The sequence below is a fragment of the Actinoplanes nipponensis genome, from assembly GCF_016862275.1.
Taxonomy (GTDB): Bacteria; Actinomycetota; Actinomycetes; order Mycobacteriales; family Micromonosporaceae; genus Actinoplanes; species Actinoplanes nipponensis.
Genome location: NZ_BOMQ01000043.1, coordinates 1 through 112513 on the forward strand (window position 1 = coordinate 1; position 112513 = coordinate 112513).

Here is a 112513-nt window from a genome sequence, read left to right on the forward strand (position 1 = left end):
AGGCGGGCCGGGCGGGCGGCGCAGGCGCGCAGGCGGGCCGGGCGGCGCAGGCGCGCAGGCGGGCCGGGCGGCGCAGGCGCGCAGGCGGGCCGGGCGCGGCAGGGAAACTGGGCGGGCCGGGAGGCCCGGGAAGCTGGATGGTCGGGAGCTGATCGGCCCCGGAAGCCGGGCGGCTGAGCGGTCCCGGAAGCTGAGCGGGCCGGGCCTGCGGGTCGGTGACCCGCCGGCGTCCCGGCCCGCGCTCAGCCCGGGTAGGTCGGCACGGTCCTGGTCAGCCCAGGGCCAGCCAGGCGATCAGCGCGATCAGAACGATCGCGACCGCGACGGCGCCGATGATCAGCGGGGTCTTGGAGGCGGCTGGCGGCTCCTGCGGAGTGCTCTGCGTGAAGGCGCGGAACGCCTCGGTGTTGCCGCTCGGGTCGACGGTGTTGTCAGGCATGCGCACGACCATAGCGAAGCCCGGCACCCCGCGACAGTGCGTCCCGGCCCCCTAGCAGGGCGTTCGTCCCGGCCCGCGAGATATCACCCGTTCGTGGGCGCGTCCGGCTGCCTACCCTCACGGGATGGACGCGGTTCGACAACTCCGGGCGATCGCCGCCATCGTCCGCGCAGCCCAAGCCCCAGCCGAACCGCCGGCCGGAGCCGAAGCCCAACCCGGAGCAGGAGCACGAGCCGCACCCGCGACCAGAAGCGAGGCCACGACCGAAGCGGTGGCCACGACCGGGACCGGAAGCAGGACCACGACCCAAAGCAAAGCCACAACCCAAAGCCAGACCACAACCCCAAGCCAGACCACAACCCCAAGCCAGACCACGACCGCAGGCAAGCCCACGACTGCGACCCGGACCGGAGGCACAGCCGGGATCGCGCTGTGGCTGCGCGGCGGCTGGGCGATGGACTTCTTCCTCGGCGAGATCACCCGCCCGCACCGCGACATCGACTTCTTCTGCTCCGCCCCCGACGCCGACGACCTCGTCGCCCGCCTGGTCGCCCTCGGCTACCGGCCGGTGCCGGGCAACGACGCGCTGCAGCGGGACCTGGTCGGGCCGGATGGCCTCGACGTGCAGATCGCCCTGCTGGGCCGGGACCACGACGGCTGCCCCGTGGTGCCCGCCGGGCCGTACGCGGGTGCTCGCTGGCCGGTCGATCTGCTGGACGGGCCGCCCGGCCGGATCGGGGACGTCGAGTGCCCGATCGTCAGCCCGCGCGCGCAGATCGAGATCAAGGAGATGATGCCGGTCTGGGTGCCGGGCCTGCCCCGCCGCGCCAAGGACAGCGAGGACGTCGCCCGGCTCCGGGCCGCGTTGGCCTGACCGCGGCCCCGGCACCACGCCACAAGATCACCGGGATGCGGGGGCCCGACTCGTGACCCGGCACAATAGGCGGATGAGACGCCGTACCGTCGCGCTCCTGCTCGCCGCCGTCTGCGCGACCGGCGCACTCACCTCGTGCACCGCCGACTCCCGCAGCCCGGCGCGGCCGGCGCCCGCCGCCCCCAGCGTGCAGCCCAGCGGGCCGCCCAGCGCCCCGCCGACCCTCGCGAGCACCCTCGGCCGGGCTCCGACCAGAGCCTTCCCCGTCAAGACCCGCAAGCTGCAGCTGAGCCGCGGCGCGGACCGACCGCTGCCCACCACCGTCTGGTATCCCGCCGCCGGCGACGGACCGTTCCCGGTCATCGTCTTCAGTCACGGGCTCACCGCGCGCCCGGCCGACTACGCCTCCATCCTCAGCCGCTGGGCGGGGGCCGGCTTCGTCGTCGCCGCGCCCGCGTTCCCGCACACCTCCGGCGGGGTCGCCGACTTCGACGTCGTCGACCTGCTCAACCAGCCGGCCGACGCCTCGTACGTGCTCACCCGGGTCCTGGCCCTCGACGGCAAGGCCGGCGATCCGCTGCGGGGCCGCCTCGACCGGGTGCACGTCGCCGCGGCCGGGCATTCCGGCGGCGGCATCACGACGCTCGGGATGCTCACCGGCGCCCGGGACGAGCGGCTCACCGCCGCGGTCGTGCTGGCCGGGCGGCAGGCACTGCCGGGGACCTTCAGCGGCCCGGAGATTCCCGTGCTGTTCGTGCACGGCAAGCAGGATCTGACCGTCCGGTACATCGAGGGCCTCGCCGCCTTCCGGGCCGTGCCCTGGCCCAAGGGCATGCTGACGCTGCCGAACGCCGGCCACGTGGTCACCGGCGGCGCCGACTTCGACATCGTCGCCGGCGCCACGACCGACTTCTGGCGGTGGAGCCTCTACGGTGACGCCGGCGCCGGGCGGCGGCTGGACCGGCGCGACAACCTGGACAGCGACTTCTAGTGCAGGTGGTCGACGGCCACCTTGCCGAAGATCTGGCCCGAGTTGAGCCGGGCGAATGCGTCGCCCACCGCGGTGAAACCGTAGGTGGAGTCGATCACCGGGCGGATGTCGCGTTCCACGCACAGCCGCAGCAGCTCCGTCAGCTCCTCGGCCGTGCCCATGGTGCTGCCGAGGATCTCCAGCTGCATCATGAACACCCGGCGCAGGTCGACCTTGGGGAACGGGCCGCCGGTCGCGCCGCAGACCACGATGCGGGCGCCCGGCGCCGAGCACTTCAGCGAGTGCTCGAACGTCGGCGCGCCCACCGACTCGATGACCACGTCCACGCGTTCGGCGAGGCGGGCGCCCGGTTCGACGGCGGTGGCGCCCAGCTCGGTGATGCGCTCCCGCTTGCCGGCGTCGCGGCTGGTCGCGTACACCCGTTTGCCGAGCGCGACCGCGAGCGCGACCGCGGCCGTGGCCACTCCCCCGCCCGCGCCCTGCACCAGCACCGATTCGGCGTCCGCGACGCGGCCGCGCACGGTGAGCATGTGGTACGCGGTCAGCCAGGCCGTCGGCAGGCACGCCGCATCCAGGAACGAGATGCCGGCCGGCTTGGGCACCAGGTTCTCGGCCGGTACGGCGACCCGCTCGGCCAGCGTGCCCGGCCAGCGCTCGGACAGCAGCGAGAACCCGCGCGGGTCGGCCGGGTCCCGGATCACCGGGTAGATGACGACCTCGTTGCCGTCACTGTCCACGCCGGACGCGTCACAGCCGAGGACCATCGGCAGCCGGTCGGCCGGTAGCCCGACGCCGCGCAGCGACCAGATGTCGTGGTGGTTGAGCGAGCTGGCCCGCACGTCGACGGTCACCCAGTCGTCCGGCCGGGCCGGCTCGGGCAGGTCTCCGACCGTCAACGCGGCCAGCGGCTCGTCGGGCTTGGTCGCACTGGCATAAGCGGCTCGCATACCCCGCAGCTTAGGCATGTCCGGCCGGTCCTGTCGTCGGTGCCGGCCGATGGGGCCGCTCGCCGCACCGCGGCGACCGGCCCCATTTCGGGCATTCGGCAGCTCAGACCAGGGCGGCCGGCGCTGTCGGGGTCTCCGGCCGGGCCCCGGCGACGAACCGGGCGACGCCGTCCTGCTCCGCGGCCCGGGCCACCGCCGCGGCGACCGCGGGGGCGACCCGCGGGTCCAGCGCCGACGGCACGATCGCGTCGGCGCGCAGCTCGTCGGAGACCACGGCGGCGATCGCCTCGGCCGCGGCGACCTTCATCCGCTCGGTGATCCGGGTGGCGCGGGCGTCCAGGGCGCCCCGGAAGATGCCCGGGAACGCCAGCACGTTGTTGATCTGGTTGGGGAAGTCGCTGCGGCCGGTGGCGACGATCGCCGCGTACTTGTGGGCCAGCGCCGGCGGGACCTCCGGGGTCGGGTTGGCCAGGGCGAAGATGATGCCGCCGGGCGCCATCCCGGCCAGCGCGCTCTCCTCGATCTGCCCGCCGGAGACCCCGATCAGCACGTCGGCGCCGATCAGCGCCTCCTTGACGCCGCCGGTACGCCCCGAGAAGTTCGTCCTCGCGGCCAGCTCCGCCTTCGTCCCGCTCAGCCCGGGCCGGTCCGCGTGGATGATGCCCTGCGAGTCGCAGACGATGACGTTCGCGCCCTGGATGCCGGCCGCGATGAGGGTGTTCGTGATGGCCACCCCGGCCGCACCCGCCCCGCTGATCACCACCCGCAGGTCGGCGAAGCGGCGGCCGAGCAGGGCGACCGCGTTGCGCAGCGCGGCCAGCACGACGATCGCGGTGCCGTGCTGGTCGTCGTGGAAGACCGGGATGTCCAGGGCCTCGTCGAGCCGGCGTTCGATCTCGAAGCAGCGCGGCGCGCTGATGTCCTCGAGGTTGATGCCGCCGAACGAGGGGGCCAGCGCCTTGACGACGGCGATGATGCCCTCGATGTCCTGGGTGTCGAGGCAGATCGGGATGGCGTCGACGCCGCCGAACTGCTTGAACAGCACCGCCTTGCCCTCCATGACCGGCATCGCGGCCTTCGGGCCGATGTTGCCCAGCCCCAGCACGGCGGAGCCGTCCGTGACGACGGCCACGGTGTTCGCCGTCCAGGTGTAGTCGGCGGCCAGGTCGGGGTCGGCCGCGATGGCCTCGCAGACCCGGGCCACGCCGGGGGTGTAGGCCAGCGACAGGTCGTCGCGGCTGGACAGCGGGACGGTGCACGAGATGGCCATCTTGCCCTGCTTGTGCAGGTCGAAGACGGGATCCGCGGCCAGGGCAGGGTCGAGCTCGAAACTGAAGAAAGACACGGGGACTCCAGACACGCATCGGTACGTCGGTGTGCCAGCCGGCCCTGGCGCGAGTCTGCGCGGACCGACGTGCGATGCGGGGGTCACCCGGACTAGCAACCGCAAGATTCAGGTGTGCTGCGGTTAACGCAGGTTAACCTAGCCGACCCGGACGCGGCCAGTAGCGAAACACCACTTGTCCGATGACATCCGCCACCCCGTGGGCGCGGGAGTCGTCGGTGACGAACTCGTTGTCGCCTTCGACCCACCAGCCGCCGTCCTGCGGCCGGACCGCGCGTTTGACCACGAGCAGGTCCGGCCGGGCGCGGAACCGGGCCACCACGACCGAGTGCGGCCGGACCCGGCCGACCCGCCGTACGAGCAGGGCATCTCCGCTGTGCAGGGTGGGCGCCATGGACGGCCCGCGCACCAGCACGGCGAAGAGCGGTAACTGCCAACTCATGGCATCAATCCCGGGTCGAGGTTCGGCGTTCCGGTAAGGGGTAGTGTCAGCATCGGATCATCGCAAACGTATGGAGGGGTCCTGATGCGACTTCCGCGCATTTTCACGCCGCGCACTGTGGTCAGCGCGCACTGCGACCTGCCCTGTGGGGTGTACGACCCGGCGCAGGCACGCATCGAGGCGGAGTCGGTGAAGGCCATCGCTGAGAAGTACCAGGCGAACACCGACCCCGAGTTCCGCACCCGCGCCATCCTGATCAAGGAGCAGCGCGCCGAGCTGGTCAAGCACCACCTGTGGGTGCTCTGGACCGACTACTTCAAGGCGCCGCACTTCGAGAAGTACCCGAACCTGAACCAGCTCTTCAACGAGGCCACCAAGCTCGCCGGCGCGTCCGGCGCCAAGGGCTCGATGGACCCGGCGGTCGGCGAGCAGCTGCTCGCCAAGATCGAGGAGATCTCCAAGATCTTCTGGGAGACCAAGCAGGCGTGAGTCCCGCAACGATCCGGCCGGTACGTCGCGACGACGTGCCGGCCGTTGTCGCGATGGTGCACGAGCTGGCCGAGTTCGAACGCGCCCCGGAGTCCTGCCACCTCACCGAGGAGCAGCTGCTGGCGAGCCTGTTCGCCGAGCAGCCGGCCGTGTTCGCCCACGTGGCGGTCGACGCCGACGACACTCCGTACGGCTTCGCGCTGTGGTTCGTGAACTTCTCGACCTGGGAGGGCACCCACGGCATCCACCTCGAGGACCTGTACGTCCGGCCGCAGTCGCGGGGCACCGGCGCGGGCGGGGCGTTGCTCGCCACGCTGGCGCGGGTCTGCGTGGAGCGCGGCTACCGGCGACTCGAGTGGGTGATGCTCGACTGGAACCCGGCGGCCGACTTCTACGCGGCGATCGGGGCGAAGGTCGTGGAGGACTGGCTGCCGTACCGGTTGTCGGGGGCCGCCCTGACCCAACTCGCCGAGCGGGCCTCCACCGTAAGGGACTAGAGTTCTCCTCCATTGGGAGGATGGGGTCCGTGACTCAGCTGCAGACAACGCATCCGGAGCCGGCGTTCGGTGACGACGTCGTGCTGCTGACCGTGCCCGCCGACGGCGGGTATCTCGGCGTGCTCCGCACAGCCACGGCCGGCCTCGCGGCCCGCCTGCACTTCGCGCTCGACGAGATCGAGGACCTGCGCATCGCGGTCGACGAGGCCTGCGCGATGCTGCTCGCCATCGCCACCCGCGGCGCCGAGTTGGAGTGCCGGTTCGCGGTTACCGACGACGCGCTCACGGTCGAGGTGACGGTCTCGACGGTGCGCGGGGCCCGGCTGCCGTCGGAGTCGTCCTTCGCGTGGAAGGTCCTGACCGCGCTCACCACCTCGGCGTCCGCGGAGGCGACCGGGCGACACGCCACGATCCGGCTGCTGACCCGCCGCACCGAGATCTGATCCGCCCCGGTCACGCTCAGCGGTCGGTGGCCTCCATGATGTAATCCAGGTGGCGCCGGCTGAGCTCCATGGCCCCGCCGGAGTCGCCGCCCTTGACCATCATCAGCAGCTCGCGGTGGTCGACGTCGATGCGCGCCCAGTAGTCGCCGGGCAGGTTCTCAACGATCTCCTCGCCGTAGGTGACGTGGTACAGCGGGCGGGTGACCAGCTCGAAGAGCGGGTTGCCGGTGGCCGAGGCGACCGCGGAGTGGAAGGCGGCGTGCGCGGCCAGCATGGTCTGCAGCTCGTCCAGGTCCGGGTCGAACATGGCGCCGCGCATCTCGATCAGGTTCGCGTCGGTGCGGCGCTGCGCGGCGAGGCCGGCCGCCGGCACCTCCAGGGCCCGGCGCAGCTCCAGCAGGTCGGCCATGCCCACCTCGGCGGAGTTGCTGAGCAGGGTCAGCCCGGTGGAGAGCGCCTCGGACAACTGCTCGGCGTCAGGATGGGCGACGAAGCTGCCGCCGGTGACGCCGCGGGTGGTGACGATGAGGTGCTGGCTGGCCAGCAGCCGCAACGCCTCCCGTACGGTGCTGCGGCTCACCCCCGAGCGGACGCAGAGCTCGGGCTCCGGAGGCAGTCGCGAGCCGGGCTGCAACCGGCCCGACGTGATCTCGTCCCGCAGCTCGTCCGCGAGGAGTTGGTATGCCGGTGGGCGCACCGTCGATCCGGCCACTGCCCTCACCCCCTTGTGATTCGCCCACTCAGAGTAGGCCGTCGAACGCGGAGGGGAAGGCCTTCAGTCGAGTCCGAGGGCCCGGGTGGTGGGCGGCACCACGCAGAGCAGCCCGACACCGACGCCGAAAACCATCAGCAGGGCGCCGACCCAGGCCGTGCCGGTCTGCAGCAGGAACCCGCCCGAGGCGATGACGAACAGCTGCACGACGATCGCCGGGCCGCGGGCGTGCGCCGAGCGCCGGGCCAGGGCCCGCGCCACGAAGACCACCGCGATCGCGCCGAGCACGGTGAAGGCGGTCAGCGACGCGGCCACCGCGATGCTGCCCGCCTCGGCGGTGAAGTCCAGCACCAACAGGTACGCCGACAGCACGACCAGCGCGACGGCCTGGGCGTAGAGCAGGCGTACCGCCCAGACCAGAGTTGTCGGGGAATCGTCTTCTCGGGGGGTCACCGCTGTACGATACCGGCCAGCTCAGCGCCCTCCGGAGAGGTACAGTGCCGCAGATGCGAGCGTTACTGGTGGTTAACCCCAAAGCCACCACGACGAATGAGCGCAGCCGGGACGTCCTCGTCCGGGCCCTGCGCAGCGAGGTCGACCTGTCGGTCGAGTACACCGTCAAGCGCGGGCACGCGGCGACCCTGGCCCGGGCGGCGGCCGAGAGCGGCGTCGATCTGGTGGTCACCCTCGGCGGCGACGGTACGGTCAACGAGGCGGTGAACGGCCTGATGACGGCGGCGCCCGGGCTGGGCGCCCGCAGCACCGCACCGGCCTTCCGGCTGCCGGCGCTCGCCGTGGTCCCGGGCGGCTCGACCAACGTCTTCGCCCGCGCGCTGGGCCTGCCCCGCGACTGGGTCGACGGCACCAGCGTGATCCTGGACGGGCTGCGCTCCGGCCGGCACCGGGTGATCGGGCTGGGCCGAGCCGACGACCGCTACTTCACCTTCACCGCCGGGCTGGGTTTGGACGCGGCCGTGGTGCGCCGGGTCGAGCAGGCGCGGCTGCGGGGCCGGACGTCGACCCCTTCGCTCTACGTGCGCTCGATGATCGGGCAGATCTTCTCCGGCGAGGACCGCAAATCGCCGCCGCTCTCGATCGAGCGGCCCGGCGAGGAGGCGGAGACGGATCTGGGCACCGTCATCATCCAGAACACGGCCCCGTGGACGTACGTCGGCGACCGGGCGATCAACCCCAACCCCGAGGCCTCCTTCGACCGGGGCCTTGACGTGCTGGCCGTTCGTAACTTGTACATCGCCAGCACAACACGGACAGTGACCCAGATGGTCTCCCGCAAGGCGGACCCCCACGGCAAGCACGTGCTGCGCCTGCACGACCAGGCCGAGTTCACCGTCGTGGCCAGCCGCCCCCAGCCGTTCCAGCTGGACGGGGACTACCTGGGTGAGCGCCAGAAGGTGCACTTCCTGTCCGTCCCCGAGGCGCTACGTGTGATCTGCTGACGACCGGGTACCCCGTTCGGAACTCCCTCACGATCTGTTACAGAAAGACCGGCAAAAGGTCGGCAACGGGGCGCGTACCGTACTACATTGATGGGAGCGCCCGTCCGCCGGTCCTGGAAGTTACCCCAGAACCGGACAAAGGGGTCGTGAGCTAGCTCACCCGCTGGGAGAATTTCCGGGCGCTACCCTTGACATCGCAGGAGTTCGTGAAAGCATTCACAAGCGATAAGAAGTAACCCGATGCCGCTCGTGCACGTTCCTTAATCCAGAAGGCACGGAACGCATCGCGCACAAAGCTTGCTCACGCACTGGTGGTCTGACGAACGCAGTCCGTCGGTCCCGGCGCGGATGCAGATAAAAGTAAGTAGCACCATTCTCTACCCAATCCGAAACAAGGAGTGTTGCCGCCATGGACTGGCGTCACCATGCGATCTGCCGCGACGAGGACCCGGAGCTGTTCTTCCCGATCGGGACGTCTGGCCCCGCACTCCTGCAGGTCGAGCAGGCCAAGGCCGTCTGCCGGCGGTGTACCGTGACCGAGTCGTGCCTCGCGTGGGCGCTCGAGTCCGGACAGGATGCCGGCGTATGGGGCGGTATGAGCGAGGACGAGCGGCGCGCGGTCAAGCGTCGCGGCGGCCTCCGGGTCAGTGCCCCCACCGCCTGAACAATCCCCTCACAGCATTCGCGCCCCGGGCCGCTTCGGCTCCGGGGCGTCGTGCTGTCCGGAACCGCGCGGCAGCCTCGGACGATCATCGCCTGTTTCGAGGCGATTACGCCACGCAATGGTGACGCACGGCATGAATGCGATCACCCGGGCTTCACGAAATGATCTCGAAATTACCGTTATCGAAGCCACTATTCGTCGATGCCCGCACACCCTCCGCAGTGGACGTTCGCGGAGGCGGTCGATCACTCAATGTGGTCACTCGGCGCGGGGCGCGGGGGTAGGGCCTCAGGATGACTGGCGGTGACGGGGGTCAGTGGGGAGTCGCGTCGCGGGCTCGGCTCGGGCGGGTGCGGGTCGACCGGCAGTTGAGCTGGCACGCCGGGCGCATGCGGGGGGTTGACCGGCGATTGGCGCTGACATGCCAGGCGCACGCAGGAGGTCGACCGGGGATTGGCGCTGACATGCCGGGCGCACCGCGGGTTCGCAAGGCGATGGCGCCGGCACGCCGAACGCTCGGGTCGCTGGGTGGGATGAAGAGGCCGACGCGCTGGATGCGACAGCGCGGCGTGCCGAGGCGCGTGGGACGGGAGCCTCGGGGCGATGGCGCTGTCCTGCGGCAAGTCCCGCACCGAAGAAACCGCCGAGGTGAGGGCGGCGCGCCAGGAAACGCCGAGACGAAGGCACGCCCGGAGACGCCGACACGAGGTCGCACCCGCCGGCAGGCGCCGAGACGAGGCGCGCCGGCAGGCGCCGACACGAGGGCGCACCCGGCGGGAGACGCCGAACGAAGGCGCGCCGCGAAACGCTGAGACGAAGGCGCGGCGGGCCGAGGAGGCGAGGGCGCGCCGGAGGCGATGCATCGCCAGAGCCATCGCACGAGGCGAGAGCGCGCGGCAGGGGGTCACGAGGGCCAACTGAGCGCCAGCTGAAAGCACCCGCCGCCAAGGGTTACGAAGGTCACGCGCCTGAAACTCAAGCCGAGGCCGCCCACGGCCAAGGGTCGTGAAGCTCACGCCCTCCAGGTCACGAACATCCCGCAACCTGCGCTAGGCGGCAACAGCGACGACCGGACGAGCCGAAACCTCCAGCACCCGAGCCACCACCAGCTCGGCCAGCGCAGAAGCATCGGTCATCGGCTCCCCCGCCGCGAAAACCCCCGCCTCCCGAGCCGAGGCCAGCGTCGAGTCCCACAACAGCCCGGGCGCCAGGAAGTAGGAGACCAGCGCCACCCGGTCATGCCCCGCCGCCCGGAGATCACGCACGACGTCCCCGGACAGAGGCGGGGCGGCCGAGGCATAGGCGACCCGGCACGGCATCCCCAGGCGGTCGCTCAACGCCGCCGCGGCCTCTTCCACGGTCGCCCGGGCGTCGGCGTTGCGGGTTCCCGCCGCGGCGAGCACCAGCGCATCCGGCGCCGCGCCGCCGCCGGGAGTCGCCGGGGTGGCTGCCGGCAGCCGGGCCACCAGGGCGTCGAGAAGCAGCTCGGGCACCCGCCCGTCGATCGGCCCCAGCACGCCGGCCTGCTCGACCCGCAGCGCGGGATGCTCGGCCCGGGCCGCGGTGATCTCCCCCGGCACGTCGACGCGGCCGTGGTAGGCCGAGGTCAGCAGCAGCGGCACCAGCACCGCGTGCCGATGGCCGGCGTCGGCGAAGGCGCCCAGCACCTCGCGCGGTCGCGGGCCGGCGTGGTCCAGGTACGACGCGCGTACCTCCCACTCCGGGCGGCGGCGCGCGACGGCCCGGGTCAGCGCCTCCGTCGCCCGGGCCGCGCGCGGGTCACGGCTGCCGTGGGCGGTCAGCGTGACGGCTAGACGTGCAGGCCGCATTCGGTCTTCTCGAACATCGCCCAGCGGCCGGCGCGCGGGTCCTCGCCGGCCTTGGTGCGCCGGGTGCACGGCCAGCAGCCGATCGAGCCGTAGCCCTTCTTGAAGAGCTCGTTGACCGGGACGTTCCAGCGCGCGATGTAGCGGTCGACGTCGGCCTGGGTCCAGGCCGCGATCGGGTTGACCTTGACCTTGCCCTTCTTGGCGTCGAAGGCCACCACGGGGGTGTTCGCCCGGGTCGGCGACTCGTCGCGGCGCAGGCCGGTGGCCCAGGAGTCGTAGTCGCTGAGCGCGCGCTCGAGCGGCTCGACCTTGCGCAGGAAGCAGCACTCGTCCGGGCTGCGGGCGAAGAGCCGGGGCCCGAGCTCGCCGTCCTGCTGGCCGACCGTCCGGCGGGGGCGGATCGAGCGCACGTTGACGGCCATCGTCCGGGCGACGGTGTCGCGGACCTTGAGGGTCTCCGGGAAGTGCAGGCCGGTGTCGAGGAACACCACGTCCACGCCGGGCGAGACCCGGGAGAACAGGTGCGCGACGACCGCGTCGGCCATCGAGCTGGTCACGCAGAAGCGGTCGCCGAAGGTGCTGGTCGCCCAGCGGGCGATCTCCTCGGCGGGGGCGCCCTCGAGCGCGACGCCGGCGGCGTCGGCGAGCGCTTTGAGGTCGGCGGGGCTACGGCGGGTCGGATCGGCCGGGGCGGCGGGGGCCCCGAGGGACACCAGTCCCAGGCCGGTGGCGGTCACCACAGTCATCGGTTCACTCCCTTGGCGAGCAGTCCGTTGAACTTGACCGTGAATACTCGGGCGCAGGAGTGGCACTCCCACGCGCCGTGTGAAGCCTCGTTGGGTCGCAGGTCTTCTTCGCCGCAGTAGGGGCAGTACAGCGGGGCGGATCTCGCGTCGCTCATTTCAGGAGCTCCTCGTCCGCCCGCAGCACCCAGTCGGCGAAGGTCTCGCCGTCGGTGCGGCCGGCCAGGTAGTGCCGGGCGACGCGCTCCACGTACCCGGGAAGCTCTTCGGCGGTGGCCTTGAGGCCGCGCAGCTTGCGGCCGAAGCCGGCGGTCTGGCCCTGGGCCATCCCGAGGGCGCCGCCGAGGTGCACCTGGAAGCCCTCGACCTGCTCGCCGTGCTGGTTCATCACGAGCATGCCCTTGAGGCCGATGTCGGCGACCTGGGTGCGCGCGCAGGCGTTGGGGCAGCCGTTGATGTGGATCGAGATGTCGGCGTCGAACTCGCGCAGCCGCTCCTCCATCCGGGCGACGAGCTCCTCGCCGCGGGCCTTGGTCTCGACGATCGCCAGCTTGCAGTACTCGATGCCGGTGCAGGCCATGGTGCCGCGGCGCCAGGCCGACGGCCGGGCCTCCAGCCCGATCCCGCGCAGGCCCTGCACGAGCGGTTCGACCTGGTCGTCGGCGATGTCCAGGACCAACAGCTTCTGGTACGGGGTGAGCCGCACCCGGTCGGATCCGTGCGCCGCCACCAGGTCGGCCAGCCGGCCGAGCTGCGTGCCGGAGGAGCGCCCGACGACCGGGGCGGCGCCGACGTAGTTGCGGCCGTCGCGCTGCTTGTGCACGCCGATGTGGTCGATGGGCTTGGCCGGCAGCTCGGGCGCCGGCCCGTCCAGCAGGGCCCGGCCCAGGTACTCCTTCTCGAGGACCTCGCGGAACTTCTCCACGCCCCAGTCGGCCAGCAGGAACTTCAGCCGGGCCCGGTTGCGCAGCCGGCGGTAGCCGTAGTCGCGGAAGATGCCGACGATGCCCTCCCAGACGTCCGGGATCTCCTCGAGCGGCACCCAGACGCCGAGCCGCTCGGCCAGCCGCGGGTTGGTGGACAGGCCGCCGCCGACCCAGAGGTCGAAGCCCGGGCCGTGCACCGGGTGCACGACGCCCAGCAGGGCGATGTCGTTGACCTCGTGCGGCGTGTCGGCCAGCCAGGAGATCGACGTCTTGAACTTGCGGGGCAGGTTGGAGTAGCGCGGGTCGCCGATGTAGCGGCGCAGGATCTCGTCGATGGCCCAGGTGGGGTCGACGACCTCGGCCGGGGAGACCCCGGCGACCGGGCTGCCGAGCACGACCCGGGGGCAGTCGCCGCACGCCTCGGTGGTCTGCAGGCCGACGGCCTCCAGCCGGCGCCAGATCTCCGGCATGTCCTCGATGCGGATCCAGTGCAGCTGGATGTTCTGCCGGTCGGTGATGTCCGCGCTGTCGCGGCCGAACTCGGCCGAGATCTCCGCGATCGTGCGCAGCTGCGCGAGGTCCAGCGTGCCGCCGTCGATGCGGACGCGGAGCATGAAGTACTCGTCCTCGAGCTCGTGCGGCTCCAGCACCGCCGTGCGGCCGCCGTCGATGCCCGCCTTGCGCTGGGTGTAGAGGCCCCACCAGCGGAAACGCCCCCGCAGGTCCTGCGGGTCGATGCCCGCGAAACCGGTGTGGGCGTAGATGTTCTCGATCCGGGCCCGGACGTTGAGCGGGTTGTCGTCCTTCTTGATCCGCTCGTTCGGGTTCAGCGGCTCACGGTGGCCCAGCGCCCACTGACCCTCGCCCCGCGCCTTACGGGGGCGGGCGGCGGGCTTGGTGGCCGGGGTGCTGTCCAGCGCCATGTCGGCGTTCCTCCAGGTATTTCAGCCGGTGAGCGCGCTGTACGCGGTCGGCTCCTGTGAGGGCTCGCGACTTCAGTGTCTGGCGAGTGCCGGCGCGTCTTGCGCGCCCGAAAAAGAAAGCTCGGGCGGCGTCAGGAAGCCGGACACATCGCGCTGCGGACACGGCCGTAATCGACGTGGCGCCGGGCCACGAAGCGGCGGTCAACTGCAGCGGTCATGCCGGTAAGCCTCTCACGGGCGGCCATATACGGCCAGCCCGGTCCAGATTCCGGGAGTGTGGCGGCCGACACGGTGCGTCAGGCAGTGGCCGGGCCCCCGGAGGAGCCCGGCCACCGGGCTAGACGCCCCCGGCCCGCGGGAGGCCGGCGTACAGCGTGGCCGCCGTCGCGGCGAAATCGTTCCGGTACGCCGCCAGCCGCTGCCGCCCCTCGTCGGAGCGCAGCCAGGCCAGGAGCGTGTCGAGGTACGCCTCGACCGGCCCCTCCCCCAGCTGCCGGGTCGGCAGGTCGTACGCGAGCAGCTGGAGGAACTCGCGCAGCTCGGCCAGCGAGGTGACCGTGACCGCCAGCCGGTCGAACTCGTCGGCCGGCCGCCCGGTCGTACCCAGGAAGTGGTCGCGGCCGCGGTGGGTGCGCTCGACGCGCACCCAGCCGCCCGTCTCACTCATAGTTGCGCCCGTCCCAGAGCCACTCGGCGATGTCGGCCCAGCGCGCGGTGAACTCGCCCTCGGCGCTGTCGGGCACCTCGTACGCGGCCACCCGGGCGATGGCGTCGAGGTAGGCGCCCAGGGTCGAGCTCTCCCACTTCTGCGGCTCCTCGGTCCGGTTCGCCCGCAAAGCCGCCACGAAGTCGACCAGGTCGTCGTGGGAGCGCACGGTCTCGCCGAGGCCCACGTACTGGCCGTCCGGGCTTTCGAAGAAACGTCTCACTTCATCTGTTCCATCTTCATGTTCCAGTAGCGCTGTTCCGCCTCGCTGCCCGGTTTGCGGACATAGATGGCACTTCCGCCCTCGATCTCCGTGTTCTTCTTCCGGGACTTCTTGGACTTTCCGGGACCGCGGCCGTAGCGCTCCCACTCCACCTCGTCGCGGGACGCCCGGACCGTGCGGATCGGCTTGTTGGCCATCTGGTGCACCAGCAGCCGCCGGTTGTCGAGGGTATACAGCACGCCGTTCTCCTCGAAGACCCGGATCGGCGGCATCCGGGTGCCGCCGGCCGCGACCTCCTCGGCCGTGCCCTCGATCGTGCCCGCCCGGTCGCTCCAGTTGTTCGAGACCGAGTTCTGGGTGAACTTGATGTCACCCGGGTCGACCTCGGTGATCTCGCAGGCGTCGCCCGACGTGCCCTGGTTGTGCACGAGCAGCGGGGTCCCGGCGGCCACCACGAAGTACGTGTGGATGTCGTCGACCCTCAGGTTGTGCACCGTGGTGACGGCCTCCGACGGCGAGACCGCGACGACCGCGATCTCGGCGCCGTCCGGGGTCAGCAACCTCATCCCCGGCCGCACCTCGTCGGCCCGGGTCCACTTCCGGTCGCCGGTCACCCAGAACGGGTGGCCGTCGGTCGCCGTGACCGTGTCGTCGGCGACGTGGTCACCGTCGACGTCGACGGCGATCCCCACGAGCTTCTTGTCCCCGTACCCGGCGATCAGCGTGACGACCGGTCGCGCGCCCTCGTCGCCGGTCTCCGGGTCGACCGCCCACACCTCGTCGTCGAGGGCGACCTCCTCGATGGGCTTGTAGCTGCGGTCCGCCATCAGGACCAGCGTGCCGGGCAGGAAGCTGTTGCAGCTCTTGAGCGCCTTCTTGGCCGCGTTCTTGACCGCGCCCGCCCCGCGGGCGGCGTTCTTGGCCTGCCGGACCCCGGGGATCATCCCGGCGATGCCCGCCGCGCAGTCACCGACCGCGCCCTCCACACACGACTTCGCGGTGTCGATGGCCCCCGCCACGGCGGCCACCGCGCCGGCCGCCGCCGCGACCACCTGGGCCGGTGGCGGCAGCACCGACGCCACCATGGCGATCGTGCCGGCGACGGTGGAGATGGTGCCGGCGTTGTCCACGACGGCCTTCGCCGCGGTGGTCACCCCGCTCGCCACCGAGCTGGCCGCCTTCTGCAGGCCGTTCTTGATCGAGCCCCAGAACAGCCCGTCCGGGTCGGAGAACGTGGCCGGGTTGTTGTTGGAGTACGCGTACGGGTGCAACCGCTGGGGATCGAACTCGTCGATCTCGGGGTCCACGGAGAGGAACCCGCCCAGCCCCGGGTCGTAGTACCGCGCCCCCAGCAGGGTCAGCCCGCTCGGGTCGGCCACGCCGCCGACGAAGGCCCGTTGCCCGGCCGGCCACTGCGGTGCGACGGCGGCGCCGTCCCGCGGCCGGCCGTACGGGTCGTTGTACTTGATCGTCTCCACCCGGGTGGCCGAGTTGACCGCCCAGGTCGAGGAGTCCTGCTGGTCCGAGCCGAGCCAGATGATGTCGCCCTTGCCCTTGGCCGTGTCGGTCCGTGAGGCGACGGTGTCCCCGGCGTGCTCGTAGTACCGGGTGGTGCTCAGGCCCTGGGTGGACGAGGTGAACTCGTTGCCGAAGACGAAGGCGGTGGCCGAGCCGTCGGCGTCGATCCGGGCGATCCGGTTGCCGTCGACGTCGTACACCATCCTGGTGTCGCCCTGCGGGCCGCTGATCTTGGTCAGCTTGCCGTGCGGGCTCCAGCTGAACGTCTCGGTGGTGTCACCGACCTTGCGGTAGGTCAGGTTGCCGCGGGCGTCCCAGTCGTAGTGGTCGACCTGCGAGCCGGTGGTGACCGTCCGCACGGCGTGCGGCTGCGCCGCCCCGTCCGCCGTCGCGTAGGTGTAGTCCGAGGTCACGCCGGTGCGCAGGTCGGTGGTCGTGTCCCGCGAGCCGTGCTCGTCGAACGTGTACGACTGGCCGTAGGGCGCCTTGCCGCCGATCGTCACCGCGCCGCAGGTCTCGGACACCTGCGACCAGGCCTTGGTCATCCGGCGCAGATGGTCGTACGCGAAGCACTGCACGTCCTCCTCGCCCGGGCGGACCTGCTCGTCGGCGCCCAGCGGCCGGTTGGCCATGGAGAGCACGTTGCCCGCGTCGTCGTAGCCGTACTTGAGCGCCGCGACGTTCGGCACCGTGCCGTCGCGGTCGAAGTAGAACTCCGACAGCCGCCGGGTCACGTCGTCGTAGACGTAGTTCTGGTAGCTCTGCGGCTTGTCGCCGACCGGCGTGCCCAGCCAGCGGTTGAGCACCTCGCCGTACGGCGAGTACGTGGTCCGGTCGACGTAGGTGCGGACGGTGCCGGACGGCGCCGAGGTGCCCAGCAGCCGGGTGACGTTGCCCAGGTCGTCGTAGGTGCGGGTGAGCCCCTCCTTCTCCATCGAGCCGAGCTTGGGCAGGCTGGACCGCCACGGCAGCCCGTTCGCCGTGTACGTGTAGGTGGCCGCGTAGGTGCCGGCGAGGCCGGTCAGCCCCGGCATGGCCGGCAGCACCGCCTCCTCGTCCACCACCTGGTACGCGTCGTTGTACTCGTAGATCTCCTTGGTGAAGGCGTACCCGTCCACGATGGACGTGGACTTGGTCAGGTGCCCCTTGGCCAGGCTGTCGTACTCCCAGCTGGCCGCCTTGACGTTGTTGAAGAAGCGTTCCTTCTGCCGTCCCAACTCGTCGTACGTGGTGGAGACGGTCTCCTTCTTGGCGTCGGTCGACTTGATGACGTCGTCGGAGTTGTTGTACTCGACGGTGGTGACGCCCTTGTCGGGGTCGGTCGTGCGGACCTCGCGGCCGCGCAGGTCGTACTCGTACTTCCAGGTGAGCTTGCCCTTGACCACCGTGGCGAGGTCACCGCGCGGGCTGTAGGTGTACTTCGTCGCGTCGTAGGCGCCCTCGGGCCGGAGCCCGTGGAACTGGCGCTTCTCGATCACCTGACCGTCGACGTCCTCGATGGTGGCGGTCGCCGTGTCGCCCCGGGGCGGGGTGACGGCCGTCTGCCAGCCGAGGGTGCTGCCGCCGTACGCCCTGGTCGTGCCCCACTTGCGCTCGTTGTGCGTCCACACCGACTCGTCGACCACCCGGCCCACCGCGTCGTACGTCGACACCGTCCGGATGCGGTCCTCGCCCGGGGTGATCTGCAGCAGCGCGTCGCCCGGTTTGCCGAGCGCGTAGTTCGGCCCGGACTTGTACTCGGGCAGGCCCCGGTCGTTGTAGCCGGTGCCGGAGACCAGCCGGGCGGCCGCGCCCTCCTTGGTCTTCTGCGAGTCCTCCTGGGTCTGCACCGGGCGGTACAGCGAGTCGAACAGGCCGACCTCGGTGATCTGGTTGCCGTTCGGGCCGAGCCGCTTGGTCGTGACCGCCAGCGGCCCGCCGGTGCGGATCAGGTAGCCGAACTCCAGGTTCGGCGTGGCGGTGGCCTTGGCCCGGCCCGGCAGCCAGACCTTCTGCAACCGGCCCATCGGGTCCAGCTGCAGGTCGGTGCGCTTCTTGTTGGCGTCCAGGATCGACGTGGGCTGGGCCCAGGCCGGGTTCTGGTCGGTGATCACCTCGTGCTTGAGCGGGTTGACCGTCCTGGTCTGGGTCACCGGGCCGGGGCCGGCCGGCGTGTAGCTGGTCGTGGTGACCTGGCCGCCGGCGTCGGTCGTGCTGTCGACCCGGCCCAGCGGGTCGTAGCCGGTGCGCTGGGTGGTCTTGTACCCCGGCGTGCCGTTCTGCCAGGTGGTCAGCGTGTCGACCCGGGTGATCCGGCCCTTGGCCGGAACCGCGCCGTAGGTGTCCGAGCCGTCGTAGTAGGTCTTGACGTCGGAGATGACGTCCGCCGGGCGCGACACCGTCTCGGTGCAGGCCTGGGCGACCTTCTCCTCCCGGATGGTCAGGCCGCGCACCCAGGTGTCGTCGTTGCCCAGGTACGTGCTGCGGGTGCAGCTCTCGTCGCCGCTCTTGCCGGTGTCGCCCAGGTCGGAGACGGTCTCCGGCAGGCCCTCCGCGTCGTAGCTCGTCCTGGTCTCGGTCTCCGACCAGGTGCCGGGGGCCAGCAGCTTGCGGGACTTCTCGACCGACGGACCGGTCTTGTAGGACTTGTCCTTGCCGCCGGTGCGGCTGCGGGACGCGGTCTGCTTGATCCAGAACGCGGTGGTGCTCGCCTCCACCACCGTGTCGCCGTCGAGGGTCGCCTCCTCCAGCAGCGAGCCGGCCAGCGCCGGGTGGTCGGTGTAGGCGTTCCCGGCCGAGTCCTTGACCTGGACGTTGCGGGTCTTGTCGCCCGGCAGCGGCTGGTCGTCGAGGCCCCGGTAGAACTGCTTGCGGTTGGTCAGGACCTGGCCGGTGCCGCTCTGGCCCTTGCGCGCCGTCACCCGGGCGTAGCCGCGCCACTCGCCGTACGTGCGCTGCTTCTTCTTGGTGAACTCGCCGTCGTCCCAGCCCCAGAGGACGTCCGTGCCGCCGCCGTCGGTGGAGTACGAGTAGCGGGTGGTGACCGGCGGCTGGTCGGCCGTCCGGTCGCTCTCGGTGACCTCGGTGACGACGTACTTGCGGAACCAGTCCAGCGTCGGGTCGTAGTAGCCGTCCGGGATCCAGTAGACCGGGTAGCAGAGCCGGTTGTTGGCGGAGACGCTCGGTACGTCGTTGATGTCGCAGTCGGGCTCGGAGTACGAGACGTGGATGTCCGCGCCCGACTCGGTCCGGATGTTGTCGATGCGCCAGCGCGAGAACAGCGGCGCCCCAGGCGCGAAGTTCACCCGGTTGGCCAGCTCCTTGCCGGTGAACAGCACCGGCGGGTCGGTAATCGTGCCACCCACGTGGCCGGCGTGCACGATCTGCTTGAGCCACAGCGAGGACGAGCGGGCGGCCTTGGGCGCCTTGAACTCGTGGTCCAGGGTCCAGGACTCGACCGGGTTGAAGGCCGAGCCGCTGCGGATCTCGGTGGTGATCTTCGTCAGCCGCTTGATGGAGAAGAACACCGGGGCCAGCTTGTCGGTGCAGGGCTCGGCCGTGCACTCCTTGTCCCAGGGCACGTCGGGCCAGTTCGCGGCGACCGGCTTGTCGTCGGAGTAGCACTCGTCGGCCGTGCACCGGTTCGCCGTGCCGAAGACCACCCGGGCGGTGGCGGCGGTGTCCGGGTAGGCGGTGTTCATGCCGTACTCGATGCGCTCCAGGTTGCCGCCCCGGTCGAAGGAGACGCGGTTCGCCTTGTCGCCGGCGGCGCCGTAGTGGCCGGTCTCCTTCTTGTAGTAGTACCGGGTCGTGTTGCCGCTGACGTCGACCTGCTTGTCCAGCAGCCACCGCCAGGCCTGCGCACAGGACGAGTCCTTGAACGCGTCGGCGTGGCACGCCTCGCCGTCGTGGTTGCCGAAGACCGGGACCGTCCAGCGCGAGTTCGAGGTGCCGACCTCGCCGGCGAAGTAGTTCTTCGTGCCGTCCGGGGTGGTGATGATCCAGCGCTCGGTGGTGGCCGCGGACTTCGTCGCCACGGCGCCGGCGAACTCGACGTCCCAGTCGGCGTCCGACGAGGGCCGCCACTTGCCGGTCACGTCGTCCTTGACCAGGGTGCCGTTGGTGCCGCCGAGCGAGACCGTGATGTTCGGCGACTTGTCCTTCCAGCACTGGTCGGAGGTCTTCTTCTCCTTGTTGTTGGGCTCCTTCTCGCCCACCTTGTCCAGGTCCTCGACGCACGTCACGTACGAGCGCTCGATGAAGCCGGGCGAGTAGTCCCAGCCGTCGCCGACCCAGGAGGCCTGGTTGTTGTTGCCGGCCATCCGGCCGTCGACCATCTGCGAGGAGTAGCTCAGCGCGATCTCCGGCGTCGGGCCCTGGGCCGGCGGCACCTTGATCGCGTTGGTGTAGCTGAAGCCGCCGGAGCTGTCGCCGGCCGTCCACGAGCCGGAGGCCTGCAGGTCGCTGGCCTTGTAGTCGCCCTCGCCGGACTCGGTGTCGGCGGTGACGGCCAGCATCGTGGCGCCCGCGCTGACCGTGGCGACCTGCGTCGAGATGACCGGCTGGGCCGCCGCCCGGGCCGTCTTGATCGGCGTGGCCTGCTGGCACTGCGGCCGGTCCGGGGTGGTGGCCGCGCAGGACGGCAGCTGGGCCAGGTTGAGCCGGCTCGCCCAGTCGCCGCCGTACAGGCCGGCGACCGAGTTCAGGTCGAAGGTCGTGCGGACCTCACCGGGGGTGTCGCCCTCCACGGCGATCACCGGCCCGCTGACGCCCAGCTTCTCCGACTGCTGCCGGGGCAGCACGGACACCTTGACCCGGGCCGGGGCCTTCTTGCCCGGGGCGGCCTGCACGGTCACCGGCAGGGTGCCGGCCCGGGCCGAGACCGACCGGCCGGCGTCGCCGCTCAGCGCGATCTCGGTGGTCCCGGCGCCCGGCCACCGGCTGTCGGCCGGGCCGGTCCAGGCGCCGGCGTCGGCCGGCGGCGGGGCCGGGTCGACCCGGACGGTGCCGAACTCCTGGGCCGCGGCGACCGTGGAGCCACGCTCGCCGCTGACCTCCTCGGCCGCCCACTGGTAGGTGACGAACGAGGTGACCATGAGGGCGGCCACGCCCAGGGCTATCTTGCGGCGGGCCGGTGAGAAAAGGGTACGGGCATGCGACATGACGACGTCTCCGGTCGTGGTGGTCAGCGGGGCGAAGTCTGATCAGGCGTGCGCGAAGGTGCCGAACAGGTCCGGGTTGACGGTCGACGTCCAGACCCGGACGTCGTCGACGACGCCGCCGAGGAAGTCGGCGCGCCGGCCGTCGCTCGTCGACCCGGCGCAGCCGACGGTCAGCGGGCCCGGGGCGTGCCACGGCGCGGCCGGCGCGGGCAGCGGCGTCTCCCGCTGCGGCTCACCGTCCACATAGAGCTGCACGGTCTTCGCCGGAAGGTCGTAGACGGCCGCGAGGTGCGTCCAGACACCGGCCACCGGGGCGGCCTGCGACCGGATCTCGACCGCGGCGGCCGCCGCGGTGTCGCCCTGCGGCATCACGAACCGCCACCGGGCGGCCGCACCGGAGTACTCCAGCCGGAAGCCCTGACGGATGCCGCCGGACTGGGCCACCACGGTGCGCGTACCGGTCAGCTCGTCGAGCGACACCCAGGCGGCGACGGTGAACGAGCCGTCGGTGCGTACGGCGGGTCCGGCCGTCTGGGCGCAGGAGCCGTCGGCCAGGGCCAGGCCGAGGGCGCCGTCCCGGGTCGCGAAGCGGTCCCGCTCCCAGCCGTACGCGCCGTTCACGGTCAGGTGCCGGGCGTTGCCCGAGCGGTCGTCGAAGTTGGTCGGCTCGTCGGCGCGCGGCCCGTCCAGCGGCCACATGCCTTCGAGCTTCACCGGCGCGTTGCCGCCGCGCACCCCCGCCACCTCGGTGTCGGTGAGCGCGCCGCGCCAGACGCGGACGTCGGCGATGGCGCCGCGGAAGTGGTCCGCGGGCACGCCGGCGTACTTCGCGCAGCCGACGGTGAACATGCCGGTGGCGCTCCAGTTGGTGCCGGTACGGACCACCGAGGTGACCTTCCGGCCGTCCACGTACAGCGTCATGGTCTTGGTGCTGGCGGTGTAGACGCCGGTCAGGTGGGTCCACTTGCCGATGGTGGCGGCGAAGGCCTCGGTCGTCGTACCGGCGAACTCCGAGGCGGCGCCCTCGGCGTCGGTCCCCTTCATCATCAGGCTCCAGAACGGCACACCCTGCGCGTTGGCGCGGGCGCCCAGGAACCAGCCGCTGACCCGGGTGCCGTCCTCGCCGAGCACGGTCTGGTTCATGGTGCTCGGGTCGGTGAGCTTGGCCCAGGCCGAGACCGAGAAGGACTCGTTGGTCCGCACCAGCGAACGGTTGCTGGTGGCACAGCGGTCACCGGCGACGTTCCAGGCGGAGACCGTGCGGCCGAACGCGTCGTCGACCCACTCGGGGGCCCGCTCCGGCTGGGCCGGCGGCGTGGTGGGGGTGGGCTCCGGCGTCTCCGGCTCCGGGGTCTCCTCGGGGATCTCGGGCGTGTCGGTGGGTTCGGGCTGCGGGCCGGTGGGCTCCGGGTCGGGCTCGGCGGGCGGCTCGGTGCTGCCCGGGTCGGTCGGCTCGGGGTCGGCCGGCTCGGTCGGCTCGGGCTCCGGGGTGGGCTCCGGCAGCGGCGGCACGGTGAGCTCGTAGCCGTGGGTCGAGCTGTCGGCCCCGTTGCCGCGCAGCGCGAAGGCGGCGACCGCACCGGCCGGCAGCTCGTTGGCCGCGGCCGCGATCTGGGCCTGGGAGAGCAGGCCGCTCCAGACCCCGAGCTGGTCGATCGAGCCGACGAACGGCGCGTTGGTGGCGGCGGCGCTGCCGCCGCAGCCGATCAGCGTGCGCGCCTGGGCGTCCCAGGTGGGCTTGGCCAGCGCCACCTCGGCGGCGGGCTTGCCGTCCAGGTAGAGCCGCAGCAGCTTGCCGGCCGGGTCGACGGTGGCCGCGACGTGCTGCCAGACGTTCAGGGTCGGCGCGACGGTGGCCCGCGCCACCGTCCAGGTGGCGGTGCTCGCGTCGGCGGAGGTGACCGCGGCCTCCCAGCGGTCGGCCCCGGCGTTGTAGGTGAGCCCGAACGCCGGCAGGACGGTGCCGACCTGCGTCAGCACGCTCTTGTTGGCGCCACCCTTCTCACCGAGCTTGACCCAGCCGGCCACCGTGAACTCGGCGTCGGTACGCACCAGCGCGTCGGTGGTGGCGCATCCGGAGCCCGCGGCCAGCGTCAGCGCCGCGCCGCCCCGGCCGGCCTGGTCGGCGCCGTACGCCGGACCGCTGCCCAACAGGCTCAGGTCGTGGTCGTTGCCGGAGTCGTCACGCAGGTCGTAGGTCATCCGGTACAGCCCGGCCGGCTCGACCGGCGTCACCCGGCCGGTGAAGAAGTTGTAGATCGCCCGCTCGGAGTAGTTGCCGGCGACATCGCGGGCCCACACGTAGATCTGGGTACGGCCGCTGTCGGTGGGCACCGTGGCGGACGCCTTGCCGCCGGCCGCGTCGACCGAGGACTGGCGGGTGTCGACGCCCACGCCGTACTCGAAGCGCTGCACGCCGGAGCCGGTATCGGTGGACGAGAAGCTCAGCGACACCGGCTGACCGAGCACCGGCGGCCCGGAGGTACGGGTGACGACCGGCAGGCTCGGCCGGGTCTGGTCCATCCGGAAGTAGCAGTAGCTCGTCCAGGCGGTCTCGTCCGTGCCGTCGTAACCCTGCACACGCCACTTGTAGGCGCCGTCCTTGAGCGCGGGCGTGTTGTACGTGCCCTCGGAGTTCGACTTGACCGCCGCCGAGGTGTAGTCCGTGGCCGGGGTGGTCGGACCGGTCAGGTCGAACCGGACCCGCACCGAGTTGTCCAGGTCGGCGGCCTTGCCGTACAGGGCCGGGGTGCTGTCGTTGAGCCACGGGCCGGGCGAGGTCTTGTTGCAGGCGCCGCCGGGCGCCGAGCGCACCGCGACCGGCGAGGTCGGCTTGGACTGGAACTCGGCCTTGAGCCGCACCTTGCCGCGTTCCGCCTTGATCCAGTGGCCGCCGCTCTCGGTGGGCACCCGCAGGCCGAAGGTGATGGTCGTGTAGCCCGCGTCGGCGTGCCGCTGCACGTTGGACTTGACCCCGCCCGCGGTGAACTTGGCCCAGTTCGGCGTCTGCCCGCTGCAACTGCCGTTCGCCTTGACCGTCTTGGTCTGCAGCGCGGCGCCGTGCAGCCACTTCTTGCTCATGCCGTCCCAGGTCGGGGTGTTGCCGTCGAGCGTGTTGGTCTGCCAGAGGCTCAGCGACTCACCGGCGCACCACGCGGTGTGCAGCAGGTACGCGTCGACGCTGGGCGTCTTGATCAGGCGCTTGCCGATCAGCGTGCTGATGTCGAACTGCACGTGGGCGCGCCACACGTCGGAGTAGTTGTCGTAGTTCGAGCCGATCCGGATGACGTCCCGGGGCCAGCTGTTGCCCGACACCCACTTGGTGTCCGGGCTGGACTTACTGACCGGCACCCACTTCTGGTACGCCTTGTCGTACGTCGGGTCGATGTAGACCGGGTACTGGGCGTCCGCGTCCAGCAGCGTCTCGTCGACCGCGACCTTGAGCTCGCGGCCCTCGACCCGGACGTCGACCTCGGCCCGCTCGGCCAGGGCGCCGGGCGCGGCCGCCGTGGACGGGTCGGCGGCGATGGCCGGGGCGGCCTCGCGGGCCTGGCCCCGCAGCAGCGCGGCGGCCGGCTTCGCGGCCCGGCGCGCGGAGTCCCACGCGGCGGCCGGCGGCGCGCCGGCGATGATCCCGCGCGGACCCTTGATCGTGATCTCGTCGCCGGCCTCGGTCACCGTGGCCGAACCGCCGATCCGGTACGACGTCTCGCGCACCGCCGGGTTCGCCGCGGCGGCCGCGGTCCGCACGACCAGCACGTGCGAGAAGCCACCGGCCAGGGCCCGGGCCACCAGGTCGACGTCGGGGAAGACGTTCGGGTAGGTCACCGTGTCGCCGGAGACGACGCCGGCCGGCAGGGCCGTGGGCCAGGACAGGCTGAAGTCGCTGCCGCCCTCGCGCAGCGTGGCGAACGGGCCGGCGCCGCCGGCCGAGAACGTGACGTCGGCGGCGGCGCGTGGGCGCAGCCGGCCGTCGGCGCCCTGGGCCAGTCCGGTGTCGAGGTCGATCCACCGGCCGGCGCGCTCGACCCGCTGCGGCTCGGCGTAGGTCTCGAACGAGAAGCTGCCCGACGGCAGCGCGACGACCCGGGTGGTCTCGTTCGCCTCGGCGAGCACCTCGACGGGCTTGTCGCACGCGGCGGCGAGCCGCTGCGCGGACGCCTCGGACGCGGCCACCGGCGCCGCGTCGGCGGCGACCCCGGACGGGCACGCTGCCGCCTGGGCCGCGCCGGGCCCGGTAGCCACGGTGAGAAAGGAGGTCAGGACGGCCAACGCCGTTCCCGACGCTATGCGGACATGCGACAGCACTGTGGAACCCACCCCCGTGAGCAAGCATGAAAACTGCTCAGGACGGGTTGCAGCGCGCGAGGCGTCGCCTGTCAAAGCCCCCGCACTGACAGTTACGTGGCGCTAAAGCTAGGGGTCAGGATGATCACCGTCAATAGCGGAGATCATCAATTGGGTCACGGTCGTCGAATCAGCGCTTGCCGAGCGGCACCACCAGCACCGCCTCGGTGCCGCCGCCCGCCCGGTTGCGCAGCTCGATGCTGCCTCGCAACTCGCCGGTGGCCAGCGCGCGCACGATCTGCAGGCCCAGCCGCTTGCTGGCGTCCGCGTGGAAGTCCGCCGGCAGGCCCTGGCCGTTGTCCGCGACGGTGACGTGCAACTGCTTGCGGAACCGGTGCGCCGACACCACCACCTCGCCGGTCGGCGCCGGCGGGAGCAGGGACGGCTCGGGCGCCGGGGCGTCCTCGTCCGGGGCCGGGAAGCCGTGCTCCACCGCGTTGATCAGCAGCTCGTTGAGCACCATCACCAGCGAGGTGGCGATCTCGGCGGGCAGGACGCCGAACGTGCCCTCGCGGCGCATCTTGATGGTGATCTCGGTGGCCGCGACCTCGGTGGCCGCCGTGGCGACTCGGTCCACGATGCCGTCGAAGTCGACCGCCTCGTCGCTCGACATGGACAGCGTCTCGTGCACCAGGGCGATCGACGCGACCCGGCGTACCGACTCCTGCAGCGCGACCCGGGCCTCCGGGGCGTTGACCCGGCGGGCCTGCAGGCGCAGCAGGGCCGCCACCGTCTGCAGGTTGTTCTTCACCCGGTGATGGATCTCCCGGATGGTCGCATCCTTGGTCATCAGGGCCCGGTCCCGGCGGCGGACCTCGGTGACGTCGCGGGCCAGCACCAGGGCGCCGATCGGCACGCCCGCCGGCATCAGCGGCAGCGCCCGCATCAGCACGGTGGCTCCCCGGGCCTCCACCTCCTTGCGGGGTGGCGCCTCCCCGCGCAGCGAGGTGAGGATGCGCTCGGCCGCGTCGGTGCCCTCCAGCGGGTCGGCCGCCAGCCGGCTGGACAGCACGGACAGCTCCTCGCCGACCAGGTGCGCGTTGAAGCCGAGCCGCCGGTACGCCGACTGCGCGTTCGGGCTGGCGTAGGTGACCTTGCCGCTCGCGTCCAGCCGGATCAGCCCGTCGCCGACGCGCGGCGCCGAGGTGGTCTCGCCCGGGTGGGCGGGCGCGGGGAAGGTGCCGTCGGCGACCATCTGGGCCAGGTCGTCGGCCGTGGTCAGGTAGTTGAGCTCCAGCTGGCTCGGGGTGCGCGCGGTGGACAGGTTGGTGTCGCGGCCGATCACCGCGATGACCTCGATGTTCTCGTCCGCGCCGCGCCGGCGTACCGGGATCGCCTCGTGCCGGGCCGGGGTGTCGCCGTACCAGACCGGGTCGCCCTCGCGCCAGATCCGGCCCTGGACGTACGCGATGTCCAGGTGGGCCACCTCCGGGCCGCCGACCTTCTTGCCCACCTGGTCGTCCTGGTACGCCGTGGAGGAGGTGTTCGGGCGCACCTGGGCCACGCAGAGGAACTCGCGCGGCCGGCCCTCCTCGCCCCGCACCGGCACCCAGAGCAGCAGGTCGGCGAAGGAGAGGTCGGACAGCAGCTGCCAGTCGCCGGCGAGCCGGGTGAGGTGGTCGATGTCTTCGGGACCGAGGCCGGTGTGCTCTTCGGCGAGATCGCGCAGGGTGGACACGGCTCAAGCGTGCCATGCCCACCCGGGCGTCACGATCAGAGCGTCGAGGTGACCTTCTTGAGGCCGCGCGGCGCGTCCGGGTCCTCGCCGCGGGCCAGCGCCAGGGCCAGCGCCAGCCGCTGCAACGGCAGGATGTCGAGCAGTGGGGCATAGCGCTCGTCGACCGCGGGGACGGCGAGCCGCCCGGCGGCGCCCGGGATGTCGGTGGCGCCGACCGTGACGACGTCGGCGCGGCGTTCCCCGAGGCGGGTCACCACGTCGGCCATGGAGGCGCCGCCGGGCCCGGTGCCGACGACCGCGAGCACCGGCACGTCCGGGTCGGCCATCGCCAGCGGCCCGTGCAGCAGGTCGGCGCCGGAGAAGGACAGGGCCGGCAGGTACGACGTCTCCATCAGCTTCAGGGCGGTCTCCCGGGCGGTCGGGTAGGCGTACCCCCGGCCGGTCGTGACCAGGCGCGACGCGAAGCGGTAGCGCTGCGCCAGTTCCTCGGCGCCGGATGCGGCGAGGGCGTCCCGGGCGAGCTGCGGCAGCTTCGCCAGCGCGGCGCGCTCCTCGGCGGGCAGCGTGCCGTCGCCGTTGCGGACGCCCTCGACCAGCAGGAGCAGCGCCAGCAGCTCGGCCGTGTACGTCTTGGTGGCGGCCACCGCCCGCTCGTGCCCGGCGGCCACGTCCACCGAGAGCTCGGCGGTCCGGGCGAGTGGGGAATCGGGATTGTTGGTCACCGCGAGGGTGAGCGCGCCGCTCCCCCGGGCGACCTTGAGAACCTCGGTGAGGTCCGGCGAGCCGCCGCTCTGGCTGACCCCCACCACCAGCGCGCCGGCCAGGTCGGGGCGCGCGCCGTAGAGGGTGATGGCGCTGGGCGAGGCGAGACCGACCGGGATGCCCAGCCGGATCTCGGTGAGGTACGCGGCGTAGAGCGCCGCGTGGTCGGAGGTGCCGCGGCCGACGAGGACCACGTGCCGGGGCCGCCGTTCGGCCACCCGGGCCGCGACCGCCGCGATCGCCTTCGCGGGCCCGCCCTCCAGCAGCCGTGCGTAACCCTCCGGCTGCTCTGCGATGTCGGCCGCCATTCCCTGGCCTCGCTGCGTCACTGACCCACCCCTTCATGCGCGGTAAAGCTCGTTGCGTGCGCAGTCTTGCAGGTTTGAGCTGCCAAACGCAACGTTTCGAGCACGGATGCGCAGGGATTGCGGCCTGACATATCGAAATTCCTCGCCTAGGCTCTCGTCGGTGGCACACCGCGTGCCACCCGAGGAAGGCGTGGCCATGGAAGACCCCCGGCGCTCCGCCGACCGCGACCTCGAGCAGGCCCGCGCGGCGCTCGAACGCGGCGAGATGCACCACGCCGCCGACCACCTGGCCGGTGCGATCGCGCACGCGCCGACGTTGCCGGAGACCCACGAGCTGCTCAGCCGGCTGGCGGCCCGCGCGGACGGCGCCCTGGAGCTCTTCCCGCTGGAGCAGCACGCCTTCGTCGGCACCGTGGTCGCCCGGGCCCACCTGCTCGCCGCGGCCGGCCGGCCCGAGGACGGGCTGCCCCTGCTGGTCGCCGCGAGCGGACACACCCCCGGCGTCGACTGGGCCGGTGTGCCGTGGGTCAGCGACCCGGCGCTGGGCGCCCGGATGGAACCGGGCCTGCTGGCCCAGATCGTCATGCAGCTCTGCACCACCATCGGCGACCCGGCGCCCGAGGCCGGCCGCGAGTCCCTGCTGCCCTATCTGACCCTCGTCCGGCACGCCGTGACGGCGCACCCGGAGCAGGCCATGCTGCTCGGCGCGGGCTCGGCCCTGGCCCGCCGGCTCGGCGAGCCGGCCCTGGCGGTGGAATGGGCCGTGCGCGGCGCCCGGCTCCGGCCGTCGAAGCTGGCCGAGATCTGGCTGGGCTACGCCTACCGCAGCGCCGACCGTATCCCCGAGTCCCTGGCGGCCCTGCGCCGCGCGGTCATGTACGACCCCGAGGACCTCTCGGTGTACGCCGACATCGCCGGCACCCTGGCCGACCACGGCCGCCTCGACGACGCGCTCGCCTGGGCCGACCGGGCGCTGGCCAAGGATCCCGAGTTCGACTGCGCGGTGCACACCGCGCACCGGCTGCGTTACCGCGCCGACGGTGACCTGTCCCACCTGGTCCGGCTGGCCGATTTCCAGCGCGACCATCCCGACGACACCCACGAGCACGCCGACCTGGCGGACTGCTGCGCCGACCAGCCGTGGCTCAGCCGGGTGCCGTCCGGGCCGGGCCCGGCTGCCGATCCCGCCCGCGGGCCGGGCGATCCCGCGCAGCCCACGCCGGCCGCCGTGCAGCGGCTGCACCGGGTCGCCCACCCGCTGTGGCCGCACCCGCCGGCGGCCTACGACGCGGCGCTCGGGCTGGTGCTGGTGGAGCCGGCCGAACTGCTCGCCCTCATCGCCCACCCGCCGGCCGCCCCGGACAACGAGGTGGGCCGGGCGCTGGCCGCCCACGACCCGGCCCTGTGGACGCGCTGCGCGCAGGCCTGGGCCTGCCTGGGCCTGCTGCACCAGCGCACGGACGAGCCGTGGGCGGCGTCGCTGCGCCGCCGCCTGCTGACCGGGCTGGCCACCGCGGGCACCGACCAGATCGCCGAGGCGGCCCTCTTCGCCCTGGTCACGGCCGCCTGGGTGGACCCGTCGGCCCGGGCCGACGTGGCCGCGCTGGTCACCCGGCGGCTGGCCGAGACCGCGGCGCACCCGATCGCCTGGTCGGTGGCGCAGCTGGCGCTGGCCACCCCGGAGCTCGCGCCGGAGGTGCGGCTGCGGGCCGCGGAGGTGGTCCGCGCGGAGGAGGACCACTCGGCGGCCGGGCCGCCCCGGCCGCGCCGCCGCGGTGACCGCCTGCGGCGCTGGCTCTCGGGCCGTCCTACTCGATGACGGCGATCAGGTCGCCCTCCTGCACCACGTCGCCCTCGTTGACCGCGAGCTGAGCCACGACCCCGTCGGACTCCGCGAGCACCGGGATCTCCATCTTCATGGACTCGAGGATCACGAGGGTGTCGCCCTCCTCGACGTCGGCGCCGGCGGCGGCCACGACCTTCCACACATTGGCCACCATCTCGGCTCGGATCTCGTCGGCCATGGTGAAGTCCTCCTCGTCGGCACAGCTGAAGTGACGGTATCCAATCACGGGCGCGTCGGGCGGGCATATGGGGCGTGCCGGGGCGTCGCGGCGGGAGCGTCTACCATCGGCGGGTTGACCGCGAGGACGAACGGAGATCGACATGGCGAAGAAGTCGCGCAAGAAGAAGGCCCGGAAGAAGAGCGCTGCGAACCACGGCAAGCGTCCCAACTCCTGAGCCGTGGCACACGGGAAGGGCCGGTAGCGTGCGCTACCGGCCCTTCTTCCGTGTCTGGCGCCCCCCGCGGTCAGGGCAGGAACTCGTGGCTCTCCGCCTCGACCGCGTACTCGCTGAGCTTCGTGCGGAGCCGCTCGCGCAGCTCCCTCGGCGCTGTCTCGTCGCCGCAGCAACGGGCGACGAGCGCCTTCACCTCGTGCTCGATGCCGTACTCGCGCAGGCAGTCGGAGCAGTCGTCGAGGTGCCGCTGGATCAGCTCGCGCCGGTCGTCGCTGCACTCCAGATCGAGATACAGGTAGACCTCGCTGATCACGACGCTGCAGTCGGTCTTCTGGGCTTCGTCGTTCACGTCGCTCACGCCTCCTGTGCGGCGGGCGCGCCGGAGGTGCGGGTGATGCCCCGGTCCAGCGCGTACTGCTCGAGCAGTTTGCGCAGGTTCCGCCGGCCGCGGTGCAGCCGGGACATGACGGTGCCGATCGGCGTGCCCATGATGTCGGCGATCTCCTTGTACGAGAAACCCTCGACATCGGCGAGGTAGACGGCGAGCCGGAACTCCTCCGGCAACTGCTGCAGGGCGTCCTTGATGTCGCTGTCGGGCAGCCGGTCCAGCGCCTCGGTCTCGGCCGAGCGCAGACCCGCGGACGTGTGCGACTCCGACGAGGCCAGCTGCCAGTCCGAGATCTCCTCGGTGGGCGCCTGCACGGGCTGCCGCTGCTTGCGCCGGTACGAGTTGATGTAGGTGTTCGTCAGGATCCGGTACAGCCAGGCCTTGAGGTTCGTGCCCTCCTCGAACTGGTGGAACGCGGAGAACGCCTTGAGGAAGGTCTCCTGGACGAGGTCCTCGGCATCGGCCGGGTTGCGCGTCATGCGCAGCCCCGCCGCGTACAGCTGGTCGACGAAGGGCAGCGCGTCCCGTTCGAAGCGCGCCCGGCGCTCCTCGGTCCTCTCGCTGCGTTCCGTCCGTTCCGTCCGCTCTGCTGGCGTCACCCGCACGTCTCCCCTCGACCGCCCCGCCGAGGATACGGGTAGTGCCCCGTCCGCAGATTCAAAAACCGCCGGTGTGCTCACGCTCACCGATGACGGGACGGGCGCCGGGACGGCAGCGGGCCACTCCGGCGCGTACAGCAACTGCCGCACCTTGCGCGCCTCAAGGCCGCCGCGCTCGGCGAATCCGGTTCCGGCTTGCACTTTGGGGTACCCCTTCCGACGTACAGCCTTCCGGGTTGTGCAACGACGCCGGGCCGGTCGGCATTCCGCCTCACCGGGCCCATCCGTGCGCCCGCAGCCAGGCGACGACTGTCGCCGCCGTGCCGGGCAGGTCGCGGCGCAGATCATGGACCGCGCCCGGGCGTACGACCACCTCCACGGCGCCGCCCGGCGCCGGCACGCCGAAGGGGTCGCGGTCGCCGTTGACCACCAGGGTGGGGATGCGGGCCGGCAGCTCGGCGGCCCGGCTGCGCTCCGGCCGGCCCGGCGGGTGCAGCGGGAAGGCCAGCGCGAGCACCCCGGACGCGCCCAGCACCGCCGCCGTGCGGCACGCCACCCGGGCCCCGCTGGAGCGGCCGCCGAGGATCAGCGGTGGGCCGCCGGGCAGGGCGGTCACCACCGCGGTCCAGGCCTCGTCCAGGTGGCCGGCGGGTGCGGGCGCGCGGCGCCCGGCGACGCGGTACGGCTGGGTGACCAGCACCACCCGGGCCCCCGCGGCCACGGCGGCGTCGTGCACCGCGGCCAGGTCGGGCGCGTCCACGTCGCCGCCCGCGCCGTGGCCGAGGACGAGGCGGCAGAGCGGCGGGCCGACGGGGTCCGTGATCCGGATCCCCGCCGGCCCGCGCGGCGTTTCGATCGTGAGGCTGTGCACAGCTCCTATGTCTAGCGGCTCACCGGCACCAGAGTGAGCAGACGGCGGTCTTCCTCGTCCGGACCGTCGTCGACCTCCGCGCCGTCGGGCTGCACCCGTTCGCGCCAGGCGACGAGCATGGCCCGGCGTTCACGCGGAGTGGTCCCGCCCCAGACCCCGTGACAGTCACCGACCTGGAGAGCCCAGGCCAGGCATGGTCCCTGGACCACGCATCTGCCGCAGAGCGCGACCGCGCTCTCGGACGGCTCGTTCGGAGCCGGGAAGAACGTTTCCGGATCGACTGTGCGGCAGGCGCCGCGGGTGCGCCAAGCCTCATCGCTGCGTCGTTCGTCGATCGCGCTGAGCAGCCTCGGGTCGCGCCTGGCAATGGCGACCTCATGTGGACGCGGCATTCGAGCACGTGTCATCAGCCCACCTCCCCCGTGGGTACCGGTAAAGCCGTGATGGGCGGTCCGCACCGTACGGACCGACATCACACCGGCGCTGGTTTCTATCGCACGGAGGAAGATCAGAACAAGGGTCTTATCTATCTCGCAATAAAGTTTCGTGAGCCCATTGCCTGCATATGCGGGCAAAACACTTCGCGTTTGTCAGCGAAGCGGCAATTCGGACACTCGAAATGTTCGCATCACGTCGCTCAGAACAGCGTCACCTCCGCCGGCGCCACCGGCTCGGCGGCGGTGAGCAGATGCGGACCGTTGTTGCGCACATTTCCCACGTCCGGACGGACCGGCCGCACCTCGATCGCCTCGAGCTCGGCGGGCGTCAGGGGTTGCAGCAGCGCGCCCGGGTCGCCGCCGCCGGCCAGCCACTCGGGCCAGCGCTCGCGGGGCAGGATCAGCGGCATCCGGTCGTGCACCTCGGCCAGGCCGCCCAGCGCGGCCGTGGTCAGCACGCTGCAGGTCAGCGTCTGCTCGCGCCACATCGTCCAGATGCCCGCGAAGGCCAGCACGGACGCGTCCCGCGGGGTCATGTAGAAGGCCTGCTTGAGCCGGCCGTCGCGGACCCACTCGAACCAGCCGTCGGCCGGGACCAGGCAGCGCCGGCGCTCGAAGGACGGGGCGAAGGCGCGCGAGGTGGCCACCGTCTCGGCGCGGGCGTTGATCATCCGGGCGCCGGCCCGCGGATCGTCCGCCCACGGCGGGAGCAGGCCCCAGCGCGCCGCGTCGACGACCCGGCCGCCGTGCCGCTGCGACATGCGGACCAGGGGCACGGGGTCGGTGGGCGCGACGTTCCAGCTCGGCCCCAGCGCCTCGGTGACGCTGGTGGCGTCGAAGAGCAGGCTGAGGTCGGCCTCGCTCCGCGTCGTCGCGTACCGCCCACACATGGGGCCGACCTTACGCCCGGCGCGGCGATCGCGTTGCCCCGCGCGGAGTGTCGGAGCCGACCGGCAGAATGGGTGCCGTGACAGCTCAAGCGCGCCCCTGGACGGCCCCCGTCAGCAGCCGGCCGGTCACGGCCCCGGTCCGGTTGCCCGGATCCAAGTCGATGACCGCCCGGGCGCTGGTGCTCAGCGCCCTCGCCGACGGGCCCTCGGAGATCCGCCGTCCGCTGCGCGCCCGCGACACCACGCTGATGGCCGCGGCCCTGCGCGCCCTCGGCGTCGGGGTGGACACCACGGCCGACGACGTGTGGCGGGTCGAGCCCGGACCGTTGCGCGGGCCGGCCCGGGTGGACGTGGGGCTGGCCGGCACGATCATGCGGTTCGCCCCGCCGGTGGCGGCGCTGGCCGACGGCCCGGTCACCTTCGACGGCGACCCGCACGCGCGCAACCGGCCGCTGCGGCCCATCGTCGAGGCCCTGCGGACCCTCGGGGCCGACATCGACGCGTCACCGGCCGGCGGCCTGCCGCTGGTGGTCCGCGGCACCGGCCTGCTCCCCGGCGGCGAGGCGGTCATCGACGCCTCCGGGTCCAGCCAGTTCGTCTCGGGCCTGCTGCTGTCCGCACCCCGCTTCGCCAAGGGACTGGTGCTGCGGCACGAGGGCCCGCCGGTCCCGTCCGCGCCGCATCTGCGGATGACCACCCACATGCTGCGCGCCGCGGGCGCGACGGTGGACGAGAGCGTGCCGGACGTGTGGGCCGTCGAGCCGGGCGGGCTGCGCGCACACTCCTGGGACATCGAGCCGGACCTGTCCGGCGCGGCGCCCTTCTTCGCGGCGGCGATGGTCACCGGCGGCGCCGTCACCCTGGCCGGCTGGCCGGCCGCCAGCTGGCAGCCGGTCGGCCGGCTCACCGAGCTGCTGACCGCGCTGGGCGCCGAGGTCACCCGGGACGACGCGGGGCTCACCGTGCGCGGCACCGGCGTGCTGCGCGGCATCGAGGCCGACCTGTCCGAGGTGAGCGAGCTGACCCCGGTCGTCGCCGCGCTGGCCGCGCTGGCCGACGGGCCCAGCGAGCTGCGCGGCGTGGCGCACATCCGCGGCCACGAGACCGACCGGATCGCCGCGCTCGCCACCGAGCTGGGCAAGGTCGGCGCGGACGTGGTCGAGCACCCCGACGGCCTGCTGATCACCCCGGGCCGGTTGCGCGCCGCGGTGGTCGAGACCTACGCCGACCACCGGATGGCCCACTTCGCGGCCGTGTTGGGGCTCGCCGTCGAGGGCGTCCGGCTCACCGACGTAGCGTGTACCGCCAAGACCCTGCCGGAGTTCCCCGAGCTCTGGGCCGACCTCGTGACAGGGAGCTGACGCTGCCGGGCAAGAAGCGCGAGTACGACGAGGACGACGTCCGGATCAGACCGGGACGGTCGTCCCGTCCGCGTACCCGCACCCGACCCAAGCACACCGACGCCGTCGACGCGCTCGTGATCACCGTCGACCGCGGCCGGTACGGCTGCATCCGCGAGGACGCCGAGTCAACCCGCGGCGGAAGACGGAACGCAACCCCGCATGCTGAGCACCTGGACGAGCTGATCACCGCGATGCGGGCCCGCGAGCTGGGCCGCAAGTCCGTGGTCGTCGGCGACCGGGTGGCCCTGGTCGGCGACACGTCCGGGGCGCCCGGCGCGCTGGCCCGGATCGTCCGGATCGCCGAGCGCACGTCGGTGCTGCGCCGCACGGCCGACGACGACGACACCACCCCGGAGGGCCGGCTCGAACGCGTGGTCGTGGCCAACGCCGACCAGCTGGTCATCGTCAGCGCGCTGGCCGATCCGCCGCCGCGCACCGGCTTCATCGACCGGTGCCTGGTGGCGGCGTACGACGCCGACGTCGAGCCGCTGCTCTGCCTGACCAAGGCCGACCTGGCCGGGCCGGCCGGGGTGCTGGACTACTACGCCGAGCTGGACCTGCCGTACGTCCTGGTCCAGCCGGAGAGCGACCTGACCGGGGTACGCGAGCGGCTGGCCGGGCGCATCTCGGTCATGGTCGGCCACTCCGGCGTGGGCAAGTCCACGCTGGTCAACCGGCTGGTGCCGGAGGCGCTGCGGGCGGTCGGAGTGGTGAGCGCGATCGGCAAGGGCCGGCACACGTCGACCAGCGCGGTGGCGCTGCGCCTGCCCCGGGTGCAGAAGGGCGACCCCGGCTGGATCATCGACACACCGGGCATCCGCAGCTTCGGGCTGGCCCACGTGAGCGCGGAGAGCCTGCTGCACGGCTTCCCGGACCTGGTCGAGGGCACGGTGGAGTGTCCGCCGAACTGCGGGCACACGGCCGGTGACGTGGACTGCCGGCTGGACGCCTGGGTGGCGGCGGGAAAGGCCGACCCGCGGCGGCTGGCGTCGTACCGGCGGCTGCTGAGCTCGCGCGCCGGCGAGGACAACTCCCGCGACCAGAGCGAGTGACGCCGGCCGCGGCGCCGCGCGCGGCCGGGCGCGGCGGCGCGGCCGGGCGGATCGGCTAGCGTGCCCGCATGGCCTCGTATGCCGACGACCTCGCCCTCGCCCACCTGCTCGCCGACACGGCGGACTCGATCTCCATGGCCCGGTTCCGGTCCCTGGACCTGCACGTCGAGTCGAAGCCGGACCTGACCCCGGTCTCGGACGCCGACAAGGCCGTGGAGCAGGCGATCCGGGCGACGCTGGCCCGCGCCCGGCCGCGCGACGGCGTGCTCGGCGAGGAGTTCGGCATGTCCACCCCGCCGGCGGGCCAGGGCAACCGGCACTGGGTGATCGACCCGATCGACGGGACCAAGAACTTCATCCGGGGCGTCCCGGTCTGGGGCACCCTGATCGCCCTGCTGGAGGGCGAGCGGCCGGTCGCCGGCCTGGTGTCCGCCCCCGCGCTGGGCCGCCGCTGGTGGGGCGCGCAGGGCCACGGCGCCTGGGCGGGCAAACACCAGCGCGCCGCGACCCGGATCTCCGTGTCGGCCGTCCGCCGGATGGGCGACGCCAGCTTCTGTTACGCCAGCCTGCCGAGCTGGGAGGAGGCGGGACGGCTGGAGCCGATGCTGCAGATCATGCGGGACGCCTGGCGCAACCGGGCCTACGGCGACTTCTACGGCTACATGCTGCTCGCCGAGGGCGCGGTGGACGTCATGGTGGAGCCCGAGCTGTCGCTGTGGGACGTGGCGGCCCTGATCCCCATCGTCACCGAGGCCGGTGGCCAGTTCACCGACCTGGCCGGCGAGCGCGCCCCGGGCGACGGGAGCGCCATCGCCACCAACGGTCACCTGCACCGGGAAATCCTCGGGCGGCTGGCCGCCGGGGTCGCCCCGGCGCACCGTTAGTCTCCGGGCGCCGCCGGAGCTGGTCTATTCTCGCCGGGTGATGTCGCCGGGCTGGTTCTACCTCGCCGCGATGATTGCCGCGTACGGGGTCGCCAACCTGTTGCAGTCGATGGCGGCCGCCCGCACCACCGTGCACCACACCTTCGACCCGCAGCTGCTGGTCCGGCTCGCCTGTCACCGTACGTATCTGCTCGGGGTGCTCTGTCAGGTCCTGGGTTTCGTACTGGCCTTCGTCGCCCGCCGCGACCTGCCGCTGTTCCTGGTGCAGGCCAGCGTCGCGGCCGGGCTGGGGGTCACCGCGCTGCTCGGCGTGCTGCTGCTGAAGTGGACCCTGCCGGTCGCCGAGGTCGCGCTGCTGGTGCTGCTGCTGGGCGGCATCACCGCCCTCGTGCTGTCGGCCCAGCCGGCGCACTCGCGCCAGCTGGGCCCGGCCGGGGTGGTCGGCCTGGCCGTGACCGTGGCGGTGATCGCCCTGCTGGGCTTCTTCGCGGTCCGGCTGCACGGCGCGCTCGGCTCGGTGACGCTCGGCTCGCTGGCCGGCATCGCGTTCTCCGCGGCGGCGATCGCGGCCCGCCCGTTGGCCGCCGAGGAGTCCGTCGGGGGCTACTTCAGCAACCCGCTGCTCTATCTGCTCGTCGCCCACTCGATCGTCGGGCAGCTGCTGCTCGGGCTGGCCATGCAGCGGGGGTCGACGACGGCGGCGGTGGCCGCCATGGACGCCGCGGGAGCCGTGCCGGCCGCCATCGTGGGCCTGCTGCTGCTCGGCGACCGGATCCATCCGGGCCGGGAGTGGCTGGCCGCGGTGGGCTTCGTCGTCACGCTGGGCGCGGTGATCGCGATGACGCGCTACGCCGAGCCGCAGCACCATCACGCCACGGCCCGTACGGCCGCGGGCCGGCGTCCCGACGGCGCGCGGCTGCATCCTGCCGGCCGGTGACGCATGGGCCGCCGCTGACGGGGTATGACCAGACGTGCCCTTCTGCCCCAAATAGTGCAGAGACGCCAAACACGACGTAAGCCGGCACTGATCTGCCGGAATGCGAAGCCCACACGCGTTGGGCACAATGGAGCGATCATGCCGAGCGAGGTCCGACACGAGGTGATCGGCGGACAGACCTATCCGGTCGTCCGGCTGGTCGGGCTGCTCGACGCCGCCACCGCCCCCACCGTCCGGGCGCGCCTGCTCGACCTCCTCGCCGGGCAGCCCGAGGCGCTCGTCGTCGACGTCCGCGAGCTCACCGTCGGCCGGCCCGCCGCCACCGCCGTCCTCGGCGAGGTCGCCCGCGAGGCCGCCGACTGGCCGGGGGGCGATCTGCTGCTCAGCACCGGCTCCGGCGCACCGGCCTGGCGGGACACCGGCCTGCCGGTCTGGCCCGACCCCGAGGACGCCTTCGCCGCGCTCGGCCCCCCGGAGCCCTGGCGCTTCCTGCGGGCCCCGCTCGAGCCCGTGGTCGGCGCGGCCCGGCGCTCCCGGGAGCTGGTCACCGAGGCCTGCGCCCGCTGGGACCTGCCCGACCTGGCCGGTCCCGCTTGCATCGTGGTGACCGAGATGGTCAACAACGTGGTCGCCCACGCGCACACCCCCATGACGGTGTTGCTGGCCCTGCGCGGCGACCGGATGTCGGTGGCCGTCCGCGACCACTCGACGTACGTGCCCCGCTTCACCGGCGGCCCGGTCCCGGTGACCTCCTACGGCGGCCGTGGGCTGCTGCTCATCAACTCCGTGGCGCAGCTCTGGGGCAGCCTGGCGCTGGACGACGGCAAGGTGGTCTGGGCCCTGCTCGACGCGGACGGCGCCGACGCCGATCAACTGCCCAGCACAGGCATGGCGGGCCGGGCGCGCGGGTAGATTGCGGGACATGCGAGACAACGACTACCCGACCGAGGTGTCCGACCCGGAGGCCTCCGGGCTGCCCGAGACGGCGGACGACGACTCGAACGCGTACGACTCGGTGGAGAGCAGCCGGTGGGCCGACGGCGCCGACCCGGCCGCGCTGGCCGGTGTCGGCCCGGGCGGGTCGAACCGTTACGGCGACACCGCCGAGGAGGCCCGCCGGGGCGAGCCGCTCGACTACCGGCTGCGCCAGGAAGAGCCCGACGTCGGCGCGGAGGACCCGCTGGCGGCCGACCGGGACCCGATCGACGAGACCGTCGACTCCTCCGAGCAGCGCCAGTTCGACGCGGACGTGTGGGGCGCGAGCCCGACCTCGGACCCGGACTCCGCGGTGTCGCTCTACGACGACGGCCAGCTCGACGCCGACAGCCCGCGCCCGGTGGGCCGGCTCGTGGAGACCGACGAGGGCTACGGCACCGACGACGAGGCCGACAGCATCGCCTACGACGCCGGCGCCTCCGGCGGTGGCGCCAGCGCCGAGGAGCTCGCCATGCACGAGACCGAGGCGCCCGACTACCGCTAGTCCAGCCCCTGCTCGATGGCGTACCGGGTCAGCTCGACCCGGTTGTGCAGCTGGAGCTTGCCGAGCGTGTTCTGCACGTGGTTCTGCACGGTGCGGTGGCTGAGGACGAGCCGGTCGGCGATCTGCCGGTACGACAGACCCTTGGCCACCAACCGCAGCACCTCGGTCTCGCGCTCGGTCAGCTTCGGCGTCATCCCGTCCGCGGCCGGCGGCTCGACCGCCAGCCGGCGGAACTCGCCCAGCACCAGCCCGGCCAGGCCCGCCGTGAAGACGGTGTCACCGGCGGCGGTGCGGCCGACCGCCTCCAGGAACTCGGCCTGGGCCGCCGACTTCAGCAGGTAGCCGCTCGCGCCGGCCTTGACCGCGTCGAGCACGCTCTGCTGCTCGCCGCTGGCCGAGAGCATCAGCACCCGGACCCCGGGCACCGCCTCCAGCAGCCCGTGGATGACCTCGACGCCGGACACGTCCGGCAGCTGCAGGTCGAGCACGACCACGTCGGGGCGCGCCGCCGCGGCGATCCGCACCGCCTGGCGGCCCTCGCCGGTCGCGGCGACCACGTCGTAGCCGGCCGCGGTCAGGTCGCGGCTGACGCCCTCGCGCCACATCGGATGGTCGTCGACGACCATGACCCTGGTCCTGGGTGCGTCTGTCACCGGCTCAGCCTAACGAGGCGCGCGGCACGCTGAGCTCCACCTCGGTCCCCTGCCCGGGCGCGGAGGTGATCCGGACGGTGCCGTGCAGGTCGGCGATCCGGCCGCGGATGGACTGGGCGACGCCCAGCCGCCCCTGCTGCTCCGCCTGCAGGAACCGCTCGGGCGCGACGCCGCAGCCCTCGTCCCGCACGCTGACGGTCACCTCGCCGGGCTCGTCCTCGACCAGCACCCAGGCCTTGGTGCCGGGCTCGCAGTGCCGCGCCACGTTGTCCAGGGCGGCCCCGACGGCGGCCGCCAGCCCGGTGGCCACCCGCGAGGGCAGCCGGACCGCGCCGGCCGGGGCGGCGACCGACACCGTGGTCGACGCGTACGGGTCGAGCAGCGCCATCAGATCGACCTCGGCGTGCTCGTCGACCGGTTCCGCCGACCGGCCGGTCACCAGCGTGCGCAGCGCCGCCTCCTGCTCGCCGGCCAGCCGGGCCAGCTCGCCGGCCTCCCCGTCCAGCCCGGCGCCGCGCCGCTTGACCAGCGCGAGCACCTGGAGCACCGAGTCGTGGATGTCGCGGGCCAGCCGTTCCCGTTCCCGGATGGTGGCCTCCAGCTGGATGGCCCGCTCCAGGCGCCGCTGGGACACCTCGGCGATGCCGACCAGGTAGCCCACCGCGGTGGCGGCCAGCACCATCAGCACCGTGCCGGTCCACGCGGCCTGGTCGTAGTGCGCGCGCACGGTCAGGTCGGTGGCGCCCATGGCGAGCGCCGCGGCGATCCCCCAGCGCCGCCCGCCGGCCACGGCCCAGGCGATGACCGGGGCGACGTGCCAGGCCACGGCCAGGGTGGGCAGGCCCCGCTCCAGCCCGGGCCGGCCGACCACCCAGAGGCTGGCGGTCATCACCGCCATGGTCACCAGCAGGTCGGCGACCAGCAGCGGGGGCCGGCGCCGGGCCGGCACGGCGTAGGCGTACGTGGTGAAGACCGTCCACGCCGCGATCAGCGCGAGCGCCGGCCAGGCCAGCATCGGACGCTGGTACGCGCCGACGTTGCGGACCACCAGCACCGCCACATAGACCAGCGCGGCGATGCGGTACACCGCGATGGCCCGCCACAGGGGGTTCTGCAGCCCCGTCGATTGCGCCATGGCCAGACGATCCCACAAACCCGCTCGCCCAGCGGAATGATCAGACGTCGCCTACCGTCGGAGGCATCGGCACCGAGCCACTGATCTCCGAGGCGTTCGACCGCAGCCGGGTCACCCCGCTGCGGCACACGGTCGCGGCCCGGGCCGAGGCGGCCGGGATGACCGGCGAACGGCTGGACGACTTCGTGGTGGCCGTCAACGAGTTGCTGACCAACGCCGTACGGCACGGCGGCGGCACCGGACACCTCACGCTCTGGACCTCGGACGGCTCCGTCGTCTGCGACGTGAGCGACTACGGCGCCGGTCTCGACGCGCCGGCCCCACGGCGGCCCATGCCGGACCAACCGGGCGGCTGGGGCCTCTGGCTGGTTCGGGAACTGACGGACACATGTGAGATCAAATCCGGACCCGACGGTACGGCCGTACGCATTTCGAGTCGCACCGACCCACAATCCTGAATCTTTTTTTAATTTCCGCCCCGCCGCCTTGACCTTTGCCCGCCGATCTTCTTATGTCTCTGCTGACGCTTCAGCATCATTGCCCCCGGAGGTTCCCCCGTGCCGCGACACAGCGTGCCGCAGCAGCCCTCGTGGCTGCGCCCCCGACTAGTCGTCGCGTTCGTGGTCGCGACCGCCGGGCTGGTGACCGCCGTCTGGCTGCCCACCCGTAACGACACGGCGGACGCCGCGGAGCGCAACCGCCGCGACGACGGCCGGCCGAGCCGGTCGCTGCCCGCCTTCGCCGACGACTTCTCCGGCCGGCGCGGCAGCACGGTGGACCCGGCGAAGTGGGCGCTGCGCACCGACCGGGTGGACAACGGCGTGCAGTTCAGCGAGAGCGTCCGCAACGCGCGGCTGGACGGCGCCGGCCACCTCGTCATCGTCCTGCGCGGCGAGGACGACGGTGTCTCCACGGCGCGGCTCTACAGCCGGAGCTCGCTGCGCGGCACCACCGGCCGGGTCGAGGCCCGGATCAAGGCGCCGGCCGGCGCCGGCCTGAAGCCGACGTTCGAGCTGGTCGCCGCGGGGCGGCCGGGCGGGGGCGCGCTCAACGTGCTGGCCGAGCCGGTCACCGACGACGACTTCCACACGTACGCGGTGGAGTGGCGGCCGGGCGGGTTCGTGCTGTCCGTCGACGGCGCGCGGGTCCGGCAGGAGTCGCTGCCCGGCGTGGACACGGGTCAGCCGTTCCGGCTGGCGCTGACCCTGACCGTGGGCGACGACCGGGCCGAGGCCGACCTGCCGGCGCGGATGGTGGTCGACGCGGTCAGCTTCTCCGGCGCCGACGCCTCGGCCGAGCCGACCGCACCGCCCACGGCGACCCCGCCGACGACCGCGCCGACCACGGCTCCCACCACTGAGCCCCCGGCAACCACTGAGCCCCCGGCCACCACCGAGCCGCCGGCCACCACCGAGCCGCCCACCACGGCGCCGACGACGACCCCGCCGGCCGCGACCACGCCGCCGACCACGCCGCCCTCGTCGGCGCCGGCCGCCGCCGCCTGGAAGCCGTTCACCGACTACGTGGCCGGCCAGCGCGTGACCTTCAAGGGCGCGGTCTACCAGGTGCTGGAGACCCACACGTCGCTGCCGGGCTGGGAGCCGACCGCGCTGCCCGCCCTGTTCAAGAAGGTCTGAGCCGAAAACCGTTATCGGGGGTTCCGGAACCAGTCTCCCTTGACTGACACCGGTCAATCTGTAAACACTGCTAAAAGTGTTAACAAACCTCTTCCCCCGGAGGCTCATCCCCCATGCGCAAAACCCGCGTACTCCTCGCGGCGGCAGTCGTCGCCGCAACCCTCACCAGCGGCCTCGTGGCCGCCTCCCGCAATGACACCGCCGACGCCGCCATCGGCGGCATCACCTGGCAGGACGAGTTCAACGGCGCGGCCAACAGCCCGATCGACGCCAGCAAGTGGAAGTTCGACATCGGCGGCAGCGGCTGGGGCAACAACGAGCAGCAGTACTACACCAACTCGACGAGCAACGTCCGCCAGGACGGGCAGGGTCACCTGGCGATCACCGCCCGCAAGGAGAACCCGGCCAACTACCAGTGCCACTACGGCACCTGTCAGTACACGTCCGGCCGGATCCTGACCGCCGACAAGTTCAGCCAGACCTACGGCCGCTTCGAGGCCAGCATCAAGATCCCCAAGGGCCAGGGCATCTGGCCGGCGTTCTGGATGCTCGGCGGCGGCAACTGGCCCACCACCGGCGAGATCGACATCATGGAGAACGTCGGCAAGGAGCCGAACACCGTCCACGGCACGGTCCACGGCCCCGGCTACTCCGGCGCCGAGGGCATCGGCGGCGGCCGGACGATCGGCGCCGCGCTGGGTGACGCGTTCCACACGTACGCCGTGGAGTGGTCGCCCAACCTCATCGTCTGGTTCCTCGACGGCGCGGAGTACTTCCGGATCACGCCGGCCAGCCTGGGCGGCGACCAGTGGGTCTTCGACCACAACTTCTTCATGATCCTGAACGTGGCCGTCGGCGGCTACTGGCCCGGCTACCCCGACGCCAGCACGTCCTTCCCGCAGACCATGCTGGTCGACTACGTCCGCGTCTCGGCGTGGACCGACGGCGGCAGCACCCCGCCGCCCAGCACCGGCGGCACGGCGCTCAAGTCGAACTTCAGCGGCCGCTGCATCGACATCCCGGGCGCCAACGCGGTCGACGGCGCCCGCCTGCAGCTGTGGGACTGCAACGGCAGCAACGCCCAGAAGTGGGCGCCGAACGCCGACGGCACCCTGCGCGGCCTGGGCAAGTGCATGGACCCGGCCGGCGGCGCGCTGGCCAACGGCACCCCGATCCAGCTGGTCACCTGCAACGGCAACCCGGTGCAGCGGTTCACCCTCTCGGCCGCGGGCGACCTGGTGAACGTCTCCGCCAACCGGTGCGTCGACGTGAAGGACTGGAACAGCGCCAACGGCGCCCAGCTCCAGCTGTGGGACTGCGGCGGCACCACCAACCAGAAGTGGACCAAGGCCTGACCTGTTTGCTGCGAACCGTTACTCTGCCGCCCGGGCCGCTTCGGCGACCCGGGCGGTATTGATTGTCATCTCACCTCGGAACGGATCCCTGATGCGCGGACGCGACCACCACTTCGTCACGAACGTGTCCTCGCTGCTGGTCTGCGGTCTGCTGGCCGGGGTCGCGGTGGCCGCGGCCGCCTTCCCCGCGGTGGCCATGTCGGGCCTGGCCGCCAAGGCCGGCGGCGAGGCGTTCGCGAGCCTGCCCAGCCAGCTCAAGCAGGCCACCGCGCCGCAGATGACCCGGGTCTTCGCGTCGGACGACAAGACGCCGATCACGGTCTTCTACGACGAGTTCCGCAGCGACGTCCCGCTCAAGGACATCTCGGTCAACATGCAGAACGCGATCGTCGCCGCCGAGGACCACCAGTTCTACAAGCACAACGGCGTCGACCTGAAGGGCTCCGTCCGCGCGCTGGTCAACAACAAGCAGGGCGGCGACAAGCAGGGCGCCTCGACCCTGACCATGCAGCTGGTGAAGATGTCGCTGGCCTACTCGGCGACCAGTCCCCAGGAGGTCATCGACGCCACCGAGGACACCACCACCCGCAAGGTCACCGAGATGAAGTACGCGATGCAGCTGGAGAAGGAGCTCACGAAGCAGCAGATCCTCCAGCGCTACCTCAACACCGCCCCGTTCGGCAACGGCGCGTACGGCGTCTACGCGGCCAGCCAGGTCTACTTCTCCAAGCACCCCCGGAACCTCACCATCGCCGAGGCGGCCCTGCTGGCCAGCATGGTCAAGGCGCCCAGCGGCTTCGACCCGACGACCACCGGCGGCTACCCCAAGGCGCTGCAGCGGCGCAACTGGGTCATCGGCAACATGCGCGACCTCGGCTTCGTCACCCCGGCCGACGCCGCCGCGGCCACCGCGGTCAAGCTCGGCCACACGGCCAAGCGCACCGGCAACGGCTGCGCCGACCTGAAGGTCAACCACTGGGGCTTCTTCTGCGACTACTTCTACCGGTGGTGGCTCGGCCGGCCGGAGTTCGGCCCGACCCCGTACGACCGGGAGCGCCGGCTCAAGAGCGGCGGCTACCGCATCCGCACCACGCTGGACATCAAGGCGCAGGCGGCGGCCCGGGAGAACATCGCCGAGAAGGCCGGCATCAACGACCGCGACGCGCTTCTGCTGGCCGCCGTCCAGCCCGGCACCGGACGGGTCCGCGCGCTGGCCGCGAACCGCCGCTACAAGCTGGACGACGCGCACAACAAGATGTCCTCCGACCCGCGCAAGGCCGCCAAGAAGATCCGGGGCACGTACCCGAACACCACCAACCCGCTGCTGAGCGGGGGCGGCGACATCAACGGCTACCAGGCCGGGTCGGTGTTCAAGGCGTTCACCATGGTCGCCGCGCTGGAGAACGGCTACCCGCTGGCGTACCCCATCAACACCACGTACCGCTACGTCTCCGGCTACCGCGACGGGGCCGCGCCGGCCGAGTGCCACGGGTTCTACTGCCCGACGAACGCGTCGAAGAGCGAGAAGGGCCCGTACAACATGTGGACGGGTTTCGGGTCCTCGGTGAACACGTACTTCGTGCCGCTGGAGGAGAGCGTCGGCGCCGACAAGGTGGTCGACGTGGCCCAGCGTTTCGGCGTGCAGTTCCGCTCGCCGCGGGAGAAGGAGCTGGCCACCAAGAACGCGAAGGACTGGGGTTCGTTCACGCTCGGCGTGTCCGCCTCGACGCCGCTGGAGATGGCCAACGCGTACGCCACGCTGGCGGCCGACGGCAAGTACTGCGCGCCCACGCCGGTCGAGCAGATCGTCACGATGAAGAACGAGAAGCTGGACGTCGGCAAGCCGAACTGCCGCAAGGCCACCCGGCCGGACGTCGCCCGCGCGGCGGTCGACGCCGCCCGGTGCCCGGTCGGCGACTCGGCCCAGCTGGGCAGCTGCGGGGGCCACCGCACCGCCGGCGGCGCGCGCGGCGCCGTCGGCCACCCGATCTTCGGCAAGACCGGCACCACCGACAACGACAAGACCGCCTCGCTGATCATCGGCACGACCTCGATGGTGGTCGCCGGCTACCTGGTGAACCCGGACTACCAGGACCACCCGTACCGGATGAGCCACGACACCGTGAACCCCGCGGTGTGGAACACCATGCACGACATCATGAAGGGCAAGCCCAAGGACCAGTTCAAGAAGCCGTCCGGTGACAAGATCGCGGAGGGCGAGCAACGTTCGATCCCGGACGTGACCTGCCTGAGCGTCGCCGAGGCGACCAGCAAGCTCAAGGGCGCGGGCTTCATCGTCGGCGCCGGCACGGAGACCGCGTCGGACTGCCCCAAGGGCCGGGCGGCCGGCACCGCGCCGGCGGGCCGGACGATCAAGGGCGGCTTCGTGAGCATCCAGATCAGCCAGGGCAAGGACGACCCCCAGGACAAGGCCAAGGGCAAGGACGCCAAGAAACCCGGCGGCCGCTGATCAGCCGGTGGTGAAGCGGTCGCCGTAGACCCGCCAGCTCAGCGGCCCGTTGAGGTCGAGGTTGGTGCCGCGCAGGAACAACCGCTGGGCGGTCTCGACCCGGGTCACGTCGCTGTGCGCCTCCTCGGTGCGCATCTCGCGGACCCGGGCGTCCAGGAACGCGCTCAGCCACACCGTCTCGTCGCCGCCCTGCTGGGGCGTCCTGGCCTTCCGCATGGCGTCGGCGCGGATGGCCCGCAGCCCCGACTGGCCGTGCATCACGGCGGCGTCGTAGTAGGCGAACTGGCCCAGCGCGCGGACCCGGTCCGCGGCGGCCAGGGCCACCGCCGGGGCGAAGTACATCCGGTCGCGCTCGTCCTCCTGCGTCCGCTGGAACATCGGATCGGCGGCGGCCGCCCGCCACGCGGCCGGGAAGCCGGGGTCGAGACCGGCGTGCGAGTCCGAACCGTCGACGGCGCGCAGGGCCGGCAGGTAGCGGGCCAGCTTGTTGCCGGGCACCCGGCGGGTGTACTCGGTGACCAGCGCCAGCATGTCGGAGGTGCCGGAGCAGAAGCCGACGATGCCGCCGGTGTAGCCGCGGCCGTCGCCGATGTCCTCCAGGTAGCCGAACTCGCCGCGCCAGTTCAGCGTCGAGTTCTCCGCGCTGGAGACCAGTTGCAGGGCGAAGGCCTTCTTCCGCGGATTGCTCAGCCCGGCAGCGAGCAGGGACGCCGGCGCCGCGGCGGCGCGCTCCGCGACCGGGGCGGCCGGGCCGGGCCCGTAGACCTGCATCTCGTACAGCGAGTAGCCGCCCGCGCCGGGCTGGGTGGCGAGCACGCGCAGGTAGCGGCCGGCGGCGTCGAGCTTCTTGAGGTCGTCGGTGCCGCCGTCGCCGCCGGCGGTGCGATAGACGTCCCGCCAGGACGCCTGGTCACCCGAGACCTGGACGCGGTACGTCCGGGCGTACCCCTCCGCCCAGCGCAGCCGCACCCGGCTGACCCGCTGGGCCCGGCCCAGGTCGACCTGCAGCCACTGGGTGCCGGCCGCGCCCGCCGTCCAGCGGGTGCCGGCATAGCCGTCCACGGCCCGGGCGGCGTCCTGCGCGGCCCCGGACGCCGCCGACGCGACGACCGGACGGCCCTTGGAGAGCAGCACGTCCGGCGCCGCGTCGGCGGTTACGGTGATGACCAGGGGCACTGTGCAGACGGCGGCGATCCCCGTGCCCAGCGCGATCGCTTTCGCCCGGATACCCACCCCTCAAAGCTAGGGGGGTGGGCTCAGCGCCGTTTGCGGTTCCGGGAAATCAGGACGATCGCCAGCACGATGCCGGCCACCACGAGCAGGCAGCACAGGCCGCCCACGATGGGGAAGAAGCCGAAGCCGCCGCGGCGGCGCCGGGAGCGCGCCGCCTCGACCGCCAGCTCGGCCGAGCCGTTGCCGGCCGCCCAGGCGTGCACCGGGATCACCAGCGTCAGGACGGCGCCCGTCACGGCGGCGCTGAGCCGTGACCACCATTTCACTGCAGAAGACATGCGGTCCATCTTGGCGGACACCCGCAAGACCCGCTTGGCCGGACTACCCCCCGGCAGGGCAGGGTATGACCCAGCGGAGTCGACTGAGGGGACGGGGATGGACGCGGATCTGACTGCTCTGGCCGAGGCGCACGGGGTGGCCACCTGGTACGAGGACTGGCATCGCGAGCGCAAGGACGTGTCGGCGGAGTCGGTGATCGGCGTCCTGCGCCTGCTCGGCGTCGACGCCGGCTCCCCGGCGTCGATCGCCCGCGAGCTGGCCGCGATCCGGACCGCCCGGGAACAGCACCGGCTGCCCGGCACGGTGGTTGTCCGCCAGGGCAGCAGCAAGCCCCTCACCGGCACGGTCCACCTCGAGGACGGCTCCCGGGTGAGCGTCGACGGGCAGCTCCCCACGGACCTGCCGCTGGGCTGGCACCGGCTGGTCACCGGCGAGCAGGACGTGACGCTGGTCGTGGTGCCCACCGAGCTGCCCGAGCCGCCGCAGGCCTGGGGCTGGATGCTCCAGCTGTACGCGCTGCACTCGGCCGCCTCGTGGGGCATCGGCGACCTCGGTGACCTGCGGACCTTCGTCGAGGGCAGCCACGGCGCCGGGCTGGTCCTGCTCAACCCGCTGCACGCGATCACCCCGACGCTGCCGGTGCCGGCGTCGCCGTACTCGCCGTCGAGCCGCCGGTTCGCCAACCCGCTGTACCTGCGGGTGGCCGACACCGACGCGTACCGCCGGGCCGACGCGCCGGTGCGGGAACAGGTCGACGCCCTGCGCCCGCGGCCGACGGCCGACGGCCTGATCGACTACACCGCCGTCTGGCAGGCCAAGCGGGCCGCCCTGGAGCTGCTCTGGCCGCTGGCCGGGGAGGTGGACCTGGACGCCGACCCCGGGCTGACCGACTTCGCGACCTTCTGCGCGCTGGCCGAGCTGCACGGGCCGAACTGGCAGCAGTGGCCGGCCGAGCTGCGGCGCCCCGACTCCCCCGCGGTGCTGGCCGCCCGCGGCGGCGACCGGGTCGCCTTCCACGTCTGGCTCCAGCAGCTGCTCGAGGCCCAGCTCGGCGCGGCCAACCGGGCCGCGCGGGAGGCCGGCATGCCGATCGGCATCGTGCACGACCTCGCCGTCGGCATCGACCCCAGCGGCGCGGACGGCTGGCTGCTGCAGGACGTGCTCGCCGCCGGGGTGCACACCGGCGCCCCGCCGGACGCGTTCAACCAGCTCGGGCAGGACTGGGGGCTGGCCGCGTGGCGCCCCGACCAGCTCATCGAGACCGGCTACGCCGCGTACCGGGACATGCTGCAGCGGATCTTCCGGCGCGCCGGCGGCCTGCGGGTCGACCACGTGGCCGGGCTGTGGCGGCTCTGGTGGGTGCCGCCGGGCATGGGCGCGGCCGAGGGCACGTACGTGCACTACGACCCCGAGGCGATGCTCGGCATCCTGGCGCTCGAGGCGCACCGGGCCGGCGCGGTGGTGATCGGCGAGGATCTCGGCACCGTGCTGCCGGTGGTCACGCAGACCCTGGAGCGCATGAACATGCTGGGCTCGGCCGTGCTGTGGTTCACCCGCGACTACGACGACCCGGCCGAGGGCTATCTGCCCGCCGCCGACTACCCCCGCAACGCGCTGGCCACGATCTCCACCCATGACCTGCCGACCGCGGCCGGCTTCCTGGTCGGCGAGCAGGTCCGGGTCCGCGCCGAGCTGGGGCAGCTGGCCGGGCCGGTCGAGGCCGAGCAGGAGTTCGCCGACAAGGACCGGGCCCAGCTGCTGTTCCGGCTCACCGAGGAGGGGCTGATCACCCCGGACACCCCGGTGGACGAGATCATCGTGGCGATGCACGAGTTCCTGGCCCGCACGCCCAGCCGGTTCGTCACGGCCTCGCTCTACGACGTGCTGGGCGAGCTGCGCCAGCCGAACCTGCCGGGCACCACCGACGAGTACCCCAACTGGCGGATCCCGCTGACGGCTAGCCTGGAGCAGGTCCTGGCCGACCCGCGGGTGGCCCGGATCGCCGAGGTGCTGAGCGCGAAGAGGGGGGTCCGATGAGTTTCCTGGACCAGGCGAAGGAGTTCGCCGACAAGCACGACAAGCAGGTCGACCAGCTTCTCGAGAAGGTCGGCGACGAGGTCGACAAGCGCACCGGCCACAAGTACACCGGCCAGATCGACAAGGGCGTGGACGAGGCGCAGAAGCGCACCGGCGACGGGGACACCCGCGCCTGAGGTTTGCCGCCGGTGGGTCCGGGCAACCCGTCCGTACCGACCGGAAGGAACTGACATGGGTTTCATGGACAAGGCCAAGGACTTCGCCGACCAGCACGACGAGCAGGTCGACAAGGGCCTCGACAAGGCCGGTGACCAGATCGACGACCGCACCGGCAACAAGTACTCGGACCAGATCGACAAGGGTGTGGACCAGGCGCAGGCCCGCACCGGCGAGGGCGACACCCAGCAGCAGTGATCTTCGCCTTCCGGGGCCGCTCAGCTCGCGAGCGGCTCCGGCGGCGGGTCGTCGTCGAGCGCGAAGAGCATGGGGTGCACCGCCAGCCGGTGGTCCCGCTCGCGGCAGCGCGACGGCGGCAGCAGGGACGAGCGGTGCTCCGGGTGCTCCCCGCAGTGCCGCATCGCGCGGGTGATCGCGTCGCTGTGGTGCCGGCCGCCGCCGTACTCGCCGCAGCTGTCGCAGTCCCAGCGCCAGTAGGCCGGGCCGTCCTCGGACTCGTGCCTACGGATCTTGAGGGGTGGCCCCGCCCGGTGCTGGGCGGCGGCGAGGATGGCCGTCATGTCGTTCGCCGGTGGCGGCCCGCCGGTCCGCATCGGCCCGCCGCCGACGACCTCGGCCAGCGCGCTGGTCCCCGTACCCGACACCACTCACCTCCACGTTGGTTGAACCGGCCCAGTGTGGACCGGACCGGCCCACCCGCATGACGGGTTTCACGTATAACGCTGCCGCCGTTCACTCGCAGTGATGCACCAGCCACGATCGGCGTCCAACGCCCGACGCCGCCGGTGTTACCGTGGTCGATCAGCGGTGCTCGGAAGTGGCCAGGTGCAGGACAGCGGCACAGCCGCCGACGTGCGACCGGGTTTCACCCACTCGGCCCTCTTCTACGACTCCGAATCCGCCTACGGCAGCGCCCTCGCGGCCTTCGTCCGCGACGGACTGGCCCGCGACGAGGCCGTGGCGGTCGCGGCGGACGCCCGGTCCACCGGCCTGCTGCGCGACGCGCTGGCCGACGATGCCGCCGAGGTGCGGTTCCTGGCGGCCGAGGAGTGGTACGTCCGCCCGGTGAAAACCATCGCCGGCTGGGCCCAGCTGTTGCGCGCCGCGGCGGCCGGCGGCCGACCGTTCATGCGCCTGGTCGGGCACACCTCGCCCGCGCACGGCACGCAGACCTGGGTGCGCTTCGAGTCAGCGCTCAACCGGTCACTGGCCGGGTTGCCGGGGCACCTGCTCTGCCCGTACGACCGGCGGGCGCTGCCGGCGGACACGATCCGGACGGCGCTGCGCACCCACCCGCGGCTGCACGACGGCGGTTGGCGGGAGAGCGCGGGCTACGAGCCGCCCGAGCGGTTGCTGGCCGCGGTGCCCGAGCCGCCGTACCCGGTCGCCGGGGAGCCCGTCATCGCCGTACCGGTGCACGACACCGTGGCCGACCTGCGCGCGCAGGTTCGGGCCCGGGCCGCCGCGGAGGGCTGGCTGCCGCCGGAGCGCCTGGAGAACCTCCTGCTCGCGCTGAGCGAGGTCGCCACGAACGGCATCCGGCACGGCGGCGAGCGGCGGGAGCTGCGCGTCTGGCTGACCGAGGAGGCGGTGGTCTGCGAGGTCACCGACGACGGCGCGGTGCCGCCCGACCCGCTGGCCGGATACCTGCCGCCGCGCTCCGGCCGGATCGGTGGCATGGGCCTGTGGCTGGTCCAGCAGCTGTGCGACGCGATGGCCATCCGGAGCGTGGACGGGCTGACCCACGCCCGCTTCGCGCTGCGCCGAAGCCCCGCCTGACCGGCGTAACCCGCACCGTTTCCGGGGCGCGACCGGCCGCCTTGTGTCCGAATAGTACGGATCACCCGTACTATTCGAGGAGAGTTCCCGTGCCCCCTACCCCGCACGTCCCCCGGTCCGCCCCGCCCGGCCCCGCGGCGCCGGCGCCGCCCGCCGAGGCTCCCGGCTGGGAGACGCTGGAGCTGGCGCGGCACAGCGCGGAAGCGCACGCGACCTTCCAGCGGCTGATGACCGAGGCGCACCTGGAGTACCTGCGAGTCATCGAGGCCCTCACCGGCCGCCCGGCCGAGCCGGCCCGCTCCGCCCAGCCCGGCCACACCGCCCAGCCCGGCCGGCCCGGCCAGCCGGCCGGCCCGAGTGAGTCCGCCCACTCGCCCTCCGCCCACCCGTCCTCCGTCCAGCGGCCGCCCGCTCCGGCCAACGCCGCGGCCGGTCGGTGGTCCGAGCCGGCGCCGGGCGCCAACCGCCGCGTATGGCCCGGCACCGGGACGGAACGCCGCGCCGAACCGCACCTCCCCGAGGGCCGGGCCGGGGCACTGCCGCCCGCCACCGGCACGGAACGCCGGGCCGAACCGCTCGTGCCGGAGGGCCGGGCCGGGGTGCTGCCACCCGCTGCCGGCGGCGAGCGCCGGGCCGGGGCCGTCCCGCCCGCGGTCCCGGAGAACCGGACCGGCTCGCCGGGACCGGTGACGAATCCGGCCGCCGTCCCGGCCCAGCCCGACCGGCACGGCGCGGCCGTCGAGCCCGCAGTCGGCGACGCCACCGCAACCGCAACCGACTCCACCGCAACAACCGACTCCACCGCAACAACCGACGCCACCGGCATCGCGGCGGCCACCGAGCCCGCCACGCCGGCTGAGGCAACCGCCGTCGCCGCTGACTCCGAGACGATCACCCTCGCCGAGCCGGTCGCGGACCATCCGGAGACCCCGGCCGATCGCCCGCCCACCGCGACCGACACCCCGACGACCCCCACCGACCCCGCCGGCCTGGCGCACCCGGGCACCGACCCCGAGCCGCCCCACCCCGCCACCGCCCCGCCGGACGGATCCGCGGACGTCGACGTGGTCCGGCTGACCATGTCCTGGGCGCAGACCCCGCTCGGTGGTCTCGCCCCGCCCGGGCTGCACGCCGGCCCGGTCCACGTCGTCGACGGCGGCAGCGGCCTCGGCGCCGCGGTGGCCGCCGAGCTCACCGCGCGCGGCCTGGCCGCCGAGGTGGCCACCCACCCGGGCCTGGGCGGCGTCATCTTCCTGGGCGGCATGGCCCGGCCCGCCTCCACCGACGAGGCGATCGAGGCCCAGCTGACCGCCCTGTGGCTGGCCCGCAACGGCAAGGACCGCGGGATCTTCGTGACCGTCGCGGACACCGTGAGCGGCCGCACCGGCGCCTGGCTCGGCGGCCTGGTCGGGCTGGTCGGCGCGGTCGGCCGGGAGCGGCCGTCGGCGTCGGCCATCGCCATCGAGTGCGAGCGCGGCGACCGCGACCCCGCCGCCGTGGCGGTGTTGATCGCCGACGAGCTCACCCGGGGCGCCGGCGCGCAGCGGGTCCGGGTCGCGGCGGACGGCACCCGGTCGGTGGGCCGGCTGGTCTCGGCCGGCAGCGGCTCGCCCCGCGAGCGGCTCATCGGGCCGGACTCGGTGATCGTCGCGTCCGGCGAGGCGCACGGCTTCTGCGGCGTGGCCCTGGTCGAGCTGGCCCGCGCCACGCAGTGCCGGCTGGTGCTGCTCGGCCGTACGCCGCTGGGCGCCGAGCCGGAGCACCTGGCCGGGGCGGCCGACGAGGTCTCGCTGATGCGCAAGTTCGCCGCGGGCACCGGCGGCCCGGACGGGCTGGCCGGGATGCGGCTGCGGGCCCGCGCGGTGCTGGCCGCCCGGGAGATCCGGCAGACCATGGCGGCCTGCGAGGCCGCCGGCGCCGAGGCCCGGTACGTGCACGCCGACGACCGGGACGCCGACCGCCTCACCGCCGAGCTCGACCGGGTCCGGGCGGAGTGGGGCCCGATCACCGGGGTGCTGCACTGCGCCGAGGTCGTCGCGGACCGGCGCCCCGGGGAGAAGTCGGCCGCCGACGCCGACCGGGCGCTGGGCACCCACCTGGCCGGGTTGCCCGCGTTGCTGGCGGCGACGGCGCAGGACCCGCTCGACACCCTGCTGCTGTTCTCCTCGGTGACCGGCTGGTCCGGCGACCTCGCCCAGGGCGCCCAGGCGCTGATCGGCGCCACCCTGGACCGGATCGCCGAGGCCGAGCAGCGCCGCCGGCCCGGCTGCCTGGTCCGCTCGCTGGCCTGGGACCCGGCCGACGGCGCCGCCCCGGCGCTGTCCGGTGACGCCGGGCGCGGCGACGCCGGGGCCGTGCCGGTGCACGCCCGGGCCGCGGCGTTCGTCGCCGAGCTGGCCGTCGACGGGCCGGCCCACGTCGTGCTGACCCCGCGGTCCACGGTCCCGGACCGGGCCCAGCCGGCCAGCGTCGCCGTCGACGCCGGGACCCACCCGTGGCTCGCCGACCACCGGCCGCAGGACGTGGCGATCCTGCCGCTGGCGGCCGGCCTGGGCTGGATGGCCGCCGCCGCCCGGGTCCGCGAGCAGGACGCCGTGCTGACCGGCGTCCGGGTGCTGCGCTCGGTGGCCACCGAGCACCCGCAGACCATCGGCGTCACGGTGTTCGGCCGCGAGGTTTGGCTGAGCAACGACGCGGGCGAGCCGTGCTTCCGGGCCGGGTTCGGCGCGCCCGGACCGGACCGGGACTGGCGGCCCGCCGGCGACCCGGCCCGCTTCCCGGGCAGCTCGGTCTACGCGGGCCGGCCGCTGTTCCACGGGCCGCGGCTGCACGTGGTGCGCTCGCTCGGCGAGATCGGCCCCGAGGGCGTGGTCGGCACGGTGCTCGGCGCCCGGGCGATGGGCTGGCCGGACGACGACCTGCCGGTGGACCTGGCCGCGCTGGACGGCGCGCTGCAGCTCAGCGGCGTCTGGGCGATGGACGAGCACCGTCCGGTGCTGCCCCTGGGCGTGGCCGAGTGCCGCATCCACCGCTGGGGCCGGCTGCCCGGCCCGGCGCTGTGCATCGTGGCCGACGGCCGGCGCGACGACCGCGGCGCCCGCTGCGACGCCGCGCTGGTCGGACCGGACGGCGAACTCTGGGCGGAACTGCTGGGCATCGAGTTCGTCGCGCCACTCGGCGTCCGCTGACCGGGCCGCTCAGCGGGCGGCTCAGCGGGCCGCGACCAGCCCGAGCCGGCTCGGCTTGACGCCGGGGAAGACGCTCGACACGTCGCCGACCCCGCACCGGGCCCGCAGGATCTCCCCGATGACCGCGCGGTAGTCGGTCGTCACGGCCAGGTCGCCGTCCACCAGGCGGGCGGCGGCCAGGCCGGGCCAGCGGCCGTGCACCCGGCCGCCGCGGACGCCCCCGCCGAGCACGAACATCGCGTTGCCGTAGCCGTGGTCGAGCCCGCCCGAGCCGTTCTGGCCCACCCGCCGGCCGAACTCGCTGATCGTGACCAGCGTGACCCGGCCCAGCCCGGCCGGCCCGAGGTCCTGGGCGAACGCCGCCAGCGCCCGGGCCAGCGCGGCCAGGTGGTCGTACATCCGCTTGCCGGGGGCCGCCGGGCCGAGGTTCTCGTGCATGTCCCAGTCGCCGGAGTCGACGGTGGCGCTCAGCAGGCCGACCTCCGCCTTGATCAGCCGGGCCACGTCACGCAGCGCCTTGCCAAGCTCGGTGTCCGGGTACGCGGCCCCGTTCGCCGGCTGGTACCCGGCCGCCTTGAGCCGGGCCGTGGTGGCCAGCGCCCCGGTCGTCATCGCGGTGGTCTGCGCCAGCGCCGCCGGGGCGTCGGAGTACAGGGCGGCCATGGTGGCGGCCATCGGGCGCTTCGGGTCCTCGCCGGACAGCACGAAGTCGTCGACCGAGGCGAGGCCGAGGTTCGGCGCCGGGCCGGCGAGCACCCGCGCGGGCATCGCGCCGCCCACCGACACCGCGCCGAACGGGGTGTCCGCGCCGAGCCGGCCCATCATCCGGTCCAGCCATCCGGTGCGCAGCGTGGTGCCGGGCGCGGCCCGCTCCAGCTCCTCCATCGCCGAGAAGTGCGAGCGGTTCGGCGCCGGCTGCCCGACGGCGTGGACCGCGCCCAGCGTGCCGGCCTTCCAGTACGGCAGCAGCGGCGCCAGCGCCGGGTTCAGCCCGAAGTACGAGCCGCCGCCGATGAGCCGGGACCTCGGCACGGCAATGCCCGGCCGCGCGGCGTAGTACGCGCGGTCGCCCGCGGGCACCACCGCCGACAGGCCGTCGAAGCCGCCGCGCAACGACAGCAGCACCAGCACGTCACCGGCGTACGAGGCGTCGGCGGCGAAGGCCAGCTGGGTGGCGAGCTGGTCGCCGACCAGCCCGGCGAAGACCCCGGCGGCGCCGGCCGCGAGCAGTTTGCGGCGGGCGACCGGGGCGCAGCCACAGGCCTCGAGTACGGACACGGTCACCTCAGCGCGAAGTAGGGGGAGTTGAGGATCAGGGCGATCAGGTGCGGGAACATCCAGCCGACGGCGGCGTCGCCCGGCTTCAGGGCCGAGGCGCGGGTCTTGCCGTAGAACGCGGCGATGGCCTCGGTGTGCGCCGGCGCGAGGGTACGGCCCACCAGCCGGCCCGCGGTCGCGTCGATCAGCGCCCCGTAGGTGGCGGGGGTGGGGCCCACGAACGCCGGCACCAGCGACTCCGGCCGGCGCAGCGTGTCCGGCCACCACCCGGCGGCGATGTTCAGGTGCGCGTTCCACCGGACGACCTGTCCCGACGGCGACGCCCAGGCGCCGGCCACGTCGGGGTAGCCGTTCGGGGGCGCCCAGGCCATCGGCGCCTGCCCGGCCGACTCGGTGATCCAGTAGAGGGCCTTGAGCGACCGGGTGCCGGACTTCTCCGGCGCGTAGCCCAGCGTGCGCACCGTCGCGACGATGTCCTCGTACGGGGTGCGGGTCTTCGCGCCGGCCGCCGCGGCGAACTCGGCCGAGCCGAAGAGCGCGCGCAGCACCGGGGCGATCGCGGTCCGGTGGTCCAGGTAGACCTTGGCCAGCCGGTTCACCAGGGCGGCGGGCGGGTTGTCGGCGACGAAGCGCACGCACAGCTTGGTGGCGATGCGCCGGGCGGTCGCCGGGTGCAGGGCCAGGTGGTCGAGCAGGGCCATGGCGGCGGTCTGCCCGCCGGAGGCGTACTTGTTGGCGTGCCGGAAGCCGAGCACCCGGACCGCGCCGGTCGCGTGCCGGCCGGCCTCGTAGCGGTAGCGCCCGGTGTCCCAGCTGACCGTCATGCCGGTGAACAGCCGGGCGGCGTTCCTGACGTCGGACTCGGTGTAGCCCAGCCCGACGGTGTGCAGTTCGAGCAGCTCGCGGCCGTAGTTCTCGTTCGGCGCGTACTTGGTGGAGAAGCGGTTGTCCAGGTACGTCAGCATGGCCGGGTGCCGGGCGGAGGCCTTGAGCAGGTCGGCGAAGCGGCCCAGCGCGTGCGGCCGGATCACCGTCCGGTCGTAGTCCTGCCGGCTGTCCCAGACGTCGCCGGCGGGGTTGGTGACGTTGAGGTGGTTGGACCAGAAGTCGACCATCACCTCCAGCAGCTGCCGCTCGCTCCAGACCGCCCGGGCGATCGTGGCGCAGCCCAGCTCGTACATGGTGTGCCAGCCGTACATCTCCAGGGCGCCGCTGCGGACCTTGGCGCGGACCCCGTCGATGGTGAGCCGGCTCAGCGGCAGCCGGGCGATCAGGTCGTCGGCGACCGGGTCGGCGATCGCCGCCGGCCGGAGCTGCCGCTCCAGCCAGGCGGCGGCGCCGAGGTGGCGGATCTCGGCGATGGCGGCGGTGGTCGGGCCGTACGTCGCGCGGCGCAGCAGGTGCAGCAACGGGTCGCTGGGGAGGAAGTCCGCGGGCGCCGTCACAACCTCGACGTCGGCCGGCCGCCCCGATCGGTCAGGCTTCCCGCCGCCGTGCTCCCGGATCGCAACCGACATACTGCTGCGGTGGCGCAGCGCAGGCGGGACGAGCGGCGGGTCGAGACCGTCGGCTCGGGCGTCGCCGAGCTGGTCGCGGACCCGGACCGGGCGTCGGGCTGGACGCTGCTGCTGGACGGCGCCCCGCAGTCGCACGTCGACCTGGCCGACCCCACGCACCTGGAGTTCGAGTACATCCGGCGGATGGCCGCCGCCATCGACCTGATCGCGCCGGCCGGTGCGCCGCTGCGCGCCCTGCACCTGGGCGGCGGCGCGCTGACGCTGCCCCGCTACGTGGCGGCCACCCGGCCGGGCTCGCCGCAGCGGGTGGTGGAGATCGACGGGCCGCTGGTCGAGCTGGTGCGCCGGGCGCTGCCCTGGGACCCCCGGGCCAAGCTGCGGGTCCGGGTCGGCGATGCCCGCGAGGCGGTCACCGGCATGCGCGACGGCGGGTACGACCTGGTCGTCGTGGACGTGTTCGCGGGTGCGCGCACCCCGGCGCACCTGGCGTCGGTGGAGTTCATGCGGGAGGCGGCCCGGGTGCTGGCGCCGGACGGCTGGCTGATCGCGAACGTGGCGGACGGACCGCCGCTGCACTACGCGCGGACCCAGGTGGCCACCATCCGGGCCGCCCTGCCGCGGGCCTGCCTGGTCGCGGACGCCGCGGTGCTGCGGGGCCGGCGCTTCGGCAACCTCGTGGTGCTCGCCGGCCGGACCCCGCCGCCGGTCGCCGGGCTGAGCCGGCGCGCGGCCGGGGACTGGTTCCCGGGCCGGGTGGAGACCGACCTCGATCGATTCACCGGGGGCCGGGCGCCGGCCACGGACATCGACGCCCTTGCCTCCCCGGCGCCGCCGGAGGGGCTGTTCAGCGCGCGACCCTAGACGGCAGTACGGCCGGTGTGGGCCGAAGGTTCAGCGGCTCCCGGCCGGGGGTGCCGTCGTTGGGTGATGAGGCGAATTCACCTCCCCCCGGCTTGTCGGACCCCCGCTCTGTCGATCTAATCGGAGAATGCCGGATTCGCATTTTCTCTCGGCCGCCGCGCTCCCCGCCGACCACCTCGACGTCTTCGGCCCCCTGCAGGGCGGTGAGCGCCGCCTGTGGCAGGGTCGCTGCGCCGTCGCCGAGTACGCCTTCGACCAGGCGGCGTCGCTGCCGCGCTGGGCGCTGCCCGAGACCACCGAGGTGCTCGTCACCGACCAGCGCGTGCTGTACGCGTACACCCGCTCGGACTCCCCGGACGACCTCGAGGTGACCTCGGGCGAGCTGCGCTGGCTCTGGCCGCAGCACCTGCGGGTGCAGCCCGGCGCCCGGACGGCGGGCCGCGCGGCCGCCGCGGCGCAGATCCAGCTCGTGTGCGCCGCCTCCGACGGCTCGTTCCCGGCGCTGGTCTTCGCGGGCGGCGACCTGGGCACGGTCGCGGACGCGGACCGGCTGGCCAACCTGATGCGGCACGCGATCGCCCGCTTCCGGGTCGACCACGCGGACAAGCTCGGCCTGTCGACGCCGCAGGCCCGGATGCTGTCCCGGCTGCTGATCGGCCCCGAGTTCAGCAACTACCAGGGCGGCGAGGGTCAGACGGTGACGCTGCTGGGCGCCCTGTCGGTGCACCGCCCGGCCGATCCCCCGCCGGCCGACCTGGAGATCGCCATCCTGCCGCCCGGGACCGGGCCGGCCGCCGAGCCACCGGTGTCGTCGCCGGCCGGCGCGGCGACGGACGATCCGGGGCACGAAAGCCTGCTGCTCGCCAGCCTGCACCCCGAGCTGCCGCAGTCCCTCGGCTCCCGCCTCGACGCGCTCCGGCCGGACCACCACGAGCCGCATCCGGCCGCCGGCTTCGCCGCCGTAGCCCCGCCCGCCGCCGTAGCCCCGCCCGCCGGCACCGCCCCGGCAGGCCCGGCCGCCGGCACCGCCCCGGTAGCCCCGGCCGCCGCCGGCACCGCCTCCGTGGGCCAGGCGACGGCCGCCGGCACCGCGGCCGTGGGCTCGGCCACGGCCGGCGACCCCCTGACGACCGGCGCCGCGCGCCTGCCCCATTACCGGCCGGGACTGGCCGCCGACCAGGTCCGCGCGCTGCAGGCCGCCGCGGCCGAGCGGGCGGCACTTCTCAGCCAGCCGGACGTGGCATCCCGCGCGGCGGACCTCGCCGCCCGGATCGCCAGCCTGGTCTCCGCCGCGGACGAGCGGGCCGGATGGGAGCAGGTCGCAGACGAGCAGGCCGGATGGGAGCAGCCTGAGGTCGAGCCGACGGCCTGGCAGCCGCTCGCGCCGGAGCCGGCCGGTTGGGAGCCAACCACGCCGGAGCCGGCCGCGTGGGAGCCAACCACGCAGGAGCCGGCCGCCTGGGAGCCGACCACGCCGGAGACCGACCTGTCCGACGACCCGACCACCGACCTCACCGCCCGGGCCGCCAACGTCCGCCGGGCCGCCGCCCGCTTCACGGCCAACTCGGCCAAGGGCAAGGCCGGGACCCGCCGGGACGCGCCCGAGATCGGCTCGACCTCCCGGGGCAACCGCAACCGCTAGCGCGAGAGCCGCCCGGGCCGGTCAGACCCCCACGGTGAAGCAGGCACCGGCGGCGACCCGCTCCTCGTGCACGCGGTGGGCCCGCCGGAGCAGCTCCATCAGCTCGTCCTGCCGGCGGATCCGGGCCCGGTACTTCTCCGGCAGGCTCCTGAGGTGCGTCTCCTCGGCGAGCAGCCGATGGTAGATCTCGTCGCAGTAGCGCGGGTCGGTCTCGACGTCGAGGAACGCGTTGGCGTGCCGGCGGGCCGCGGCGACGTAGGTCTGCGCGCGTCCCTTGGGGCTGAGCAGCGACGCGACGACGGTGACGGCCAGCACGCCGATGATGAAGACCAGGGAGATCCCGGTGCTGATCTCGACCACGTCGACGGGCGCGCCGCCGTTGATGAACGGCACGTTGTTCTCGTGCAGGGCGTGCAGGATCAGCTTCACGCCGATGAAGGCCAGGATCGCCGCCAGGCCGTACGAGAGGTAGATGAGCCGGTCCAGCAGCCCGTCCAGCAGGAAGTACAGCTGGCGCAGGCCCAGCAGGGAGAACGCGGTGGCCGTGAAGACCAGGTACACGCTCTGGGTGAGGCCGAAGATGGCCGGGATGGAGTCCAGCGCGAACAGGATGTCGGTGCCGCCGATGGCGACCATGACCAGCAGCATGGGGGTCAGCACGCGCCGGCCGTCCTGGACGGTGAACAGCTTGTCGCCGTCGTAGCCGTCCGCGGTGCGCAGGAAGCGCCGGGCGGTCCGGATGATGATGTTGTCCGCGGACCGGTCGTCGCTGTCCTCGCCGCGCAGCAGGTTGCCGGCGGTGATCAGCAGGATCAGCCCGAAGAGGTAGAAGACCCAGGCGAACGAGTTGATCAGCGCCGCGCCCAGGAAGATGAACCCGGTCCGGGCCACGAGCGAGAAGACGATGCCGAAGAGCAGCACCTTCTGCTGGTCGGCGCGCGGCACCTTGAAGCTGTTCAGCAGCACCAGGAACACGAAGAGGTTGTCGACGGACAGGGCCTTCTCGGTCACCCAGCCGGCGAAGTACTCGGCGCCCATGTCCCGGCCGCCGAGGATCAGCACCCCGAGGCCGAAGGCGATGGCCAGGCCGACGTACACCGCGGACCAGGCGGCCGCCTCGCGCAGTGTGGGGATGTGCGCCCGCCGGACGTGGAAGTAGAAGTCGAAGACGACCAGGCCGGCGATCCCCACCAGGGTCAACGCCCAGACCAGACCGGACACCTGCATGACCACACGCTCCACGATGTCTCGGTCGACGGCCGGCGATCATCATCCTAGGGGGACGGAACGGCCGGCCGGCCCTTCGTCGTGGCGTCCGTCACGGCGGCCCGGAGTTGCGTGATCGTCAGGAAGAGCACGCCGGTCAGGTCGGCGCCGCGGAGATCGGCCCCGCGCAGGTCGGCCCCGGTGACGTCGGCCGAGCGCAGGTCGGCGCCGCGCAGGTCCGCCCCGATCAGCAGCGCGCCGCGCAGGTTCGCGCCGCGTAGGTCGGCGCCCCGGAGCCGGCGCCCGATGAGCTGGGCGCCGCGGTGGTCGGGCCCGCACCCACCCGCGCCGGCGCGGGCCAGCTCGCTGGCCTTCTGCAACAGCGGGTTGACCCGCCGGCGGTGCGCGTCGACGTCCAGCGCCAGCAGCTCCTCCGGCGTGCCGGCGGTCAGGGCGGTGGTCTCGGCGAGCGCGGCGCGCAGCTTGGGGTGCAGGCGCCGGGCCGCCGGCAGCTCGAGCGCCTCGGTGACGTACCAGAGCAGCTCGTGCAGCTGGCGCATGACCGGCAGCACCGCGAACATCGGCCCGGCGATGCCGGGCGTGCCGCGCCAGTCGCGGCCGCCGAAGGTCACCTGGGTGACCTGCTGGCCGGCGCCGAAGCAGTCGAACACGACGCAGCCCGGGAAGCCCCGCTCGGGGAGCCGGTCGTGGATGCCGCAGCGGAAGTCCTCGGCCAGGTTGGGGCACGGCCGGCCCGCGGGCTTGTCGATGGCGAAGTCGGACGACCGGGCGAAGGCGGGGGCGACGCAGCAGAGCCCGGCGCACCGGCCGCAGTCCGCGCGCAGCTGCTCGGTGGATAGCACGGCACCGACGGTATACCGCGGCCCCTTTCGGGTGCCGAGTCCGACATGGCGGTTACCTGTCGTCACCATGCCACCTGACTGAAAGTAAACCTGAGTTGCCGCAGCGCTCATCCGTCCAGGTGATAACCGCGCCCGTCCGTACGGGTGACTACGCATCGTCATGGTGACTACGCTCCGTGGATCATTACAGTCATGAGGAGAACTTGCTGATGCGTGCACGGAAGACGGCGGTCCTGGCCGCGTTCGGCTGCGCCGCCGCCCTCGGCCTGGCCGCCCCCGCGGCCGCCGCCGACGCGGCGCCGACGATCTCGGCCCCGGCCAGCCGCAACGGCTTCGGCCCGATCACGATCACCGGTACGGCCCCCGCGGGCGCGACGGTGGAGCTCTACGAGTCGGCGTACGTCTTCAACGACTTCTACAAGGCGCCGAACTACACCAACGGCGGCTTCGTGTCGACGACCGCCTCGGCCTCGGGCACCTACTCCCTGAGCCGCGACCTGGACTCCGGCTTCCGCTTCTACGTGGTGGCCAACGGCGTCGCGTCCAGCCGCATCTCGGTGGCGATGGGCATCGTGCCGACGCTGACGATGACCGCCTCGAACGGCACCGTGAACGTCACGGTCACCGCCAACCCGACGCAGCCCGGCCTGATGGCGCACGTCCAGCGCAGCTCCGGCGGCAGCTGGACGGACCTGGCGGGCGGCCAGACCGTCGGCGACGGCTCGGTCTTCACGACCACGCTGACCGGCCAGGGCACCGGGACGAAGTCGTACCGCGCGGTGATCGACGCCGAGCCGGACAACAACCTGCTGGCCGGGCACACCGAGACGGTGTCGATCGACGTCGGCAGCGGCAGCGGCAGCGGCACCGGTGGCGGCGCCACGCCCACCACCCCGGGCACGCCCACCACTCCGAGCACGCCCAGCACGCCGAGCACCCCGGCGACGCCCGCGCCGAAGGCCGGCGACGTGCAGTTCACCAAGATCGTCTACAACTCGCCGGGCGCCGACACCGGCAGCAACACCAGCCTCAACGCCGAGTACGCGCGCCTGACCAACCGGACCGGCAAGACGATCAACCTGCGCGGCTGGACGATCCGCGACGCCGCCGGGCACGTCTACACCGTCTCGACCGATCACCGGCTCGGCGCCGGGAAGACCGTCTACCTGCACACCGGCAAGGGCACCAACGGCCGGCCCGACAGCGGCCACCGCTACTGGAACCGGACCGGCTACGTCTGGAACAACTCCGGCGACACCGCGTACCTGCGCAGCCCGGCCGGCAAGTCCATCGACTCCTGCCGGTGGACCAGCAACAAGAACCAGACCTACTGCTGAACCCGGCATCCGCGACGGCCCTCCGGCACCCTGCCCGGGGGGCCGTCGTGCTGGGTAGGGTGCGCGAGTGCCCGATCATCTGCCCGACTGCCCGTGCTGCGGCGGCGCCCTGTCCCCGGTCGACTTCGCGGTCCGCTCGACCTGGCCGGACCCGATGCTGGCGCTCTCCGCCGAGGACCGCGAGGCCGCCTGGGGCAACGAGCACCTGAAGGCGGCCGAGGGCGTCGGCGCGTTCGTGCGCTGCCTGATGCCGGTCCGCCTGACCGGCGGCAGCACCCTGGAGTACTCGGTGTGGCTGCGGGTGCCGGCGGCGGAGCTGCGCCACGCGAGCGAGATCTGGGAGACGCCGGAGTACGCCGGCCTGCGCCTCGACGGCACCGTGGCGAACGCCGTCCAGCCCTGGCCGGACATGCTGGGCGCGCCGGCCGGGGCCGAGGTCCGCGACCCCGAGGCGATCCCGTACCTGACGGCCGCCGAGGGCACCCTGATGCACCGGATCCTGCACGACGAGTGGGACCGCGACGACGTGCTGAGCCGCCTCACGTACGCCCTGCCGACCCCGGTCCGGCAGCGCATCACCCAGCGCTGGTCGCTGGAACGCTCGGCCGGCCTGGCCCTGCTCCGGCACCAGGACCGGGTGTACTTCAGCGGCCCGGCCCGCACCGTGCACCTGGACCCGCTTGGCACGCCCCCGGAGTCCGCGCCCGCCGACATGGTCCGCGAGCTGACCGCGGACGCGCCCCGCGACCGCGACGGCGAGCTCACCGAGACGACCGGGGAGGCCTACCGGTACGCCTTCTGGCGCCCGGCGCTGGGCGACGGCCGCATCGTGCACAACCTGCACGGCTTCGTCGCGGTGCCGGGCAGCGTGCTCCACCTGACCTGTGTCTTCGACGACCCGGCGGACCTCGGCTGGGCCCAGCACGTGTGGCACTCGGTACGCCCGGAGCGAGGCTGAGGCCGGGGCCGTGCTAGCGTTACACAGCCGACGCGGGGTGGAGCAGCTCGGTAGCTCGCTGGGCTCATAACCCAGAGGTCGCAGGTTCAAATCCTGTCCCCGCTACGAAGCCGAACGGCCCGTCAGAGATCATCTGGCGGGCCGTTTCGCATGAGCCCGTCCGCGTGATCCGGGGAGTCGGCATGTCCAGTTGGCAGATGACAGGTGTGGCGGCGTTCGTGCGCGTGGCCTACAAGCGCAGGTTCGCCACCGCGGCGGCCGGCCACAGGCTGCTGGCCAAGGCCAAGGGCCGCTCGGCCCCGCCGCCGGGCATCCGCAAGCGTTGCGCGGTGGCCCACCGCCAGGTGAACGGCCGCGACGTGTACATCCTGCGCTCCCGGCGGGCCACCGGCCCGTCCGAGCACGCGGTCGTCTACCTGCACGGCGGGGCGTACACCAGCGAGATCGTCAAGGAACACTGGGCGCTGATCGCCCACCTGGCCGAGCAGACCGGGTACGACGTCCACGTCCCGATCTACGGCCTGGCCCCGCAGCACCAGGCCCTGGCGGCGCTGGACCTGACCCGGAAGGTGATCGCCGACCTGGCCGCGGAGGGCCGCCGCAGCTACCTGGCCGGCGACTCGGCGGGCGGCGGCCTGGCCCTGCTGACCGCCCAGGCCTTCGCCGGCGACCCGAACCGCCCGGTGGCCGGCCTGACGGCGATCGCGCCCTGGCTGGACCTGACGATGTCCAACCCCGCCATCCCGGCGGTGGAACGGGTGGACCCGTGGCTGACCCGCGCGGGCCTGCACCCGATCGCCGCCGCCTGGGCGGGCGAGGTGCCCCTCACGGACCCCCGCCTGAGCCCCCTGTACGGCCCCCTGGACGACCTGCCGCCGCTCCAGCTACTCGTGGGCACCAGAGACATCACCCTGCCCGACTGCCGGGCCCTGAGGGACCGGGTACCCGCAGGCACCCCCCTCACCTACCACGAGGAGCCGGGAGCGATCCACGTGTACCCGCTGCTGCCGGTCCCGGAGGCGAAGGCCGGCCGCGCAGCAATCGTGGACCACATCCGCAAAACCCTGGCCTGACCCACCCCGACAACCAAGGCCGGCCGCCGCGGCCACAACCCGGATTCCCGGCCCTGTCCAGTGACCGGGCCGGGCTCGACCCCCAGTCCCACCAACCCAGGCGGTCCGGCCGAGGCCCGCCGGGCCTCTGCCCACCTCTCCGGGCCTCTGCCCAACTCTTGGGGCCCGGCGACCCGGCGGCCCGGCAGCCCGGCGGCCCAGCAGCCCGGCAACCCGGCAGCCCGGGCCCGGGCCCGGGCCTGGATCGGGCAGATACACGCCGGGAGGCCAACGCCGACCTCGTCCGGCCGGCCCGACGAACCAGGAAGGCCAGGGCGGAAGCCCGCTCCCGGCCAAGATCGAGCATCCATCCCAGGACAAGATCGAAAGCCCGGGCCAGAAATGCGCCCAGCCCACGAAGCCCCGGTGCGCCAGCAAGCCGAACCGAGCCGGCCCATAAGCCAAGCCGGCCCGAGCTGGGCCAGGCCAGGCCGCCGAGCCAGACAGGCCGCCTCAGACCACGGAGCCGAACGGGCGGATCAGGTCAGGCCAGGCTGCTTAGCCGGGCGAGCCGAGCCAGGCCAGGCCAGGCCAACGAGTCGAGCCGGGCGGGACAGGCCAGCCCAGGCCAAAGAGTCGAGCCGGGCGGGCCCGACCAGAAACCGAGCCGAGTCCGGAAAACAAACCAGAAGACGAACCAGACCAAGGGGGCAAGGGGCAAAGCCCCAAAAACCGCAACCACCCACCAAAGAGAGCACCAACCGCACCGTGGGGGTCTGGGGGCTCGGCCCCCAGGCAGAAATGCGAAAGAGTCCCCCATCCGCGCACTCCGCGGATAGGGGACTCCCAGACTCGTAGCGGGGACAGGATTTGAACCTGCGACCTCTGGGTTATGAGCCCAGCGAGCTACCGAGCTGCTCCACCCCGCGTCGGTAGCTCAACCCTAGCCTGCCGCCGCCCCGGCATGCAAAACGGCCCCCCGTAACCTGCCCCACACGTGCGCGCGGCCCGCCGGTAACCCGGCGGGCCGCGCATCTCCTGAGCTGGTCAGCCGCTCGGGGTCGGCGCCGGGGCCGATGGCGCCCCGGACGGTGCCGTCGACGACGGGACGGAGGGGCCCGTTGTCGGCGCGCCGGCCGCCTTCTGCGCGTTCTGGAAGTTGGTCATCGCCGTGTCCAGCGCCTGCAGGGCCTGGCCGTACCGGACGAAGTCGCCGGAGGCCTGGGCCGTCTTGACGTCGGCGATGGCCTTGTCCAGGGCCGCCGCCGCCTGGGCGAGCTGGCCGGTCAGCGCCGGCTGCTGCCCGGGGGTGGGCGGCTGGGTGCCGGGGGTGATCGGCGGGCTGGTCGTCGGCTGGTTGCTCTTGCCCTGGGCGACCAGCTTGTCCAGGCCGTCCTTGAGGTTGTTGGCCAGCACCACGTACGTGCCGCCGTCGCCGTAGGACATCAGGACCTTCTGCAACAGCGGTACGGCGTTCTGCTGGCCGCTCTTGACGTAGACGGGCTCCACGTACAGCATGCCGTCGCCGACCGGTAGCGAGATCAGGTTGCCGAACAGCACCTGGGACTGGTTGCTGTTGGACAGCAGGGTCAGCTCCGACCGTACCGTTGCGTTGTTGGTCATCCGCTGGTGCACCTGCACTGGGCCCTGGATCGCGGTCTGGTCCGGCAGTTCCAGGATCTCCAGTTGGGGCTTGTTGTCGACGTACGACCCGGAGATCAGGGCGGCCAGGTTGTCGCGGTTGTTCGGGGTCACCGCCGAAGTGAGCTGGAAGCGGGTGCTGTCCTGGCCCGGCAGCTGCACGTTCAGGTAGAACGGCGGCTGCTTGACGCCGCTGTCCGGGTCGTCGGGCACGTTCGGCACCTGCCAGAAGTCCTGGCCGCTGAAGTACTCGCCGGGCTGCGTGACGTGGAACCGGGCCAGCAGGTTGCGCTGCACCTTGAACATGTCCGCCGGGTAGCGGAAGTGCGCGGCCAGCGACGCCGGGGTCTGCGCCTTGGGCGTGATCAGCTTGCCGCCGAACGCCTGGTTCCAGGCCTTGAGGACCGGGTCCTGGTCGTCGAACTCGTACAGGGTGACCGTGCCGTCGTACGCGTCGACGGTCGCCTTGACCGAGTTGCGCATGTAGTTGATGTTGTCCCGGGCGAGCGCGACCGTGCCCCGGTTGGTGAGCTCGTCGGTCGTCTCCTCCTGCAGGTTGATCCGCTGCGCGTACGGGTACGTCGCCGCGGTCGTGTACCCGTCGAGGATCCACTTGATCCGCCCGTCGACCACGGCCGGGTACGGGTCGCCGTCGATGGTGAGGAACGGCGCGACCTTCTCCACCCGCGAGCGCGGGTCCCGCACGTACATCAGCCGGGACTTGTTGTTGACCGCGTCGGAGAGCAGGAAGTTGCTCTCGGTGTTCTTGATCGCGAAGACCAGCCGGCGCATGAACGAGCCGATCGGCACGCCGCCGGTGCCCTCGTAGGTGTAGCGCTCCTCGGCGTTGTTGTCGTTGGGCTGCGGGCGGTCGAACTCGGTCTTCTTGTTCGCGTCGACCTGCCCGACGATGGCGTACTCGGTGGACTGCTCGCCGAAGTACACCCGGGGCTGGTCGACCTTGATCTCCTCCTTGTCGGAGGCGCAGCCGGGCTGCTGGTCGTCGCCGAGGAAGCCGGAGACGAAGTACGGCAGGCCGCCGCAGACGACCTGGTTGGCCGGCGCCGCCACCATGCCGTACCCGTGGGTGAAGACCGTGTGCCGGTTCAGCCAGTTCTGCTGCTGGGTGGTCAGCGCGTTGTCGTTGATCTCGCGGACGCCGACCACGTAGTCCTGCGGCTTGTCGTTGGCCAGCGTGTAGCGGTCCACGTCGAGCTTGGGGCCGAAGTCGTAGAAGCCGCGGACCTGCTGCTGCTGGGTGTACGCCTCGGAGACCAGCTGCGGGTCTATCAACCGCACGTTCTGCGCGCTGGTGTCGGACGCCAGCGTCCCGGGCGGCACCGTGGTGCTGGCCGCGTACGGCCGGATCTCCGTGCCGGAGAGCCCGAACGCCGCCCTGGTGGCCTCGATCGACCGGGCGATGTACGGCGCCTCCTTGTCGGCCAGGCTCGGCTGGACCTGGAAGTTCTGCACCGCGAGCGGGTAGATGCCGCCGATCGCGACCGCGGAGATGGCCAGCAGGGCCAGCGAGACGCCGGGCCAGACGAGGTTCCGCATCACCGCGTTGGAGAACACGATGATCGCGATCGCCACGACGATGGAGATGTAGGCGAGGATCTCCTTGGCCGGCAGCAGCGCGTTGACGTCGGTGTAGCCGGCGCCGTAGAGGCCCGGGGAGACGTGCTGCTCGAGCAGCAGCGCCCGCCGGTCCAGGATGTAGGCGACCGCCTTGAGCAGCACGAAGAACGCCACCAGGGTGGTCAGGTGGGCCCGGGCGGCCGAGGTCATCCGGTCGCCGACGCCCTGCAGGCGCACGCCGCCGAAGATGTAGTGCACGGCCAGCGCGCCCAGCACCGACAGCACGATCGTGGTGAAGCCGACGCCCAGCAGGTAGCGCCAGAGCGGGTAGTCGAAGACGTAGAAGCCGACGTCCACGTTGAACTGCGGGTCCTTGACGCCGAAGGGCTGGGAGTTCTGGAACAGCATCCAGTCCTTCCAGCGGCTCTGCGCGGAGAGCCCGGCGAAGAAGCCGATGACGACCGCGATGATCGTGATCCAGGTGCCGAGGCGCGGCTGGATGATCATCCGGTAGCGCTCGAGCGTGGCCTGTTCGGCGGAGTGCGGCCGCAGCAGCGGCCGCAGCCGGTAGGCCAGATAGAGGTTGGCTGCGATCACCAGCGCCATCGCGAGCCCGACGGCGAGGAAGAGCAGCAGCCGGGTCACCAGTACGCCGGTGAACACACCCGTGAAGTCGACCTCGTCGAACCACAGGTAGTCGGTGTACGCGTCGATGCCCCAGCCGAGCAGCGTGAAGAGAAGGAAGACCCCGACGAGGACGCCGACGGTCACGCGACCGCGCCGGCTCATCCTCGGCAGAGGACTGTTACGCATGACCAACGTGAACCCCACAAAATCAGATCGGTATTTCACATTACGGTGTCGCGCTGTTCCGTCTGGGGCACCTGCGCCGATTGTTACTTCACGGGGCAGGGTTTCGGGGTGCCGCCGCTGCCGAAGGTCTGCAGCGCGGTCAGGGCGTCGTCCACGGTGGCCACCTCGGCCATGGTGAGGCCGGGCACGGCGTTGCGCAGCGCCTCGGCACAGTTGTCGGCGGGCACCAGGAAGAGCTTGGCCCCCGCGTCCTGGGCGCCGACCAGCTTCTGCGGGATGCCGCCGATCGGGCCCACGTTGCCCTCGTCGTCGATGGTGCCCGTACCCGCGATGATCTTGCCACCGGTCAGGTCGGCCGGCCGCAGCTTGTCGATGATGCCCAGGGTGAACATCAGGCCGGCGCTGGGCCCGCCGATCTCGTCCAGGTCGATCTCGACGGTGAACGGGTGCGGCTGCCGCTTGTCGATGCCCACGCCGATCCGCGGGGTGTTGCTGCCCTCGGCGGCCCGGGTCTTGATGCTGGCCGAGCCGGCCCGGCCGGCCCGGGTGTAGCCGACGGTCAGCGTGGTGCCGGCCGGCTTGGCCTGCACCAGCTGGGTGAGCTTGTCGGGGCTGGTCACCGCGGCGCCGTCGACGGTGGTGATGACGTCGTCCTTGGCCAGCACGCCGGCCGACGGGCCGTCCTTGCTCACCTCGGTGACGAAGGTCTGCACCGGGTAGCCGAGCTCGCGCAGCGCCACGGTCACGGCGCTGTACTGCGACGACTTGAACTCCTCGGCGTTCTGCTCCTCGACCTGCTGCTCGCTCTGGTCGGGCGGGTAGATCAGGTCGCGCGGCACGACGGCCTGCTCGTCGCTGAACCAGCCGCGGATCGCCCAGACCAGCTCGACGCTCGGCTGGACCCCTACGGTGGTCAGCCGGAGCTGACCCTGAGAGGTCGAGGTGTCCGCCTTCGTCACCTGGATCACCTCTTTGCCGTTGTCCGATCCGAGCGTGTTGACGGTCGGCCCCGGCTTCAACACGACGTAGGGCAGGGGGAAGGCCATGACACCAACTGCCAGCAGCGCGGTGATCAGGGCGCCGAGGATGACCGTGACACCGCGACGTCTCATGCGCGTGACCGTACCAACCGACCCTGAGTTCTCTCTGAGCTGACACCGGCATTGGTCACGAAGGCGTCTGACGCGCGTACGGTTGGGGTGTGCCTGATATCCCGTTCGGCTTCAGCCTGCCGGGCGCCCAGCCGCCCGACCCCTCCGACCCGCAGCAGATGCAGCAGTTCATGAATCAGCTGCAGCAGATGTTCGCCGCGCCCGGGAGCGGCCCGGTCAACTGGGATCTGGCCCGCCAGGTGGCGGCCAGCCAGCTGAGCGCGACCGGCGACCCCGCGGTCAACATGTACGAGCACAACGCCGTCGCCGAGGCCCTGCGCCTCGCCGACCTGTGGCTCGACCCGGCGTCCGCGCTGCCGTCCGGCATCCGCGACGCGACAGCGTGGAACAGGAACGAGTGGGTCTACAACACTCTCGACGTGTGGAAGAAGCTGTGCGACCCGATCGCGGGCCGCATGGTGGGCGCCATGGGCGACCTGGTGCCGGAGGAGGCGCGGGCCCAGCTGGGCCCGATGCAGTCGATGGTGGCGACGCTCGGCGGCGCGCTGTTCGGCGGCCAGCTCGGCCAGGCGCTCGGCCAGCTCGCGGCTGAGGTGCTCTCGGCCGGCGACATCGGCCTGCCGCTCGGCCCGGCGGGCACGGCGGCCCTGGTCCCGGCCAACATCAAGGCGTACGGCGACGGCCTGGAGATCCCGGAGGACCAGGTACGCCTGTACGTGGCGCTGCGCGAGGCGGCCCACCAGCGGCTGTTCCAGCACGTCCCGTGGCTGCGCGCGCACGTGCTGAGCGCCGTGGAGACGTACGCGAACGGCATCACGGTCAACCGGGAGGCGATCGAGGAGGCGATGAGCCGCGTCGACCCGTCCGACCCGGAGTCCATGCAGCAGATGGCGCTCGAAGGCATCTTCACCCCCGAGGACACCCCGCAGCAGAAGGCGTCCCTGGCCCGGCTGGAGACGGCGCTCGCGCTGATCGAGGGCTGGGTGGGCCACGTCGTGGACAGCGCGGCGGGCGACCGGCTGCCGTCGGTGGCGGCGCTGGGCGAGGCGTTCCGGCGCCGGCGCGCGGCGGGCGGACCGGCGGAGCAGACGTTCGCGGCGCTGGTCGGCCTGGAGCTGCGGCCGCGCCGGCTGCGGGAGGCCGGAGCGCTGTGGACGGCGGTCACCGAGCACCGGGGGGTGGCCGGGCGAGACGCCCTGTGGGACCACCCGGATCTGCTGCCGACCGACGAGGACTTCGCCGACCCGCAGAAGTTCGCCCGGGCCCAGCTCGACTGGGACATCTCCGAGCTGGACAACCTCGGCGGGACCGAGGGCGAGAAGAACGACTGAGGAGTCGACGCCGGGCGGGGGGCCGAGGTGTCCCTCGCTCAGCCGCCGAGCATCGCCCTGGTGTTCTCCCAGCCCTCGAGGGCCGGGTCCAGGGTCGCCAGGTCGTGGGGCCCGCGCAGGCGGCGCCAGTCCGCGGTCGACTCCACCAGGCTGGGCTGGGGCGCGGTGCGGCGGACCGTCATGGGGGTGGCGGTGTCGAGGTCGACGTCGGCCAGCCATTCCGGCGCGGGCAGGGTGGCCGCGAGGGCCAGCAGCCCGGTCGGCTGGCCGGTGGGCGCCACCGCCACGGGTTTGCTGCTCAGTGGGCGCAGCAGCTTGCCGAGGATCATGCCCGGCACGTCGGCGGCGTCGGCTGCCAGCACGGCCGCCTGGTCGAAGCCCTCTCGTTCCGCGGCCTCCAGCACGGGCCGCACGGTGGCGGTGCGCACCTCGTAGATGGGCATGCCCGGCCAGGCGATCTCGCGGGCCAGGGGCAGGTCGGCCGCGGTGGCGGCGATGGCCGGCTCGGCCTGGGCCAGGCGGGCCAGCAGGTCGACGACGTCCTCGGCCAGGGCGGCCCGCCAGGCGGTCAGCTCGGCGCCGGGCGGACTCCAGGTCACCGCGGTGAGCAGCGCCACCACCACACGTCTGGTCACGCGGAAAGGCTATCCACGCGGGGCGGCCCGGTGGCGGCCGGCCGGTCGGCTCAATCGTCGGCGAGGACCAGGCCGGTGGCCGCCGAGATGCCCTCGAGGTAACCGCGGGCCCGTTCCGCCCGCGGGAAGCGGTTGACCAGTTCCCAGAACTCCGCGTTGTGGCTGGGCACGACCAGGTGCGTCAGCTCGTGCAGCAGCACGTAGTCGATCACCCAGTCCGGCATCTCCTGGATCCGGTGCGAGATCCGGATCGTCGCGTCGTCCGGGGTGCACGATCCCCACCGGCCGTTCTGGTTGGTCACCCAGCGGACGCTGGCCGGCACGATGTACTCGGCGTAGTCGGGCAGGTAACGGGAGATCAGGCGACGGGCGCGGCCCAGCAGCTCGCTGTCCGTACGCCGGATGCGCTCCTCGCGGGCGGCCAGCCGCTCGAGCATCCGGGCCACCCACTCGGTCTCCTCAGCCCGGGAGAACCGATCGGGAATCAGGACGACGACCCGCTCGCCCTCGCGATACGCGGACACCGTGCGACGCCGACGCTGGCTGCGCCGCACTTCGACGACAGGCTTGCGCGTCCTGGCCATTACCGGCTCGCGCGGCCCACACTCGGGTTCACATTGCGACGTTAATCTGTCAGGGCCAGGTGGCCGCAAGGGTACGACAAACGACACGCACCCAAAATGTGACCTACGCCCCAGTAATTCCGAAAATATTTTCGGCAACGGGCCGGTGGCCGCTCGAACCCCACGCTAGCCCAGGATCGACGCGCACGCCCGCCCGTGCCTAATGTCTGATTTCAGGGGTTCTAGAGTATTTCGTCGGCGTGTCTACCGGTATGTACCCGGAAAGGATCATCTCGCCGGGCACACTCAGGCCGTCGACGACACCGCCGGCGCCGCGCTGACATGGAAACGGCCCGACCTGGGTAGAACCGCCCCGAGCGGGTGGCCACATTCACGTGGTCGCGGAGCGGTCCAGCGCCGAACACAGATCGCGGCCTGACGCCGCGAGCCAGGCACGGGGCCGACCCGGCTGACAACATGACGAGGAGGAATCGTGGCCGACAACACGTACAACGGCTACTGCGTGAAGTGCAAGGAGAAGCGCGACTTCCAGGGCACCGTCGAAGTCTCGAAGACCGGCATGAACATGGCCAAGGGCAAGTGCCCGGTCTGCGGCACGACGGTCAACCGGATCCTGGGCAAGGCGAAGGCCTGAGCACGCCGGACCAAGCACGACGGGGGCGACCATTCCGGTCGCCCCCGTCGGCTTTCCGGCCCGGATCACCCGATCGAGTCCGTAACCAGTTACCGTCCCACCACGTTGAGTAATTTGCCACCCTCGCCACCCTCCTGTGGATAACTCGCATAATCCTGTGGATAACCCTGCGCGCAGGCGGGGCGGCCCTGTGGACAACCAATCCGCTGCGCGCCGGAATCGTGACACCGTGTCATGTCATGAGCCGTACGCCGCTGCCCCGGCCCACCCTGCTGCCGGGCCTCCCCCGCATCTGGCGCACCCCGCACACGCTGCAACTGGGCCTCGACCCGGCCCGCGCCGTCCTGCTCGACCTGCCCGAGCCCGGAGCGGCCCGCCTGCTCGACCTGCTCGACGGGGCCCATTCGGAGCGCCACGCCCTCGCCCGGGCCGGCCCGCTCGGCCTGCGGAGCGACGAAGCCGTGACCCTGCTCGACACCCTGCACGCAGCCGGTCTGGTGGTGCCCGCCCAGAGCCTGTTCCCGCCGGCCATGCCGGCCCGCCTGACCACCGAGGCGGCCGCCCTCGCCTTCGCCGGCCCGGCCACCTCCCCGGCCCGCACCCTGCGCCGGCGGGCCTCGGCCCGGATCGTGGTCACCGGCTCCGGCCGGCTGGCCGCCGGGGTCGCGGTCGCGCTGGCCGAGGCCGGGACCGGCCACGTCCAAGCCGACCTGACCGGCGCCGTGACCCGCCACGAACTGCCGGGCGGCCCGCTGTCCGAGGCCGACATCGGCCGGCCGCGGGCCGAGGCCGTGGCATCGGCCATCCAGCGGGCGGCGCCCGGCACCGAGACCCGTCCGGTACGGCGCGGAGCCGCGTCCCTGGTGGTCCAGCTGGGCCCCGGCCCGTCGCCCACCCGGCCGTCCGGCGCCGGCGTCCACCGCAACCGCCCCCACCTGACCGCCACGGTCCGCGAGGGCCGGGTGATCGTCGGCCCCCTGGTCCTGCCGGGCGCCGCCCCGTGCCCCAACTGCATCACCCTGCACCACGCCGACCGCGACGCCACCTGGCCGCAGACGGCCTGGGACCCGGGGCCCGCCGCCCTGGAGCCGTGCGCGGTGACCACCCTGCTCGCGGCCACCGCCGCCATCGCCGCCGAGGCCCTGATCCACCTCGACGGCGGCATCCCGGAAACCCTGGGCGCGGAGATGGCGATCAGCGCACCCGGCCGCAGCCGCCGCCGCACGTGGCCACCCCACCCCTCGTGCCCCTGCGCCCGCCGCCACCGGCCGGACGCCGCCGGCGAGGCGGGTCCCCGAAAAAGCGGCATGGGTCACACTCAGGCGGAAGGAACCGCGATCGACGGCCGGCAATCAGGCTATTTGGCACGTCCGCGCCCCATCTGCCGCCACGGGAGCGGTTGATCGGCTCCGCGTCGGTAACAATGATCTGGTGACCGACATCCCGCGTCGTGCAGCCTCCCGGACAGCCAAGCTCGCCGCACTGCCTCTCGGCTTCGCCGGGCGCACCGTGCTGGGTCTGGGCAAGCGGGTGACGGGCATCGCGACGGATGTCATCGCCGCCGACATCCAGCAGCGCACCGCGGAACAGCTCTTCAGCGTGCTCGGCCAGCTCAAGGGCGGCGCGATGAAGTTCGGGCAGGCGCTGTCGGTCTTCGAGGCCGCCATGCCCGAGGAGATGGCCGGGCCGTACCGGCAGGCGCTGACCAAGCTGCAGGAGGCCGCGCCGCCGATGCCGGTGGCCAGCGTGCACAAGGCGCTCGCCGAGCAGCTCGGCGAGAACTGGCGGGACATGTTCGCCGAGTTCGACGACAGCCCGGCCGCCGCGGCCAGCATCGGGCAGGTGCACCGGGCGGTGTGGAAGCTCCCGCCCACCCGCAAGGGCGCGAAGCCCAAGACCCTCGACGTCGCGGTGAAGGTGCAGTATCCGGGCGCCGGCGACGCGCTGCTGGCCGATCTCAAGCAGCTCAGCCGGCTGGCCGGCATGTTCAAGATCATTCAGCCCGGCATGGACATGAAGCCGCTGCTCACCGAGCTGCGCGAGCGGATCACCGAGGAGCTCGACTACGCCATGGAGGCGGAGGCCCAGAAGGCGTTCGCCGCCGGGTACGCCGGCGACGAGGACATCTACGTGCCCCGGGTGGTCGCCTCCGCGCCCCGGGTGCTGGTCACCGAGTGGATCGACGGCACCCCGCTGTCCCGGGTGATCACCGAGGGCACCGAGGCGGAACGCGACGAGGCGGGCCGGCTGATGGCGACGCTGAACTTCTCGGCGCCCGCCCGTACCGGCCTGCTGCACGCCGACCCGCACCCCGGCAACTTCCGGATCCTGCCCGACGGCCGGCTCGGCGTGATCGACTTCGGCGCGGTGGCCCGGCTGCCCGGCGGCCACCCGGAGCCGATCGGCCGGCTGGTCCGGCTGGCCCTGGACGGCGACGCCGACGCGGTGGCTGAGGGGCTGCGCGACGAGGGCTTCATCAAGCCGGACGACGAGCTGGACGCCGAGGCGGTGCTGGCCTTCCTGCGGCCGATGATCGAGCCGGTGGCGGTGGACGAGTTCCGCTTCACCCGGGCCTGGATCCGTGGCGAGGCCACCCGGCTGTCCAGCCCCCGGTCGCCGGCCTTCCAGCTCAGCCGCAAGCTCAACCTGCCGCCGTCGTACCTGCTGATCCACCGGGTGACGCTGGGCTCGATCGGGGTGCTGTGCCAGCTCGAGGCGCAGGCGCCGTACCGGTCGATCCTGCAGAAATGGCTGCCCGGCTTCGCCCCGGTCGCGTGACGCCCGTCCCGGTGGCCGCCGCCCTCGGCCGGCTTCTCGCCCCGGAGATCGCCGGGAGCGAGTCGTCCGGCCCGGGTTGCCAACCGATCGGCCCAGGCCCGCCGGTCCGCCCCTGACCTACCCTTTTGCGGTGATCTGGAGTTTCGCCGCAGCGGTGGCGCGGTACCGGCGCCGCATCCTGATCGCGGCGCTCGTGATCAGCGCGCTCGCCGTCACCGACGCGGTCCGTCGGCCGAACGAGCCGGTCGAGAGCCTGGCCGCCCTCGGCGCAGTGGCCGCGCTCGCCCTGGTGGCCGGCGCGGTCGTCGGGGCCGTCGAGCGGTGGCGGGCCCCCGTCCGGTTCGAGATCGACTCCGCCGGCGGCGCCTTCCGTACGGCCCGCGCCGCGGCGGGCGTCTTCCTGGTGATCTTCCTGCTCGCCGCGCTGGCCTTCTTCGCCGAGGTCGGCGGCTGGTCGTGGGCGCACGGCGACCGCGACGGCGGCTGGGTCGTGGTCATGGCCGTGATCGGCGTTCCCGTTCTCCTCTTCGCGACGCTGGTCACCCGCGGCCTCGGCATCGCCCTCACGCCCGAGGGTGTTCGCGCCGATCGCGAGACCGGCCGGGTGTTCATCCCCTGGAGCGCCCTCGCCCCCGCCGGGGATCCGCCGGTCCCGGCGGACCAGCCCCGCCCGGCGCCGGCGGAGTACCGCCTCGACCTGGTGCTCGCCGATCCCGGCCGGGTCACCCGCCGCGGACTGGTCCGGCGACCGGACCGGATCGCCTTCGAGGTGACCCCGCCGGCCTTCGTGGCGGCGGCGGTCCGCCACTACGCCGACCACCCGGCCGAGCGGGCCACGATCGGCACCGAGGCCGGACACCGGCGGCTCCTCGCGCTGCTGGACGGGCCGGCCGTTCCGGCCGAGCCCCCGCCCACACGCCGGCGCGTCGGCGCCCTGGCGGCCGGCGCCGTGCTCACGTTCGTCGCCGCGGTCACCGTGGAAACGGCGGCCGATCTGACCGTCGGCCGGCACAGCGCGCTCGGCTACGCGGCGGAATTCGGCGGCCAACTGCTCGGACTGGGCAGCTTGTCCTGCCTGGTGGGCGCGGTACGCGGCCTTCGGGCCCGCCGGATGCCGCGGTAGCCGGGCAGGGAAAGGGCCCGCCCGCAGGAATGCGGACGGGCCCGTCGAATGCGCTCGTTGGTCAGAGGCGTCCGCCGAGTTCACGTGCGGCCCGGTGGCGGGCCTCCATCGCGATCTGACGAGCTCCTCGGTGTGCCTCAGGGTGGTGGTCGGCCTGAGGCCGACGCATTCGTGCTCGCGAGAGCGCTTCTTGGATGAGTTTCACCTTGGTGGTTCCGTTCGTGTTCACAGCAGTCGGTTCCGTCTCTGGTAGAAGGTCGTCGGACTTACGGTTGCTCAGGCCGCGAGGCGGACCGAGTTGCGGGACTCGAGGCCGTTCGCGGCGAGCCGCTCCTCGACCTCGACCTGGAGCTCGGCGTCGCGAGCGACGTCGACCTTGCGGGGACGGCCACGGGGCCGCTTGCGCGGCACGACGGCGCCACGCTCAAAGATCTCGCCGCCCCAGACACCCCAGGGCTCGTTCCGCTCGACCGCGCCGGCGAGGCACTCGACGCGCAGCGGGCAGTCCCCGCAGAGCGACTTGGCCAGTTCCAGCTGGGCCGGGGAGTCCGAGAACCACAGGTCCGGGTCGAACTTCCGACAGGGCAGGTTTGCCTCGAGCTCGACGCTCACGTCGAGTGGGGCCAGCGCCAGACTCATAAAGCCCGGTCACCTCTCTCTTCTTCTCGATCTTCTGGATCGCGATACAGGTCGTGCACCGGCCGGTGAGCCGGCAAAAAAGTAGGCCGCGGATCCCGGTTACGGGTTCCGCGGCCTCGAGGTGAGCCGGTTGGTCTGTTAGACCGGCCTTCCTCGAGGCGGGACACCGCTGGCACCATCCGTCATGCGCTTGGAGATGCCGTTGCTGCCCACGAACCCAGTGGTCCCGTTGCTTCCATCGACGCCCGCCAGGGTCCGGACCAGCTCGGCCTGGATCTGGACCTGGTGCGCCTGCGAAACGGGAGCCCGCTCGGCAACCAGGAGCGCCACGGGGGCGGATTCCGGCAGCCACGAAGCGGACGGAGCGCAGACAGCAGCAAGCAGCGTCGACGGTCGCTCGATCGTGTAGTTGAGCTTCACCGGTGCCACCTCCTCCATCGCCTTGCGCTCGAGTCGTACTTGTCAGTCCCTGGTGAGCATGGTTTTAAACCGCGCTCGTCAAGGTGTGCACTGAGGCTAAGCCCGCCCGCGGGGGGAGGGCAAACGAATTAACGGACTAGTTTTCAAAGTTTTCCGAAGCCGGCTCCGCGAGGCTCGCGCCACCCACCAGAGCGAACACCGCGGCGCCGTACTGGCCGAGCTTGCGGGGGCCGATTCCGGCGATGGCCAGCAGCTCCGGCGCGGTGGTGGGCCGGCGCTCGGCGATGGCCACGATCGTGGCATCGGTGAACACCACGTACGCAGGAACTTTCTGCTCGGCCGCGGTGGCCGCCCGCCATTCCAGCAGCCGCTGGTAGAGCTCCTCGTCGAGGTCCGACGGGCAGGTCGGGCAGCGGCCCAGCTTGCGGTCGGCGCCGGCCATCAGCGTCGCCCCGCAGATCCGGCAGGAGACCACGGTGCTGCGCCGATTGACGGGTTTCCGACTGCCGCCCGCGACACTCGCCTTTTCCAGACCCGTGCGGGTCGGCCCCAACTGCGGCAGGAACCGGCACGGCCGCCGGGCGCGGCCGCCCGGCGAACGGCTCTGCCCGTACGACAGCCAGAGCCACTGCCGGGCCCGGGTCACGCCGACATAGAGCAGGCGGCGCTCCTCCTCGAGCTGCTCGGGGGTTTTCGCGTACGTCGTCGGCAGCGTGCCCTCGGCCAGCCCGACCAGGAACACGGCGTCCCACTCCAGGCCCTTGGCGGAGTGCAGGGAGGCCAGCGTCACGCCCTCGACCGTGGGGGCGTGCTGCTGCTCGGCGCGGCGGGCCAGCTCCTCGCAGAACGCCGACAGCGACAGGTCGTGCTGGATCGCCCCGGCCTGGCCCAGCGGCAGCAGGTCGGGGCTGCGGGCGTAGTCCTCGGCCAGGGCGACCAGGGCGGCCAGCGCCTCCCACTGCTCGCGCTGCGCCCCGCCCGGCGGGGGCTTGTCGCGCACCCAGCCGGTCGCCGAGAGCGCCTCCACGACGGCCTGGACCAGCGGGGTCTCCCCCGGCGTGGAGCGCACCGCGGACCGCAGCGCGATCATCGCCTGGCGCACCTCGGTGCGTTCGAAGAAGCGCTCGGCGCCGCGCACGACGTAGGGCACCTCCAGCTCGGCGAGCGCCTTCTCGTAAGCCTCCGACTGCGCGTTGGTGCGGAACAGCACCGCGATCTCGCTGGCCGGGGTGCCGGCGGCGATGAGCTCGCGGCAGCGGCGGGCCACCGCGACGGCCTCGGCCGGCTCGTCCGGGAAGATCTTGAGATCGGGTTCGGCGCCGGGGGCGCGCTGGCCGATCAGCTCCAGCCGCAGCTTGGCCTCGGCCCCGCGGGCCTGCTTGATGACCGCGTTGGCCAGGCCGACCACCTGCGGGGTGGAGCGGTAGTCGCGGACCAGGCGGACCACCACGGCGTCGCGGCGCTGCCGGGGGAAGTCGACCAGGTACGCCGAGGTGGCGCCGGTGAACGAGTAGATGGTCTGGCTGGCGTCGCCGACCACGGTGATGTCGTCGCGGCCGCCCAGCCAGGTGTCGAGCAGCCGCTGCTGGAGCGGGTTGACGTCCTGGTACTCGTCCACGACGAAGTGCCGGTACTGCGAGCGGACCTGCTCGGCGACGTCGGGGTGCTCCTCGATGCCCCACACCGCGGCGCGCAGCATGTCCTCGAAGTCGATGACGCCCTGACGCCGCTTGAGCGCCTCGTACGCCGCGAAGACCTCGGCGACCTTGGCGGCCTCGTACGGCGGCTCGCGCAGCGCCTTGGCCGCGGCGACGACGTACTCCCCCGGCTCGACCAGCGAGGACTTGGCCCATTCGAGCTCGGCCGCCAGGTCCCGCGCCCCCGTCCGGTCGACGCGCAACCCGTGGTGGGCGGCGGCGAGGGCGACGAGCCGTCCTTTGCTCTCGACCAGCTCGGGCATCGCCCGGCCCTCCAGCAGCCGCGGCGCGAAATAGCGGACCTGGCGCAATGCCGCGGCGTGGAACGTGCGGGCCTGCACCCGGCCGGCGCCCAGCGCGGTGAGCCGGGCGCGCATCTCGGCGGCGGCCCGGGCGGTGAAGGTGACCGCGAGGATGTGCCGGGGGCTGATCTCACCCTTGAGCGTGCGGTACGCGATCCGGTGGGTGATGGCTCGTGTCTTGCCCGTGCCGGCCCCGGCGAGGATGCAGACCGGCCCGGCGGGGGCGGTCACCGCCCGGCGCTGGTCGGGATCGAGCCCGGCGAGAACACGTTCGGCTGTCACAACCGGGAATCATGGCACCCCGGTCCGACGTTTGAAGGGAAGGCGTACCGCCATGTGATGTCTGCGAAGGGATCCCGACCGATGTTGACCATGTACTCGACGTCCTGGTGTGGCTACTGTCACCGGCTCAAGTCGCAGCTCGACCGGGAGGGCATCCAGTACGACGTCATCGACATCGAGCAGGACCCGGCCTCGGCCGAGTTCGTGATGGGTGTCAACGGCGGCAACCAGACGGTGCCGACCCTGCGCTTCGAGGACGGGTCCGCGCTGACGAACCCGTCCATCGTGCAGGTCAAGGAGCACCTGGCCGCGATCTCCGCCTGACGCGGGCCGCGGTCGTGACGGGGGCCGGTCGCTCGTCGGCCGGCCCCGTCCGCGTCATGGGATGAGCGCGGGAATGCTCGAGTCGAGCAGGCCCTGACGCTTGAGTTCGCCGTACAGCGGGGTGGTCTCGGGGTAGTGGCCCCAGGCGTGGTCGCCGCTGCCGTCGCCGGCGCCGCCGAGCAGCTGCTGCTGCACGGGCGAGAACGTCGCCCATTCGGGTGTGTTCGGCAGGTCGGCCACCTCGTCGCGGCCGGCCACCCAGCGGTACGTGTAGCCGAAGAAGGCACCCACGCGCGTGATCGGCGAGTAGTTGTCCGAGCGCGCGTGCCACAGCCGCCGGTCGAAGACGACGAGGTCGCCCGGGTTCGCGGTGATCTGCAGCGCGCCCTCGGGCTGCGGCCACGGGACGCCCCGCGACGGCGGGCCCGGCAGCCAGTTGGTCAGGTGGCTGCCCGGCAGGACGGTGAAGTTGCCCCGGCCGGTCTCGCTCACGTCGGACAGCCAGTAGGCCAGCTTCACCGACATCCGCGAACGCGGGTCGGTCTCCAGCTCACGGTTCTGCCGGCCGCCGTCCTGGTGCCAGTGCCACCAGTCCTTCTGCTGCTCGTGGATCTGCGGGTGCACGTCCACATGGGAGTGGTAGACGTGCACGTTCCAGCCGAGCATCGACCAGATGTACTTGAAGGCCTTGGGGTGGTCCAGCAGGAACGCCAGCTCCGGGTTGTTGGTGACCGCGGACAGCTGGTGCAGCGCGCCGTTCGCGCCCAGGCCACCCTCCCGGGACGCCTTCTCCTTGGACCGCAGGATCGCGGTGCGCGCGATCGCCACCTCGTCCTCGGTCAGCACACCCGGGACGACCAGGAAACCGTCGCGATCGAACCGCGCGCGCTCCTCGGCCGTCATCGGGGTCCAGGTCTGCTGCGCAAGCAGGGACATCTAGCTACCTCTTCTCCGTGTCTGCCATCCAGACGCTGGAGTGTCCACCCATGGTTGCTAAGTCGGTGTGAAAATTCCTTTGATTAGAGAAACGTGAATCCCTTATCGGGGAAAATCGCCCAACCACCGCTCAACGAGATAAAAAGCGATCGATGACCGCATCGGAAGGTTCATCCGAACCCCGCTCTCCGGCTCGACATAATCGCCGGCGATCATCCGGGCGATGTCGTCGCGGGTGAACCACCGCGCCTCGTCGATCTCCTCCGGATCCACCGAGATCGGCTGGCCGGCATCCGCGACGGCGGTGTAGCCGAGCATCAGCGAGCCCGGGTACGGCCAGGACTGGCTGCCCTCGTACTGCCAGGACCGCAGCCGGACGCCGACCTCCTCCTGCACCTCGCGCACGACGGCGGCCTCCGCGGACTCGCCCGGCTCGACGTACCCGGCCAGGCAGGAGAACCGGCGGACGCCGCCCACCTCGGGCCAGGCGGCGTTGTGGCCGAGCAGGCAGCGCCCCTGCGGCCCCGGCACCCCGTCGTGGACCAGCACGATCATCGCCGGGTCGGTACGCGGCCACATGGCCCGCCCGTCGGCGTCCACCCGCGACCAGCCCGCCTCGATGACCGTGGTGGGCTGGCCGTTGCGCGGCGAGAAGCGGTGGCTGGCGTGCCAGTTGCCCAGGGCCGCGGCGGTGGTGAAGATACCGGCGTCCCGCGCGTCGAGCCGGTCGCCGATGTCGCGCAGCGTCCGGGCCTCGGCGTCGCCGGCCACCGGCAGCGGGGCGTCGATCGCGAAGATCGGCACCCCGGCCGGGTCGACCCCGAGGAAGAGGCGCTCGCCCTCGGGCGCCGCGTCGGCGCCGACGAGCACCAGCGTCGGCGTGCCGTCCGGTCGCTCGGCGATCAGCGCCCGGCCGCCCTTGTCGATGTCGATGAGCAGCACCAGGCCGGACTTCCAGGCCTGGGCCAGCCAGTCCGCGTCGGTGCGGCGGTGCGCCGCCCGGTCCAGGCTGGTCCGGGCCAGCGGCGGAACGGCCGGCCCCGGCTGCTCCCCCACATCGGGTTGCTCGCCGGTGCCGGCCGGTCCCACGGGCTCGCTCACGCGGCCCCGCGTTCCACGGCGGTCAGCGCCGCCAGCGGGGCCTCGACCTTGTCGGCGTCGCCGAGCAGCACCGCGACGGCCCGCGACGGCGCGAGATACCTGGCCGCCGCCTCGGTCACCTGCTCGCGGGTGGCCGCCGCCAGCGCCGCCGAGTGCTCGCTCAGGTAGTCCAGGCGCAGGCCGAAGCTGGCGTAGATGCTGGCCAGCCCGGCCAGCCCGGCCTGGGTGGACATACCCAGGCGCAGGGTGCCCAGGGCGTACCGGCGGGCCTGCTCCAGCTCCTCCTCGCCGGGCGGCAGGCTGGCGACACGGCCCAGCTCGTACAGGGTCTCCAGCATCGCCGGACCGGTCACCTCGGTGGCCACCTCGGCCGCCACCACCAGCGCGGAGCCGGCGACGAAGTGCTCGATCGAGCTGTGCGGGCCGTACGTGTAGCCCTTGTCCTCGCGGATGTTCTCCACCCAGCGCGAGGAGAAGTAGCCGCCGAAGACCATGTTGGCCAGTTGCAGCGCCGCGTAGTCGGGGTCCGTGCGGGACACCGCGGGCAGCGCCATCCGCAGCGACGACTGCACCGCGCCCGGGCGGTCGACCAGCAACAGCGGTCCGGGCTCCAGCTCGGGGGTGGGCGGCACGTTGCCGTCCCGGCTCTGGCCGATCCAGCCGCCAAGCGCCTTCTCGGCCGCGTCGATCGCCTTCTCCGGGCTCAGGTCGCCGACCAGCACCAGCACCGCGCCGTCCGGGCGGACCCGGTCGGCGTGCAGCGCCCGCAGCTGGGCCGGGCGCACGCCCTTGACCTGCTCCGGCTCCGGCGTCTGCACCGCGTACGGGTGCCGGCCGTACATCCGGTGCAGCAGCGCGGTCCGGGCCAGGTGGGCCGGCTGGCTCTGCGCCACCTGGATGTGATCGACCAGGCGGTCCCGCTCGGTGGCCACCTCCTCGGCCGGGTACGTCGCGTCGGTCAGCACCCCGGCGAGGATCTCCAGCATCCGGTCGAGCCCGCCGGCCAGCGAGTTGCCGGTGACCAGCAGCCGGTCCGGGTCCAGCCCGGCCGAGAGCCCGCCGCCGACCGCCTGCAGCTCGGCGGCGATCTCGATGCTGGACATGGTCGCGGTGCCGGTGAACAACGCCTGGGAGAGCAGGGTGGCGCGGGCCAGCGGCGCCCGGCCGAACGGCACCCGCAGCCGCATCTCGATCAGCGGCACCGCCGGGCGCCGGATCGCGATGACGGTCAGGCCGCTGCTGAGCTTGCGCTCGGCCTGCCTGGGCAGCTTGAGCTTGGAGTCCGGAATCAGCTCGGGTAGTTGACGCACGCTCACTGGTTGGCTCCCGGGATGACCTCGATGGTGGAGCGGCGCTCCGGCCGCAGGGTGGCCGCGGCCGCGACGATCTGTGCCTCGGTGACCTCGCCGACCAGCCGGGGCAGCTCGTTCAGCAGCTCCGGGCGGCCGCGCTGGGTCTCCAGCACGGCCATCGGCAGCGCCCGGCCGAGCACGGCGTCGGTGTCGCGCAACAGGTGCGTCGCCATCCGGGCCTGGGTGCGGGCCAGCTCGCCGGGCGCCATGCCGCCGGTGGCGAGCCGGTCGAGCTCCTCGTCGATGGTCCGCAGCACCTTGTCCGCGTCGCCGCCCGGGGGCATGTGGGCCTGGAGCAGCATCGCGGTGGGGTTGCGGACCTGGTACTCGTCGCCCATGAAGCCGATGTAGCCGCCGACGCTGGTGACCGTACGGTCGCGCTGCACCAGCCGCTCCACCAGCCGGGACGCGTCGCCGTCGGTCAGCACCTCGGCCAGCACCACGTACGGCAGGTAGGCGTCGAACTCGGCGATCGGGTCCGGCAGCCGCCACCCGCTGGCCACCGCGGGCAGCGGGGCGAGCCGGTCGGTGTACGTCTCCCGCCGCTCCCCGTCGATGTCGGGCTCGGCGAAGTCCGGCAGCGCGGGCTTGCCCCGGGCCGGCACGTCGCCGAAGTGGCGCTCGATCAGGGCGGTCGCGTGGGCCACGTCGAAGTCGCCGGCGACCGAGAGCACCGCGTTGCCGCTGGCGTAGTACTTGTCGAAGAACTCCTCGGCGTCGGCCACGGTCGCGTGGTCCAGGTCGCCGAACGAGCCGTACCCGTCGTGCGCGTTGGCGAAGGTCTGGAACATCACCGGCGGCAGCCGCAGCCAGGGGAAGCCACCGTACGGGCGGTTGAGGACGTTGACCCGGATCTCCTCCTTGACCACGTCGACCTGGTTGCGCAGGTTCTCCTCGGTCAGGCGGGGGCCGCGCATGCGGTCGGCCTCCAGGAACAGCGCCCGTTCGAGCGCGCCGGAGGGCAGCACCTCGAAGTAGTCGGTGTAGTCGAGATGGGTCGAACCGTTGAAGCTGCCGCCGGCCCCCTGCACGTGCCGGAAGTGCGCGAGCTTCTCCAGGTTCTCCGAGCCCTGGAACATCAGGTGCTCGAAGAGATGGGCGAAGCCCGTGCGTCCCTCCGGTTCGGAGCGGATGCCGACGTCGTAGACGACCGCCACACCGACCACGGGGGCGCTGCGGTCGGGTGTGAGGACCACCCGCAGACCGTTGTCGAGGGTGAAGCGTTCCACCGGATACTTCGTCGCGGGAATCTTCATTTTGCGCGCCACATCAGAGAATCTAACCCCCCGGAGCGGTGCACGCCCTCTTCCGTGGTCGGCGGCCTCGATCGGCGGTGCTAGCTTTCGCGTAGTGGGTCCGTGACGCGAGGTACATGCTTCGATATCCTGTCGCGTCCGATCCATCACACGACGGGGAGAAGAGCCTGTGCCGGTCCGGCTGCGCCTGGAATGCGACTCGACCGCCGACGCCGAGTCGCTGCACCGCTGGTTGCGCCGCGAACAGGCGGTCCGCGTGGACGGCGAGCTGGCGCGGGGCGGTACGGACGACCCGGAGCGGATGGGCACCCTGCTCGACGTGCTGACCCTGGTCATCGGCAGCGGGCTGTCCGCCGGCCAGCTCGCCCTGGCCGTGGCCGGCTGGCGGGACGCGCGCCGGCCGGCGCCCCGGGTGACGGTCACCCACACCGCCCCGGACGGCGCGGTCACCCGGATCGAGGTCGCCGACCACGCGAGCCTGACGGCCGCGCTCACCGAGCTCGAGCGGCGCGAGCAGAACCGGTCCGATGAGTGAGGTCACCGAGCCGGCCGCGGCCCAGGTCGTCCTCATCGGGGTGTCCGCGTACCGGCATCTCGCCGAGCTGCCCGCCGCCCGGCGCAACGTGACGGATCTGCTGGACCTGTTTCGGGACGAGGACCTGTGGGGTGTGCCGGCGGAGAACTGCCATGTGCTGCTCGACCCGGAGTCGCCGGCCGAGGTGAGCCGGGCGATCCGGCGGGCCGCGGCGGCGGCCGGCCGGGACGGGTTGCTGCTGGTCTACTTCGCCGGGCACGGGCTGGTCGACGCGGACGACGACAACCTGATCCTGGGCCTGCCCGGCTGCGACCCGGAGGTGCCGTACGAGCGCGGGGTGCCGTACGACTGGATCCGCCGGGCCGTCGCCGACACCCGGGCCCGCCGCCGGGTGGTCATCCTCGACTGCTGCTACTCGGGCCGGGCCGGGTCGGAGCTCGGCGGCGACGGCAGCGGCACCGACGCGGTCGCCGACAAGGCCGAGACCGAGGGCACCTGCCTGCTGGTGTCCGCCCCCGCCAACCGGCCGGCGATGGCGCCCCGGGGCGAGGTGCACACCGCGTTCACCGGCGAGCTGATCCGGCTGCTGCGCGACGGGCTGCGCCCGCCGCCCCCGGAGGCGGTGCCGGCCACGCTCACCGTCCACAGCATCTGGCGTACGGCGCGGCGGGCCATGCTGCGCCGCGGTTTCGAGCGGCCCGAGCTGCGCGCCCGCGACTCCGGCGCCGAGATCGCCCTGGTCCACAACCCGGCCGCGCCCCGGCACAACCTGGCCGGCAGCGTGCTCTACGCGGCGCCCTGGTTCGTCGACGAGGACCTCGGCCAGCGGGTGATCCTGGTGCTGCGGCACAACCAGACCGGCGCGCTAGGCGTGTGCATCACCCGGCCGGACGGCGACATCCCGCCGGAGTTCCCGGAGGCCTGGCGGCGCCTGCTGCGCAATCCGGCGCTGCTCTTCGACGGCGGCCCGGTGGCCCGCGACGGCTACATCGTGGTGACGCTGCTGCGGTCCGGCGCGGCCAAGCCGCTGCGGTTCACCCCGGTACGCGACCGGCTCGGCACCCTCGCGCTGTCGGCGGTGCCCGAGGACGTCGCCGACACGGTCGACACGATGCGCGTCTTCGTCGGCTACCTGGGCTGGCGCGCCGGCGAGCTGGAGGAGTTCCTCGACCGGGGCGCGCTCGTGGCCAGCCGGCACACCGCCCGGCAGGTCTTCACCGAACGGCCCGGCGAGCTGTGGCAGTCGCTGCAGGCGGCCCGATGAGCGACCCGGAGGAGGGGCTCAGCGCGGGCGAGGCGCTGCTGCTGGACCGGCTCACCGCGGGGCTGCGCGACGTCGACCAGATCACCCTGATGCTCGGCTCGGGCCTGACGGCGGGCGTCATCCCGCGGGCGCAGGGGGTGCTGGAGATCGCCGACAGCTTCGCGGCCGGGCGCAACGACGACGGCGCCCTGGAGCGGGCGCTGGAGCAGGCCCGCGCGGAGCTGGTCGGGGCCGGCGCGATCGACGTGTACCGCGCCTACCGGCGGGTCTTCACCGACTGGGTGTCCGCCGGGGCGTTCGACGTGATCGCGCAGCAGGCCGTGCTGAAGGCGTACGCGGCGCCCGACCCGATGGAGTCCCCGCTGGCCACCCACGGGCTGGGCCAGCGGGTGGAACGCGGCGTCGGCGAGGGCGTGGAGAACGACCGCTTCTCCTGGCAGCTGCCGCGGGGCGTGGAGGCGCTCGGCCACCTGCTCGCCCAGGTGCCGGAGGCGTTCGACCACCGGGTGCTGACCACGAACTTCGACCCGCTGCTGGAGATCGCGATCCGGTCGGCGCGGGGCCGGGCGGTGAGCCTGCCGATGGACCAGCGCGGCGGGTACGGCGCCGCCGGCGGCGCGGACGGCGCCGTCCGGGTCTTCCACCTGCACGGCTTCTGGCGCCCCACGCTGCACGTACGCGGCCCGCAGCTGCTGCACGACCCGGCCCGGATCCCCGACAACAAGCCGCTGATCGCCGCCACCGCCGACCTGATCCGCGGCGACACCGTCTGCGTGATCGGCACCAGCGACTGGGCCGGCACCATGACCGCCGCCATCGCCGCGGCCGCCCGCACCCGTCCCGTACGCGTGCTCTGGGCCCTGCACGACCCGAACGCGGCCGCGGCGCTGAGCACCGCCGAGCGCCTGCGCGAGGTGATCGGCCTGCCGGTCGAGTGCTTCCCCGGCGTCGACTCCGAGCGGCTCTTCCCGGCGCTGGCCGACCGGGCCCAGGTCCCGGTGCCGCCGCGGGCCACCGGCCTGCGGCACCGGGTGCGGCACCACAGCTGGGAGCGCCAGCTGGTCTCCCAGCCCGGCACCCAGCCGCCGCGCGACGTGCCCGGCCTGCTGCTCCAGCTGGAACGCCGGTTCGGCTGGATCAACCAGCAGCGCGCCACCGCCGCCCCGATCCGGCTGCTCTGGCCGGTCCGGCTGCGCCCGCGCGCCTCGGTGATCCACATGGTCCAGGCGTTCGTGGCCGGCGCGCTGGCCCGGCTCGGCGTCGAGGTGCGGGTCTGCATCGACGACGTGGGCTCGCGCGACATCGACGCCGCCGAGGCGTTCCGGGCCGACCTGGACCGCTGGATCGATCACACCGGGCACGGCGCGGTCCGCGAGTTCGTCAGCCTGTCGGAGTTCCTGGAGCGGGTGCAGCGCCAGCCCGCGGACACCTCGCCGGAGTCCCTGCTGCGCCCCACGGACCCCTGGTCGGTGGCCCGCGCCTTCTACGGCGAGCACAACCCGTCGCTGTACAGCCTGCTGGCGGCGGTCAAGGCCGTGCCCAACCTGACCTCCTGGGACGAGCTGGAGAAGAACGCCTGGCCGATCGTGCAATCGGTGCTGCGCACGGACGCCAACCGGCTGCTGACGCCGCTGACGCTGTGGCCGTACCTGAACAGCATGCTGCTGGAGAGCGCGACCAACGACGTGCTCACCCTGGGCGGGCGGGACGAGGCGATCCTGTGGGCGCAGTGGCGGCAGACGTTCGGCTTCGGGCCGGGGCACCTCTACAACCCGTACATCAAGAGTCTAAAGCACGACGCGCACATGCTGAGGTGGTCGTCGGAGGACGAGCTGCGCCGGCACCTGCACCGCACCCGGGAGCTGCCGGGCTGGGACGTCGAGGGCAGCTACGTGCCCTGGCTGTTCCAAAACGCGCTGCTGCTGCCCGGCTATCTCAACCAGGAGCCGGTGCCGGAGACGGAGGACTTCCCGCTGGACTCGTGGGCGGCGTTCGTCGCGGCGATCGAGGACGGCCGGCCGGTGCTGGACCTGCTGGCCGCCCGGGTCACCGAGGTGTTCCTGCGGCCGTGAGAGCCCGGCTCGGCCGTTCGGAGGTCGCGCTCTTGGCGCCGCCGCGTTAGCGTCGTTGGTATGACTGCCACGGTTGTGGAGCGAGTCGGGCACACCTCCGTCGACGACGACGCGGAGCTGTGCGTCACCGCACTGGGGCCGGAGCTGACGGCGTACGTGGCCGGGGCCGCGTCCGTGGCGGAGCTCAAGTCCTGGATGGCAGCCCCGCAGGGACCGCCGTGGCAGGTCCGCCGGCGGCTGGCCGCCGCCGCCGAGCTGGTCACCGTCTTCGAGAACGCCAACCAGAGCGCGCTGACCGCGGCCTGGTTGCGCGAGCTGGACCCGGCCGGCTACGTGCCGGCCCGCGTGCTGCGCCTGTCCGACGGCGACGAGGCCAGCGTGAAGGCGCTGCTCGAGACCGCGACGAGCTGGGCGCTCACGCCCGCGGCAGGGTAGCGCCGGTCGCCCCGGCCCAGGGCGGCTGCGACTCGTTGAGGTAGCGGCCGGCGTGCCCGGCCAGGTCCACGTGCGCGCGGAAGTGCCGCAGCACGGCCCCGCGGACCCCGATCCGGGGCAGCGTGAAGAGCCGCTTGCCCCCGTCGGTCACGTTCTCCACCGCGAGCTCGCCCTTGGCGCTGATCAGCAGGGTGGAGTTGGGCGCCCGGTGGGTGCCGGTCAGCCGGATGTCGATCGCCACGCCCTCGGCGGCGGTCCGCCGGACCAGCTCGTCGAGCACCTGCTGAACGTGCGCCGGCGCGAGCAGTCCGGCGCTGCCGGGCCGGGCCGCCTTGCCGACCGGCACCACGACGTGCAGCACCCACGTCGTGACGCCGAGGCCGACGAGTCGATCACGTAGCGCGAGCAGGGTGCCGAGGTCGCCGTTGCGCGCCGTGACCACCGTCTGCACACTGCACGGCACGTCCGCGCGCACCGCGCGCCGGATCGCGTCCTGGGCGTACACCGCCGAGCTGGTGCCCGGCGGCAGGTGCCGGCGGTTGGCCGGGCGCAGCGCGTCGTTGCCGGCCGGGTCGGCGCTGTCCAGGGAGATCCGGACGTGCACCCGGTAGCGCCGCAGGGTCGGCACCAGCCGGCTGAAGTCGCCGACGCCGGAGGTGTCCAGCACCACCGCCTTGCCGGTCCCGGCCAGCCGGGCGATGAGGCGTTCGGACCGCTCGACGCGGGCCAGCGGCTCCCCGCCGGTGACCACGCCGACCATCGCCGGGGTGGCCGCGGCGGCCCGCAGCACCCGGCCGAACCAGGCCTCGCTCTCCTGCTCACGGTAGCCGGCCATGAGGTCGTCGGCGTGGCAGTAGAGGCAGCGCAGCGGGCAGTAGGCGGTGGCGAAGCAGTTCACCACCAGCGGCTCGGTCACCGCGGGCAGCGCGTCGAGGCGGCCCACGACGGACCGGCCGAAGAACGCCCGGCGCGGGGTGTCCGGGTCGGTCTCGCAGATGCCCAGCTCGGCCAGCAGCCGGGTCTCGGCCGCGCCGCCGGCCTTGCCGGCCAGCACGCGACGCAGGGTGTGCAGATGGGCCGGGTCGAGCGCGAAGAAGTGGTCACGCCGGGGCACGTACGCGATGGAGTCCCGCACGCGTACGCCGGGCGCCAGGCGGACGGTGGTGGACGTGCGGCGGCGCTCGGACACGGCGAACACGGGGCGATATTGCCACACTCCGTAGTCGTTCGTGTTTCGCCGCTCCGCTGTCGGTGAGCGGCCACGAACGGGTCGTCCCGTCGTCCCCCGGCCGGTGACGACATCCGCCCGCCGGCTTCTCATCATCCGGTCGGGACTTGACGCCGTTCTCCTATCTCGTCCAGTATTCCCATCCATCAGATAGAGAAAGCAGAGTTTGGGCTCCGCCGGACCGAGAGGACATCCCCGTGTACGTCTCGGCACGCACCGACTACGCCGTCCGGGCCATGCTCACGATCGCCGCCGACCATCCCCACCTGGTCAAGGCGGCCGCCCTCGCCGCGGCGCAGGACATCCCGCTCAGCTTTCTCCAGGGCATACTGCTCGACCTGCGCCGCGCCGGCCTGCTGCACAGCCACCGCGGCGTCGAGGGCGGATACTCCCTGGCCCGCCCGGCCGGCGAGATCACCGTCGGGGACGTGGTGCGCGCCGCCGGCGGCGCCCTGACCACGGTCCGCGGCCTGCCCACCACGACCATGACGTACCACGGTGTCGCCACCGGGCTCAGGGACGTCTGGCTCGCGGTGGAAGAGGCCATCGAGGGCGTCGTCGACCACCGCACGCTCGCCGAACTCGCCGTTTCCGCGATTCCCACCACCTTGAGAACGAACTAGGAGTGAGCATGAGCTCCCGCACAGTCCGTGCGCTTGCCCTCGCCGCGACCGCCCTGCTGTCCGCCACCGCCCTCGCCGCCTGCGGCAAGAGCGACGACGCCGCCTCCGCGTCGGGCGAGGCCCCGGCGCTGCGGCTCGGCTACTTCCCGAACATCACCCACGCGCCCGCCCTGATCGGGGTGAAGGACGGCCTGTTCCAGCAGGCGCTGGGCAGCACGAAGCTCGAACCGAAGACCTTCAACGCCGGCCCGGCCGCGGTCGAGGCGCTGTTCTCCGGCGCGATCGACGCCACGTACATCGGCCCGAACCCGGCGATCAACGCCTGGGCCACCTCCAAGGGCACCGCGATCAAGATCATCGCGGGCAGCACCTCCGGCGGCGCCGGCCTGGTCGTCAAGGAGGGCATCAACGCCCCGGCCGACCTCAAGGGCAAGAAGATCGCCACCCCGCAGCTCGGCAACACCCAGGACGTCGCGCTGCGCGCCTGGCTGAAGTCGAACGGCCTCAACGCCGACCAGCAGGGCGGCGGCGACGTCTCCGTGCTGCCGCAGGACAACGCGACGGCCCTGCAGGCGTTCGCCCAGGGCGCGATCGACGGCGCCTGGGTGCCCGAGCCCAACCTGAGCCGGCTGATCCTCGAGTCCAAGGGCAAGCTGCTGGTCAACGAGAAGGACCTGTGGCCCGGCGGCCAGTTCGTGACCACCCACCTGATCGTCAAGCAGGAGTTCCTCAAGAAGTACCCGAAGACGGTGAAGAAGCTGCTCCAGGGTCACCTGGCCGCGGTCAAGCAGATCACCACCGACGGCCCGGGCGCCCAGAAGGCGGCCAACGAGCAGCTCGCCGCCCTGTCCGGCAAGCCGCTCAAGGACGACATCCTGGCCTCGGCGTTCAAGAACCTGACGTTCACCAACGACCCGATCGCCTCGTCGCTGTTCACCAGCGCGCAGCACGCCCAGGACGTCGGCCTGCTCAAGCCGGTCGACCTCAAGGGCATCTACGACCTCGGCCCGCTCAACGAGCTGCTCAAGGCCGACGGGCAGCCCGCGGTCAGTGACGCCGCAGCCTCCTGACCCGCCTCCGGCCGGGCCCGCCGACGCGGGCCCGGCCGGCCCGACCTGGGAGTTCCCATGAGCATTCTGGAAGCCACGGACCTGCGGACGGACCGGGACGCGGTGGTCCGCCTGGACAGCGTCTCCAAACAGTACGGCTCCGGCGGCAACGCCCTGCTCGCCCTCGACCGGGTCTCCCTGACCGTGGCCAAGGGCGAATTCGTCTGTCTGCTGGGCGCCTCCGGCTGCGGCAAGAGCACCCTGCTCTCGCTGGTCGCCGGCCTGGACCAGATCAGCGGCGGCACCCTCGACATCGGCGGACGGCACGTCTCCCTGATGTTCCAGGAGGCGGCGCTCTACCCGTGGCTGTCCGTGGCCGGCAACGTCGAGCTGCCCATGCGCCTGCGCGGCGTCGCCCGCGCCGAGCGCCGCCGGCGCGCCGAGGAGCTGCTCGAAACCGTGCGGCTCAGCGGCTTCGGCCACAAGCGGCCGCACGAGCTCTCCGGCGGCATGCGCCAGCGGGTCGCCCTGGCCCGGTCCCTGGCCCAGGACGCCGACGTCCTGCTCATGGACGAGCCGTTCGGCGCCCTGGACGCGATGACCCGCGACATCCTGCACGACGAGCTCGAACGGATCTGGCGCGAGCAGGACCTGACCGTGCTCTTCGTGACGCACAACGTGCGCGAGGCCGTCCGCCTCGGCGACCGGGTGGTGCTGCTCAGCAGCCGGCCGGGCCGGGTCATCGAGGACTTCCCGATCGGGCACGCCCGTCCCCGCCGCATCGACTCCCCCGAGGTCTCCGGCCAGGCCGCCGAGATCACCGACCGGCTCCGCGCGGAGGTCGCCCGCCATGCCAACTGAGGTTCCCACCGCCACCGACAACCGCACGGCGTCCGACATCGCCGCGGCGGACCGGATCACCGGCCTCGACGCGCTCGAACTCGGCCCGAAGCGCAGCAAGGCGGCGCTCGGCGGCCGGGTCTGGCGCAGCGCCTGGCCCAAGCTGCTGGCCGTCGTGATCGTCGTGCTGGGCTGGCAGATCGTCGTCTGGGCCCAGTGGAAGCCCGAGTACGTGCTGCCCGGCCCGGCCACCGTCTTCGGCGACCTGGGCACACTGATCACCACCGGCGACTTCTGGGACGGCGTCCGGCTGACCATGCTCCGGGCGGTCACCGGCTTCGCGCTGGCCGTGCTCATCGGCACGATCGTCGGCGCCGCGGTCTCCCGCTTCGCGCCGCTGCGGGCGGCCATCGGCTCGCTCATCACCGGCCTGCAGACGATGCCGTCGATCATGTGGTTCCCGCTGGCCATCCTGCTGTTCCAGATCAGCGAGAGCGCCATCATGTTCGTGGTCGTCATCGGCGCCGCCCCGTCGGTGGCCAACGGCCTGATCAGCGGCATCGACTACGTGCCGCGGACCTGGCTGCGGGTCGGCCAGGTGCTCGGCATGACCGGCTTCGCCAAGTACCGCCACCTGATCCTGCCGGCGTCGCTGCCCTCGTTCATCTCCGGGCTCAAGCAGGGCTGGGCGTTCTCCTGGCGCAGCCTGATGGCCGGTGAGCTGCTGGTCATCGTGCCGGGCGCGCTCAGCATCGGCGTACGCATGCAGCAGGCCCGCGACCTCAGCGAGTCCAGCCTGGTCATCTCGTTCATCATCGTGGTGCTGGTGATCGGCATCCTGATCGACATGCTCTTCAACGCGGCCGACAACGCGCTGCGCAAGCGCTGGGGCCTGACCGGGAGCTGAGTTCACCCGCAGCGGGAAACCCGGGCTGAAACGTAGCTCAAAGCGGCCGCACCGACTGCAGCACGTCGTCGATCACCGGGTCGAACTGCTTGTGCGTGCCGGGGATCGACACGTACAGCACCGCGGCGGTCGGCTTGCCCACGTCGATGACCGCCACCGCCGAGAGCTCGTCGGTGGCGGTCAGGCCGGCGGCCGTGAAGTGCAGCCGGAACTCGCTGACCCAGGCCGGGCGCCCGCCCAGCGTGGTCATCTCGTCCCGCAGCGGCTCCACCGTGTTCGGCTGGGGGTAGTACTCCGCGCGCACGTCGGCGGCGACCTGCCGGCCCACGCACTTGAGATCCACCGTCACCGCGTCGTTGTCGGCCGCCGGGACCGCCGCTGACAGGATCGAGGCGTGGTAGGAGCCGCCGCTGTACTGCTCCGTCACGAAGTGCTGGCCGACCCGGTAGGGCACCTCGAGCGTGCCGGCCCGCCACGTGGTGTCCCACGGGACCCACGGCGCGCCGTACTTCTTGTAGGAGATGCCGGCCTCGGGGTCGGTGGTCCGCTCGCCCGGGACGGCCGGCACCGGGGCGCTGGGCCGGCCGGTCGGCTCGGCGCTGGGCGCCACGGTCGGCGCCGGGCACATCTGCGCCAGCGGCGGCCGCAGGTCGGCCGGGGCGGCGGCCTTGCCGCCGAACGGGTTGCCCTCCGAGCTCAGTGCGACGATGAGGATCACCACCAGGCCGACCGCGAGGATCGCGCCGGCGATGCCACCGAAGATCATCATCTGCCGCCGGCGACGACCCGGCCCGTCAGCGCCGGGTGGCTCCGGCGGGGCGGGGGGCGGCGGCACCAGCGGGGGTACGCCCGGCGAGGTCACGGTGCCCGAGGCCCACGCGCCACCCGGCCGCGACCAGGCGGTGGGGGTCTGCGTGCTCTCGGACATCATCCCAGTGAACACCACCCGGGCGCGTCATGGGTCACCGGCCGAGCGCGGTCCCGGCCTCCGGCGGGAAGGTCTGGACGACCGAGGCGCCGGCGTTGCCCGCATCGATCGGGGCATACCACGGGGCGAACGCGACCACGAGCACCAGAGCGAGCCCGAAGACGGCCAGTGCGAGCACGATGCCCAGCTCCCGGCGGGCGGACACGGTCTGCATGCGAATGCCTCCCCAGCGAAGCCGGACCCCTCCCGGGATCCGGCACAGTCATCTCTAAGACGCCGCTGCGGCCCGATCGGTTGCATTCCTGCCAGGTGACCTTCATCCGGCCCCGGTACCGTAATCGAATGGAAATCGTGTATCCCCCCGTCATCGGCGCCGCCAAGACGATGTTCCGGGTTCTCGACCTGCGGATTCAGATCGAGGGCGCGGAGCACATCCCCGCCCGGGGCGGGGCGGTGCTGGCCAGCAACCACGTCAGTTACCTCGATTTCATCTTCTGCGGCCTCGGCGCCCAGCCCGCCAAGCGGCTGGTGCGGTTCATGGCCAAGAAGTCGGTCTTCACCCACAAGGTCAGTGGGCCGCTCATGCGCGGCATGCACCACATCCCGGTGGACCGCAAGGCGGGCACCGCGGCCTTCAACGAGGCGGAGCGGGCGCTGAAGGACGGCGAGGTGGTCGGCGTCTTCCCCGAGGCGACGATCAGCGAGTCGTTCACGGTCAAGTCGCTGAAGTCGGGTGCGGCCCGGCTGGCCCAGGCGGCCGGGGTGCCGCTGATCCCGATGGCGGTCTGGGGGCCACACCGGCTCTGGACCAAGGGCCACAAGAAGGACCTGACCAAGCGGCACGTGCCGGTCATCATCAAGATCGGCGAACCGATCCCGGCGGCGGCGGACGCCACCGCCGAGGCGACGACGGTGCTGCTGCGGCAGCGGCTGAGCGCGCTGCTGGACGCGGCGCAGCGGGAGTATCCGGAGCAGCCGTCCGGGCCGGAAGAGCGCTGGTGGTTGCCGGCCCACCTGGGGGGCACGGCGCCGCGGCCCGAAGAGATCGGCGACGCCGCGGCCACGGGACTCTGAGAGTCTCACCGGGCGGGCCGGCTCTGCCTGCGGCGAGCCGGCCCGGCTCGCCTTCGCGGGCTGGGGGGCTCTTCCGCAGCCGGATCCGGACAGGCGGGCCGAAAACGTCATCGGCGCCGGTCCCCGAGGGGACCGGCGCCGATGGTCAGCGCGAGGCTGAGATCAGAGCGGGCGGATGTTCGCGGCCTGCGGGCCCTTCTGGCCCTGGGTCACCTCGAACTCAACCCGCTGGTTCTCGTCCAGGCTGCGGTAGCCGGAAGTCTGGATGGCGGAGAAGTGGGCGAAGACGTCGGCACCGCCGTCGTCCGGGGTGATGAACCCGAAGCCCTTGTCCGCGTTAAACCACTTCACTACGCCGGTAACCATGCTCGTCTCCTCGACGGTCGATCGTTCCCGTCCATTATGGCCAGGAACGAGGTAGTAAGACCCGCACTTCGCGGGACTCGTGTCGCCGTACTGATCGCCCGTACCGGAGAAACCCGGGTTACGACAAAGAGCGCCTGGGGCAGAATCCCCACAGGCGCTCCTAGGTACTTGGGAACCAAACTGACAACGCGATGAAGCCTAGCACGACGGGAAGGGCGTACCGATGATCGGCGTGCAAGTGGCACAGGAGCTCAGGGACGCGGGCCTGGTCTGGAAGCCGGGCCCCGGTGACCGTTTTGCGATTCCCGACCGCGACCTCGACGAGGACGTGTTCGTGCTGAGCAACATGACCATCGAGGTGTACTCGCTGCCCGAGGGCCGGGTGATCGGCTTCAACGGCACCACCGAGTGGGCGCTGGACGACGTCGAGCTGGACGAGGCGCTGTGGCTGCCCCGCGAGGACCAGCTGCGGGAGCTGCTGGGCGGCACGCTGCGGGCCCTGCGCCGTACGGACCGGGGCTGGGACGTGGACATCACCCTGCTGGGTGAGGACAGCACGTTCACCGCGCTCACGCCGGAGGAGGCCTACGCCGCCGCCCTGCTCCACCTGCTCGCGGCCGCCACCACCTGACAACGTTTCCGGGTGCCCGGGAAGGCCAGACCGGCCGGTCGAACTGCGGCGCGCCGGTCGGGCGCTCAGCGGCCGGCCTCGGGAACCTCCTCGATCAGCGCCGCCAGCCCTTCGGCGTCCAGCAGGTCCGCCGGGCGGACCGTCACCCCGTCGCGGACGTAGTGGAAGCCGGCCCGGACCCGCGACACCGGCACGCCGGCCAGGGCCGCCCAGGCGATCCGGTACGCCGCGAGCTGCACCGTCGCGGCAGCGGCATCGGCGGCCGCGGGCCGGCGGCCGGTCTTCCAGTCGATCACGTCGAACCGGCCGCCCGGCTCGGCGAAGACGGCGTCCATCCGCCCGCGCAGCACGACCCCGGCGACCGTGGTGGCGAACGGCACCTCCACCTCGATCGGGGTCCGGTCGGCCCACTCCCCGGCCAGGAATGCCTCCTGCAGCGCGAGGAGTTCCTCGTCGGCGGCCGCGTCGTCGTCCGCGGCGCCGGGCAGCTCGTCCACGTCGAGCAGCCGCACCGAGCCGTAGCGCTGCTCCAGCCACGCGTGGAAGGCCGTGCCCCGCCGGGCGTGGGGCGCGGGCCGGTGCGGCAGCGGCCGCCGCAGGGACCGGGCCAGGGCCTGCGGATCACGGCGCAGCACGACGAGCTGCGAGACGGAGATGTGCGGCGGCAGGGCGACCTCGAGCGGACCGTCGTGGCGGGCCCGCTCGTCGCGCTCGGCCAGCAGGATCCTGGCCTCCCGCCGCCACCGCGCGATGTCCGGATCGTCCGCGTGGGCGCTGGCGCCGGAGCCCTCGGCCGCCGCTGCGGGTCCCCCGGCACCGGTCACCCCGGCACCCTCCGCCGCGGCCCCGATGGCGGTAGCCGCCTCTCGACCGGCCGCCTCCCGGCCACCGGCCGCCTCCCGGCCACCGGACACCGGCTCGCCCCCGGCCACCGCCTCGCCACCGGCCGCTGCCCCGCCGCTGGCCGCCACTTCGCCACCGGAGGGAGCCCCACCGCCGGGCGTGGCCTCCCCGCCAACAACCCTCCCGCCGCCACCAACCGCCTCGCCACCGGCCACCGCCTCGCCGCCGGGCGCCGATGGGCCGGGCCGGTGCGGGACGGCCAACGGGTCGCCCTCCGCCGGCAGCCGGCCGATCAGGCCCGCGGCCTCGCCGGCCCGGGACGCCACCTCGGGATCCGCGGCGGCCAGCTCCACGAACGCCTTGGCCGCCGCCGGGTCCGGGCTCACCATCATCCGCCGGATCAGGTCGGCCGCAGCCGCCATCGCCGGCCGGCGCGCGCCCAGCGGGTCCGACGGCCACTCCGCCGTCGCCACCAGCTCGGCGCTCGGGTTGGTGGCGTCGCCCGCGGGCTCCGGCGTCCACTCCTCCACCACGCCCGCCCCGTCGAGGCAGGTCGCGCGGATCTCGGTCAGGAACACCGACGGGCCGCGCGGCTTCTTCACGCCGTCGCCCCACCAGTAGCCCGAGCACAGCAGCAGCCGGCGCGGCCGGGTCACCGCCACGTACGCCAGCCGGCGCTCCTCGCGCTCGTCGTGCTCCCGCCAGGCCCGGCCGAACGCCGTCACCGCCCCGGCCACGTCCTTCTGGTCGTGCGCCTCGGCCAGGTCCAGCTCCGGCAGCCCGTCGGCGTCACCGCGCAGCGGGAACGGCAGCACCCCGATACCCATCAGGTAGTGGTCCGAGCCCCGGGTCATGCCGGGCCACACGCCCCTGGTCAGGCCGGCCACCGACACCACGTCCCACTCCAGGCCCTTCGCGGCGTGCGCGGTGAGGATCTGCACCGCGCCCTCGACCACGTCGACCTGGCCCGGGGTGAGGCCGCGTTCCTCCTCCTCGGCCGCGGCCAGGAAGGCCAGGAAGCCCGCCAGCGTGCCGCCGTCCGTGTCGCCCGCGTACCGGGCCGCGACGTCACCCAGGGCGTCGAGGTGGCCGCGCGCCAGGCCCGCGTCGCCCGCGCCCCAGCCGCGGACGGCCACCTCCACGTCGAGGCCGATGGTTCGTTCGATGTCGGCCACCAGGTCCGGCAGCGGCTGGTCCAGGCGGTGCCGCAGCTCGGCCAGCTCCCGGCTGTACGCCCGCAGCCGCGCGTACCCCTCCTGCGAGTACTGCTGCGGCGCGCCCAGGTCGGCCATCGCCTCGACCAGGGTCGCGTCGTCCAAGCGGTCCGCGACCACGTCCTCGGGCTCGTCGCCGGTCGTCCCGGACACCCGGGCCGCGGCGATCGCCCGGGCCCGGCGGTGCAACGCGACCAGGTCCCGCGGTCCGATCCGCCAACGGGCCCCGGTCAGCAGGCGGAGCAGGGCGGCGCCGTCCGTCGGGTCGGCGAGCACCCGCAGCGTGCAGACGATGTCGCGTACCTCCGGGGTGTCCAGCAGGCCGCCCAGGCCGACCACCTCGACCGGCAGGCCCCGGGCGCGCAGCGCCTCCTCGATCGCCGCGATCTGGCTGCGCACCCGCACCAGCACCGCGCTGGTGGGCCGCTTCTCCAGCGGGATGTCGCCGGGCAGGGCGTCCGGCAGCCGGGCCGCGGCCCGCCAGGCGGCCAGCATGGAGTCGGCGATCCAGGCGGCCTCGTCCGCGTACGTGGGCAGCAGCGCGCACGCGACCGTGCGCCCACCGACCCGCTCGGCCACCCGCTGGGCCGGGATCAGCTCGGCGACCCGGGCGCCGGCGGCCCGCAGCGGGCGCGACAACGCGTTCGCCACCCGCAGGATCTCGGGACGGTTGCGCCAGCTCCGGGTCAGGTTGAGCACCCACGCCTCGCGGCCGCCGGGGCCGGTGAACTCGGCGGGGAACCGGTCGAGGGTGCCCGCCGAGGCGCCCCGCCAGCCGTAGATCGACTGGCACGGGTCGCCGACCGCGGTGACCGGGTGGCCGCCGCCGAACAGCGCGTTCAGCAGCACCACCTGGGCGTGGCTGGTGTCCTGGTACTCGTCCAGCAGCACGATCTTGAACCGGCCGCGCTCGATGGCGCCGACCTCCGGATGGTCCCGGGCGACCCGGGCGGCGCGGGCCATCTGGTCGCCGAAGTCCATCGCCTCGATGTCGAGTTTGCGCTGGTCGTAGAGGCGGACCAGGGGCAGCAGGGTGAGCCGGTGCTGCTGGCGCTGCAGCATGTCGCTGACGTCCTTGTAGACCCGGCCCGGCCGCGACTGCACGTCGGCGAAGAACCGGCCGGTCCACGCGGCCAGCTCGTCCGGGGTAACCAGGTGCTCGGCCAGCTCGCCGGAGAGCGCCAGCACGTCGTCGGTGACCGTGCCGGGCGCGCGGTTCACCCCGGTCATCTCCCCGGTGTACGAGCGCACCAGCGAGTCGACGATCTGCCAGCGGGCCGCCTCGGTGAGCAGCCGGGCGGACGGCTCGTACCCGGCGCGCAGGCCGTGCTCGGTGACCACCCGGGCCGCGTACGAGTGGTACGTGGAGATCGTCGGCTCGCCGGCCAGGGCGTCCTGCTGGCCGAGCCGCCGGATCAGCTGGCCGAGCCGGGTGCGTACCCGGTGGGCCAGCTCGCCCGCGGCCTTGCGGGTGAAGGTGAGGCCGAGGATCTCATCCGGGTGGGCGTACCCGTTGGCGACCAGCCAGACCACCCGCGAGGCCATCGTCTCGGTCTTGCCGGAGCCGGCGCCGGCGACCACCAGGACCGGTTCGACCGGCGCCGCGATGATCGCGGCCTGTTCCGGGGTGGGCGCGTGCAGCCGCAGGAGCCGGGCCAGCTCGATCGGGGTGTAGCGGGGCCCCGAGTCGGCCCGGCGGCGCGGCCGGGCGGGGGTGTCGGCGAACAGGCTGGGCTGGGTCACGGCTCGACGACCTGCCGGCCCTGGCCGGAGATGGGGCAACTGGTGCGGACCGGGCAGACCCGGCACTTGTTGTTGGCCACGGCCGAGAAGGTGGCCGCGGCCATGGTGTCGGCGGTGCGCCGGACCATCGCGTACGCCCAGTTCGGGTCGGTCGCCTCGGCCAGCGGGAGCTGCATCTGCTCGCGGGCCTCCTTGGTCGGGCCCAGCTGCACCAGCGCGGCGCCGCCGCTCTCGCCGCCGAACTCCTCGAACGCGCCGGCGTCCACCGCGGCCTGGTAGCCGGCCAGCTGCGCGTGCTCGTCGACGTCGCCGGCCGACACCGCGGTGCTCTTGCCGGTCTTGAGGTCGATGACCACCAGCCGGCCCTGCTCGTCGACCTCCAGCCGGTCGACCCGCCCGGTGAGCTGGATCGGCCGGTTCGGGTCGTCGAGCCGCACGGTGAACTCGTGCTCGATGGCCAGCAGCCGGCGCGGGTTCCTGGCCAGCCAGCGCAGCAACTTGTCGACCATGCCCTGGGCGCGCTCGTGCTCGGGTCCGGCGAGCCAGCGGGCGGCCAGCTCGATCGCGTCGAAACGCGCCGAGACGTACTCGACCAGCCGCTCCCGGTCCGCATTGGCGTCCTCGGCGAGCATCGCGGCGGCGTGCACCAGGTTGCCGACACCCTGCGCGGGCCCGGCCGGGGCGGCGCCGCCGTGCCGTTCGAGCAGCCAGCGCAGGCTGCAGCGCAGCGCGCTCTCCATCGCCGACGGGGTCACCTTGACGGGCTCGCCCTCCTCGACCAGCGGGCGGTCGTCGGAGAGCGACCGCAGACCCCACCACTCGTCGGGATGGGCCCCGGGCACACCGGCGGCGGCGAGACGGGCCAGCTCGGCCGCGGCGGCATGGCGCCGGGCCGGGGAGGCGTCGGGGGCGACGACGGCGGTACGCAGCTCAGCGACGAGCGCGGACAGGGTGAGGGCCCGGGGTGGGCGGCCCAGCGGGAGCTGGAAGTCGGCTTCGTCGGCGACGGGGTCCGGGGCGTCCGGGGGTTCGTCCCCGTCTGGGGGCTGGTCCCGGTCCTCCATCGGGGGGTGCGGGCCGGCCGGCGGCACGCGTGCCGGGTCCGGGACGGCTGGGGGCAGGTCGGCCGGGCTCGCGCCGGCCGGGTCAGCCACGCCCGCGCCGGACCGGGCCGGGTCAGCCGAGCCCGCGCCGGACCGGGCCGGGTCAGCCGAGCCCGCGCCGGCCGGGGCAGGGTCAGCCGAGCCCGCGCTGGACGGGGCCGGGCCGGCGGCGGGGATCGGGTCCCAGGGGTCGGGGTCGGGTTCGGTGGGGCCCGGGTCGTCGGGGTCGGCCGGGCCCGGATCGGTCGGGCCGGGATCCGGCGGCTGCTCGGGGTCGGGGCCGCCGCGCCGGTCCGGCAGGGCCAGCTCGGCCAGGAACCGGCTCGGCTGCTCCTCGCCGTCGGATCCGCCCACGCTGGCCGAGGCCACCGCCGTCACGATGAGTTGCTGCCGCGCGCGGGTGGCGGCCACGTAGAACAGCCGTCGCTCCTCGTCCAGCAGCGCCGACGTCTGGCCGACGACCGCGGCGGCTCCCGCGGCGGCCCGGCCGGCCAGGTAGTCGACCAGGCGTTCCGAGCCCAGCAGGCTGCCGCGCAGCCGCAGGTCGGGCCAGATCCCCTCCTGGACGCCGGCCAGCACGACCACGTCCCACTCCAGGCCCTTGGCCGCGTGCGCGGTGAGCAGCCGGACCGCCTCGCCACGGTCGGCGCTCGGGGCGATCGAGTCGGCGGGCAGGTCCTGGCCGAGGACGTGGTCCAGGAAGACTTCGGTACGGGCGCCGGGCAGCCGGTCCACGAACCGGGCCGCCGCGTCGAAGAGCACCACGATCGCGTCCAGGTCACGGTCGGCCGCCTCGGCCCGCCACTGCCGGGCGCGCCCGCCCTCGCCGGCGGGCTCCACCGGGGCGCCGCGGGTGCTCAGGGCGTACCAGCGCTCGGCCAGGCCGCTGGCCCGCCAGACCTCCCACAGGACCTGCTCGGCAGTGGCGCCGGGGGTGGCCGCCGCGGAGCGGGCGACGGCGATGAGCCGGGCCACGGTCTGCGCCGGCACCGCCCAGCGGCGTTCCACGACGTCCAGGCCGGCCGGGTCCCGCAGCGCGTCGACGAGCAGCTCGCCCGAGGGCCTGCGGTCGCCCGCGGCCAGGGCCAGCGCGCGCAGGCCCTGCCGCAACCGGCGCTCGGCCAGGGGGTCGGCGCCGCCCAGGGACGAGTGCAGCAGGGCCACGGCCGCTTCCTCGTCGAGGACGTCCGGCTCGAGTGCGCACCGCAGGAGCAGCAGGAACGGCGCCACAGCGGGTTGCAGGTGCAGGGGCAGATCCTCCGAGTGGGTGACCGTCGGAACGCCGGAGGCGGAGAGGGCCCGCTGGATCGGGGGCAGCTGGAGGATGGTCGACCGCAGCACCACGGCCATTCGGGACCACGGCACGCCGTGCAGCAGATGGGCCTCGCGCAGGGCGTGGGCGATGTAGGCGGTCTCGCTGGTCGGGGACCGGAACGTTCGCACGATGGCGCCCGGGACGACCCGCTCCGCCCCGGCGGAGTCGCCGGCGGTTCGCCCGGCGTCATCGGCCGCGTCACCGACGGCCGCCGGCTCGGATCCTCCCGCCGGAAGCGGGTCGCCCTCAGCGCGAGCGTCATCCCCCGGGCGCGGATCGCTCTCCCGATGGGGACCACCCTCGAGGGGCGACTCATCCGCGCGGTGAGGATCGCCCTCCGGGGGCGAGCCGGTCTCCGGGCCCGCACCGGCCTCCCGCACCCCCTGAACAGGAATCGCAGGCGGCGGGTGCAGGAAGCGATGCCGTTGCGCCCCCCGCATGCGCCGGGACACGCGAGCCGTCGCGGACAGCATCTCCGGATCGGCCCGGTAATTCGTGTGCAGCGTGACGACCTCCGCCAGCGCCCCCGAGGCCGTGCGGAAGCGCTGCGGGAAGGCGGTCACCGCCTGCGGGTCGGCGCCGCGGAAGCCGTACACGGACGAGTCGGGGTCGCCGAACGCCACCAGCGGGGTGCCGCCGCCCGCGACCAGGTGCAGCAGCTCGATCTGCGCCGGGTCGGTCTCGGCCAGCTCGTCGACGTACACGTAGGCCAGCCGGCGGCGCTCCGCGGCCAGCAGCTCCGGGTCGTCGGCGAGCATCCCGGAGGCCGCCCGGACCAGCTCGGCCGGGTCGTACGCCGTCGAGCCGCGGGTGGTCGCGTCGCGCAGCGCCAGCACCGCGACGTACTCCCGGATGAAGCGGGCCGCCGCCGGCCAGTCGTCGCGGCCCAGCCGCTCGCCCAGGCGGGCCAGGTCGACCGGGCCCACGCCACGTTCGGCGGCGCGCTGCATCAGGTCGCGCAGCTGCTGGGCGAAGGCGCGGGTGGGCAGCGCCGGGCGCAGCGCCTCGGGCCAGTGGACCGCGTCCGCACCCTCCGCCTCGCCGACCACCGCCAGCAGCTCGCGGATGACGAGGTCCTGCTCGGGGCCGGTGAGCAGCCGGGGGGACGGCTCGCCGCGCTCGGCGGCCGCCCGGCGGAGCAGCCCGAAGGCGTACGCGTGGAACGTGCGTACCAGGGGCTCGTGGAAGGTCGGGCCCGCGATGCGGGCCTCGATCCGGTCCCGCAGCGCGCTCGCGCCGCGGCGGCCGAAGGTCAGCACCAGGATGCGTTCCGGGTCGACGCCCTCGGCGATGCGGGCCGCGACCGCCTCGACCAGCACGGTCGTCTTGCCCGTCCCCGGGCCGCCGACCACCAGCAGCGGGCCGTCGGTGTGGCCGGCCACGTACCGCTGCAGCGGGTCGTCGCGCAGCGCGTCCGCCGGGGCGGCGGCGCGGCGGACGAGCCGGTACGCCGGCCGGCGCACCACCGCGGGGGTCGAGGTCACGGCACCAATGAGACCACGCGGGTACGACGGAATCCGCTCAGGGCTTGCCTATCGAGGCGCGGTACCGGACCGGCATCGACACCCGGCGCACTGCGGGCCGATCGCGGCCGGCCGGGTCGAGCAGCGTCTCCACCGCCTGCCAGCCGAGCTGGTAGTGCGGCAGCGAGATGCTGGTCAGTTGCGGCCGCAGCCAGGCCGCCAGGTCGGAGTCGTCGAAGGACAGCACCGAGACGTCGTCGGGGATGGTCAGCCCGGCCTCGCGCAGGGCCTGGTACGCCCCCAGCGCCACCCGGTCGTTGAGGCAGATCAGCACCTTGGGCGGCGGTCCGGCGGCCAGCGCGGCGCTGACCGCCTCGTACGCCGAGTCGGGCCACCACTCGCAGGCGATCGTCCCGGCCAGCTTGATGCCCGCCGCGCCGAAGCCCTCGCGGATGCCGGCCAGGCGCTCGCGGCCGGCGAAGACGTGGTGGGCCGGGTTGCCGACCAGGTGGATGCCCTCGCGGTGGCCGGCCTCGGCGACCACCTTGGCGGCGCTCCAGCCGGCGGCGACCTCGTCCGGGATGATCGAGTGGCAGGTCGGCCGGGCGGCCCGGGTCAGGCAGTTGAGCAGCACCACCGGCCGGCCCTGGAGCAGCTTGGGCACGCGCACGTAGCGGGTGAACATGCTCGCGTACACGAAGGCGTCGACCTGCCGGTCCAGGAAGTCGGAGATCAGCTTCTCCTCGACGACCGAGTCGCCCTCGGTCTCGCCGATGAACAGCAGGTGGCCGTGGGCGACGGCCGCGGCCAGGGCGCCGTGGATCGCGCGGCCGGCGTACGGGTCGGACGCGAGCGTGTCGGAGACCAGCGCGATGGTCCTGGTGACCTTGGTGCGCAGGCTCCGGGCCATGAGGTTCGGCCGGTAGTCCAGCTCCTGGGCCGCCCGGAGCACCCGTTGCCGGGCGTCTTCGGAGATGCGCATGTCCACGTGGCGTCCGGCCAGGACGAAGGACGCCGTGCTGCGGGACACACCGGCCCGTTGCGCGACCTGGAGCAGGGTCGCCCGTTGCGGGGGCATGAACCGAAGTCTTCCACGCGCGTGCCGACAGACGATCGCCGATGGGCCTCCGGGAGAAAAACGTCTCAGAAGGGTAACTGCCCGTTGACCTCTTGACGTTCTCAGGCGACCGGAGCAACGTTGGCTAAACCCATCTAGCAGAGCTACCAACGTCGATACCGGTACGTCGATACCGATACTCAATGAGCCCCCTGCCGGACCGGCAGCCGGAGTCGCACCGGTCCGGCAGGGCCGAGAGCAACGGGCCTGCCTCGGCAGCATCGAAGTCGTCGCGCGAAGCCCGGGGCGAGCGCGGCCGGTGGGAGCGTGCCTCGGCGCGCCCCCGTGTCGCCCGGCGGGCTGCCGAGGCCCCTGGTCACGCCGGGGCGGGATCCCCTGCCCCGGCGTGACGTCTCGCCCGACTCGTACCGGCCGCCCGGAGCGGCGGTCAGGGCCCGCCGGCCGCCTCGATGGTGTCCAGCGCCGCCTCGATCGAGCTGACCACGGTGACCTGGGCCAGCGCGGCATGCCGCACGAACGCCGTCTCGGCCAGCCCGGAGAGCCAGCTCCACAGGCCGTCGTAGAAGCCCGCCGGGTCGAGCAGGATGATCGGCTTGTGGTGCAGCTCCAGCGTCGCCGTGGTCCAGACCTCGAACAGCTCGTCGAGCGTGCCGAGGCCGCCGGGCAGCGTGATGAACGCGTCCGACCGTTCGATCATGATGTTCTTGCGGGCACCCATGTCCGTGGTCACGATCAGCTCGTCGGCCCGGGTGTCCGCGACCTCCAGGTCGACCAGCGACTGCGGGATCACGCCCAGCGTGTGCGCGCCGCTCGCCCGGGCCCCGTCGGCGAGGGCGCCCATCATGCCGACGCAGCCGCCGCCGGACACCAGCGTGTGCCCGCGCGGGCCGAGCGCCTTGCCGAGCTGGTTGGCCAGGTCGAGCCACTGCTGGTCGAGGGTGCTGGAGGAGGCGCAGAAGACGCAGATCGCCGCCACGTCACCTGGTCCCGTTCTCGGCGAGCGCGGCATCGGCGTCCACGATCATCCGCACCGCCTCCTCGACGTCGTCGGTCAACATGATCAGGTCCATGTCCGCCTCGCCGACCTTGCCGTCGACCAGCAGCCGGCCCTTGATCCAGTCCAGCAGGCCACCCCAGTACTCCGTGCCGATCAGGATCACCGGGAACCGGGTCACCTTCCTGGTCTGCACCAGCGTGATCGCCTCGAAGAGCTCGTCGAGCGTGCCGAAGCCGCCGGGAAGCACGACGAACGCCTGCGCGTACTTGACGAACATGGTCTTGCGGACGAAGAAGTAGCGGAAGTCGATGCCGATGTCGACCCAGTCGTTCAGCCCCTGCTCGAACGGCAGCTCGATGCCCAGCCCCACGGACATGCCGCCGGCCTCGGTGGCGCCGCGGTTGGCCGCCTCCATCACGCCCGGCCCGCCGCCGGTGATCACCGCGTAGCCGGCCTCGGCCAGTGCGGCGCCGAGGTCGGCGGCCAGCTCGCACTCGGGGCTGTCCGGGGAGCTGCGGGCGGAGCCGAAGACGCTGACCGCGGGCGGCAGGTCGGCCAGGGTGTCGAAGCCCTCGACGAACTCCGACAGGATGCGCAGCGCCCGCCAGGCGTCCTTGGTCTTCCACTCCCCGCGATGGTGGGAATCCAGCAGTTTCTCGTCCGCCGTGCTGAGCGGCATCGATTCACGCCGCAGCGTGACGGCGCCGCGATGACGCTCCGGGGGTACCCGCCTGCGGCCGTTGGTGCTGTCCGTCATGGCAACAACCGTAGTGCGGACGGTCCGTAACCGGTGAATAACCGGCTGGGTTTCGGCAAGAGGATTGCGACACCGCGGCCTTTTTGCCAGATTGAAGCGACGGACGGTAGCTCTGGAGCGTCTGTACAGTTACCGAATCCCGCACGGCGCAGGCACGGCGCCCGGCTTGCCGCCGGGCATCTGGGCAGAGGAGCCACCGTGATGACCCGTTACGAGCGCATGAAGATGCAGCGCCGCATGCAGCGGCGCATCCGCCTGGTGGTCGAGGAGCGCCGGATGGCCCTCGCCCTGCCCCCACCCGGCGCGGAGGCGTCCTTCGACCCCGAGACCACGGTGGAGATACCCCGGCCCGCGGCCGACCCGGCCTGACTTCTACTCGTACGTGGCCAGCCAACGGTGCAGCGTGGCCGCGCCGTCCCGGATCCGGCCGATCTCCACGTGCTCGTCCGGGGCGTGGGCCAGCGCCGGATCGCCCGGCCCGTAGTTCAGCGCCGGAATGCCCAGCGCGGCGAACCGCGCCACATCGGTCCAACCCAGTTTCGCGGCCGGCTCCGCACCGACCGCGGCGAGGAACTCCCGCGCCGGCGCGGCGTCCAGCCCCGGCAGCGCCCCGGGCGCCGAATCGGTCACCGCCACGTCGAAGCCCGCGAAGACCTCCCGCAGATGATCGAGCGCCTGCCCCTCGGAACGGTCCGGCGCGAAGCGCAGATTGACGTCCACCGCGCACTCGTCGGGAACCACGTTCCCGGCCACCCCGCCGGCGATCCGCACGGCGTTCAACCCTTCACGGTACGTACACCCGTCGATGGTCACCGTGCGCGGACGGTAGTCGGCCAGCCGGTGCAGCACCTCACCGGCCGCGTGGATCGCATTGACGCCGCGCCAGGCCCGCGCCACGTGCGCCCGCCGGCCCCGCAGGTGGATCCGGGCGCTGAGCGTGCCCTGACACCCGGCCTCGACCACGCCGTACGTGGGCTCCAGGAGCAGGGCGAAGTCGGCCCGCAGCCACTCCGGGTGCGCCTGCGAGACCAGGCGCAGGCCGTTGAACTCCGACTCGATCTCCTCGGCCTCGTAGAACAGATAGGTCACGTCGTAGCCCGGCGCGGGCAGCGTCGCCGCGAGATGCAGGGCCAGGGCCACGCCCGACTTCATGTCCGAGGCGCCGCAGCCGTAGATCAGGTCGTCGACCACGGTCGACGGGAAGTTGTCGTTGATCGGGACCGTGTCGAGGTGGCCGGCCAGCACGACGCGCTGCGCCCGGCCCAGCTCGGTGCGGGCCATGACCGTGTTGCCGTACCGCTCGGTGCGCAGATGCGGCGCCTGCCGCAGGACATCCTCGACGCAGTCGGCGATGTCCTTCTCGCCGCGGGAGACGGACTCGATGTCGACCAGGGTGCGGGTGAGCACGACAGGATCGACGAGCACGTCAGGGGTCAGCGGGTTCGCCATGGGCGGCACATTACCGCCCGCGGCTGAGGCCGCCGGCCGATGTGCGCAGCGAGACGGGACGGACACGGGCGGTGTTCTCCCACTAGGATTCCGGGTCCGGAGCGTGGGGAGGCGCGAGGGCGATGCAGGTCGACACAGCGCAACTGCGGGCGGCGGCGGCGAAGCTGCGCGGCGAGGTCGCCGAGCACCTCCGCCGGGCCGGGATCCAGGCCGGCGGGCCCGAACGCGACTTCCGGGTCAGCGGGGCCTTCGACACCTACACCACCCCGGGGCCGTACCGCGCGGCGATCGCCGCCTGGGAGAAGGAAACCGAGGTCATGGCCGAGGCGGCCCGGCAACTGGCCGACTCCCTCGACGCGGCCGCCGACGACTACGACGCCGCCGACGCGCGCGGCGCCGGACGGCTGGCCGGCAGCCGATGAGCGACGAGCTGGAGCGGCTGGAGGATCTGCAGGACGACATCCACGACGCCCACGGCGTGTGGGGCGCGAACGAGCTCGCGGAGGCCTGCGCCGCCGCCGCGGCCGTGCCGACGTTCGGCGGCGACGCCGGCGAACTGGGCATGATCGCGGACTACTGCGACGCCGTCGCCCAGTCGGTCGAGCAGGCCCTGGACGCGGTCGAGCCGCTGCGCCGGGCCGGCATCAGCGAGGTCTGGGCCGGCGACACCCACGTGAGCGCGAACGAGGCGTTGACGGCGGTCGCCGACGACATGTTCCGGGCCCTGACGGCGTTCCGGGCCGTCGGCGCCCAGGTACGGCAGCACGCCGAACAGGTGCAGACCGAGCCCGACGACCGGGCGGACGCCGCCCAGCTGGCGCAGATCGCCGCCACGGTCGGGGCGATGAGCTGGGGCGAGGTGCCCAACCTGGCGTACGAGGGCGAGGTCATGCGCGGCCAGCACGCGGCGGCCATCGCGCGGATCGACAGCCGGGTCGACCGGCACGTCGCCATGCGCAACGCGGCGGAGGACTTCGCGACGGCGCTGCACGAGATCGAGACACAGGCCCGTACCGGGCGGCTGAGCGACTCGCCGCTGTCCGCGGTGGACGAGGTGGTGATCGCGGGGGCCGGCTGGACCCGGACCATGGTCCCGAAGACGCCGGTGCTGACCCCGGCGATGGACCGGCGGGCGGCCGAGGCGCTGGCGGCGATGAGCGACGAGGACCGGGAACGGATTACCGGGCTGCTGGCGGCGGCGTTGTCCCCGGAGCACCGGGCCTATCTGCTGAAGGTGCTGGCGGCGGGGTATCCGGTGGCCGGGGTGGCGGGGTTCGACCAGCTGATCGCGGGTCACGGTGACGATCCGGAATGGCTGCGGCAGCACCTGAGCCCCCTGTCCCCGGACGTGGAGAACCCGACCCCGGGGGTGCAGCCGAACGAGTTCGGTGGCGCGGAATGGCAGCAGGGTCAACTGCCGACCTGTGTGGCCTCCTCGACGGTGACGGCCCGGGCTCAGCTCGACCCGCTCTACGCCCTGCAGCTCACCACCGGTGGTCACCCGGGGGACCCGCAGTTCGACAATCCCGGCGCGTTCGCCGACCGGCTGCGCGACGAGCAGGTCAGGGTCTACGACGACGGCCGGAGCTGGGGCCAGAAGACATTGCACCGCGACGGCATGACCGACGAGCAGTCCGAGGCGATCGCCAACGAAGAGATCGCCCCAAGCCTCGGCGTGCGCTACGAGGATGTCGAGACGCGGAGCGCGGAGTCCCGGGCGAGCGTGCTGCCCCGGATCGAGAGCGCGGTCGACGAGGGCCGGCCGGTTCCGCTCTCCGTCGACGAGGGGCGGGAGGGCCACCAGCTGATGGTCATCGG

Annotated in this window: 98 protein-coding genes, 2 tRNA genes and 1 pseudogene (1 of these 101 cut by a window edge); 49 read left to right on the forward strand and 52 right to left on the reverse strand. The window is 73.0% G+C overall.

The features are described 5' to 3' along the window. Positions 1-271 precede the first annotated feature (271 nt). Positions 272-439 (reverse strand): hypothetical protein, encoded by a 168-nt coding sequence (locus tag Ani05nite_RS16980; protein WP_203769409.1) that lies wholly within the window; start codon positions 437-439, stop codon positions 272-274. Between the two features lie 124 nt (positions 440-563). On the opposite strand from Ani05nite_RS16980, the gene Ani05nite_RS41870 reads away from it, so the two are divergent. After that, complete coding sequence (locus Ani05nite_RS41870) at positions 564-1313, forward strand: nucleotidyltransferase domain-containing protein (protein WP_203769410.1); 750 nt, start codon at positions 564-566, stop codon at positions 1311-1313. A gap of 73 nt (positions 1314-1386) precedes the next feature. Continuing rightward, positions 1387-2304 (forward strand): alpha/beta hydrolase family protein, encoded by a 918-nt coding sequence (locus Ani05nite_RS16990; RefSeq protein ID WP_203769411.1) that lies wholly within the window; start codon positions 1387-1389, stop codon positions 2302-2304. Here Ani05nite_RS16990 and Ani05nite_RS16995 read toward each other — a convergent pair. The 3 genes from Ani05nite_RS16995 to Ani05nite_RS17005 form a co-directional block, all read right to left on the reverse strand. After that, positions 2301-3251, reverse strand: a complete 951-nt coding sequence (locus tag Ani05nite_RS16995; protein ID WP_377882628.1) for a zinc-binding dehydrogenase — start codon at positions 3249-3251, stop codon at positions 2301-2303. The two genes, Ani05nite_RS16990 and Ani05nite_RS16995, sit on opposite strands and share 4 nt — an antisense overlap. A 103-nt stretch (positions 3252-3354) precedes the next feature. Continuing rightward, positions 3355-4596 carry an NAD(P)-dependent malic enzyme gene (locus tag Ani05nite_RS17000; protein WP_203769412.1) on the reverse strand — a complete coding sequence of 414 codons (1242 nt, stop codon included), beginning with the start codon at positions 4594-4596 and terminating at the stop codon, positions 3355-3357. 133 nt (positions 4597-4729) lie between these two features. Then, entirely contained in the window at positions 4730-5038 is a 309-nt protein-coding gene (locus Ani05nite_RS17005; protein ID WP_203769413.1) for a S26 family signal peptidase, read from the reverse strand. An 84-nt stretch (positions 5039-5122) separates the two neighbouring features. Here Ani05nite_RS17005 and sodN point away from each other — a divergent pair, with 84 nt between their 5' ends. From sodN to Ani05nite_RS17020, 3 genes are read left to right on the forward strand one after another with little or no spacing between them, the layout of a single operon-like run. Then, positions 5123-5527, forward strand: a complete 405-nt coding sequence (sodN, locus tag Ani05nite_RS17010; RefSeq protein WP_203769414.1) for a superoxide dismutase, Ni — start codon at positions 5123-5125, stop codon at positions 5525-5527. 53 nt (positions 5528-5580) lie between these two features. Next, entirely contained in the window at positions 5581-6024 is a 444-nt protein-coding gene (locus Ani05nite_RS17015) for a GNAT family N-acetyltransferase (protein ID WP_203769581.1), read from the forward strand. A gap of 29 nt (positions 6025-6053) precedes the next feature. Continuing rightward, complete coding sequence (locus tag Ani05nite_RS17020) at positions 6054-6467, forward strand: ATP-binding protein (protein ID WP_377882631.1); 414 nt, start codon at positions 6054-6056, stop codon at positions 6465-6467. Positions 6468-6483: 16 nt separating this feature from the next. Here Ani05nite_RS17020 and Ani05nite_RS17025 read toward each other — a convergent pair whose 3' ends face one another. Both Ani05nite_RS17025 and Ani05nite_RS17030 read right to left on the reverse strand, forming a co-directional pair. Then, a complete protein-coding gene (locus Ani05nite_RS17025; RefSeq protein WP_203769415.1) occupies positions 6484-7179 on the reverse strand; it encodes a FadR/GntR family transcriptional regulator in 696 nt (231 codons plus the stop codon). 63 nt (positions 7180-7242) lie between these two features. After that, positions 7243-7632 (reverse strand): hypothetical protein, encoded by a 390-nt coding sequence (locus tag Ani05nite_RS17030; RefSeq protein WP_203769417.1) that lies wholly within the window; start codon positions 7630-7632, stop codon positions 7243-7245. A 53-nt stretch (positions 7633-7685) separates the two neighbouring features. Here Ani05nite_RS17030 and Ani05nite_RS17035 point away from each other — a divergent pair, with 53 nt between their 5' ends. Both Ani05nite_RS17035 and Ani05nite_RS17040 read left to right on the forward strand, forming a co-directional pair. Beyond that, a complete protein-coding gene (locus Ani05nite_RS17035; protein ID WP_203769419.1) occupies positions 7686-8636 on the forward strand; it encodes a diacylglycerol/lipid kinase family protein in 951 nt (316 codons plus the stop codon). Positions 8637-9045: 409 nt separating this feature from the next. After that, on the forward strand, positions 9046-9300 hold the full coding sequence (locus Ani05nite_RS17040; protein WP_203769420.1) for a WhiB family transcriptional regulator: 255 nt from the start codon (positions 9046-9048) through the stop codon (positions 9298-9300). 1049 nt (positions 9301-10349) lie between these two features. Here the strand turns inward: Ani05nite_RS17040 and Ani05nite_RS17045 are convergent. The 9 genes from Ani05nite_RS17045 to Ani05nite_RS17085 all read right to left on the reverse strand — a co-directional run bounded on the left by Ani05nite_RS17045 (position 10350) and on the right by Ani05nite_RS17085 (position 28404). After that, positions 10350-11129 (reverse strand): sirohydrochlorin chelatase, encoded by a 780-nt coding sequence (locus tag Ani05nite_RS17045; protein ID WP_203769421.1) that lies wholly within the window; start codon positions 11127-11129, stop codon positions 10350-10352. After that, positions 11111-11875: a phosphoadenylyl-sulfate reductase gene (locus Ani05nite_RS17050; protein ID WP_203769422.1), complete on the reverse strand. Its 765-nt coding sequence runs from the start codon at positions 11873-11875 to the stop codon at positions 11111-11113. The genes Ani05nite_RS17045 and Ani05nite_RS17050 overlap by 19 nt, the downstream gene beginning before the upstream one ends. Positions 11876-12026: 151 nt before the next feature. Beyond that, on the reverse strand, positions 12027-13721 hold the full coding sequence (locus Ani05nite_RS17055) for a nitrite/sulfite reductase (protein WP_203769423.1): 1695 nt from the start codon (positions 13719-13721) through the stop codon (positions 12027-12029). Between the two features lie 337 nt (positions 13722-14058). Further along, entirely contained in the window at positions 14059-14388 is a 330-nt protein-coding gene (locus Ani05nite_RS17060; RefSeq protein WP_203769424.1) for a hypothetical protein, read from the reverse strand. Beyond that, a complete protein-coding gene (locus Ani05nite_RS17065) occupies positions 14381-14650 on the reverse strand; it encodes a DUF7660 family protein (RefSeq protein ID WP_203769425.1) in 270 nt (89 codons plus the stop codon). Before Ani05nite_RS17065 ends, Ani05nite_RS17060 begins: the two co-directional genes overlap by 8 nt. Further along, complete coding sequence (locus Ani05nite_RS17070) at positions 14647-21309, reverse strand: polymorphic toxin-type HINT domain-containing protein (RefSeq protein WP_203769427.1); 6663 nt, start codon at positions 21307-21309, stop codon at positions 14647-14649. Before Ani05nite_RS17070 ends, Ani05nite_RS17065 begins: the two co-directional genes overlap by 4 nt. 42 nt (positions 21310-21351) lie before the next feature. Continuing rightward, positions 21352-25554, reverse strand: coding sequence for a LamG domain-containing protein (locus tag Ani05nite_RS41875; RefSeq protein WP_203769428.1), 4203 nt, complete (start codon positions 25552-25554; stop codon positions 21352-21354). Positions 25555-25786: 232 nt separating this feature from the next. Beyond that, complete coding sequence (locus Ani05nite_RS17080) at positions 25787-27334, reverse strand: sensor histidine kinase (protein ID WP_203769429.1); 1548 nt, start codon at positions 27332-27334, stop codon at positions 25787-25789. A gap of 35 nt (positions 27335-27369) precedes the next feature. Further along, entirely contained in the window at positions 27370-28404 is a 1035-nt protein-coding gene (locus Ani05nite_RS17085; RefSeq protein ID WP_203769582.1) for an SIS domain-containing protein, read from the reverse strand. 196 nt (positions 28405-28600) lie between these two features. Between Ani05nite_RS17085 and Ani05nite_RS17090 the strand changes: the two genes are divergently transcribed. Continuing rightward, positions 28601-30223 (forward strand): tetratricopeptide repeat protein, encoded by a 1623-nt coding sequence (locus Ani05nite_RS17090; RefSeq protein ID WP_203769430.1) that lies wholly within the window; start codon positions 28601-28603, stop codon positions 30221-30223. On the opposite strand, the gene Ani05nite_RS17095 is transcribed toward Ani05nite_RS17090, so the two are convergent. Next, positions 30213-30428: a biotin/lipoyl-binding carrier protein gene (locus Ani05nite_RS17095; protein ID WP_184989578.1), complete on the reverse strand. Its 216-nt coding sequence runs from the start codon at positions 30426-30428 to the stop codon at positions 30213-30215. The genes Ani05nite_RS17090 and Ani05nite_RS17095 overlap by 11 nt on opposite strands. 142 nt (positions 30429-30570) lie before the next feature. On the opposite strand from Ani05nite_RS17095, the gene Ani05nite_RS42380 reads away from it, so the two are divergent. After that, positions 30571-30645, forward strand: a complete 75-nt coding sequence (locus Ani05nite_RS42380; RefSeq protein ID WP_369814844.1) for a 50S ribosomal protein bL37 — start codon at positions 30571-30573, stop codon at positions 30643-30645. Positions 30646-30715: 70 nt separating this feature from the next. Here Ani05nite_RS42380 and rsrA read toward each other — a convergent pair whose 3' ends face one another. The 5 genes from rsrA to Ani05nite_RS17120 all read right to left on the reverse strand — a co-directional run bounded on the left by rsrA (position 30716) and on the right by Ani05nite_RS17120 (position 33830). After that, positions 30716-31003: a mycothiol system anti-sigma-R factor gene (gene rsrA, locus Ani05nite_RS17100; protein WP_377882637.1), complete on the reverse strand. Its 288-nt coding sequence runs from the start codon at positions 31001-31003 to the stop codon at positions 30716-30718. Further along, complete coding sequence (locus Ani05nite_RS17105) at positions 31000-31833, reverse strand: sigma-70 family RNA polymerase sigma factor (protein ID WP_275410568.1); 834 nt, start codon at positions 31831-31833, stop codon at positions 31000-31002. The genes rsrA and Ani05nite_RS17105 overlap by 4 nt, the downstream gene beginning before the upstream one ends. A 70-nt stretch (positions 31834-31903) precedes the next feature. Beyond that, entirely contained in the window at positions 31904-32503 is a 600-nt protein-coding gene (locus tag Ani05nite_RS17110; RefSeq protein ID WP_377882639.1) for an alpha/beta hydrolase family protein, read from the reverse strand. 11 nt (positions 32504-32514) lie between these two features. Continuing rightward, positions 32515-32910 carry a WhiB family transcriptional regulator gene (locus Ani05nite_RS17115; protein ID WP_203769434.1) on the reverse strand — a complete coding sequence of 132 codons (396 nt, stop codon included), beginning with the start codon at positions 32908-32910 and terminating at the stop codon, positions 32515-32517. A 230-nt stretch (positions 32911-33140) separates the two neighbouring features. Then, positions 33141-33830 (reverse strand): SOS response-associated peptidase, encoded by a 690-nt coding sequence (locus Ani05nite_RS17120; RefSeq protein ID WP_203769436.1) that lies wholly within the window; start codon positions 33828-33830, stop codon positions 33141-33143. A gap of 68 nt (positions 33831-33898) precedes the next feature. Here Ani05nite_RS17120 and aroA point away from each other — a divergent pair, with 68 nt between their 5' ends. The 6 genes from aroA (at position 33899) to Ani05nite_RS17150 (ending at position 39586) form a co-directional block, all read left to right on the forward strand. Continuing rightward, positions 33899-35191: a 3-phosphoshikimate 1-carboxyvinyltransferase gene (gene aroA, locus Ani05nite_RS17125; RefSeq protein ID WP_203769438.1), complete on the forward strand. Its 1293-nt coding sequence runs from the start codon at positions 33899-33901 to the stop codon at positions 35189-35191. Positions 35192-35193: 2 nt separating this feature from the next. After that, on the forward strand, positions 35194-36285 hold the full coding sequence (gene rsgA / locus Ani05nite_RS17130; protein WP_203769590.1) for a ribosome small subunit-dependent GTPase A: 1092 nt from the start codon (positions 35194-35196) through the stop codon (positions 36283-36285). A 68-nt stretch (positions 36286-36353) separates the two neighbouring features. Next, positions 36354-37169: a histidinol-phosphatase gene (gene hisN / locus Ani05nite_RS17135; RefSeq protein ID WP_203769440.1), complete on the forward strand. Its 816-nt coding sequence runs from the start codon at positions 36354-36356 to the stop codon at positions 37167-37169. Between the two features lie 70 nt (positions 37170-37239). Continuing rightward, complete coding sequence (locus Ani05nite_RS17140) at positions 37240-38106, forward strand: hypothetical protein (RefSeq protein ID WP_239130132.1); 867 nt, start codon at positions 37240-37242, stop codon at positions 38104-38106. A 138-nt stretch (positions 38107-38244) separates the two neighbouring features. Then, positions 38245-39018 (forward strand): ATP-binding protein, encoded by a 774-nt coding sequence (locus Ani05nite_RS17145; RefSeq protein ID WP_203769444.1) that lies wholly within the window; start codon positions 38245-38247, stop codon positions 39016-39018. 10 nt (positions 39019-39028) lie between these two features. Further along, positions 39029-39586 (forward strand): DUF5709 domain-containing protein, encoded by a 558-nt coding sequence (locus Ani05nite_RS17150; protein ID WP_203769446.1) that lies wholly within the window; start codon positions 39029-39031, stop codon positions 39584-39586. Here Ani05nite_RS17150 and Ani05nite_RS17155 read toward each other — a convergent pair. Together Ani05nite_RS17155 and macS are read right to left on the reverse strand one after the other, a co-directional pair. Further along, positions 39583-40212, reverse strand: a complete 630-nt coding sequence (locus tag Ani05nite_RS17155) for a response regulator (protein WP_203769592.1) — start codon at positions 40210-40212, stop codon at positions 39583-39585. The two genes, Ani05nite_RS17150 and Ani05nite_RS17155, sit on opposite strands and share 4 nt — an antisense overlap. Before the next feature lie 31 nt (positions 40213-40243). Further along, positions 40244-41374: a MacS family sensor histidine kinase gene (gene macS / locus Ani05nite_RS17160; RefSeq protein ID WP_203769448.1), complete on the reverse strand. Its 1131-nt coding sequence runs from the start codon at positions 41372-41374 to the stop codon at positions 40244-40246. Between the two features lie 65 nt (positions 41375-41439). On the opposite strand from macS, the gene Ani05nite_RS17165 reads away from it, so the two are divergent. From Ani05nite_RS17165 to Ani05nite_RS17180, 4 genes are all read left to right on the forward strand, one after another. After that, complete coding sequence (locus tag Ani05nite_RS17165) at positions 41440-41832, forward strand: ATP-binding protein (protein WP_203769594.1); 393 nt, start codon at positions 41440-41442, stop codon at positions 41830-41832. Between the two features lie 99 nt (positions 41833-41931). Further along, positions 41932-43011: a carbohydrate-binding protein gene (locus Ani05nite_RS17170; protein ID WP_203769450.1), complete on the forward strand. Its 1080-nt coding sequence runs from the start codon at positions 41932-41934 to the stop codon at positions 43009-43011. A 113-nt stretch (positions 43012-43124) separates the two neighbouring features. After that, positions 43125-44366 (forward strand): glycoside hydrolase family 16 protein, encoded by a 1242-nt coding sequence (locus Ani05nite_RS17175; protein WP_203769452.1) that lies wholly within the window; start codon positions 43125-43127, stop codon positions 44364-44366. A 91-nt stretch (positions 44367-44457) separates the two neighbouring features. After that, the gene (locus Ani05nite_RS17180; RefSeq protein ID WP_203769454.1) at positions 44458-46836 is read left to right on the forward strand and encodes a transglycosylase domain-containing protein; all 2379 of its coding nucleotides are present in this window, start codon (positions 44458-44460) and stop codon (positions 46834-46836) included. On the opposite strand, the gene Ani05nite_RS17185 is transcribed toward Ani05nite_RS17180, so the two are convergent. Then, complete coding sequence (locus tag Ani05nite_RS17185; protein ID WP_239130086.1) at positions 46837-48069, reverse strand: chitosanase; 1233 nt, start codon at positions 48067-48069, stop codon at positions 46837-46839. It abuts the gene before it with no gap. Positions 48070-48092: 23 nt separating this feature from the next. After that, positions 48093-48347, reverse strand: a complete 255-nt coding sequence (locus Ani05nite_RS17195; RefSeq protein ID WP_203769456.1) for a hypothetical protein — start codon at positions 48345-48347, stop codon at positions 48093-48095. Positions 48348-48444: 97 nt separating this feature from the next. Between Ani05nite_RS17195 and malQ the strand changes: the two genes are divergently transcribed. The 3 genes from malQ to Ani05nite_RS17210 are packed head-to-tail and all read left to right on the forward strand — an operon-like array spanning position 48445 to position 50799. Further along, positions 48445-50385, forward strand: coding sequence for a 4-alpha-glucanotransferase (malQ, locus tag Ani05nite_RS17200; RefSeq protein WP_203769459.1), 1941 nt, complete (start codon positions 48445-48447; stop codon positions 50383-50385). Then, a complete protein-coding gene (locus Ani05nite_RS17205; RefSeq protein ID WP_203769461.1) occupies positions 50382-50561 on the forward strand; it encodes an antitoxin in 180 nt (59 codons plus the stop codon). Before malQ ends, Ani05nite_RS17205 begins: the two co-directional genes overlap by 4 nt. Positions 50562-50616: 55 nt before the next feature. Then, a complete protein-coding gene (locus Ani05nite_RS17210) occupies positions 50617-50799 on the forward strand; it encodes an antitoxin (RefSeq protein WP_203769463.1) in 183 nt (60 codons plus the stop codon). A gap of 20 nt (positions 50800-50819) precedes the next feature. Here the strand turns inward: Ani05nite_RS17210 and Ani05nite_RS17215 are convergent, their stop codons facing one another. Then, positions 50820-51206, reverse strand: a complete 387-nt coding sequence (locus tag Ani05nite_RS17215; protein WP_239130088.1) for a hypothetical protein — start codon at positions 51204-51206, stop codon at positions 50820-50822. A 181-nt stretch (positions 51207-51387) separates the two neighbouring features. Here Ani05nite_RS17215 and Ani05nite_RS17220 point away from each other — a divergent pair, with 181 nt between their 5' ends. Further along, the gene (locus tag Ani05nite_RS17220) at positions 51388-52341 is read left to right on the forward strand and encodes an anti-sigma factor RsbA family regulatory protein (protein WP_203769465.1); all 954 of its coding nucleotides are present in this window, start codon (positions 51388-51390) and stop codon (positions 52339-52341) included. 89 nt (positions 52342-52430) lie between these two features. After that, complete coding sequence (locus Ani05nite_RS41880; protein WP_203769467.1) at positions 52431-55529, forward strand: KR domain-containing protein; 3099 nt, start codon at positions 52431-52433, stop codon at positions 55527-55529. Between the two features lie 21 nt (positions 55530-55550). On the opposite strand, the gene Ani05nite_RS17230 is transcribed toward Ani05nite_RS41880, so the two are convergent. Beyond that, entirely contained in the window at positions 55551-56807 is a 1257-nt protein-coding gene (locus Ani05nite_RS17230) for a DUF1501 domain-containing protein (protein WP_203769468.1), read from the reverse strand. Positions 56808-56809: 2 nt separating this feature from the next. Next, positions 56810-58252 (reverse strand): DUF1800 domain-containing protein, encoded by a 1443-nt coding sequence (locus Ani05nite_RS17235; RefSeq protein ID WP_239130090.1) that lies wholly within the window; start codon positions 58250-58252, stop codon positions 56810-56812. Between the two features lie 81 nt (positions 58253-58333). On the opposite strand from Ani05nite_RS17235, the gene Ani05nite_RS17240 reads away from it, so the two are divergent. Further along, positions 58334-59185, forward strand: coding sequence for a spermidine synthase (locus Ani05nite_RS17240; protein WP_203769472.1), 852 nt, complete (start codon positions 58334-58336; stop codon positions 59183-59185). Positions 59186-59312: 127 nt separating this feature from the next. Beyond that, a complete protein-coding gene (locus Ani05nite_RS41140; RefSeq protein WP_239130092.1) occupies positions 59313-60827 on the forward strand; it encodes a hypothetical protein in 1515 nt (504 codons plus the stop codon). A 246-nt stretch (positions 60828-61073) separates the two neighbouring features. Here Ani05nite_RS41140 and Ani05nite_RS17250 read toward each other — a convergent pair. After that, positions 61074-62054, reverse strand: a pseudogene (locus Ani05nite_RS17250) (TerC family protein); the annotation flags it as partial. A gap of 47 nt (positions 62055-62101) precedes the next feature. Beyond that, entirely contained in the window at positions 62102-62896 is a 795-nt protein-coding gene (locus tag Ani05nite_RS17255; RefSeq protein WP_239130097.1) for a pentapeptide repeat-containing protein, read from the reverse strand. Positions 62897-63105: 209 nt separating this feature from the next. On the opposite strand from Ani05nite_RS17255, the gene Ani05nite_RS41145 reads away from it, so the two are divergent. The 4 genes from Ani05nite_RS41145 to Ani05nite_RS17275 all read left to right on the forward strand — a co-directional run bounded on the left by Ani05nite_RS41145 (position 63106) and on the right by Ani05nite_RS17275 (position 66264). Continuing rightward, positions 63106-64233, forward strand: a complete 1128-nt coding sequence (locus Ani05nite_RS41145; protein ID WP_239130099.1) for a lamin tail domain-containing protein — start codon at positions 63106-63108, stop codon at positions 64231-64233. 67 nt (positions 64234-64300) lie between these two features. Then, on the forward strand, positions 64301-65191 hold the full coding sequence (locus Ani05nite_RS17265; RefSeq protein ID WP_203769476.1) for a DUF2199 domain-containing protein: 891 nt from the start codon (positions 64301-64303) through the stop codon (positions 65189-65191). A 31-nt stretch (positions 65192-65222) separates the two neighbouring features. Then, positions 65223-65296: transfer RNA gene (locus Ani05nite_RS17270), tRNA-Met, on the forward strand. 77 nt (positions 65297-65373) lie between these two features. Beyond that, entirely contained in the window at positions 65374-66264 is an 891-nt protein-coding gene (locus Ani05nite_RS17275) for an alpha/beta hydrolase fold domain-containing protein (protein WP_203769478.1), read from the forward strand. A gap of 834 nt (positions 66265-67098) precedes the next feature. On the opposite strand, the gene Ani05nite_RS17280 is transcribed toward Ani05nite_RS17275, so the two are convergent. The 3 genes from Ani05nite_RS17280 to Ani05nite_RS17290 all read right to left on the reverse strand — a co-directional run bounded on the left by Ani05nite_RS17280 (position 67099) and on the right by Ani05nite_RS17290 (position 71387). Beyond that, positions 67099-67172 (reverse strand) — tRNA-Met (locus Ani05nite_RS17280). A gap of 118 nt (positions 67173-67290) precedes the next feature. Next, positions 67291-70251, reverse strand: a complete 2961-nt coding sequence (locus Ani05nite_RS17285) for a UPF0182 family membrane protein (RefSeq protein ID WP_239130115.1) — start codon at positions 70249-70251, stop codon at positions 67291-67293. A 107-nt stretch (positions 70252-70358) separates the two neighbouring features. Next, positions 70359-71387 (reverse strand): YlbL family protein, encoded by a 1029-nt coding sequence (locus tag Ani05nite_RS17290; RefSeq protein ID WP_203769480.1) that lies wholly within the window; start codon positions 71385-71387, stop codon positions 70359-70361. An 89-nt stretch (positions 71388-71476) separates the two neighbouring features. On the opposite strand from Ani05nite_RS17290, the gene Ani05nite_RS17295 reads away from it, so the two are divergent. Beyond that, positions 71477-72718 carry a zinc-dependent metalloprotease gene (locus Ani05nite_RS17295; RefSeq protein ID WP_203769482.1) on the forward strand — a complete coding sequence of 414 codons (1242 nt, stop codon included), beginning with the start codon at positions 71477-71479 and terminating at the stop codon, positions 72716-72718. Between the two features lie 38 nt (positions 72719-72756). Here the strand turns inward: Ani05nite_RS17295 and Ani05nite_RS17300 are convergent, their stop codons facing one another. Both Ani05nite_RS17300 and Ani05nite_RS17305 read right to left on the reverse strand, forming a co-directional pair. Beyond that, the gene (locus tag Ani05nite_RS17300; protein WP_203769484.1) at positions 72757-73353 is read right to left on the reverse strand and encodes a hypothetical protein; all 597 of its coding nucleotides are present in this window, start codon (positions 73351-73353) and stop codon (positions 72757-72759) included. Positions 73354-73403: 50 nt separating this feature from the next. Beyond that, positions 73404-73937: a M48 metallopeptidase family protein gene (locus tag Ani05nite_RS17305; protein WP_203769486.1), complete on the reverse strand. Its 534-nt coding sequence runs from the start codon at positions 73935-73937 to the stop codon at positions 73404-73406. Between the two features lie 472 nt (positions 73938-74409). Between Ani05nite_RS17305 and Ani05nite_RS17310 the strand changes: the two genes are divergently transcribed. The 4 genes from Ani05nite_RS17310 (at position 74410) to Ani05nite_RS17325 (ending at position 78472) form a co-directional block, all read left to right on the forward strand. Beyond that, positions 74410-74571: a DUF5679 domain-containing protein gene (locus Ani05nite_RS17310; RefSeq protein ID WP_015625326.1), complete on the forward strand. Its 162-nt coding sequence runs from the start codon at positions 74410-74412 to the stop codon at positions 74569-74571. A 239-nt stretch (positions 74572-74810) separates the two neighbouring features. Further along, positions 74811-75974 (forward strand): hypothetical protein, encoded by a 1164-nt coding sequence (locus Ani05nite_RS17315; protein ID WP_239130119.1) that lies wholly within the window; start codon positions 74811-74813, stop codon positions 75972-75974. 28 nt (positions 75975-76002) lie between these two features. Further along, positions 76003-77349, forward strand: coding sequence for an ABC1 kinase family protein (locus Ani05nite_RS17320; protein WP_203769487.1), 1347 nt, complete (start codon positions 76003-76005; stop codon positions 77347-77349). A gap of 130 nt (positions 77350-77479) precedes the next feature. Continuing rightward, complete coding sequence (locus Ani05nite_RS17325; RefSeq protein ID WP_203769488.1) at positions 77480-78472, forward strand: hypothetical protein; 993 nt, start codon at positions 77480-77482, stop codon at positions 78470-78472. A 276-nt stretch (positions 78473-78748) separates the two neighbouring features. On the opposite strand, the gene Ani05nite_RS17330 is transcribed toward Ani05nite_RS17325, so the two are convergent. The 3 genes from Ani05nite_RS17330 to Ani05nite_RS17340 all read right to left on the reverse strand — a co-directional run bounded on the left by Ani05nite_RS17330 (position 78749) and on the right by Ani05nite_RS17340 (position 81812). Next, the gene (locus Ani05nite_RS17330; RefSeq protein WP_125807464.1) at positions 78749-79111 is read right to left on the reverse strand and encodes a WhiB family transcriptional regulator; all 363 of its coding nucleotides are present in this window, start codon (positions 79109-79111) and stop codon (positions 78749-78751) included. Positions 79112-79249: 138 nt separating this feature from the next. Next, on the reverse strand, positions 79250-79531 hold the full coding sequence (locus Ani05nite_RS17335; RefSeq protein ID WP_239130121.1) for a hypothetical protein: 282 nt from the start codon (positions 79529-79531) through the stop codon (positions 79250-79252). A gap of 136 nt (positions 79532-79667) precedes the next feature. Next, positions 79668-81812: an ATP-dependent DNA helicase UvrD2 gene (locus tag Ani05nite_RS17340; protein ID WP_203769490.1), complete on the reverse strand. Its 2145-nt coding sequence runs from the start codon at positions 81810-81812 to the stop codon at positions 79668-79670. An 81-nt stretch (positions 81813-81893) separates the two neighbouring features. Between Ani05nite_RS17340 and Ani05nite_RS17345 the strand changes: the two genes are divergently transcribed. Next, positions 81894-82136 carry a mycoredoxin gene (locus Ani05nite_RS17345; RefSeq protein ID WP_203769491.1) on the forward strand — a complete coding sequence of 81 codons (243 nt, stop codon included), beginning with the start codon at positions 81894-81896 and terminating at the stop codon, positions 82134-82136. A gap of 54 nt (positions 82137-82190) precedes the next feature. On the opposite strand, the gene Ani05nite_RS17350 is transcribed toward Ani05nite_RS17345, so the two are convergent. The 4 genes from Ani05nite_RS17350 to Ani05nite_RS17365 all read right to left on the reverse strand — a co-directional run bounded on the left by Ani05nite_RS17350 (position 82191) and on the right by Ani05nite_RS17365 (position 86781). After that, positions 82191-83072: a phytanoyl-CoA dioxygenase family protein gene (locus Ani05nite_RS17350; RefSeq protein WP_203769492.1), complete on the reverse strand. Its 882-nt coding sequence runs from the start codon at positions 83070-83072 to the stop codon at positions 82191-82193. Positions 83073-83174: 102 nt separating this feature from the next. After that, a complete protein-coding gene (gene nudC / locus Ani05nite_RS17355) occupies positions 83175-84173 on the reverse strand; it encodes an NAD(+) diphosphatase (protein ID WP_377882499.1) in 999 nt (332 codons plus the stop codon). Next, complete coding sequence (locus Ani05nite_RS17360; RefSeq protein ID WP_203769494.1) at positions 84170-85489, reverse strand: M16 family metallopeptidase; 1320 nt, start codon at positions 85487-85489, stop codon at positions 84170-84172. Before Ani05nite_RS17360 ends, nudC begins: the two co-directional genes overlap by 4 nt. Then, complete coding sequence (locus Ani05nite_RS17365; RefSeq protein WP_203769496.1) at positions 85486-86781, reverse strand: M16 family metallopeptidase; 1296 nt, start codon at positions 86779-86781, stop codon at positions 85486-85488. Before Ani05nite_RS17365 ends, Ani05nite_RS17360 begins: the two co-directional genes overlap by 4 nt. Before the next feature lie 169 nt (positions 86782-86950). On the opposite strand from Ani05nite_RS17365, the gene Ani05nite_RS17370 reads away from it, so the two are divergent. The 4 genes from Ani05nite_RS17370 to Ani05nite_RS17385 are packed head-to-tail and all read left to right on the forward strand — an operon-like array spanning position 86951 to position 91087. Then, positions 86951-87316 carry an effector-associated constant component EACC1 gene (locus tag Ani05nite_RS17370; protein WP_203769498.1) on the forward strand — a complete coding sequence of 122 codons (366 nt, stop codon included), beginning with the start codon at positions 86951-86953 and terminating at the stop codon, positions 87314-87316. Next, positions 87309-88580 (forward strand): YqgE/AlgH family protein, encoded by a 1272-nt coding sequence (locus Ani05nite_RS17375; protein WP_203769500.1) that lies wholly within the window; start codon positions 87309-87311, stop codon positions 88578-88580. The genes Ani05nite_RS17370 and Ani05nite_RS17375 overlap by 8 nt, the downstream gene beginning before the upstream one ends. Beyond that, the gene (locus tag Ani05nite_RS17380; protein ID WP_203769502.1) at positions 88577-90652 is read left to right on the forward strand and encodes an SIR2 family protein; all 2076 of its coding nucleotides are present in this window, start codon (positions 88577-88579) and stop codon (positions 90650-90652) included. The genes Ani05nite_RS17375 and Ani05nite_RS17380 overlap by 4 nt, the downstream gene beginning before the upstream one ends. Positions 90653-90712: 60 nt before the next feature. Further along, complete coding sequence (locus Ani05nite_RS17385; protein ID WP_203769504.1) at positions 90713-91087, forward strand: hypothetical protein; 375 nt, start codon at positions 90713-90715, stop codon at positions 91085-91087. On the opposite strand, the gene Ani05nite_RS17390 is transcribed toward Ani05nite_RS17385, so the two are convergent. After that, on the reverse strand, positions 91068-92285 hold the full coding sequence (locus tag Ani05nite_RS17390) for a radical SAM protein (protein ID WP_203769506.1): 1218 nt from the start codon (positions 92283-92285) through the stop codon (positions 91068-91070). The two genes, Ani05nite_RS17385 and Ani05nite_RS17390, sit on opposite strands and share 20 nt — an antisense overlap. A 227-nt stretch (positions 92286-92512) precedes the next feature. On the opposite strand from Ani05nite_RS17390, the gene Ani05nite_RS17395 reads away from it, so the two are divergent. From Ani05nite_RS17395 to Ani05nite_RS17410, 4 genes are read left to right on the forward strand one after another with little or no spacing between them, the layout of a single operon-like run. Next, on the forward strand, positions 92513-92938 hold the full coding sequence (locus tag Ani05nite_RS17395) for an RrF2 family transcriptional regulator (RefSeq protein ID WP_203769508.1): 426 nt from the start codon (positions 92513-92515) through the stop codon (positions 92936-92938). A gap of 8 nt (positions 92939-92946) precedes the next feature. Next, positions 92947-94008, forward strand: coding sequence for an ABC transporter substrate-binding protein (locus tag Ani05nite_RS17400; protein WP_203769509.1), 1062 nt, complete (start codon positions 92947-92949; stop codon positions 94006-94008). A gap of 57 nt (positions 94009-94065) precedes the next feature. Continuing rightward, positions 94066-94848 (forward strand): ABC transporter ATP-binding protein, encoded by a 783-nt coding sequence (locus tag Ani05nite_RS17405; protein ID WP_203769510.1) that lies wholly within the window; start codon positions 94066-94068, stop codon positions 94846-94848. Continuing rightward, the gene (locus tag Ani05nite_RS17410; protein ID WP_203769511.1) at positions 94838-95734 is read left to right on the forward strand and encodes an ABC transporter permease; all 897 of its coding nucleotides are present in this window, start codon (positions 94838-94840) and stop codon (positions 95732-95734) included. Before Ani05nite_RS17405 ends, Ani05nite_RS17410 begins: the two co-directional genes overlap by 11 nt. Positions 95735-95771: 37 nt before the next feature. Here the strand turns inward: Ani05nite_RS17410 and Ani05nite_RS17415 are convergent, their stop codons facing one another. Beyond that, positions 95772-96662 carry a hypothetical protein gene (locus Ani05nite_RS17415; RefSeq protein WP_203769512.1) on the reverse strand — a complete coding sequence of 297 codons (891 nt, stop codon included), beginning with the start codon at positions 96660-96662 and terminating at the stop codon, positions 95772-95774. A gap of 34 nt (positions 96663-96696) precedes the next feature. Next, positions 96697-96876: a hypothetical protein gene (locus Ani05nite_RS17420; protein WP_203769513.1), complete on the reverse strand. Its 180-nt coding sequence runs from the start codon at positions 96874-96876 to the stop codon at positions 96697-96699. 128 nt (positions 96877-97004) lie between these two features. On the opposite strand from Ani05nite_RS17420, the gene Ani05nite_RS17425 reads away from it, so the two are divergent. After that, positions 97005-97736 carry a lysophospholipid acyltransferase family protein gene (locus tag Ani05nite_RS17425; RefSeq protein WP_203769514.1) on the forward strand — a complete coding sequence of 244 codons (732 nt, stop codon included), beginning with the start codon at positions 97005-97007 and terminating at the stop codon, positions 97734-97736. A gap of 162 nt (positions 97737-97898) precedes the next feature. Here the strand turns inward: Ani05nite_RS17425 and cspE are convergent, their stop codons facing one another. Continuing rightward, on the reverse strand, positions 97899-98102 hold the full coding sequence (cspE, locus tag Ani05nite_RS17430) for a transcription antiterminator/RNA stability regulator CspE (protein WP_015625344.1): 204 nt from the start codon (positions 98100-98102) through the stop codon (positions 97899-97901). Between the two features lie 223 nt (positions 98103-98325). Between cspE and Ani05nite_RS17435 the strand changes: the two genes are divergently transcribed. Continuing rightward, a complete protein-coding gene (locus tag Ani05nite_RS17435) occupies positions 98326-98733 on the forward strand; it encodes a pilus assembly protein CpaE (RefSeq protein ID WP_203769515.1) in 408 nt (135 codons plus the stop codon). A gap of 65 nt (positions 98734-98798) precedes the next feature. On the opposite strand, the gene Ani05nite_RS17440 is transcribed toward Ani05nite_RS17435, so the two are convergent. The 5 genes from Ani05nite_RS17440 to Ani05nite_RS17460 all read right to left on the reverse strand — a co-directional run bounded on the left by Ani05nite_RS17440 (position 98799) and on the right by Ani05nite_RS17460 (position 109246). Continuing rightward, a complete protein-coding gene (locus Ani05nite_RS17440; protein WP_203769516.1) occupies positions 98799-102533 on the reverse strand; it encodes an ATP-dependent helicase in 3735 nt (1244 codons plus the stop codon). After that, on the reverse strand, positions 102530-106435 hold the full coding sequence (locus tag Ani05nite_RS17445; RefSeq protein WP_203769517.1) for an ATP-dependent helicase: 3906 nt from the start codon (positions 106433-106435) through the stop codon (positions 102530-102532). Before Ani05nite_RS17445 ends, Ani05nite_RS17440 begins: the two co-directional genes overlap by 4 nt. 37 nt (positions 106436-106472) lie before the next feature. Continuing rightward, complete coding sequence (locus Ani05nite_RS17450; protein ID WP_203769518.1) at positions 106473-107492, reverse strand: LacI family DNA-binding transcriptional regulator; 1020 nt, start codon at positions 107490-107492, stop codon at positions 106473-106475. 427 nt (positions 107493-107919) lie between these two features. Further along, on the reverse strand, positions 107920-108468 hold the full coding sequence (locus Ani05nite_RS17455; protein ID WP_203769519.1) for an LOG family protein: 549 nt from the start codon (positions 108466-108468) through the stop codon (positions 107920-107922). Position 108469: 1 nt separating this feature from the next. Then, positions 108470-109246 carry an LOG family protein gene (locus Ani05nite_RS17460; RefSeq protein WP_203769520.1) on the reverse strand — a complete coding sequence of 259 codons (777 nt, stop codon included), beginning with the start codon at positions 109244-109246 and terminating at the stop codon, positions 108470-108472. 198 nt (positions 109247-109444) lie between these two features. Here Ani05nite_RS17460 and Ani05nite_RS17465 point away from each other — a divergent pair, with 198 nt between their 5' ends. Continuing rightward, complete coding sequence (locus Ani05nite_RS17465) at positions 109445-109615, forward strand: hypothetical protein (protein WP_203769611.1); 171 nt, start codon at positions 109445-109447, stop codon at positions 109613-109615. 3 nt (positions 109616-109618) lie between these two features. Here Ani05nite_RS17465 and dapE read toward each other — a convergent pair whose 3' ends face one another. Beyond that, complete coding sequence (gene dapE, locus Ani05nite_RS17470; protein ID WP_203769521.1) at positions 109619-110695, reverse strand: succinyl-diaminopimelate desuccinylase; 1077 nt, start codon at positions 110693-110695, stop codon at positions 109619-109621. Positions 110696-110817: 122 nt separating this feature from the next. On the opposite strand from dapE, the gene Ani05nite_RS17475 reads away from it, so the two are divergent. Beyond that, positions 110818-111117, forward strand: coding sequence for a type VII secretion target (locus tag Ani05nite_RS17475; RefSeq protein WP_203769523.1), 300 nt, complete (start codon positions 110818-110820; stop codon positions 111115-111117). Beyond that, positions 111114-112513, forward strand: partial view of a hypothetical protein gene (locus tag Ani05nite_RS17480; RefSeq protein WP_203769524.1) — the 5' portion only. 151 nt of this gene lie beyond the right edge of the window; the window shows 1400 of its 1551 coding nt (coding positions 1-1400); its start codon is at positions 111114-111116; the stop codon falls past the right edge of the window. The genes Ani05nite_RS17475 and Ani05nite_RS17480 overlap by 4 nt, the downstream gene beginning before the upstream one ends.

What these genes read in the sequence shown, in the direction of transcription:
- Ani05nite_RS17055 (WP_203769423.1), bottom strand. Translation starts at nt 13,721, where the DNA reads ATGGCGCTGGACAGCACCCCGGCCACCAAGCCCGCCGCCCGCCCCCGT.
- Ani05nite_RS17345 (WP_203769491.1), top strand. Translation starts at nt 81,894, where the DNA reads ATGTTGACCATGTACTCGACGTCCTGGTGTGGCTACTGTCACCGGCTC.
- Ani05nite_RS41140 (WP_239130092.1), top strand. Translation starts at nt 59,313, where the DNA reads ATGCCGGATTCGCATTTTCTCTCGGCCGCCGCGCTCCCCGCCGACCAC.
- Ani05nite_RS17155 (WP_203769592.1), bottom strand. Translation starts at nt 40,212, where the DNA reads ATGGTCGTCGACGACCATCCGATGTGGCGCGAGGGCGTCAGCCGCGAC.
- Ani05nite_RS17195 (WP_203769456.1), bottom strand. Translation starts at nt 48,347, where the DNA reads ATGTCTTCTGCAGTGAAATGGTGGTCACGGCTCAGCGCCGCCGTGACG.
- Ani05nite_RS17120 (WP_203769436.1), bottom strand. Translation starts at nt 33,830, where the DNA reads ATGTGTGGGCGGTACGCGACGACGCGGAGCGAGGCCGACCTCAGCCTG.
- Ani05nite_RS17015 (WP_203769581.1), top strand. Translation starts at nt 5,581, where the DNA reads ATGGTGCACGAGCTGGCCGAGTTCGAACGCGCCCCGGAGTCCTGCCAC.
- Ani05nite_RS17210 (WP_203769463.1), top strand. Translation starts at nt 50,617, where the DNA reads ATGGGTTTCATGGACAAGGCCAAGGACTTCGCCGACCAGCACGACGAG.
- Ani05nite_RS17285 (WP_239130115.1), bottom strand. Translation starts at nt 70,251, where the DNA reads ATGAGCCGGCGCGGTCGCGTGACCGTCGGCGTCCTCGTCGGGGTCTTC.
- Ani05nite_RS17060 (WP_203769424.1), bottom strand. Translation starts at nt 14,388, where the DNA reads ATGAGTGAGACGGGCGGCTGGGTGCGCGTCGAGCGCACCCACCGCGGC.
- Ani05nite_RS17350 (WP_203769492.1), bottom strand. Translation starts at nt 83,072, where the DNA reads ATGTCCCTGCTTGCGCAGCAGACCTGGACCCCGATGACGGCCGAGGAG.
- Ani05nite_RS17385 (WP_203769504.1), top strand. Translation starts at nt 90,713, where the DNA reads ATGACTGCCACGGTTGTGGAGCGAGTCGGGCACACCTCCGTCGACGAC.
- Ani05nite_RS41870 (WP_203769410.1), top strand. Translation starts at nt 564, where the DNA reads ATGGACGCGGTTCGACAACTCCGGGCGATCGCCGCCATCGTCCGCGCA.
- Ani05nite_RS17375 (WP_203769500.1), top strand. Translation starts at nt 87,309, where the DNA reads ATGAGTGAGGTCACCGAGCCGGCCGCGGCCCAGGTCGTCCTCATCGGG.
- cspE (WP_015625344.1), bottom strand. Translation starts at nt 98,102, where the DNA reads ATGGTTACCGGCGTAGTGAAGTGGTTTAACGCGGACAAGGGCTTCGGG.
- Ani05nite_RS17380 (WP_203769502.1), top strand. Translation starts at nt 88,577, where the DNA reads ATGAGCGACCCGGAGGAGGGGCTCAGCGCGGGCGAGGCGCTGCTGCTG.
- Ani05nite_RS17085 (WP_203769582.1), bottom strand. Translation starts at nt 28,404, where the DNA reads ATGGCGGCCGACATCGCAGAGCAGCCGGAGGGTTACGCACGGCTGCTG.
- Ani05nite_RS17050 (WP_203769422.1), bottom strand. Translation starts at nt 11,875, where the DNA reads ATGACTGTGGTGACCGCCACCGGCCTGGGACTGGTGTCCCTCGGGGCC.
- Ani05nite_RS17405 (WP_203769510.1), top strand. Translation starts at nt 94,066, where the DNA reads ATGAGCATTCTGGAAGCCACGGACCTGCGGACGGACCGGGACGCGGTG.
- Ani05nite_RS17425 (WP_203769514.1), top strand. Translation starts at nt 97,005, where the DNA reads ATGGAAATCGTGTATCCCCCCGTCATCGGCGCCGCCAAGACGATGTTC.
- Ani05nite_RS17205 (WP_203769461.1), top strand. Translation starts at nt 50,382, where the DNA reads ATGAGTTTCCTGGACCAGGCGAAGGAGTTCGCCGACAAGCACGACAAG.
- Ani05nite_RS17095 (WP_184989578.1), bottom strand. Translation starts at nt 30,428, where the DNA reads ATGGCCGACGAGATCCGAGCCGAGATGGTGGCCAATGTGTGGAAGGTC.
- Ani05nite_RS17045 (WP_203769421.1), bottom strand. Translation starts at nt 11,129, where the DNA reads ATGCGGCCTGCACGTCTAGCCGTCACGCTGACCGCCCACGGCAGCCGT.
- Ani05nite_RS17275 (WP_203769478.1), top strand. Translation starts at nt 65,374, where the DNA reads ATGTCCAGTTGGCAGATGACAGGTGTGGCGGCGTTCGTGCGCGTGGCC.
- Ani05nite_RS17035 (WP_203769419.1), top strand. Translation starts at nt 7,686, where the DNA reads ATGCGAGCGTTACTGGTGGTTAACCCCAAAGCCACCACGACGAATGAG.
- macS (WP_203769448.1), bottom strand. Translation starts at nt 41,374, where the DNA reads ATGGCGCAATCGACGGGGCTGCAGAACCCCCTGTGGCGGGCCATCGCG.
- malQ (WP_203769459.1), top strand. Translation starts at nt 48,445, where the DNA reads ATGGACGCGGATCTGACTGCTCTGGCCGAGGCGCACGGGGTGGCCACC.
- Ani05nite_RS16995 (WP_377882628.1), bottom strand. Translation starts at nt 3,251, where the DNA reads ATGCGAGCCGCTTATGCCAGTGCGACCAAGCCCGACGAGCCGCTGGCC.
- Ani05nite_RS17475 (WP_203769523.1), top strand. Translation starts at nt 110,818, where the DNA reads ATGCAGGTCGACACAGCGCAACTGCGGGCGGCGGCGGCGAAGCTGCGC.
- Ani05nite_RS17070 (WP_203769427.1), bottom strand. Translation starts at nt 21,309, where the DNA reads ATGTCGCATGCCCGTACCCTTTTCTCACCGGCCCGCCGCAAGATAGCC.
- Ani05nite_RS17410 (WP_203769511.1), top strand. Translation starts at nt 94,838, where the DNA reads ATGCCAACTGAGGTTCCCACCGCCACCGACAACCGCACGGCGTCCGAC.
- dapE (WP_203769521.1), bottom strand. Translation starts at nt 110,695, where the DNA reads ATGGCGAACCCGCTGACCCCTGACGTGCTCGTCGATCCTGTCGTGCTC.
- Ani05nite_RS17040 (WP_203769420.1), top strand. Translation starts at nt 9,046, where the DNA reads ATGGACTGGCGTCACCATGCGATCTGCCGCGACGAGGACCCGGAGCTG.
- Ani05nite_RS17115 (WP_203769434.1), bottom strand. Translation starts at nt 32,910, where the DNA reads ATGACACGTGCTCGAATGCCGCGTCCACATGAGGTCGCCATTGCCAGG.
- Ani05nite_RS17290 (WP_203769480.1), bottom strand. Translation starts at nt 71,387, where the DNA reads ATGAGACGTCGCGGTGTCACGGTCATCCTCGGCGCCCTGATCACCGCG.
- Ani05nite_RS17315 (WP_239130119.1), top strand. Translation starts at nt 74,811, where the DNA reads ATGAGCCGTACGCCGCTGCCCCGGCCCACCCTGCTGCCGGGCCTCCCC.
- Ani05nite_RS17365 (WP_203769496.1), bottom strand. Translation starts at nt 86,781, where the DNA reads ATGAAGATTCCCGCGACGAAGTATCCGGTGGAACGCTTCACCCTCGAC.
- Ani05nite_RS17180 (WP_203769454.1), top strand. Translation starts at nt 44,458, where the DNA reads ATGCGCGGACGCGACCACCACTTCGTCACGAACGTGTCCTCGCTGCTG.
- Ani05nite_RS17330 (WP_125807464.1), bottom strand. Translation starts at nt 79,111, where the DNA reads ATGAGTCTGGCGCTGGCCCCACTCGACGTGAGCGTCGAGCTCGAGGCA.
- Ani05nite_RS17175 (WP_203769452.1), top strand. Translation starts at nt 43,125, where the DNA reads ATGCGCAAAACCCGCGTACTCCTCGCGGCGGCAGTCGTCGCCGCAACC.
- Ani05nite_RS16990 (WP_203769411.1), top strand. Translation starts at nt 1,387, where the DNA reads ATGAGACGCCGTACCGTCGCGCTCCTGCTCGCCGCCGTCTGCGCGACC.
- Ani05nite_RS17435 (WP_203769515.1), top strand. Translation starts at nt 98,326, where the DNA reads ATGATCGGCGTGCAAGTGGCACAGGAGCTCAGGGACGCGGGCCTGGTC.
- Ani05nite_RS17145 (WP_203769444.1), top strand. Translation starts at nt 38,245, where the DNA reads ATGCCGAGCGAGGTCCGACACGAGGTGATCGGCGGACAGACCTATCCG.
- Ani05nite_RS17415 (WP_203769512.1), bottom strand. Translation starts at nt 96,662, where the DNA reads ATGTCCGAGAGCACGCAGACCCCCACCGCCTGGTCGCGGCCGGGTGGC.
- Ani05nite_RS41145 (WP_239130099.1), top strand. Translation starts at nt 63,106, where the DNA reads ATGCGTGCACGGAAGACGGCGGTCCTGGCCGCGTTCGGCTGCGCCGCC.
- Ani05nite_RS17305 (WP_203769486.1), bottom strand. Translation starts at nt 73,937, where the DNA reads ATGGCCAGGACGCGCAAGCCTGTCGTCGAAGTGCGGCGCAGCCAGCGT.
- Ani05nite_RS17005 (WP_203769413.1), bottom strand. Translation starts at nt 5,038, where the DNA reads ATGAGTTGGCAGTTACCGCTCTTCGCCGTGCTGGTGCGCGGGCCGTCC.
- Ani05nite_RS17460 (WP_203769520.1), bottom strand. Translation starts at nt 109,246, where the DNA reads ATGACGGACAGCACCAACGGCCGCAGGCGGGTACCCCCGGAGCGTCAT.
- Ani05nite_RS17090 (WP_203769430.1), top strand. Translation starts at nt 28,601, where the DNA reads ATGGAAGACCCCCGGCGCTCCGCCGACCGCGACCTCGAGCAGGCCCGC.
- Ani05nite_RS17150 (WP_203769446.1), top strand. Translation starts at nt 39,029, where the DNA reads ATGCGAGACAACGACTACCCGACCGAGGTGTCCGACCCGGAGGCCTCC.
- Ani05nite_RS17400 (WP_203769509.1), top strand. Translation starts at nt 92,947, where the DNA reads ATGAGCTCCCGCACAGTCCGTGCGCTTGCCCTCGCCGCGACCGCCCTG.
- Ani05nite_RS17140 (WP_239130132.1), top strand. Translation starts at nt 37,240, where the DNA reads ATGATTGCCGCGTACGGGGTCGCCAACCTGTTGCAGTCGATGGCGGCC.
- hisN (WP_203769440.1), top strand. Translation starts at nt 36,354, where the DNA reads ATGGCCTCGTATGCCGACGACCTCGCCCTCGCCCACCTGCTCGCCGAC.
- Ani05nite_RS17420 (WP_203769513.1), bottom strand. Translation starts at nt 96,876, where the DNA reads ATGCAGACCGTGTCCGCCCGCCGGGAGCTGGGCATCGTGCTCGCACTG.
- Ani05nite_RS16980 (WP_203769409.1), bottom strand. Translation starts at nt 439, where the DNA reads ATGCCTGACAACACCGTCGACCCGAGCGGCAACACCGAGGCGTTCCGC.
- Ani05nite_RS17450 (WP_203769518.1), bottom strand. Translation starts at nt 107,492, where the DNA reads ATGCCCCCGCAACGGGCGACCCTGCTCCAGGTCGCGCAACGGGCCGGT.
- aroA (WP_203769438.1), top strand. Translation starts at nt 33,899, where the DNA reads ATGGGTGCCGTGACAGCTCAAGCGCGCCCCTGGACGGCCCCCGTCAGC.
- sodN (WP_203769414.1), top strand. Translation starts at nt 5,123, where the DNA reads ATGCGACTTCCGCGCATTTTCACGCCGCGCACTGTGGTCAGCGCGCAC.